The sequence below is a fragment of the Massilia hydrophila genome, from assembly GCF_020208145.1.
Taxonomy (GTDB): domain Bacteria; phylum Pseudomonadota; class Gammaproteobacteria; order Burkholderiales; family Burkholderiaceae_D; genus Telluria; species Telluria hydrophila.
The window spans coordinates 1-112,718 of the sequence record NZ_JAHYBX010000012.1 but is presented as its reverse complement, the minus strand read 5'-3'; the positions used below and the strand labels follow the sequence as shown (position 1 = coordinate 112,718).

At 66.7% G+C, this 112,718-nt stretch carries 102 protein-coding genes and 2 tRNA genes (1 of these 104 running past the window's edge); 39 read left to right on the top strand and 65 right to left on the bottom strand.

Going from position 1 to position 112,718, the window contains the following annotated elements; all coding sequences use genetic code 11:
- On the bottom strand, positions 1-474 hold the 5' portion of the coding sequence (locus LE190_RS20370) for a DsbC family protein (protein WP_225240422.1). The gene continues 246 nt to the left of window position 1, outside the view; only the first 474 of its 720 coding nucleotides appear in the window; its start codon is at positions 472-474; its stop codon lies beyond the left edge, outside the window.
- A gap of 17 nt (positions 475-491) precedes the next feature.
- The gene (locus LE190_RS20365; protein WP_225240421.1) at positions 492-1,718 is read right to left on the bottom strand and encodes an FAD-dependent monooxygenase; all 1,227 of its coding nucleotides are present in this window, start codon (positions 1,716-1,718) and stop codon (positions 492-494) included.
- A gap of 126 nt (positions 1,719-1,844) precedes the next feature.
- Between LE190_RS20365 and LE190_RS20360 the strand changes: the two genes are divergently transcribed.
- The 3 genes from LE190_RS20360 (at position 1,845) to LE190_RS20350 (ending at position 3,199) form a co-directional block, all read left to right on the top strand.
- Positions 1,845-1,920: transfer RNA gene (locus tag LE190_RS20360), tRNA-Phe, on the top strand.
- A 72-nt stretch (positions 1,921-1,992) separates the two neighbouring features.
- The gene (locus tag LE190_RS20355; protein WP_225240420.1) at positions 1,993-2,337 is read left to right on the top strand and encodes a zinc ribbon domain-containing protein YjdM; all 345 of its coding nucleotides are present in this window, start codon (positions 1,993-1,995) and stop codon (positions 2,335-2,337) included.
- 103 nt (positions 2,338-2,440) lie between these two features.
- A complete protein-coding gene (locus tag LE190_RS20350; protein ID WP_439847500.1) occupies positions 2,441-3,199 on the top strand; it encodes a YoaK family protein in 759 nt (252 codons plus the stop codon).
- Between the two features lie 39 nt (positions 3,200-3,238).
- Here LE190_RS20350 and LE190_RS20345 read toward each other — a convergent pair whose 3' ends face one another.
- Both LE190_RS20345 and LE190_RS20340 read right to left on the bottom strand, forming a co-directional pair.
- Positions 3,239-4,888: a M28 family metallopeptidase gene (locus LE190_RS20345; RefSeq protein WP_307734729.1), complete on the bottom strand. Its 1,650-nt coding sequence runs from the start codon at positions 4,886-4,888 to the stop codon at positions 3,239-3,241.
- A gap of 62 nt (positions 4,889-4,950) precedes the next feature.
- Positions 4,951-5,487 carry a hypothetical protein gene (locus tag LE190_RS20340; RefSeq protein WP_225240418.1) on the bottom strand — a complete coding sequence of 179 codons (537 nt, stop codon included), beginning with the start codon at positions 5,485-5,487 and terminating at the stop codon, positions 4,951-4,953.
- A 234-nt stretch (positions 5,488-5,721) separates the two neighbouring features.
- On the opposite strand from LE190_RS20340, the gene LE190_RS20335 reads away from it, so the two are divergent.
- Positions 5,722-6,177, top strand: coding sequence for a fasciclin domain-containing protein (locus tag LE190_RS20335; RefSeq protein WP_225240417.1), 456 nt, complete (start codon positions 5,722-5,724; stop codon positions 6,175-6,177).
- Positions 6,178-6,299: 122 nt separating this feature from the next.
- Entirely contained in the window at positions 6,300-7,586 is a 1,287-nt protein-coding gene (locus tag LE190_RS20330; RefSeq protein WP_225240416.1) for a diguanylate cyclase domain-containing protein, read from the top strand.
- A 32-nt stretch (positions 7,587-7,618) separates the two neighbouring features.
- Here the strand turns inward: LE190_RS20330 and LE190_RS20325 are convergent, their stop codons facing one another.
- From LE190_RS20325 to LE190_RS20315, 3 genes are all read right to left on the bottom strand, one after another.
- On the bottom strand, positions 7,619-9,715 hold the full coding sequence (locus LE190_RS20325; RefSeq protein ID WP_225240415.1) for a M13 family metallopeptidase: 2,097 nt from the start codon (positions 9,713-9,715) through the stop codon (positions 7,619-7,621).
- A 129-nt stretch (positions 9,716-9,844) separates the two neighbouring features.
- On the bottom strand, positions 9,845-10,984 hold the full coding sequence (locus LE190_RS20320; protein WP_225240414.1) for a branched-chain amino acid ABC transporter substrate-binding protein: 1,140 nt from the start codon (positions 10,982-10,984) through the stop codon (positions 9,845-9,847).
- A gap of 101 nt (positions 10,985-11,085) precedes the next feature.
- On the bottom strand, positions 11,086-11,976 hold the full coding sequence (locus LE190_RS20315; RefSeq protein WP_225240413.1) for a class I SAM-dependent methyltransferase: 891 nt from the start codon (positions 11,974-11,976) through the stop codon (positions 11,086-11,088).
- Positions 11,977-12,308: 332 nt separating this feature from the next.
- Between LE190_RS20315 and LE190_RS20310 the strand changes: the two genes are divergently transcribed.
- Positions 12,309-12,818, top strand: a complete 510-nt coding sequence (locus tag LE190_RS20310) for a host attachment protein (RefSeq protein ID WP_225240412.1) — start codon at positions 12,309-12,311, stop codon at positions 12,816-12,818.
- A gap of 176 nt (positions 12,819-12,994) precedes the next feature.
- On the opposite strand, the gene LE190_RS20305 is transcribed toward LE190_RS20310, so the two are convergent.
- Positions 12,995-14,326 (bottom strand): GGDEF domain-containing protein, encoded by a 1,332-nt coding sequence (locus LE190_RS20305; RefSeq protein ID WP_225240411.1) that lies wholly within the window; start codon positions 14,324-14,326, stop codon positions 12,995-12,997.
- A 404-nt stretch (positions 14,327-14,730) separates the two neighbouring features.
- Here LE190_RS20305 and LE190_RS20300 point away from each other — a divergent pair, with 404 nt between their 5' ends.
- Positions 14,731-15,612, top strand: coding sequence for a CAP domain-containing protein (locus tag LE190_RS20300; RefSeq protein WP_225240410.1), 882 nt, complete (start codon positions 14,731-14,733; stop codon positions 15,610-15,612).
- A 136-nt stretch (positions 15,613-15,748) separates the two neighbouring features.
- Positions 15,749-16,639 carry a UV DNA damage repair endonuclease UvsE gene (gene uvsE, locus LE190_RS20295; protein WP_225240409.1) on the top strand — a complete coding sequence of 297 codons (891 nt, stop codon included), beginning with the start codon at positions 15,749-15,751 and terminating at the stop codon, positions 16,637-16,639.
- Here uvsE and LE190_RS20290 read toward each other — a convergent pair.
- Both LE190_RS20290 and epsC read right to left on the bottom strand, forming a co-directional pair.
- A complete protein-coding gene (locus tag LE190_RS20290) occupies positions 16,636-17,334 on the bottom strand; it encodes an alpha/beta fold hydrolase (RefSeq protein ID WP_225240408.1) in 699 nt (232 codons plus the stop codon). The two genes, uvsE and LE190_RS20290, sit on opposite strands and share 4 nt — an antisense overlap.
- Positions 17,335-17,364: 30 nt before the next feature.
- Positions 17,365-18,282: a serine O-acetyltransferase EpsC gene (epsC, locus tag LE190_RS20285; protein WP_225240407.1), complete on the bottom strand. Its 918-nt coding sequence runs from the start codon at positions 18,280-18,282 to the stop codon at positions 17,365-17,367.
- A gap of 167 nt (positions 18,283-18,449) precedes the next feature.
- On the opposite strand from epsC, the gene LE190_RS20280 reads away from it, so the two are divergent.
- Positions 18,450-19,016, top strand: coding sequence for a lipocalin family protein (locus tag LE190_RS20280; protein ID WP_225240406.1), 567 nt, complete (start codon positions 18,450-18,452; stop codon positions 19,014-19,016).
- A gap of 56 nt (positions 19,017-19,072) precedes the next feature.
- Positions 19,073-19,148, top strand: a tRNA-Phe gene (locus tag LE190_RS20275).
- A 77-nt stretch (positions 19,149-19,225) separates the two neighbouring features.
- On the opposite strand, the gene LE190_RS20270 is transcribed toward LE190_RS20275, so the two are convergent.
- The 9 genes from LE190_RS20270 to LE190_RS20230 form a co-directional block, all read right to left on the bottom strand.
- Positions 19,226-19,684, bottom strand: coding sequence for an FxsA family protein (locus tag LE190_RS20270; RefSeq protein ID WP_224946953.1), 459 nt, complete (start codon positions 19,682-19,684; stop codon positions 19,226-19,228).
- Between the two features lie 87 nt (positions 19,685-19,771).
- Positions 19,772-20,122 carry an EF-hand domain-containing protein gene (locus tag LE190_RS20265; RefSeq protein WP_225240405.1) on the bottom strand — a complete coding sequence of 117 codons (351 nt, stop codon included), beginning with the start codon at positions 20,120-20,122 and terminating at the stop codon, positions 19,772-19,774.
- A complete protein-coding gene (locus LE190_RS20260; protein WP_225240404.1) occupies positions 20,119-21,726 on the bottom strand; it encodes a S10 family peptidase in 1,608 nt (535 codons plus the stop codon). The genes LE190_RS20265 and LE190_RS20260 overlap by 4 nt, the downstream gene beginning before the upstream one ends.
- Before the next feature lie 123 nt (positions 21,727-21,849).
- The gene (locus LE190_RS20255; protein ID WP_225240403.1) at positions 21,850-22,731 is read right to left on the bottom strand and encodes a hypothetical protein; all 882 of its coding nucleotides are present in this window, start codon (positions 22,729-22,731) and stop codon (positions 21,850-21,852) included.
- Between the two features lie 31 nt (positions 22,732-22,762).
- Entirely contained in the window at positions 22,763-23,350 is a 588-nt protein-coding gene (locus tag LE190_RS20250; RefSeq protein ID WP_225240402.1) for a TerD family protein, read from the bottom strand.
- Between the two features lie 44 nt (positions 23,351-23,394).
- Positions 23,395-24,501, bottom strand: coding sequence for a toxic anion resistance protein (locus LE190_RS20245; RefSeq protein WP_225240401.1), 1,107 nt, complete (start codon positions 24,499-24,501; stop codon positions 23,395-23,397).
- Between the two features lie 226 nt (positions 24,502-24,727).
- Entirely contained in the window at positions 24,728-24,937 is a 210-nt protein-coding gene (locus LE190_RS20240) for a hypervirulence associated TUDOR domain-containing protein (RefSeq protein WP_225240400.1), read from the bottom strand.
- Positions 24,938-25,055: 118 nt separating this feature from the next.
- Positions 25,056-26,018, bottom strand: coding sequence for a MerR family transcriptional regulator (locus tag LE190_RS20235; RefSeq protein ID WP_225240399.1), 963 nt, complete (start codon positions 26,016-26,018; stop codon positions 25,056-25,058).
- 120 nt (positions 26,019-26,138) lie between these two features.
- Positions 26,139-26,684, bottom strand: a complete 546-nt coding sequence (locus LE190_RS20230; RefSeq protein ID WP_225240398.1) for a DUF2058 domain-containing protein — start codon at positions 26,682-26,684, stop codon at positions 26,139-26,141.
- A 210-nt stretch (positions 26,685-26,894) separates the two neighbouring features.
- Between LE190_RS20230 and LE190_RS20225 the strand changes: the two genes are divergently transcribed.
- Together LE190_RS20225 and LE190_RS21855 are read left to right on the top strand one after the other, a co-directional pair.
- The gene (locus LE190_RS20225; protein ID WP_225240397.1) at positions 26,895-27,548 is read left to right on the top strand and encodes a choice-of-anchor J family PEP-CTERM protein; all 654 of its coding nucleotides are present in this window, start codon (positions 26,895-26,897) and stop codon (positions 27,546-27,548) included.
- A gap of 191 nt (positions 27,549-27,739) precedes the next feature.
- Positions 27,740-29,368: a methyl-accepting chemotaxis protein gene (locus LE190_RS21855; protein ID WP_267875347.1), complete on the top strand. Its 1,629-nt coding sequence runs from the start codon at positions 27,740-27,742 to the stop codon at positions 29,366-29,368.
- A gap of 54 nt (positions 29,369-29,422) precedes the next feature.
- On the opposite strand, the gene LE190_RS20210 is transcribed toward LE190_RS21855, so the two are convergent.
- Positions 29,423-30,130: a hypothetical protein gene (locus LE190_RS20210; RefSeq protein ID WP_225240396.1), complete on the bottom strand. Its 708-nt coding sequence runs from the start codon at positions 30,128-30,130 to the stop codon at positions 29,423-29,425.
- A 138-nt stretch (positions 30,131-30,268) separates the two neighbouring features.
- A complete protein-coding gene (locus LE190_RS20205) occupies positions 30,269-31,504 on the bottom strand; it encodes a serine hydrolase domain-containing protein (RefSeq protein WP_225240439.1) in 1,236 nt (411 codons plus the stop codon).
- A gap of 131 nt (positions 31,505-31,635) precedes the next feature.
- Here LE190_RS20205 and LE190_RS20200 point away from each other — a divergent pair, with 131 nt between their 5' ends.
- Positions 31,636-32,622, top strand: a complete 987-nt coding sequence (locus LE190_RS20200) for an LLM class flavin-dependent oxidoreductase (protein ID WP_225240395.1) — start codon at positions 31,636-31,638, stop codon at positions 32,620-32,622.
- Between the two features lie 14 nt (positions 32,623-32,636).
- Here LE190_RS20200 and LE190_RS20195 read toward each other — a convergent pair whose 3' ends face one another.
- Positions 32,637-33,227, bottom strand: coding sequence for an isochorismatase family protein (locus LE190_RS20195; RefSeq protein ID WP_224946941.1), 591 nt, complete (start codon positions 33,225-33,227; stop codon positions 32,637-32,639).
- An 88-nt stretch (positions 33,228-33,315) separates the two neighbouring features.
- On the opposite strand from LE190_RS20195, the gene LE190_RS20190 reads away from it, so the two are divergent.
- Positions 33,316-34,383, top strand: coding sequence for a serine hydrolase domain-containing protein (locus LE190_RS20190; protein ID WP_225240394.1), 1,068 nt, complete (start codon positions 33,316-33,318; stop codon positions 34,381-34,383).
- A 53-nt stretch (positions 34,384-34,436) separates the two neighbouring features.
- On the opposite strand, the gene LE190_RS20185 is transcribed toward LE190_RS20190, so the two are convergent.
- Positions 34,437-37,217 carry a M16 family metallopeptidase gene (locus LE190_RS20185; RefSeq protein ID WP_225240393.1) on the bottom strand — a complete coding sequence of 927 codons (2,781 nt, stop codon included), beginning with the start codon at positions 37,215-37,217 and terminating at the stop codon, positions 34,437-34,439.
- A 173-nt stretch (positions 37,218-37,390) separates the two neighbouring features.
- Positions 37,391-38,518: a PQQ-dependent sugar dehydrogenase gene (locus LE190_RS20180; protein ID WP_225240392.1), complete on the bottom strand. Its 1,128-nt coding sequence runs from the start codon at positions 38,516-38,518 to the stop codon at positions 37,391-37,393.
- Positions 38,519-38,692: 174 nt separating this feature from the next.
- Between LE190_RS20180 and mepK the strand changes: the two genes are divergently transcribed.
- From mepK to LE190_RS20165, 3 genes are read left to right on the top strand one after another with little or no spacing between them, the layout of a single operon-like run.
- Positions 38,693-39,232 carry a peptidoglycan L,D-endopeptidase MepK gene (gene mepK / locus LE190_RS20175; RefSeq protein ID WP_225240391.1) on the top strand — a complete coding sequence of 180 codons (540 nt, stop codon included), beginning with the start codon at positions 38,693-38,695 and terminating at the stop codon, positions 39,230-39,232.
- 4 nt (positions 39,233-39,236) lie between these two features.
- On the top strand, positions 39,237-40,055 hold the full coding sequence (locus LE190_RS20170) for a hypothetical protein (RefSeq protein ID WP_225240390.1): 819 nt from the start codon (positions 39,237-39,239) through the stop codon (positions 40,053-40,055).
- A complete protein-coding gene (locus LE190_RS20165; protein WP_225240389.1) occupies positions 40,052-40,360 on the top strand; it encodes a hypothetical protein in 309 nt (102 codons plus the stop codon). Before LE190_RS20170 ends, LE190_RS20165 begins: the two co-directional genes overlap by 4 nt.
- Before the next feature lie 31 nt (positions 40,361-40,391).
- Here the strand turns inward: LE190_RS20165 and LE190_RS20160 are convergent, their stop codons facing one another.
- Both LE190_RS20160 and LE190_RS20155 read right to left on the bottom strand, forming a co-directional pair.
- Positions 40,392-40,889: a metal-dependent hydrolase gene (locus tag LE190_RS20160; RefSeq protein WP_225240388.1), complete on the bottom strand. Its 498-nt coding sequence runs from the start codon at positions 40,887-40,889 to the stop codon at positions 40,392-40,394.
- Position 40,890: 1 nt separating this feature from the next.
- Positions 40,891-41,535 (bottom strand): hypothetical protein, encoded by a 645-nt coding sequence (locus LE190_RS20155; RefSeq protein WP_225240387.1) that lies wholly within the window; start codon positions 41,533-41,535, stop codon positions 40,891-40,893.
- A gap of 127 nt (positions 41,536-41,662) precedes the next feature.
- On the opposite strand from LE190_RS20155, the gene LE190_RS20150 reads away from it, so the two are divergent.
- Together LE190_RS20150 and LE190_RS20145 are read left to right on the top strand one after the other, a co-directional pair.
- Positions 41,663-43,132, top strand: a complete 1,470-nt coding sequence (locus tag LE190_RS20150; RefSeq protein ID WP_225240386.1) for a PQQ-dependent sugar dehydrogenase — start codon at positions 41,663-41,665, stop codon at positions 43,130-43,132.
- 20 nt (positions 43,133-43,152) lie between these two features.
- Complete coding sequence (locus tag LE190_RS20145; RefSeq protein ID WP_224946931.1) at positions 43,153-43,596, top strand: thioesterase family protein; 444 nt, start codon at positions 43,153-43,155, stop codon at positions 43,594-43,596.
- A gap of 7 nt (positions 43,597-43,603) precedes the next feature.
- Here the strand turns inward: LE190_RS20145 and LE190_RS20140 are convergent, their stop codons facing one another.
- Positions 43,604-44,011, bottom strand: a complete 408-nt coding sequence (locus LE190_RS20140; protein ID WP_225240385.1) for a hypothetical protein — start codon at positions 44,009-44,011, stop codon at positions 43,604-43,606.
- A gap of 113 nt (positions 44,012-44,124) precedes the next feature.
- Between LE190_RS20140 and LE190_RS20135 the strand changes: the two genes are divergently transcribed.
- From LE190_RS20135 to LE190_RS20125, 3 genes are read left to right on the top strand one after another with little or no spacing between them, the layout of a single operon-like run.
- Positions 44,125-44,718, top strand: a complete 594-nt coding sequence (locus LE190_RS20135) for an RNA polymerase sigma factor (protein WP_225240384.1) — start codon at positions 44,125-44,127, stop codon at positions 44,716-44,718.
- Positions 44,719-44,730: 12 nt separating this feature from the next.
- Positions 44,731-45,216 (top strand): hypothetical protein, encoded by a 486-nt coding sequence (locus LE190_RS20130; protein ID WP_225240383.1) that lies wholly within the window; start codon positions 44,731-44,733, stop codon positions 45,214-45,216.
- Between the two features lie 37 nt (positions 45,217-45,253).
- The gene (locus tag LE190_RS20125; RefSeq protein ID WP_225240382.1) at positions 45,254-46,360 is read left to right on the top strand and encodes a hypothetical protein; all 1,107 of its coding nucleotides are present in this window, start codon (positions 45,254-45,256) and stop codon (positions 46,358-46,360) included.
- Positions 46,361-46,422: 62 nt separating this feature from the next.
- On the opposite strand, the gene LE190_RS20120 is transcribed toward LE190_RS20125, so the two are convergent.
- The gene (locus tag LE190_RS20120) at positions 46,423-46,911 is read right to left on the bottom strand and encodes a DUF3016 domain-containing protein (RefSeq protein ID WP_225240381.1); all 489 of its coding nucleotides are present in this window, start codon (positions 46,909-46,911) and stop codon (positions 46,423-46,425) included.
- Positions 46,912-47,071: 160 nt separating this feature from the next.
- Between LE190_RS20120 and LE190_RS20115 the strand changes: the two genes are divergently transcribed.
- Positions 47,072-47,812: a DNA-formamidopyrimidine glycosylase family protein gene (locus LE190_RS20115; RefSeq protein WP_225240380.1), complete on the top strand. Its 741-nt coding sequence runs from the start codon at positions 47,072-47,074 to the stop codon at positions 47,810-47,812.
- Between the two features lie 203 nt (positions 47,813-48,015).
- A complete protein-coding gene (locus LE190_RS20110) occupies positions 48,016-49,521 on the top strand; it encodes a DUF3369 domain-containing protein (protein ID WP_225240379.1) in 1,506 nt (501 codons plus the stop codon).
- A 7-nt stretch (positions 49,522-49,528) separates the two neighbouring features.
- On the opposite strand, the gene LE190_RS20105 is transcribed toward LE190_RS20110, so the two are convergent.
- From LE190_RS20105 to LE190_RS20095, 3 genes are all read right to left on the bottom strand, one after another.
- Complete coding sequence (locus LE190_RS20105) at positions 49,529-51,469, bottom strand: GAF domain-containing sensor histidine kinase (RefSeq protein WP_225240378.1); 1,941 nt, start codon at positions 51,467-51,469, stop codon at positions 49,529-49,531.
- A gap of 124 nt (positions 51,470-51,593) precedes the next feature.
- A complete protein-coding gene (locus LE190_RS20100; RefSeq protein WP_225240377.1) occupies positions 51,594-52,100 on the bottom strand; it encodes a hypothetical protein in 507 nt (168 codons plus the stop codon).
- 105 nt (positions 52,101-52,205) lie between these two features.
- Positions 52,206-52,436 carry a hypothetical protein gene (locus LE190_RS20095; RefSeq protein ID WP_225240376.1) on the bottom strand — a complete coding sequence of 77 codons (231 nt, stop codon included), beginning with the start codon at positions 52,434-52,436 and terminating at the stop codon, positions 52,206-52,208.
- 268 nt (positions 52,437-52,704) lie between these two features.
- Here LE190_RS20095 and LE190_RS20090 point away from each other — a divergent pair, with 268 nt between their 5' ends.
- Together LE190_RS20090 and LE190_RS20085 are read left to right on the top strand one after the other, a co-directional pair.
- A complete protein-coding gene (locus tag LE190_RS20090) occupies positions 52,705-53,085 on the top strand; it encodes a hypothetical protein (RefSeq protein ID WP_225240375.1) in 381 nt (126 codons plus the stop codon).
- 122 nt (positions 53,086-53,207) lie between these two features.
- Positions 53,208-55,847 (top strand): bifunctional diguanylate cyclase/phosphodiesterase, encoded by a 2,640-nt coding sequence (locus LE190_RS20085; protein WP_225240374.1) that lies wholly within the window; start codon positions 53,208-53,210, stop codon positions 55,845-55,847.
- Here LE190_RS20085 and LE190_RS20080 read toward each other — a convergent pair.
- Complete coding sequence (locus LE190_RS20080) at positions 55,844-56,089, bottom strand: hypothetical protein (RefSeq protein WP_225240373.1); 246 nt, start codon at positions 56,087-56,089, stop codon at positions 55,844-55,846. The genes LE190_RS20085 and LE190_RS20080 overlap by 4 nt on opposite strands.
- A gap of 48 nt (positions 56,090-56,137) precedes the next feature.
- Positions 56,138-56,848 (bottom strand): 7-cyano-7-deazaguanine synthase QueC, encoded by a 711-nt coding sequence (queC, locus tag LE190_RS20075; RefSeq protein WP_225240372.1) that lies wholly within the window; start codon positions 56,846-56,848, stop codon positions 56,138-56,140.
- A gap of 163 nt (positions 56,849-57,011) precedes the next feature.
- On the opposite strand from queC, the gene LE190_RS20070 reads away from it, so the two are divergent.
- The 3 genes from LE190_RS20070 (at position 57,012) to LE190_RS20060 (ending at position 64,410) form a co-directional block, all read left to right on the top strand.
- Positions 57,012-58,868, top strand: a complete 1,857-nt coding sequence (locus LE190_RS20070; protein ID WP_225240371.1) for an autotransporter assembly complex protein TamA — start codon at positions 57,012-57,014, stop codon at positions 58,866-58,868.
- Positions 58,868-63,331: a translocation/assembly module TamB domain-containing protein gene (locus tag LE190_RS20065; protein ID WP_225240370.1), complete on the top strand. Its 4,464-nt coding sequence runs from the start codon at positions 58,868-58,870 to the stop codon at positions 63,329-63,331. Before LE190_RS20070 ends, LE190_RS20065 begins: the two co-directional genes overlap by 1 nt.
- 203 nt (positions 63,332-63,534) lie before the next feature.
- Positions 63,535-64,410, top strand: coding sequence for a PEP-CTERM sorting domain-containing protein (locus LE190_RS20060; RefSeq protein WP_225240369.1), 876 nt, complete (start codon positions 63,535-63,537; stop codon positions 64,408-64,410).
- Between the two features lie 100 nt (positions 64,411-64,510).
- Here the strand turns inward: LE190_RS20060 and LE190_RS20055 are convergent, their stop codons facing one another.
- Positions 64,511-64,702, bottom strand: a complete 192-nt coding sequence (locus LE190_RS20055; protein ID WP_225240368.1) for a hypothetical protein — start codon at positions 64,700-64,702, stop codon at positions 64,511-64,513.
- Between the two features lie 101 nt (positions 64,703-64,803).
- On the opposite strand from LE190_RS20055, the gene LE190_RS20050 reads away from it, so the two are divergent.
- A complete protein-coding gene (locus LE190_RS20050) occupies positions 64,804-65,322 on the top strand; it encodes a CcdC protein domain-containing protein (RefSeq protein ID WP_225240367.1) in 519 nt (172 codons plus the stop codon).
- 198 nt (positions 65,323-65,520) lie between these two features.
- Entirely contained in the window at positions 65,521-66,453 is a 933-nt protein-coding gene (locus LE190_RS20045) for a beta propeller repeat protein (RefSeq protein WP_225240366.1), read from the top strand.
- Between the two features lie 27 nt (positions 66,454-66,480).
- Here the strand turns inward: LE190_RS20045 and LE190_RS20040 are convergent, their stop codons facing one another.
- The 5 genes from LE190_RS20040 to LE190_RS20020 all read right to left on the bottom strand — a co-directional run bounded on the left by LE190_RS20040 (position 66,481) and on the right by LE190_RS20020 (position 73,457).
- Positions 66,481-69,303 carry an ATP-binding protein gene (locus LE190_RS20040; RefSeq protein WP_225240365.1) on the bottom strand — a complete coding sequence of 941 codons (2,823 nt, stop codon included), beginning with the start codon at positions 69,301-69,303 and terminating at the stop codon, positions 66,481-66,483.
- Positions 69,304-69,310: 7 nt separating this feature from the next.
- Complete coding sequence (locus tag LE190_RS20035) at positions 69,311-70,036, bottom strand: hypothetical protein (protein WP_224946911.1); 726 nt, start codon at positions 70,034-70,036, stop codon at positions 69,311-69,313.
- Positions 70,029-71,399, bottom strand: a complete 1,371-nt coding sequence (locus tag LE190_RS20030; RefSeq protein ID WP_225240364.1) for a hypothetical protein — start codon at positions 71,397-71,399, stop codon at positions 70,029-70,031. The genes LE190_RS20035 and LE190_RS20030 overlap by 8 nt, the downstream gene beginning before the upstream one ends.
- Positions 71,400-71,567: 168 nt before the next feature.
- Positions 71,568-72,344: a DUF3108 domain-containing protein gene (locus LE190_RS20025; protein WP_225240363.1), complete on the bottom strand. Its 777-nt coding sequence runs from the start codon at positions 72,342-72,344 to the stop codon at positions 71,568-71,570.
- 3 nt (positions 72,345-72,347) lie between these two features.
- Complete coding sequence (locus tag LE190_RS20020; protein ID WP_225240362.1) at positions 72,348-73,457, bottom strand: DUF3108 domain-containing protein; 1,110 nt, start codon at positions 73,455-73,457, stop codon at positions 72,348-72,350.
- Positions 73,458-73,582: 125 nt separating this feature from the next.
- Here LE190_RS20020 and LE190_RS20015 point away from each other — a divergent pair, with 125 nt between their 5' ends.
- Positions 73,583-74,329 carry a PhaM family polyhydroxyalkanoate granule multifunctional regulatory protein gene (locus LE190_RS20015; protein ID WP_225240361.1) on the top strand — a complete coding sequence of 249 codons (747 nt, stop codon included), beginning with the start codon at positions 73,583-73,585 and terminating at the stop codon, positions 74,327-74,329.
- Between the two features lie 15 nt (positions 74,330-74,344).
- Here LE190_RS20015 and LE190_RS20010 read toward each other — a convergent pair whose 3' ends face one another.
- From LE190_RS20010 to pdxR, 5 genes are all read right to left on the bottom strand, one after another.
- Complete coding sequence (locus tag LE190_RS20010) at positions 74,345-76,039, bottom strand: tetratricopeptide repeat-containing response regulator (RefSeq protein ID WP_225240360.1); 1,695 nt, start codon at positions 76,037-76,039, stop codon at positions 74,345-74,347.
- Positions 76,036-76,743: a sensor histidine kinase gene (locus tag LE190_RS20005; protein WP_225240359.1), complete on the bottom strand. Its 708-nt coding sequence runs from the start codon at positions 76,741-76,743 to the stop codon at positions 76,036-76,038. Before LE190_RS20005 ends, LE190_RS20010 begins: the two co-directional genes overlap by 4 nt.
- Before the next feature lie 90 nt (positions 76,744-76,833).
- The gene (gene mnmC1, locus LE190_RS20000; RefSeq protein ID WP_225240438.1) at positions 76,834-78,513 is read right to left on the bottom strand and encodes an FAD-dependent 5-carboxymethylaminomethyl-2-thiouridine(34) oxidoreductase MnmC1; all 1,680 of its coding nucleotides are present in this window, start codon (positions 78,511-78,513) and stop codon (positions 76,834-76,836) included.
- 2 nt (positions 78,514-78,515) lie between these two features.
- Complete coding sequence (locus tag LE190_RS19995) at positions 78,516-79,082, bottom strand: DNA-3-methyladenine glycosylase I (protein WP_225240358.1); 567 nt, start codon at positions 79,080-79,082, stop codon at positions 78,516-78,518.
- A 4-nt stretch (positions 79,083-79,086) separates the two neighbouring features.
- Positions 79,087-80,592 carry a MocR-like pyridoxine biosynthesis transcription factor PdxR gene (gene pdxR, locus LE190_RS19990; protein ID WP_225240357.1) on the bottom strand — a complete coding sequence of 502 codons (1,506 nt, stop codon included), beginning with the start codon at positions 80,590-80,592 and terminating at the stop codon, positions 79,087-79,089.
- Between the two features lie 90 nt (positions 80,593-80,682).
- Between pdxR and LE190_RS19985 the strand changes: the two genes are divergently transcribed.
- A complete protein-coding gene (locus LE190_RS19985) occupies positions 80,683-81,144 on the top strand; it encodes an OsmC family protein (protein WP_225240356.1) in 462 nt (153 codons plus the stop codon).
- A complete protein-coding gene (locus LE190_RS19980; RefSeq protein ID WP_225240355.1) occupies positions 81,144-81,722 on the top strand; it encodes an FMN-binding negative transcriptional regulator in 579 nt (192 codons plus the stop codon). The genes LE190_RS19985 and LE190_RS19980 overlap by 1 nt, the downstream gene beginning before the upstream one ends.
- A 13-nt stretch (positions 81,723-81,735) precedes the next feature.
- Here LE190_RS19980 and LE190_RS19975 read toward each other — a convergent pair whose 3' ends face one another.
- From LE190_RS19975 to LE190_RS19965, 3 genes are all read right to left on the bottom strand, one after another.
- Positions 81,736-82,446 (bottom strand): DUF4142 domain-containing protein, encoded by a 711-nt coding sequence (locus LE190_RS19975; RefSeq protein WP_225240354.1) that lies wholly within the window; start codon positions 82,444-82,446, stop codon positions 81,736-81,738.
- A 93-nt stretch (positions 82,447-82,539) separates the two neighbouring features.
- A complete protein-coding gene (locus LE190_RS19970) occupies positions 82,540-83,307 on the bottom strand; it encodes a DUF4142 domain-containing protein (protein WP_225240353.1) in 768 nt (255 codons plus the stop codon).
- A gap of 230 nt (positions 83,308-83,537) precedes the next feature.
- On the bottom strand, positions 83,538-85,139 hold the full coding sequence (locus LE190_RS19965; protein ID WP_439847501.1) for an acid phosphatase: 1,602 nt from the start codon (positions 85,137-85,139) through the stop codon (positions 83,538-83,540).
- Between the two features lie 214 nt (positions 85,140-85,353).
- Here LE190_RS19965 and LE190_RS19960 point away from each other — a divergent pair, with 214 nt between their 5' ends.
- Positions 85,354-85,650: a hypothetical protein gene (locus LE190_RS19960; protein ID WP_225240351.1), complete on the top strand. Its 297-nt coding sequence runs from the start codon at positions 85,354-85,356 to the stop codon at positions 85,648-85,650.
- A gap of 152 nt (positions 85,651-85,802) precedes the next feature.
- Here the strand turns inward: LE190_RS19960 and LE190_RS19955 are convergent, their stop codons facing one another.
- Positions 85,803-86,270 (bottom strand): GyrI-like domain-containing protein, encoded by a 468-nt coding sequence (locus LE190_RS19955; RefSeq protein ID WP_225240350.1) that lies wholly within the window; start codon positions 86,268-86,270, stop codon positions 85,803-85,805.
- A 297-nt stretch (positions 86,271-86,567) separates the two neighbouring features.
- Here LE190_RS19955 and LE190_RS19950 point away from each other — a divergent pair, with 297 nt between their 5' ends.
- On the top strand, positions 86,568-87,191 hold the full coding sequence (locus tag LE190_RS19950; RefSeq protein WP_225240349.1) for a GIN domain-containing protein: 624 nt from the start codon (positions 86,568-86,570) through the stop codon (positions 87,189-87,191).
- A 24-nt stretch (positions 87,192-87,215) separates the two neighbouring features.
- Here the strand turns inward: LE190_RS19950 and LE190_RS19945 are convergent, their stop codons facing one another.
- Positions 87,216-87,545, bottom strand: a complete 330-nt coding sequence (locus tag LE190_RS19945) for a DUF4326 domain-containing protein (protein WP_225240348.1) — start codon at positions 87,543-87,545, stop codon at positions 87,216-87,218.
- Positions 87,546-87,863: 318 nt separating this feature from the next.
- Between LE190_RS19945 and LE190_RS19940 the strand changes: the two genes are divergently transcribed.
- Positions 87,864-89,051, top strand: coding sequence for an MFS transporter (locus tag LE190_RS19940; protein ID WP_225240347.1), 1,188 nt, complete (start codon positions 87,864-87,866; stop codon positions 89,049-89,051).
- A gap of 19 nt (positions 89,052-89,070) precedes the next feature.
- Here LE190_RS19940 and LE190_RS19935 read toward each other — a convergent pair whose 3' ends face one another.
- The 3 genes from LE190_RS19935 to pstS all read right to left on the bottom strand — a co-directional run bounded on the left by LE190_RS19935 (position 89,071) and on the right by pstS (position 91,868).
- Positions 89,071-89,472 carry an OsmC family protein gene (locus LE190_RS19935; RefSeq protein ID WP_225240346.1) on the bottom strand — a complete coding sequence of 134 codons (402 nt, stop codon included), beginning with the start codon at positions 89,470-89,472 and terminating at the stop codon, positions 89,071-89,073.
- Between the two features lie 35 nt (positions 89,473-89,507).
- On the bottom strand, positions 89,508-90,725 hold the full coding sequence (locus tag LE190_RS19930) for an MFS transporter (protein ID WP_225240345.1): 1,218 nt from the start codon (positions 90,723-90,725) through the stop codon (positions 89,508-89,510).
- A 114-nt stretch (positions 90,726-90,839) separates the two neighbouring features.
- Positions 90,840-91,868 carry a phosphate ABC transporter substrate-binding protein PstS gene (gene pstS / locus LE190_RS19925; protein ID WP_225240437.1) on the bottom strand — a complete coding sequence of 343 codons (1,029 nt, stop codon included), beginning with the start codon at positions 91,866-91,868 and terminating at the stop codon, positions 90,840-90,842.
- 210 nt (positions 91,869-92,078) lie between these two features.
- On the opposite strand from pstS, the gene LE190_RS19920 reads away from it, so the two are divergent.
- Positions 92,079-93,074, top strand: a complete 996-nt coding sequence (locus tag LE190_RS19920; RefSeq protein ID WP_225240344.1) for a porin — start codon at positions 92,079-92,081, stop codon at positions 93,072-93,074.
- Positions 93,075-93,129: 55 nt separating this feature from the next.
- On the opposite strand, the gene LE190_RS19915 is transcribed toward LE190_RS19920, so the two are convergent.
- The 13 genes from LE190_RS19915 to LE190_RS19855 all read right to left on the bottom strand — a co-directional run bounded on the left by LE190_RS19915 (position 93,130) and on the right by LE190_RS19855 (position 107,754).
- Complete coding sequence (locus LE190_RS19915) at positions 93,130-93,903, bottom strand: enoyl-CoA hydratase (RefSeq protein ID WP_225240343.1); 774 nt, start codon at positions 93,901-93,903, stop codon at positions 93,130-93,132.
- Between the two features lie 170 nt (positions 93,904-94,073).
- Positions 94,074-95,270 (bottom strand): acetyl-CoA C-acyltransferase, encoded by a 1,197-nt coding sequence (locus tag LE190_RS19910; RefSeq protein ID WP_225240342.1) that lies wholly within the window; start codon positions 95,268-95,270, stop codon positions 94,074-94,076.
- Between the two features lie 39 nt (positions 95,271-95,309).
- Positions 95,310-97,706: a 3-hydroxyacyl-CoA dehydrogenase/enoyl-CoA hydratase family protein gene (locus tag LE190_RS19905; RefSeq protein ID WP_225240341.1), complete on the bottom strand. Its 2,397-nt coding sequence runs from the start codon at positions 97,704-97,706 to the stop codon at positions 95,310-95,312.
- Between the two features lie 58 nt (positions 97,707-97,764).
- Positions 97,765-99,555 (bottom strand): acyl-CoA dehydrogenase C-terminal domain-containing protein, encoded by a 1,791-nt coding sequence (locus tag LE190_RS19900; protein ID WP_225240340.1) that lies wholly within the window; start codon positions 99,553-99,555, stop codon positions 97,765-97,767.
- Positions 99,556-99,612: 57 nt separating this feature from the next.
- On the bottom strand, positions 99,613-100,233 hold the full coding sequence (locus LE190_RS19895; protein ID WP_224946882.1) for a TetR/AcrR family transcriptional regulator: 621 nt from the start codon (positions 100,231-100,233) through the stop codon (positions 99,613-99,615).
- Positions 100,234-100,525: 292 nt separating this feature from the next.
- On the bottom strand, positions 100,526-101,770 hold the full coding sequence (locus LE190_RS19890) for a DUF819 family protein (protein ID WP_225240339.1): 1,245 nt from the start codon (positions 101,768-101,770) through the stop codon (positions 100,526-100,528).
- A gap of 144 nt (positions 101,771-101,914) precedes the next feature.
- Positions 101,915-102,307, bottom strand: a complete 393-nt coding sequence (locus tag LE190_RS19885) for an RNA-binding S4 domain-containing protein (protein ID WP_225240338.1) — start codon at positions 102,305-102,307, stop codon at positions 101,915-101,917.
- Positions 102,308-102,325: 18 nt separating this feature from the next.
- Complete coding sequence (gene clsB, locus LE190_RS19880; protein WP_225240337.1) at positions 102,326-103,486, bottom strand: cardiolipin synthase ClsB; 1,161 nt, start codon at positions 103,484-103,486, stop codon at positions 102,326-102,328.
- A gap of 10 nt (positions 103,487-103,496) precedes the next feature.
- Entirely contained in the window at positions 103,497-104,324 is an 828-nt protein-coding gene (locus tag LE190_RS19875; protein ID WP_225240336.1) for an endonuclease/exonuclease/phosphatase family protein, read from the bottom strand.
- Between the two features lie 58 nt (positions 104,325-104,382).
- Positions 104,383-104,835 carry a dihydroneopterin triphosphate diphosphatase gene (gene nudB / locus LE190_RS19870; RefSeq protein ID WP_225240335.1) on the bottom strand — a complete coding sequence of 151 codons (453 nt, stop codon included), beginning with the start codon at positions 104,833-104,835 and terminating at the stop codon, positions 104,383-104,385.
- A gap of 106 nt (positions 104,836-104,941) precedes the next feature.
- Entirely contained in the window at positions 104,942-106,744 is a 1,803-nt protein-coding gene (aspS, locus tag LE190_RS19865; protein ID WP_225240334.1) for an aspartate--tRNA ligase, read from the bottom strand.
- Between the two features lie 34 nt (positions 106,745-106,778).
- Positions 106,779-107,366 carry a DUF502 domain-containing protein gene (locus LE190_RS19860; protein ID WP_225240333.1) on the bottom strand — a complete coding sequence of 196 codons (588 nt, stop codon included), beginning with the start codon at positions 107,364-107,366 and terminating at the stop codon, positions 106,779-106,781.
- Between the two features lie 67 nt (positions 107,367-107,433).
- A complete protein-coding gene (locus tag LE190_RS19855) occupies positions 107,434-107,754 on the bottom strand; it encodes an FmdB family zinc ribbon protein (RefSeq protein WP_225240332.1) in 321 nt (106 codons plus the stop codon).
- Positions 107,755-108,484: 730 nt separating this feature from the next.
- On the opposite strand from LE190_RS19855, the gene LE190_RS19850 reads away from it, so the two are divergent.
- A partial coding sequence (locus LE190_RS19850; RefSeq protein ID WP_225240331.1) for a beta strand repeat-containing protein occupies positions 108,485-112,718 on the top strand: 4,234 nt, incomplete at its 3' end.

Here is a 112,718-nt window from a genome sequence, read left to right as displayed (position 1 = left end):
GGAATCCTCGGACAGGATGTTGTACATGAAGGTGTAGATCGTGATGTTGTCGATTTCCTTCAGCGTGGTCTGGCGCAGACGCTTGCAGTAGCCGCAGTTGGGGTCTTCGAACACGGCGATCTGGCGCTTGCCGTTGCCTTTCACCTGCTTGAGCGCGAGCTCGAGCGGCAGGTCGCTGAACTTGATCTTGTTGATCTCCTCGACCCGCACCCGGGTCAGGTTGGTCGATGTCTTCGTATCGTAGACGTGGCCGATGAACAGGTAGTCGCCCTTCTTGTCCGTATACAGGATGTCCCCGGCGACGCGCACTTCGTACAGGCCGCTGTACGGGGTTTCGCGGATCGACTCGATCTTGGCGCCGCTCAGGCGCGGTTCGAGCGCCTTCCTGATCGTGGCTTCGGTGGTGTTCTGCGCTTCCACGCAAGAGGCGAGCAGGCCCGTCGCCAGCAGGACGGCGACCTTGGTTTTCAACATGACAATTCCTTAATAGATTACTTGCCCATCGCGTGTGCCATCAGGCGCCGCTTAATTACCGGCAATTTGTCGAGCAAGTTTAAGCCGAAATTACGCACGACGCGCACCGGCTCGAGGTTGGCGCCGAACAGGCGTTCCAGCCCGTCGGTGGCCCACTGCATCAGCAGCACGTCTTCCTTGCGCTTGCGGGCGTAGCGGGCCAGCACCCGCTCGTCGGCGATGCCACGCCGGTCTTCGCGTTCGCGCAGCACCTGCAGCAGGTCGACGATGTCGCCGAAGCCCAGGTTCATGCCATGCCCGGCCAGCGGATGCACCGCGTGGGCGGCGTCACCCACCAGCGCCACCCGCGGCGCCACCATCGAATGCGGGCGCACCAGGGCCAGCGGCACCGCCTTGACGTCTTCCGGCTGCAAGGGGCGCAGGGTGCCGAGCTTGTCCTCGGCGTATTCGGCCAGGCGGATCGCCAGTTCGCCGAGCGACTCGTCCATCAGCGTATCGGCCAGGGTTTCCGGGGCCGACCACACCAGCGAGACGCGCTTGCCCGGCAGCGGCAGCAGGGCAATGATGCCGTCGGCGCAGGTGAACCACTGGTAGGCCACGCCATGGTGCGGCTTGTCGCAGGCGAAATTGGTGACAATGGCGCGCTGGTGGTACATGCGGTAGTCGACCCCGATATCGCACTGTCCGCGCACCCAGGATTCGCGGCCGTCGGCGCCGACCACGAGTTCGCAGGCGATGCTGGTGCCGTCCTCCAGCGCGATCTTCGCGCCCGACGCGCTGCAGGCGAGGTCGCAGGCGCAGCCGGACACCACCTGCACATTGGCCGCGAACTTCAGGGCCGCGTCCAGCGCGCTGTTCAGGTTGCCGTCCTCGACGATCCAGGCCAGGGTGCCGACGTGGGCGCCGAAGGCGTCGAAGCCGAGATTGCCTCCCTGCGCGCCGTCGCCCTTGATGTCCATGGCATCGACGGCTTGTACCCGCGCCAGGTCGAGCGCACCCCAGACCTTGAGCGAAGCGAGCAGGTCGTGCGCCGTATGGTTCAGGGCATACACGCGCACGTCCCACGGTTTTTCCGCGGCGGACGCGTTCGGCGTCTCAGGCGCCGGGCGCGCGGGCGGCACCAGGAGGGTGACGCTATACCCGGACTGGGCAAAACCGAGGGCGGCCGTCTTGGCGATGGCGCCGTTTCCGACGATGCAGACGTCGCTGCGGTACTGGGCGGCGAGCTTGGAGGTAGTAGTCATGAAACACATTATAGCGAGATGTCAACAGCGCGCCGCTGTTCGCGCTTCCTGGCGCCATGGCGGCGGCGGATCGACGCGCGGGGGCTTGCGCAGATGAAAATCGCTGGCTATAATCATGCCTCTCTTGGCCTGGTAGCTCAGTTGGTAGAGCAGAGGATTGAAAATCCTTGTGTCGGTGGTTCGATTCCGCCCCGGGCCACCAAGATTCAAACAAAGACGCCAGCCCTCGGGTTGGCGTTTTTGTTTTTACTCTTCATTTTTACCGGAACCAGCCATGACTTCCCTGCCCCCTTGCCCCGCCTGCAGCTCCACCCTGACCTATGAAGACGGCAGCGGCAACTACGTATGCCCGGAATGCGCGCATGAGTGGCCGGTCCAGGGCGCAGCCCCGGAGGAAGACACGCAGCGCGTGTGGCGCGACGCCGCCGGCAACGTGCTGCAGGATGGCGACGCCGTCACCGTCATCAAGGACCTCAAGCTGAAAGGCGGAGGCGGCGTGGTCAAGCAGGGGACGAAGGTCAAGAACATTCGCCTGGTCGATGGCGACCACGATATCGATTGCAAGATCGAGGGTTTCGGTGCGATGAGCCTGAAATCGGAATTCGTCCGCAAGAGCTGAGCCGACCGGGGCCCGGGATGTTTTTGCAAACACGTTTTGCATCGCGGCAAATACAGTAAGATAGTGGCATCCGTCCTGTAGAACAGCCAAGGGGTAGGCGTCCGTGCCAATCCATTTTGCCCGACGCCTCACCGGCCACCGGCGCAGCGCCGATGCCAACCGCCATCTGGGTTTTACGCTGGCGTTCATCGCCGGCGCGATCAATGCCGGCGGCTTCCTCGCCGTGCAGCAGTACACTTCGCACATGACCGGCATCGTGTCCGGCATGGCCGATCACCTGGCCCTGGGCAGCTACGGCCCGGTGCTCGCCGGACTCGGCGCCATCCTCTCCTTTCTCATGGGTGCGGCCTGCACCGGGCTGATGGTGAGCTATGCGCGCCAGTACCGCCTGCACAGCGAATACGCCCTGCCCCTGCTGCTCGAAGCCCTGCTCCTGCTCGGCTTCGGCCTGCTCGGCCTGCGCCTGGCCGCGGTGAAAGGCCTGTTCGTGCCGGTCACCGTCATGCTGCTGTGTTTCATCATGGGCCTGCAGAATGCGGTGATCACCAAGCTGTCCAGGGCGGAAATCCGCACCACCCACCTGACCGGCACCATCACCGACATCGGCATCGAACTGGGAAAGCTGCTATTTTGCAGCGTGGCGCGCGCCGATACGGGCAGGGTGACGGTGAACCGGGCGCGCCTGCGGATCCATGCCACGCTGGTGGGCTGTTTCTTCCTGGGAGGGGTGAGCGGCGCGCTCGGTTTCAAGCACCTTGGCTATCTGTCGACGCTGCCGCTCGCGCTGCTGCTGAGCGCACTGGCGATCGTGCCGATGATGGACGACCTGCTGCGCCTGCGCCGCCGCCTCGCACGCAAGTGAGCCAGGGCCGGCGCCGGCCCTGGTGCATGCGCGCCTGGCTTACTTGCGCTGCGCCGCGCTCTGGTCGCGCGCCGTGCGGAACTCCGAATCCGAGGCCCAGTTCGGCCAGGTAGCGGAATTGGCCAGGTCGCTGCCCAGCGCATACAGCAGTCCCAGGTCGCGCGCCATGCCGGTGAAGCTCCAGTTCGGGCTGAACTCGTCCGACGGCTGGTGGTAGTTCTTCTCGGTATACGCTTCTTCCGAGGCCTTGCCCGCCTTCACGCCGCCGTCGACCCAGTCGTTACCCGAGCCGAAGGACAGGGCCGGCACGCCGCGCTTGGCGAACGGGAAGTGGTCGGAGCGGAAGAAATAGCCGGCTTCCGGTTTCGGGTCGGGAGAATATGCCATGTTCCAGCCTTTCGCCTTGGCCACCAGCTGGTCCAGCAGGTCCAGCCTGGCGCTGCCCGAGATCGTGAAGTTGCGCGCCGGGCCATACGGGCTGAGGGCGTCCATGTTGATCACCGCCACCGTCGACGCCAGCGGATAGACCGGGTTCGACGCGTAGTACTCGGAGCCGAGCAGGCCTTTTTCTTCCGCCGTCACCGCCAGGAACACGACGCTGCGCTGCGGCGCCGGCTGCTTGCCATAGGCGCGCGCCAGTTCCAGCATGGCCGCGATGCCGGTGGCATTGTCCACGGCGCCGTTATAAACCCTGTCGCCGCGCGCATCGGGCTGGCCGACGCCCAGGTGGTCCCAGTGACCGCTGTAGATCACGTACTGGTTCGGGCGCTCCTTGCCCTCGCGGATCGCGACCACGTTCTTCGACTTGATCACCTGCGCATCGACAGCGTAGTCGGCCGACAGCGTGATGCCCTTGAGTTCGACCGGCTTGAACTCGCGTGTCTGCGCCGCCTTCTTGGCCGCCTCGAAATCGACACCGGCCGACTTGAAGATACTGGCGGCCAGGTCGCGCTGGATCCAGGCTTCCATCGGTGCGTGCGACTTGAGCGGCTCCTTGCGCACCACGTCGTACATGACGTTGGTGTTGGAGTTTTTCACGGTTGGCCAGCCATACGAGGCCGGTGCGGTTTCGTGCACGATGATGGTGCCGAGTGCGCCGCGGCGCGCCATTTCCTCGTACTTGTAGGTCCAGCGGCCGTAATAGGTCATGGCCTTGCCGCCGAATTCACCCTTGCCGGTCTCGAAGTCCGGGTCGTTGATCAGGACCACGGCCAGCTTGCCCTTCAGGTCCATGCCCTTGAAGTCGTCCCACTTGCGCTCCGGCGCGGTAACACCATAGCCAACGAAGACCAGGGGCGCATTCTTGAAGCTCACCTGCTTCATGCCGCTCATCGAGGCGCGTACCGCCATGTCCTCGCCCTGGCTCAGGCTGCGGGTCTTGCCGCCCTCGCCCAGCGTGAGCTTGACCGGCCCCTTGATCTCGAAGCGGCCGAGCGGCACGTCCTGGGTCCAGGCGCGCTTGCCGTTGGCCAGGTCGCCACCGGGCTGCATGCCGGCCGCCTTGAACTGCTGCACCAGGTAGTCGACGGTTTTGGTCTCGCCGGCCGTATTCGGGGCGCGGCCCTCGAAGGCGTCCGAGGACAGGACTTTCACGTCCTGCGCCAGGCGCTTGGGATCGAAGCTCGGTGCGTCCGCCGCGTGCGCGGCGGCAGCGGCAAGACCCATCAGGACGAAGGTGGCATGTTTCAAGGCAGTCTCCATAGTAGTAATGAATAGCAACATGATGACCTTAGCACAGGCCGTGGAATACTTCAGCCGCCGACCCGCTTGAGGACGAACTCGGCGCGAGGCTTGCCGTGCCTGTCGAGGCGGTAGCGCAGCACATTTCCATCCTCGCTGAGGCTGACGGTCCAGACATTGGTCTCGGCGCCGGGCACGAGCCGGGCCGTATAGGCATCGGCCAGGAAGGCCTGGGAGCGTGCGCTACCGCCCTCCTTGGCCATGCCGCCGTACATGGTCACCGCATCCGGGGTACCGTCCTCGTGGCGGTGGTCATGGCGCAGTTCCAGGCCCGCCACCGGACGGGTGAAGATCCAGGTGCGCGACCGGTTCTCGCCAACCTGCACCGGCATGCGCACCGCCTGCGCCGCGCACTGCACCTGGGTCGAGATCTTCTTGCCGGCGAACTCGCTGTTGGGATCGATCGCATAGGACAGCGCGCCTTCGAAACGCTGGCCGCACATGCCCTGCAACGTGGCCATGAATTCGTCGCGGCTGTCGGCTGGCGCCGCCGTGGCACAGGCGGCCAGCAAGCCGCAGGCGAACAGAGGGAAAACAAAACGGATCATGCTGGCGCTCCCTTGGCAAAGTTTCAGGTTAGCACAGTGCGATGGCAATCAACACTTTCCCGCCTTAGCCACCAAAAGCGGTTTACCTCAGCATAAATAGCGGTTCAATCATATTAGTGCCTCGGATTTGAACCGATTAATCGCCAAAAATTCTCGTTATTTCATGGACATTATCGGAACGAACGCATAAATTTGATGCATTCAAGCGGTTCAACCCACCCCGAGGAGATCGAGATGAAGAAAATGGTATTCGGCCTTGCAATGGCATTGTCCCTGTCCGCGGCGCAGGCAGCCGATATCGTGGACACGGCCAAATCGGCCGGCAGCTTCAATACCCTGGTTGCCGCCGTGCAGGCGGCGGGCCTGGTCGACACGCTCAAGGGCCCCGGCCCGTTCACCGTGTTCGCGCCGACCGATGCAGCCTTCGCCAAGATCCCGAAGGCCACGCTGGATGCGCTATTGAAGGACAAGGCCGCGTTGACCAAGGTGCTGACCTACCACGTGGTGCCGGGCAAGGTGATGGCGGCGAGCGTCAAGCCGGGTCCCGTCAAGACCGTCGAAGGCAGCAACCTGACCGTCAGCGCCGCGGGCGGCACGGTGTCGGTGGACAAGGCCAAGGTCGTCAAGACCGACGTCGTGGCCGACAACGGCGTCATCCACGTCATCGATTCGGTGATCATGCCGAAGTAAGCGTTTGATCTGCCTTCTCAAGGCAATCCCGGCCGGCGCTCCCGGCCGGTTCGTGTACGATACCAGCATCGATTCACGTTGCAACTTCCCCGCCCCCGATTCCTGGCTCTACAATGATAGACATGGAATCTTCCCTCGGCATTAGCGATACCAGGCTCACCGATCTGCTGCTCGATGCCGTTTGCGTCGTCGATGCCGAGGGCCGGTTTCGTTTCGTCAGCGCGGCGGGCGAACGGATCTTCGGCTACCCGCCCCAGGAGATGGTCGGCATGGCAGTGCTCGACCTGGTGCTGCCGGCCGACCGCGAGCGCACCCGCGCCGCCGCCCAGGCCGTGATGGATGGGCGCTCTCACCTCGCCTTCGAGAACCGTTATGTACGCAAGGACGGCAGTGTCGTCCACCTGATGTGGTCGGCGCGCTGGTATCCATCCGAGGGAATTCGGGTGGGTGTGGCGCGCGACGTTACCCAGTTCAAGCGCGCGCAGGCGATGCAGGCCGCCCTGTACGCCATGTCCGAGGCCGCGAATGCCAGCGTGGACTTGTCCGAGCTGTTCCGGCGCAGCCACGCAATCGCCGCCGGCCTGCTGCCGGTATCCGCACTTGCCATCGTCCTGCAGGAGCAGGGGCAGGCCGCGCCGCACCTGGCCTATCATGCGGGCGACCCGGCGCAGGAAGCCTGCCTGCTCGCCCTGTGCGACCTGGTATGGCGGGAGGGCGGCGCGGCGGTGCGGACGGATTCCTGTGCCAGCCTGGTGGGTGTGCCGCTGAGCGCCGGCGCGTCCCGCCTGGGCGTGCTGGCGCTGGCGCGCGCTTGCGGCGGGGAGTACGACGCCGAAGAGCGCGAGCTGCTGGCCTACATCGCCGGCCAGCTGGGTGCGGCCGTGCAGCGCAGGGAACTGCAGTCCAGGATGAAGTTCATGGCCATGCACGACGAACTCACCCGCCTTCCCAACCGGCGCCTGTTCCATGACAGGCTGCAGACCGCCCTCGCCCGCGCCCAGCGCCAGGACAGCCGCGTCGCCCTGCTATTCATCGACCTGAACCGCTTCAAGCAGGTCAACGACACGCACGGCCACCTCGCTGGCGACCGCCTGCTCGAACAGGTGGCGCGCCGGCTGGCTTCCTGCATCCGCGACGCCGACACGCTGGCGCGCCTGGGCGGAGACGAATTCGTGGTCCTGCTCGAGAATATCGCGTCGCGCGCCGATGCCGACATCGTCGCCGACAAGATCGGCCTGGCGCTGGCCGCGCCGTTCGAGCTGGGCGACGGGCTGGTGCTGGCCATCACGGCCAGCATCGGCATCGCCTGCCGTCCCGAGCATGGCGACAGCATGCAGGCGCTGATGGCGCGTGCCGACAAGGACATGTACCGCGCCAAGCATGGCGCGGCACCCTGCGCCGCTTCTTGACCAGGCCGCACCGGAATACGGCCCGGCCCTGCTTACCAGAAGATCACGCGGTCCTTCGGATCCAGGTACATCTTGTCGCCCTGCTTGACGCCGAAGGCCTCGTAGAAGCCCGGATGGTTGCGCAGGCTGCCGTTGACGCGGAATTCGGCCGGCGAGTGCGGGTCGGTCTTGACCTGCGAGATCAGCGCCGCATCGCGCGCCTTGCCCTTGCGCGCCTGCGCCAGGCCCATGAACAGGCGCTGCTCGGCGGTGAAACCGTCGATCACCGGACCAGGCTTGCCTTTCAGGTAGATCTGGTAGGCGCGGCTGGCCATGATGGCGCCGGCGTTGTCGGCGATGTTCTCGCCGAGGGTCAGCTCGCCGTTCAGGTGATAGCCCGGCAGCGGGCTGTAGCCGGCGTACTGGTCGACCAGCACCTTGCCGCGCGCGGCGAATTTTTCCTCGTCTTCCTTGGTCCACCAGTTGCGCAGGTTGCCGTCGCCGTCGTACTGCGAGCCCTTGTCGTCGAACGCGTGGCTGATCTCGTGACCGATCGAAATGCCGACCGAGCCGTAGTTCACCGCCGGCTCGGCGTCGGCGTCGTACAGCGGGTACTGCAGGCGCGCCGCCGGGAACACGACCTCGTTCAGGGTGGGGCTGTAGTAGGCGTTGACGGTCTGCGGTGACATGCTCCATACGGTGCGGTCGACCGGCTTGCCGAGGCGGGTGACCATGTAGTCGTGACCGAACTCGCGCGCGCGCATCATGTTGCCGACCAGGTCGCCGCGCACGATCTTCAGCTTGGAATAGTCGCGCCACTTGTCCGGGTAGCCGATCTTGACGTTGATCTTGGCAAGCTTGGCATGTGCCTGCTTCTTGGTCTCCGGCGACATCCACTCGAGCTGGTCGATGCCTTCGCCGAAGGCGGTGATGAAGTTCTTCGCCATGTCCAGCACCTGCTGCTTGCGCTCGGCCGGGAAATGGCGGCCAACATAGGCCTTGCCCACCACTTCGCTCAGGGTGCGGTTCACCTCGGCGATGGCGCGCTTGTCGAGCGGACGGTTTTCCTTCGATCCGGACAGCACAGTGCCGCGGAAGGCGAAACTCTCGTCCACGAACGCCTGCGACAGGTAGGGCGCGTAGCTGCTGAGCGTGCGGAACTCGAAGTAGGATTTCCAGTCTTCCACCGGGGTGGCGGCGATCAGCTTGTCCAGACCTTCCAAGTAGGACGGCTGGCTGACGATCACCGTGCGCTCCTTGCCGGCGCCGGTGCCTTTCAGGTAGGCGTTCCAGTCGAAGCCGGGGGCCAGCGCGCGCAGCTCGGCCAGGGTCTTCTTGTTGTAGCGCTTGACCGGGTCGCGGTTCTCGACCTTGGTCCACTGGATGCGCGCGATCCCGGTTTCCAGCGCCAGGATGCTGGCGGCCTTGGCGGCCGCGTCCTGGTGGCCGGCCAGGGCCAGCATCTTCTCGATGTGGGCCTGGTACTTGGCGCGGGTGTCCTTCAGGCGCGCATCGCTGTCGTTCAGGTAGTAGTCGCGGTCGGGCATGCCCAGGCCCGACTGCGAGACGCTGACGACGTAGCGGGTCGAATCCTTGTTGTCCTGGCCGACGTACATGCTGACCGGGCCGCCGACGCCGATGCGGTCGAGGCGCGCCATCAGGGTCGCCAGGCCGCGCGTGTCCTTCAGCGCCGCGATGCGCGCCAGTTCGCCCTTCAAGGGGGCCAGGCCGAGCTGGTCGCGGCGCGCCTGGTCCATGTAGCTGGTGTACAGGTCGCCGATCTTCTGGGCTTCCGAGCCCGCCTTCGCATTCGTCTGTGCGGCCGACTCGGCGACGATGGCGGCGATCTGCTGCTCGACCTTGTCCTGGGCGATGTTGAAGGCGCCCCAGCTGGAACGGTCGGACGGGATCTCGACGTCCTTCAGCCATTTGCCCTGGGTGAAGCGGAAGAAGTCGTCCTGCGCGCGCACGTCGCGGTCCATGGCCGTCAGCTCGATGCCGGACTGCATGCCGGCCACGGCGGCCGACGGCGCAACGGTATTGGCCGCCGCGCCGGCTGGGTTGCCGGCAGGCGCGCTGTCATGGGCACCTGCGTGGGATGCGACTGCGAACAGGCCCGCGATCAGGGTGCTGCACAAGCTACGCTTCATCTCTCTCTCCGTCTTGTTGGTATGGGAACCGGACGATCCTAATCCAAGCGGCAGAGCAATGCCAAGCGCATTTTTGTATGCGGATTGTTTCAGCGACGGCCGTGCCTGCGGGCGCCCCGGCTGCCGCGCTTATTTGCCGCGCACCACCTGCAGCTTCACCTTGCGGCCCTGGCGGTAGGTGTACAGGGTCATGGCGGCATCGCGCAGGTCGCCCTTCGGATCGAAGGCGATGCTGCCGGTGACGCCTTCGTACCGGATCGCCGCCAGCGCCGGCAGGAAGCGCGCCGGTTCGACCGAGCCGGCCTTGCGCATCGCGGCCGCGAACACCATCACCGCATCGTAGGCATACGGCGCGTAGGTCTCGACCGGGCTGCCGTAGCGCTGGCGAAAGCGTTCCGTGAACGCGGTAAACGCCGCTTCCTGGGCGCCGCTGACGCCGCCCGCCACCGCGCAGAACACCTTGTCGTCGCCCAGTGCGTCGCCGGCCAGCAGCGGCAGTTTTTCGGAACAGACGCCATCACCGGACACGAAACGGGCCTGCAGGCCGAGCGTTTTCATCTGCTTGAGCATGGGTCCGGCCACCGCATCCATGCCGCCGTAGAAGACCACGTCCGGTTTCCGGGCCCGGATCTGGGTCAGGATGGCGCTGAAGTCAGTGGCCTTGTCGTGCGTGAACTGGCGGCTGACGATGGTGGCGCGGCCGCTGGCACGTACCTCGCGCGCGAACTGGTCGGCCAGGCCCTGGCCGAAGGCGGTACGGTCGTCGATCACGGCGATGCGTTTCGCCTTGAGCGGGCCGAGCGCGTGGCGCGCCAGCGTGCGTCCGATCAGGTTGTCGTTGGCGACCACCCTGAATGCGGTCCTGTAGCCCTGGTTCGTGTAGACCGGCGTGGTGGCGGCCGGCGAGATCTGCGGGATGCCGGCACTGGCATAGATCTTCGAGGCCGGCACGGTGGGCCCGGAATTCAGGTGGCCGACCACGGCCGCCACGCGGGCGTCGACCAGTTTCTGGGCCACCGCGGTGCCGGTCTTCGGATCGCTCGCATCGTCTTCCGCCTGCAGCACCCACTTGATCTTCTTGCCGCCGATCGCGATGCCCTGCGCGTTCAGGTCATCGATCGCCATCCGGGCGCCGTTCTCGATGTCCTTGCCCTGGTGGGCGCCCGGGCCGGACAGGGGCGAGGCGGTCCCGATCCGGACTTCGGTCTGGGCAGCAGCCGGCACGGCGGCCAGCAGGAGCGATAACGACACGGAGGCAGCGTAGCGCATGGCACCCTTTCTCGGTTGGATGCGCTCGATTGTACTGCCGTGCCGGCGCGGCACCAACAGCGACGCGTGCGCACGGCGGCCGGCAGCTTGACATGCAGGACCTAGTGAAGGACCTCGGGCGTGCGCTTGATGATGACGGTCTCCAGGTATTCGGCGGGCAGCACCAGCGCGCTGTCGCCCGCCGTGTTGTGGCGCTCGATCAGGGCCAGCATGTCCTGCTCCAGCGCCTGTTGCCCGTTGGGGTCGAGTGCGGCAAAAGCCTTGAGCACGGGCCCGTAGAAGTCGCGGAATACCTGAAGCATGTGGGCCGGCGACAGGTAGCGGAAGTTGAACATCCTGGGCTGGGCGCGGATGCTGGCCGCCTCTGCGCCGAACAGCTGGCGCAGGTAGTCTTCGGTGCCCCACAGCGCGGGCGAGGACACGCCGGCCGGTGGGGGCACGTAACGGCCGACCGTTTTGAACAGCTGGCCGATGAAACCACCCGGCGTCCAGCTGGCAATGCCAATGCGCCCGCCGCCGCGCACCACCCGCATCATTTCGCCTGCGCAGCGTGCATGGTCGGGGGCGAACATCACGCCGAAGGTGGACAGTGCGACGTCGAAGCTGCCGTCGTAGAACGGCAGCGCCTCGGCATCGGCTTCGCGAAATGCGATGTCCAGGCCTTCCGCGCTGGCGCGCTGGCGCCCTTTGTCGAGCAGGGCCGGCACATAGTCGGTCGAGGTCACGCGCGCGAAGCGCCGCGCCGCGGCCAGCGAGGCATTGCCGTTGCCGGCCGCGATGTCGATCACACGCTCGCCGGCGCGGATGTCGGCGGCCTCGGCGAGCGACTCGCCGACGATTTGCAGCGTTACCCCGATGATGGCGAAGTCGCCGCTCGCCCAGGTAGCCTGCTGGCGCTGCTTGATGGCGGCATAGTCGGGCGTGAGCGCGGGAGCGCCGGCGCCCTCGGACGGCTGGCGCGGTGAAGGTGGGGACGTACTGGCTTGGGTCATGACAGGTCTCCTCAGAAATATCCGGCAGCGGATGCACGCCTGGACAGCCCAGGAAAAACAAGCATGCGGCGACTCCCTGCCGGCCATTCCAGCTTACGCCGCAAGCGGCGGAAGTCCAGGCCTGCCAACGCGCATTTCTCGCGTGCTCATGGGTGCGCACGGCAGGTCACGTCGGTGCGCCGGGGTTCCGGAAGCGGCGATATACTGGATTCATAGCCTGATCAACATGCACCCAAACATGCTGATTGCCGCGCCTTATTCTGTTTCCAATGCGCTACTAAACAGTGGCGCATGTGGGCGACACCAACAATTCACTACTGACAGGGGGTAGCATGCCAACAACCTGGATTCTTTCGGCCAATAACGGCCGCGCAAGGTTCTTTGCCGAGTCCACCCCGGCCGAGCCGTTGCAGGAAATCGAAGACATGATCAACTCCGCAGCCCAGCTGCGCACGGTCGATACCGAGACTGACCGGCTCGGACCGCGCGCCGCCGGCGACAGCCGGCACAGCGTCGGCGGCCACCAGCCCGCCGGCTTCCAGCATAATGCCCAGGCCGGCGCGCCGACCAGCATGTACCAGCCGGCGCAAACGCCGGACCAGCATGCCGCCGACCTGTTCGCACGGGATGTCGCAGCCTATCTGCTGAAGGCGCAGAACGATGGCCGCTACCAGCAGCTGCTCATCTCCGCTTCGCCGGATTTCCTGGGCGTGCTGCGCACCAAGCTCGATCCTGCCGTGCAGAAGCTGGTCAAGGCCGAGTACAACAAGGACTACACCCATTCGACGCCGCAACAGCTGCGCGAGCAGTTGAACGCCCACCAGGCCAAGACCGCCGAGTAGGCTGCAGGGTGGGCGATGCCAGGAATGGCAAACGCCCACGCTGTGATCCTTGCCATATCAATGGCCGCACGGGGGCAGTACTGCGCCTTGACCGCGTGGGCGGGCGACCCGCCCACGCTAGGGACGAGCGGTAGCTCGCAAGTGACCGGCCTTCAGCTGACGCTGGCGATGCTCATTCAGCGGGCCAGTGCGCACTGCCGGCCCGTCTCTTCCGCACAAATCCGGTTGCGCCCGCTCTGCTTGGCCACATACAGCATGGCATCGGCGCGCAGGAACAGTTCGTTCTCGCTGCGGTACTCGGGATAGCACGCCACCCCGCCGCTGAAGGAGAAATGGCGCAGGTCGCCGGGGGCGACCTCGAAGGGAATGGCGCAAAAGGCCTGGCGCAGCGCGTCGATCCGGCGCCGGCCCTGTTCCAGATCGCAATTCCAGAACACCATGACGAATTCCTCGCCGCCGAAGCGGCTCAGCAGGTCGGACTCGCCCATCTGCGGCGCCAGCGTCAGCGACAGGCGCTTGATGACGATGTCGCCAAAATAGTGTCCCCAGGTGTCGTTGATGGTCTTGAATTTGTCGATGTCGATCACGCCCAGTGCCAGCGGACAACCCTCGTGGGCGGCGCGGCGGATCAGGTCCTGCGCCTTCTTCTGCAAGCCGACCTTGTTGAGCAGGCCGGTGGCCCGGTCCTTGCCGATCAGGTCCTTGTTGATGCGGATCTTGTTGGCGCGGCTGAGCAGCTGGGCTTCCAGCAGCCCCGGCTCGCCCGCCGCCAGCACCGCGTCGAAGCCGTCCGCCAGCGCGCGCCGCGACAAGGCCAGGTCGGGACGGCACTGCAACAGGGCGATCTCGCGCACCGGGTCGGCCTCGATGTTCTTCTGCAGCACCCGCACGATGGCATCGGTGCGGCGGTATTCGGTGTCGGTAACCAGGACCAGGTCGGGCTGCAGTTCTTTCACCCGCAGGTGCAGCGTGTAGGCGTCGGCATGCCGGAGCACCTCGACGCGGCGCTGCAGCAGCCAGTCCTCGTCCAGCCCGGCCTCGCCCAGCACCACCATGCGCACCAGGTCGCCGCGCTTCTTCTGCACGAACAGGTTGAACAGCTTGTCGACGAACACGTCGTTGGCGATCGGCTTTTCGGCATACGCCAGGCAATGACTGTCGACCAGGCGCTGCTGCAGCAGGAAACGGCTGCCCTGGCGCGCGCTCTGCAGGTACACATAGCTATGGTCGGCCGGGAGGCGCTGCAACAGTTCGCCCAGCATCAGGGTGCGGCGTCCGTCCGGCATGTCGGCCTGCATGTTGTGCAGGGCGTCGAGATCGATCACGTACAGGTTGTCGCCGTTGTCGCCCGCCACCGCCTCGACAAAGCGCGAAACGTCGTCGAAGAACAGGATGTCGAAGTCGTACTTGTGCGCGTGCAGGAGCAGCTCGGCCCGGTTGTCCTTGATGAAGAAACTCTGGGATAAGAACAGGACATGGCTCCTGTACAGCTGTACGGCTTGCGTCATGGTTCCTCGACTTCCTCGCTGGATTGCCCCGGCCTGCCCTGCTGGCAGCCGGTTCCCTCACCGCCGCCCTTTTGTTATTGCAGGAATGTCATTGTGTTCCCACCAGCTACAAAAGGCAAGGCAGCGTCCCCTTTGTCCGCCCGACAACGCGACGGCGGCGCCTGTAGCGCCTTGTTACAGAGAAGCGCTTTGCAGCCGCATTCGCCACTGCTATAGTAAATCTCCGCGGCAGGGGCCTTTCCTTCTGCCGCCCTCCAGAACGCTGACCTGTGGTCGGCGTTTTCACTTTGTAGCCCGCTTATCCGACTGTCAATGCAGCACGCATATCGCGCCACGATTTGCATGGCCGCTTTCGATACGGCTGCTCCACCCTGTTACCTCGAATGTTCACTTCACGATTGCACATGCGCGGCATGGGACGCGCCCTTCCCTTCCTGTGCGGCCTGGCTGCCGCCTGGCCAGGCCCGGCGCGCGCCCTGCCGGCGCCGGCCCCTGGCGCCGAGCAACTGACGGCCCTGGTGAACGCCTACCGCACGGCGCCGGGCAACTGCGCGGGCCGCAGTGCCGCGCCGGCGGCCGCGCTCACGGCCCATCCGGCCCTGGCCCAGGTACGCATCGGCCCGGCCACCTTCATCGAGTCCGCGCTCGAGCGCGTGGGCTATGCTGCCGACCTGGCCGAATCGGTCAGCGTCAGCGGACCGGAGACTGCGCCGGAAGCCATGAAAGTCCTGCAAGACAAGTACTGCGGCACCCTGCTCGATACGCGCTTCTCGGCCGTCGGCAGCTACCGCAGCGGCAAGGAATGGACGGTGGTGCTGGCGCGCCCGGCCCCGGCCCTGCCCTCCGACACCTTCCCCGACTGGCAGGAAGCCGGCAAGGCCATCCTGGCCGGCGTGAACGCGGCGCGCGCCAGCGCCCGCAGCTGCGGGGGCGAGCGCTTCGCGCCGGCGCCGCCCGTGAGCTGGAATCCGCGGCTGGGCCAGGCGGCGCTGGCCCACAGCCGCGACATGGCGGCGCGGCGCTATTTCAATCACCGGGCCAAGGACGGCAGCCAGGCGGCCGAGCGCGCGGCGCGCGCCGGTTATGCCTGGCAGCGGGTTGGCGAGAACATCGCCTTCGGCCAAAGCACGCCGGACGAAGCGGTGGCCGGCTGGCTCGACAGTCCCGGCCATTGCGCCAACATCATGAACCCCGGCTTCACGGAAATGGGCGCGGCCTACGGCGTCGCGGCGGAACGGCGCAGCGGCATCGTCTACTGGACCCAGGTCTTCGGCCGGCCGCGCTGAGGCGGGCAAGAGGCGCACGACCGGGGCATGCCCCAGCCCTGTCCCGGTCAAGCGGGCGCGCCCGGCGCTCCATTGCGCTAGACTCCCCCCACCGGCGCCGCGACCTTACGCGTGCGATTATCAGCCCAGGAAACCCATGTCACCGAAGCTTGGCCTTGTCTGCATCACCACCTCGAAGGACGTCCGCTACCGCACCGTGACGCGCAAGCGCCTGCTCGAGCACAGTCCGGATGCCCAGCGCAAGCTGCTCGAGGACCTGTACCGCGACAACATCCAGACCTTTGACAATGCGCTGCGCTTCTGCGAAAGCGAAGGCATTCGCCTGTACCGCATCCCCTCCTCGATCTTTCCGTTCGCGGACGAAGACATCGGCCGCGAGGTGCTGGCGCCCTTCGGCCCGACCCTGGCCTGTTCGGGCCGGCGCGCGCTGGAGCGTGGCATCCGGCTGGTGATGCATCCGGACCAGTTTGTGGTACTCAGTTCCGATTCGGAAGGAGTGGTTGCGAACAGCGTCAAGATCCTGCAGATGCATGCCGACATCATGGACCTGCTCGAGCAGCCGCGCTCGCCCTGGGCCCTGCTCGAGATCCACGGCGGCAAGGGCCAGCGCGCCGATGCCCTGGTCGAGCGCATCGCCGACCTGCCCGAGGCGATCCGCTCGCGCCTGGGGCTGGAAAACGACGAATACGCCTATGGGGCCCACGAAATCTACGAGATCTGCCTGCGCGCCGGCGTGCCGATGGTGTTCGACGCCCACCACCACGTGGTGCACGCGAAACTGGCAAGCTACGAGGATGCCAGCGTGGCCGAGATGCTGCACAAGGCACGCGCCACCTGGGCCGATCCCACGCACCAGCTGGTGCACATCTCGAACGGCCGCGAAGGTTTCAACGACCGCCAGCATGCCGACCTGATCGCGGTGATGCCCTCGTCCTACCGGATGGCACCCTACATCGAGATCGAGGCCAAGCTCAAGGAAGAAGCGATCCGCGGGCTGCGCGCCTGGTCCACGGCCGCCGCCGGCTAGGACTGCGCGGCCACCCGTTCCAGCCAGGGCAGCAGCAGGTCCAGCAAGGCGCCCGGCGCCTCGATCGGGATCATGTGGCCGCTGTGTTCGATCACGGCCAGTTCCGCACCCGGAATGCCGGCCTGGATTTCCTGCGATTCCGCCCGGCTGCGCAGCCGGTCCTGCCCGGCCGCGATGACCAGGGTCGGGCAGCGGATCTCGTGCAGGCGATGGCGGTCGTCGTCGCGCACGATCATCGACTGACGCCGGAACACCTCGCCGCCCAGGCGCACGCCCATGGCGCGCACGCGCTCCACCAGCACCTCGTTGCCGGCCTGGTCAGGGTGCAGGGACATCGCGATCGCGGTCTTGCTCAGGCCCGAGAACGATACCGAGGCGGCGGCCTTGCCGACCGTGCCGCGGCTTTGCCGCAGCGCGGGTGTGTCGGGCCGGGTAGAGGTGGCGACCAGGACCAGGGCCTGCACCCGATCGGGCGCCAGGCGGGCGATCTCGCGCGCGACGTAGCCGCCCATCGAGAAGCCGACCAGGAGGAAGCGTCCGGGCGCGGCGGCCAGGGCGCGGGCGGCCATCGCTTCGATGCTGGTGTCGTGGCGCAGGTCGGCGTGCAGCAGCGGACCGAACTTGCCGAGTGGCGCGGCCACGTCGTCCCAGAGCGTGGCGTCGGCCATGTAGCCGGGTACGAGCAGGATTGTCATCGCGCCATGATAGCAAACGGCGCCGTTCCCTCAGGTATTGCGCGATTGTGCCTGCGATACATTGCTGCCCGGCGGGACGCTGTGCGTCAGCCACACATTGCCGCCGATGGTGGAGCCGGCGCCGACCGTGATCCGGCCCAGCACCGTGGCGCCGGCATAGATCACCACGTCGTCCTCGACGATCGGGTGGCGCGGCGCGCCCTTGACCAGGCTGCCGTCCTCGCCTACCGGGAAGCGGCGTGCGCCCAGCGTCACCGCCTGGTACAGGCGCACCCGCTCGCCGATCACCGCCGTCTCGCCGATCACCACGCCGGTACCGTGGTCGATGAAGAAGCTGGCACCGATCCTGGCCGCCGGGTGGATGTCGATGCCGGTCAGCGAATGCGCGATGTCGGCGGCCAGGCGCGCCAGGAAAGGCACGCCCAGGCGCTGCAGGCAATGCGCCAGGCGGTGGTACAGGATGGCGATGGTGCCCGGATAGCACAGCATGATTTCCGCCACCGACCGGGCCGCAGGGTCACCCGCCAGCGCGGCCTGTACGTCGGACACCAGCAGCGCACGGATGCCCGGCAGGCTGGCCGCGAAGGCGCGCGTGATCGCCTGGGCCCGCTCGGCCAGCTGGGCGTCGCCGGCTTCTTCGTATTCCGGAGAAAAACGCAGTGCGCGCCGTACCTGGCCGACCAGGCGGTCGAGAGTCACGTTGAGCGTGTCGCCAACGAAATAGTCGATGCTCTCGTCGTTCAGGTCAGGCCGGCCATAGTGGGTGGGAAACAGCGCCGCCGAGACGCCGTTGACCACCCCGGTCAGGACGTCGCGCGAAGGCAGTTCGCGCACCCGTCCCTGGTGACGGATGTTGTGGGTCGATTCGCGCGAGGTGCGCAGCGCGTCGATGATGGGGCCCAGCTGCCATTGCACGGAGCCGGATGCGGTGGGAAAGTCGCTGTTCATGGGCCGAGCCTAGCCGATCCGGCACGGATGGCAAACGATGCAGATCACACTTCGAACCAGGCACATGATCGTTCAGCGTTGTGGCCGCCGCTGGTGACCCGGCTTGTGTGCGTCGGTCTACCGCCGGGCGGGCTACCATCTGTGCTCAACCATTTCCAGGAGCACGCATGAAAACCACCCTGCCTGCATTGCTGCTGCCCCTGCTGCTCGTATCCGCCCCTCTTGCCCAGGCCGCGGATGGGGCGGCAGGCGGCGCCGGGCCACTTGCCACGATTCCTTCACTCGACGTCAAGCGCTACATGGGAACCTGGTACGAGATCGCCAAGTTCCCCAACGAATTCCAGAAGAAATGCGTCGGCTTCACCACCGCCACTTATAGCCTGCGCGAGGATGGCCGTGTCGACGTCCTCAACCGCTGCCGGCGCGCCGACGGCAGCACCGACGCCTCGGACGCCATCGCGCGCCAGGTCGGCGGCGCCACCTCGCCACGGCTGGAAGTGCGCTTCGCGCCGGGCATCCTGTCCTGGCTGCCCATGGTGTGGGGCGATTACTGGGTGATCGACCTCGATCCGGAATACCAGCTGGCTGCCGTCAGCGAACCGAAGCGCGAATACCTTTGGATCCTGTCGCGTACGCCGAAAGTCGATCCGGCTGTCTACGACGCCCTGCTGGGCCGCCTGCGCGCCAAGGGGCTGGACATGAACAGGCTGGTGCCGACCAGGCAGGCGGAATGACGCGCGCGGATTCGCACTACCGCTGAGCTGAGTCTTGTGCTAGAATGCGAGCCCTTGGCCTGGTAGCTCAGTTGGTAGAGCAGAGGATTGAAAATCCTTGTGTCGGTGGTTCGATTCCGCCCCGGGCCACCAAGATCCAAACGAAAACGCCAACCGATGCAGGTTGGCGTTTTTGTTTCTCGGCACCTGAAGGGCGATGCCCGCAGGCTTCAATCCTTCTTTTCCCTGAACTCCCCGTCGATCACCATGCCATCGTCGCCGCCGCGGCCGGAAGCAGGCCGGCCGGTGAACGCGCGCACGGATGACAGCATGCGGTCGAACATCGCGCGCCGCAGCCAGGGGAAGGCAAGCAGGAAGGCGGTGGCGAAGCCGGTGAACCCGGCCGCCACGTAATCGCCCCACCACAAAAAATGCAGCAGGCACAGCACGAGCAGGCCGGCAATGAAGGGGCGGCGCGCCGGCGGGGGCAGCACCCCAACGATGCGCAGCTTGCCCTGGCGGATCCAGGGAAAACGCGCGAGGAGCGCGGCAAGCAGCAGCCCTGCCGTGACCCGGCCCACCTCGAGATACGTGGCGACGACCCCGACCACCAGGAAACCGGTATAGCTCAGGGTACTGGCCAATGCCGCCAGGACCAGCAATGCGACAGCGATCGTCCGCCTCGGCATGCGGATCGCTGTCCTGATGAGAAAGCCTAGGATTTGTAAACTCCAGTAATGTGCATGCAAGACTGCCGCACATTCTAGCACCGCGGGTCAGGGCGGCGGCCGTTCGGCCTGGGCGCGCTCGAGGTGAGCCCGCAGTTCGGCAAAGCTCACGGTGCCGCGCTGGCGGGTGTCGATCGCATCGAAATGGCGTTCCACGTAGCCGAAGCCCTTGGCTTCTTCGCGCGTCAGGCGCCCGTTCCCATCGGCGTCGGCGGCGCGGAACTGCGCCTCCAGCTTGGCCAGCGCCTGCGCGCGCAGCGCCGCGCCCGCGGCCGGCGCCGGCGCGGCCGGGCGGTTGCGCAGGGAAGGCGGCAGCTGGGCATCGGCGCCCGGCTGGGCCTGCGCCTGCACGGCCGCGCCGAATGCCAATGGCAGGATCAGGAGATGCATGGTCTTCATGGTGCCACCGATACACTGTTGTAGAAGGCACGCAGGTCGGCCTTCTGGAGACGGCGCACACGGTCGTCGAGGTAGCTCATGTGCCCGCTGTCATAGTTGCGGATCTGGATGCCGGCACCCGGGCCCAGCCGCGCCAGGTCGAGCTCGGTCTGGTAGAAGGGTGTCGCAAGATCATGATAGCCGCTCATGGCGATCACTTTCAAGGCGGGATTGAGGGTCAGGGCCGCGGCCAGGTCCGGTATCGTGTCCGGCAGTGCCTTGCCGTCGTGGCTGAAATTCCACTGGCTCAGGACGCTGTTGGAGCCCAGGTAGGGCGTGCTGGCCGTGTACCGCAGTTCGTTTTCCAGGTAATTGCGGATGCTGCCGATGAAGGCGCCGCCCACCACCGTCAGCGACGGATCGCCATCGACCGTGAGCGCGCTGCCGCTGGGCGCACGCACGCGGGCGTCATAACGACCGATCATCTGGCCCGGCAGCAGGCGCGCACGGTAGGCGCCCGGTACCATCGAGAAATCCTGGCGCCAGGTTTGCGCCGCCAGTCCGGTGTACGCGGCCAGTTGCGCCACGGTGGCCTCGGCCGGCGGGGTGCCGCTGGCGAGGAAGGCGCCGACGTCGTTCCGGTAGGCGCCGGCGGCGAACTCGCGGGCACGCTGCAGCACCGAGCTGAAGTCGTCCGGCAGGCTGCCCGTCTGGTGATAGGCCGAGACCGCCGCATAGCTCGGGATATAGCCCTCGCAGCTGGCCTGGCCGGGATTGAACATGCCGCAGTTGCTGAAGTAATTCATGGCGGCAGATTGCAGCATGACGCCGGCCACGCGCACCCCGGCGCTTTCCAGCAGGTTGGCAAGCACCGCCGTGCGCGGGGCGCCATACGATTCGCCGAACAGGTAGAGCGGCGAGGCCTGCCGGTTGTTCACGGCCAGGTAACGGCGCACGAAATCGCGGAAAGCGGCGGCGTCCTGGTCCACGCCCCAGAACTGGGCATTGGTGCGCGGCGCCACCGCCTGCGAATAACCGGTGCCGATGGCGTCGACGAAGACCGGGTCGGAGTGGTCGAGCAGGGTTTCCTGGTTGTCGACCAGCTGCCCGGCGACCGCCGGCGGCGTCGTGGCCGGGAAGCTGGTGGCCAGCCTCCTCGGCCCGAACGAACCCAGGTGCAGCCAGAGCGAAGCCGAGCCGGGACCGCCGTTGTAGAAAAAGGTCACGGGACGCTGCGCGGCCGGCTGGGTGCCGGCGGTATAGGCGACGTAGAAGAAGGATGCGGCCGGCTGCCCGGTCTGCAGGTCCATGGCCGTCAGGTGGCCGGTGGTGGCCGTGTAGTCGAGCGGGCGACCGTCCAGGGTGATGCGCGCCTGGACCGTTGCGGCACGCTCGACGGCGCCCGCCAGCGCGGCAGTGGGGGCGCCCGAGTAGATGACCGGGTCGGTATAGCTGCCCGGCAGCGCCACGATCGGCGGCTGCACCACCGGAGCCGGGGGCGGCGCCCCACCGCCCCCGCCGCAGGCGGTCACGAGCGCGGCAAGGAGTGTGGAAAGGAGCGTGCACGCCCACGGGGAGCGTGTACCGGCATGGCGCGGCTGGCGCGCGGAACCTGGAGTGGCCATGGTCGTCCTGTCGAAAACTGCGGGGCTGGGACCGATTATGCGCCACCCCATCAAAAACTCAACAGTCATCGGAGCGGGCGCGGCGCCGCAGGCTCGCTGGCGGCCAAGGCGCCTGCCAGGCCGCTATTTGTTGCCAGGCCTGGCGTCCTGCGTACGCGCCAGTTCGAGCGCGGGCAAGGTCACCGTCAGGAAGGACGACACCTGCGCGGCCAGGTCGGCCGATTGCTGGCGCAGCTGCGCCATCTGCAGGATCGACAGCTCGGCCTGGCGGATAGCGTGCTGGATCAGGGTGCGCCGCTGCAAGAGCGCGTCCTGCAGGCCGGCGTCGGCGCCGGCGGCCAGCCGGGCGACGACGGCAAGCACGGCGCCATGCAGGCTCAGGCTGTGCGCCGATGCCTCCAGCTTGCCGGTCGCCGCCTCGCTGTCCGCCATGAAGCGCAGCAGCTGCGAACGGGCGGTGTCCAGCGCCGGCTTGTAGTCGGCCGGGCTGGACGGGCGGCGAAACAGCCTGCCGAACACGCCCGCCGGTTCCCTGGTGCTCGCCAGCGCGGCGTCCAGCAAGGCGGGCACCGCCATCTGCGCGAACTGCAGCACCAGGGCAGCCACCTGCTGGAGCAGCACCGCCTGTTCGGCCAGGGCATCTTCGCCCCACTCCGTCACCAGGGACAGGCGGACCGGCAGGATGCGCCGGAACAAGGCGGCCAGGCGCTGCTCCGCCTGTGCGGCCAGGGCGGGATAGTCGGCCCAGGCCAGTGCCAGCGCGTCGCGCACCGCCGGATGGTCCTCGCTGTCGAACAGCGGCCTGGCCGCGGGGCTGCGCGCAGTGCCGGCCGGCGCCGGCTCGACAGGCCCGTCGAAGCTCAGCGCCGTGGGCGGGCCGGCAGGTGACGGGGTGGGCCCGGCCTGCTGCGTCTCGTCGAACGCGAATGCCCTGGGCGTGGCAGGCGCAGGGGGAGCAGGCGGCGCTGGCTCGTCGCCGAAATCGAAGGCCTTGGGCGAGCTCATCGGCCAGTTGGGTGCACGGCGCCCGCGCGGTTCAGACGGTGCCGCCGAGCTTGCGGATGAAGGCGGCCAGGTTCAGCCGGAAGCCGGCGCCGACCGCCTGGAAACGCCATTCGCCATCCTTGCGGTACAGCGAGCCGAACTGCAGTGCGGTCTTGTCCGAGTAGTCCTCGTCCAGGTCGTATTCGGCCAGCACCTCGCCGGTCTCGTCGTTGTACACCTTCACATAGGCGTCGGTGACACTGCCGAAGGTCTGCTTGCGCACATCGGCCTCGTGGATGGTCACCACGATCGGCATCTCGACCACTTCCGCGTCCACCCGGGCCAGGTCGACGGTGATGACTTCATCGTCGCCATCCTTGTCGCCGGTGCGGTTGTCGCCCGAGTGCACCACCGCGCCATCCGGCGACGTGGTGTGGTTGTAGTAGACGAAATGGGCGTTGCTGAGCATGACCGGGTGGTCGTTCGCGTCCTTGCGGCACAGGAACACCGACGAGTCGAGGTCGAAGGCATGGCCCGCGGCCGCGTTGACCTTCCAGCCGAGACCGATACGCACGCGCTTGAGCCCCGGCGCGGTTTTCTCGAGATTGATGCGGTGGCCGGTGTGGAGCGTCGTCGACATGGACTTCCCTTCTATGATGAAAAAATGTTCGGACTGGTGCCGCCTCAGGCCGCGGCGGTGGTGGAAAAGCGCGCGATCAGCTCGCGCTCGAGTTCCTGCAGCTTGGGCAGCTCGTCCTTGCGGCGCTGCTGGCCTTCCTGCGAGATCTGCTCGAGCTTGTCGAAGGCGCTGACCAGCTGGGCCTGCACATGCTGGGCGGTCTCCAGGCTGACCAGGGAACGCTGCCTGGTGCGGGCCACGGTCTCGGTATTTTCCAGCAGCATGTCGGCCTGGGCGCGGAAGGCCGCATCGGTGGCGTCGTAAGCCGCATTCGCGACCGCCGCGCTCTGCTTGGCTTCCAGCTGCAGCAGGTAGAGCGAAAACACATTGCGCCAGGCGGGGATCGACACGTTGACGATGTCGGTGAAGGTGTCGGTCAGGGCGCGCGCATTGTCTTGCGACAGGCGGATCTGCGGCACCATCTGCGTGGCCATCAGCATCGCGCGCTTGAGGTCGTCGATGCGCTTCTCGAGGCGCTCGAGACGGCGCTTGAGCTCGGTTGCCTGCTGGGCCTCGAAGGCGTTCACGGGCGCGGCCTGCTGGGCGATCGCCTGCCGGATCTGCGCGGCCCAGGCTTCGCCCTTCTTCACGTCGGCATCCAGGCCCTGGTAATAGCTTTCCAGGCCCTTGTACATCTCATCGAAGTCGTGGATGCGTCCGCGGTGGACACCGGCGTGGCGCGTCATCTCGGCCACCAGGGCGTCCATGCGCGATTCGACCACCTGGTATTGCGACAGCATTTTTTCCTTGACCGAGCCGAACATGTTCGTCAGGCGCGATACCAGTCCACCCGAGCGCAGCTTGGCCGGATCCAGCCCTTTGGCGGTGGCGATCAGTTCGTTCAGCTGCGCGCCGAACACATCCGCATCGGAGGCGCGCACGGTGCCGAGCAGCTTGGCCGATACCTTGGCCACGCTGGCGCCGGTGGCACTGCCCAGGGCCTCGATCGCCTTGTCGTCGATGCCCGAGACATCGACCCGCACCTGCGGGGTCGCGCTCGCCTCCGGCCGCGCCGCGGGCAGCAGGTCCGACGGGCTGGCGGGGATCAGGGGCGCCACAGGCAGCGCGGATGCTGCTTTCGCTTCTTCATCGGAGGAGAACAGCGGTTTCATGGTATTCCTTCAGGGGTGAAGTGGAAACATGAATAGCTTACCATTGGACAATCCGGCTGGGTGAAAGCGCCGGCCGCCGCATGGCGAGGCATCGAGCTGATGAGAAGCACCTGACCTGGCGCAACATAGCGCAACATAGCGCAACCAAGGGCAGCCTCCGCGACGCGCACAGGCGAACATGGTGCGCCTTTGGGCGTCATTGATCAATCGCGCGCGTGCCGCAAGCTCAGGCCTTGCTGAGCGCCTCCGCCTTGTGCGCGGCCTCGGCGCCGGTCTTGTCGCTGACCACCAGGTATTCGGGATGCTCGGGCGAGGCGGCGACGTGGTGTTCCTTGATGTCGGTCGGGGCGGTCAGTTTCTTCTTGACGGTGCCGTGCACCGTTCCCTGCGCCGACTGCCATTGCACCTTGTCGCCGGGTTTGAACGGGTCTGCCATGCTGGGTCCTTTCCTGTGCGGGGAGGTCCGGCGACCCGGCCATGCACTGCGCCGGGAACGCGATGAACCGGAACCTGCATTGGACCACAAGCCGTCCCTGCCCCACCGCACGGATGCTTCAGCCGAGCCGCTCCGGCATCGGCAGGCCTTCCGCCAGCGCCAGCCTTTCCATGGCCGACTCCAGCACCATGCGCGCGCGGCCCGTGGCCAATTCCAGTTCGCGGTGCAGGCGCGCATCTTCCTGGTTGCGCGAGGCGCACTGGGCGCTGTAGCGCTCGAAGCTGCCGACCATCATGAGGATCTCGGACAGGTGGCGCGGACACTCGCAGGACAGGCGGTTGCCGGCCGCGATGATGGCCGACAGCGCCTGGTCGTCGAAGCGGCGCGGCGCCACCGGTTCGGCGGGCGCCTCGGCGGCGGGCAGGCCCTGCCCGGCCAGCGACGAGCGGCACAGCAGCACCAGTTCGCCGACCTCGGCCGGCACGCGCGCCACCAGGCAGCCTTCCGCGCGCAGCGCACGGATCGTGGCGCTGCCGCAGAAGCGGTACAGGACCACTGTGGCCGCCGGATGCAGCAGCGTGCGCGCCGCCACGACCTGGGCCACGGAGGATTCGTCGAGCTCGGACGATTCGATCAGCAGCACGTCCAGCGCCACGCCATCGCCGAGGGCCTCGACCTGGCCGAGCCGTGCGCAATGGCCCCTGACCTGCAGGGCACGGCCGTCGCGCCCGCTGGCGGCGATGCGGCGCGCCAGGCTGTCGCCAACCACGAAGGCCCGCATCGGACCGCTGACCTCGGCCGCGCGCGCCACGTTCGGCGCGATCATCTCTTCCAGGCGCTCCACCGGCAGGCCGGTCAGGACGCCAATCGGATGTCCCAAGTCGACCAGCTGCTTGAGCAGTCCCAGACGCCGTACCTGCTCGGCCGTGTAGAGCCGCTGGCCATGCGCCGAGCGTTGCGTGTCGGACAGCGCATAGCGCCGTTCCCAGACGCGCAGGGTTTCCACCGGCAAGCCGGCCAAGCGCGCGGCGACACCGCTGCGGTAAGTCACCTCGCGTTGCGCGTCCCGTTGTTCACTCATGTTTTCACGGATATGAGCCGACATTGAACTGCCCTTTAAAAGATTTACCCATTACATTAACGGGACAGAATGAGTTTAACTCAAAATCGTCAAAGATCGCTGTTCAAACCTGATACGTCATCACCAGGTGAAGTCGTCCGGAATCTTGAAGTCGGCATAAGGATCGTCGGCATCGACTTGCGTCGTGGCCTGCTTGACCTGGATGACGCTGGCGGGGTCGCGCTCGGCAATCTTTTCGCCGATGACCTTGGGCACCAGTTCGTAGTTCCCGTTCAGGAATACGATCACCAGCCGGCCCGCCACCAGGTGCTGCTGCACCTGTTCGGATACATAGATGCGCTCGATCTTGCTGCCATGGGTGAAGTTGTAGGCAATATCGCCCTTGCCGCTCTTCGCGCGCGGCTGGCGGTTCTGCTGCACCAGCTGGGCGATCTGCGCCCTGACCGCCTTCTGGGCGGCGGCGGCGTCGCGCTGCGCATTCAGTTCGCGTGCCCGCTCGGCATTCTGGCGCTGCATTTCCAGCGCGGCCTCGCGCGATTCGTTGACCGATTCGGCGCCTGTGCGGCGCTCGATCTTCTTCTGCTTGCTCTTGTCCTGGTTGACCTTCTGGACCTTTTTCTTGTCCACCAGGCCGGCTTTCAGCAACTGCTCCTGCAGCGACACCATCTCGTACTCCTTGCAAAGGCTGGCCGGCACGGCGCCGGCCGGCGCGAAGCCGCTAGCATAGCAAACCGTTCCCCTGTCAGGATCCTTTACATGGCGCGCCGCCACCACTTTTCCTGCACCCGCTTTACTTGTTAAATCAACGCCTTGCAAGCATGGCACAGTTCCTGCTGATTGCTGCTTATCCAATGAATTGCAACAAGGAGGCACCGCATGATGAAGAAGCTGATACTGGCCCTGGCGTTTGCAGCGGCAACATCGACGGCGCAGGCGGCGGTCGTGGTCGAGGAAAATTTCGACAAGGTCGAGGCGCTGGCCGGCCAGGGCTGGCTGTTCCAGACCCGCAGCATCCCGAGCACGGCATCGTCGGGATGGACCCAGGGCCTGGCCGCGATCTTCGAAGCCCACACTCCCCCTTCCGATGCGTATATCGCCTCGTCCTTCGAGCTCGTCCCGGAAGGCAGTTTCGTGGACGACCGCCTGTTCACGCCGGCATTCTCGGTTGCGCATGGCGCAAGCGCGACCTTCTACCTGCGTGGCGAGCAGTTCGAAGATTTCTTCGACCTGCTCAGCTTTGGCTTCACCAATGGCAGCGGCACCGAGCCCGAGGATTTCATCCTGGTCCAGACGATCGTCGTGCCGACCGACGACTGGACCGCGTTCACCATCACCCTCGGCGCGCAGGGCCCGGGCGCCACGGCCCGGCTGGGATTTCGCCACTTCGGTCCCTACGATACCGCCAACATTGTTGCCCTCGATACGCTGCGGATCGAGATACCGGACGCGGGTGCCATCCCTGAACCCGCCTCCCTGCTGATCATGGGACTTGGCCTGGCCGGCCTGCCGCTGGCACGCCGCCGGCACTGAATCGTGCATACATCCTTACCTGAAGCGGGAGTTTCATTGAACGGGAATTAACATACCGTTGTATTTATCACGCATAAAGCGCCAAAGTATGGACATGCCGTAGGGAAACACCATACTCGTCAGTATGAATCTGCCTGCCGGTCACATACGGCAAGGCGCATCGCCACTTTTTCTTATTGACGAGTATGCCCATGAAGCTTGAACACATGAAACTCCGCAGCCTGTTGACACTCGGCTTCGGCACCGTGCTGGTACTGATGCTGGTCCTGACTGGTATCACCCTCTCCACCATGCACAGCGTCAATGAAATGACGCACGCGCTTACCCGCGACGGCATCCGCCGATCCAACCTGCTGCAGGAATGGAAATCGGTTATCGAGGTCAACGCGGCGCGCACGATCGCGGTGGCCAAGCTCAGCGACCCCGACGCCGAAAAATTCTTCCTGGACGCCGTCGCCAAATCCTCGAAGCGCGCCGATGAACTGCAGCGCCAGGTGCAGGAAGCGGTGGCCAGCGACCCCGAAGGGCAGCGCCTGTTCGCGCAGATCGTGGCCAGCCGCGAAGCCTACCGCAAGGCGCGCGCCGAAGCTTTCCGCCAGAAAAAGGAAGGGGAACGGGAATCGGCGGCGCGCTTCTTCGAGGCCGAGATGATGCCCCGGGTAAATGCCTATGTCGGCAGCCTGGAAGCCATGGTCGCCTACCAGCAGCGCGCCGTGGCTGCCCAGGGCGAAGAGATCGATGCCTATGTCGTCTTCAGCCGCCGGCTGCAGCTGGCGCTGAGCGCCGCTGCGGTCCTCGCCGGCCTGGCCTCCGCCTGGCTGATCACGCGCGCCATCGCCGCGCCGCTGCAGCGCGCGCTCGGCATCGCGCAGACCGTGGCGCGCGGCGACCTCGGCGGTAGGATCGAGGTGGACGCGCGCAACGAAACCGGGCAGCTGATCGGCGCCCTGCGCGAGATGCGCGACAGCCTGCGCGACATCGTGGGCGAAGTGCGGCGCGGCACCGACACCATCGCATCCGCCTCGCACCAGATCTCGGGCGGCAACCTGGAACTGTCGGCCCGCACCGAGCAGCAGGCCAGCTCGCTGGAGGAAACCGCGTCGTCGATGGAAGAAATCACGGCGACCGTGCGCCAGAACGCGGACAACGCGCAGCAGGCCAATGCACTGGCACGCGCGGCGTCCGACAGCGCGGCACGCGGCGGCGACACGGTGGCCGACGTGGTGCGCACCATGTCCGACATCAGCAGCGCGTCGCAAAAGATCGGCGAGATCGTCGGCGTCATCGACGGCATCGCCTTCCAGACCAATATCCTGGCTCTAAATGCCGCGGTGGAAGCGGCGCGCGCCGGCGAACAAGGCCGCGGCTTCGCGGTGGTGGCGTCGGAAGTGCGCGCGCTGGCCCAGCGCTCGGCCACGGCCGCCAAGGAGATCAAGGGACTGATCGCGGACTCGGCCGGCAAGGTCGAGCAAGGCAGCCGCCTGGTGTCTCAGGCTGGCAGCACCATGGAGGAAATCGTGGCCGGCATCGCCGGCGTGTCCGCCATCATGGCGGAGATTGCCGCAGCCAGCGGCGAACAGACGCTCGGGATCGAACAGATCAACGGGGCGGTGGCGCAGATGGACCAGGTAACACAGGAAAATGCCGCGCTGGTCGAGGAAGCGGCGGCCGCGTCCGAAGCGCTGCGCGAACAGGCCGAGGTCCTGCAGCAGCTGGTGGGCAAATTCAAACTCGGCGGCAGCGACACCCTGGCCGCGCCGGTCAGGGATGCCGGCCTGCCGCAACGCATCGGGCAGGCCAGGCCGGCCCTGGCCGCGTAATTCGGCCCAGGGCCGCGCTGGAACCGCTTCGATGAAGCGGGGAACGCAAGTGGATCAGTAGCCGCGGCCGGTGGTGCCGGTGGTGCCGGTGGTGCCGGTGGTGCCAGTGGTGCCCGTGGTGCCGGTGGTGCCAGTGGTGCCCGTGGTGCCGGTGGTGCCGGTGGTGCCAGTCGTGCCCGTGGTACCGGTGGTGCCGCTACGGCCGGTGGCATCCATGGTGCCCGTGGTGCCGGTGGTGCCGGTACCCATGCTGCCACTGGTACCGGTGCCCATCGAGCCGCTCGCACCCGAGGAGCCGCTGGATTCCCAGTTGCTGCTGCCGGTCGAACCGCTCGAACCCGACGAGCCGCTGGTCGAGCTACGGGTTTCCGGCTCGCTCGAGCGGCCGGTGCTGGTGCGGCCGGCTTCCACACCCGAGCTGCCGGTGCCCATCGCGCCGCTCGAACCACTCGTGCCGCTCATGCCGCTCATGCCCGATGCGCTGGAACCGCTCTGGCTGGAACCGCTCATGCTGCTGTCCGAGTGCTTCTTGTTCTTCTTGTCTTGCTTCTTCTGCCAGCTGTCGGTGGCGCCAGCCGACGAGCTGCCGCTGCTCTGGTCGTTCATGCTGCCGCTCTGGCCGCTGGTGCTGGTGCTGGTGCTTGCGGTGCTGCCCGACTGGCCCGTGGTACCGTTCGATTGTGCATGCACGGTGGTGGCGCCGAACATGGCAGCGGCAACGGATACGCCCAGCAGGCCTTTCAGTAGCTTGTTCAGTTTCATGTCGATCTCCTCAATTTATCTTCGGGGCTGAATGCTCAACAATATCAACAAGATATTGATATTGATTAGGGCTCCGAGTGTAGAGAGGCGTTTTCGAGGAAGGCGCACGGTAGCCTTCCGGAAAATCGGTGGCGCGTGCTAGCGCGGCGGCGGCGCAGCGCCCGATCCCACCGTCTGCGCCGACAGCGTGCCCAGCCTGGTGTACAGCGCCAGCACGTTGCTCTTGTCGTCCGGATAGACGCGGTTCGACAGGAAGACATAGAAACTGCCCGAGCGCGGGTCGACCCACAGGATGCAGCCGGTGAAGCCGGTATGGCCATAGGAGCCGACCGGGTACAGGGTTCCGCGCGGGCGCTGGGCATAGGGCGAATCGATGTCCATGCCCATGGCGCGCAAGGCCAGGCCCGGCGGCGACTGCGCACGCGTGAGCAGGCCGATGCTGTCGCGGCTCAATATGCGTCTGCCCTCGAGTTCACCGCCCGCGAGCAGCATGCGGCCGAAGCGGGCGACGTCGCGCACGGTCGAGAACACGCCGGCCGAGCCGCCCACGCCCCCCATGCGGCGCACGGTCGGGTCGTGCACCACACCGGCCAGCAGCTGGCCGGGCGCCAGGTCGCCATGCAGGGCCGCATCGCCCCCTTCCCTGCCACGCTGGGTCGGCGCGATGCGCGCGGCCGCCATCCGTTCCAGCGGACGATAAGTGCTGTCCCGCATGCCGAGCGGCGTGAAAATGCGCTCCTGGGCGAAGCGCTCGAGCGGCTGGCCGGAGGCCTGCTCGACGAGCCGGCCCAGCAGGATGTAGTTGATGTCGGAGTAGCGGAACAGGCTTCCCGGCGCATGCGTCACGGCCTGGGTACAGGCCAGCTGGTAGGCGGCCTGCCTGCCTTCCCAGGCCGGGCTGGCCGGCAGGCCCGCCGGCAGGCCGGACGAATGGGTCAGCAGGTGGCGCAGGGTGATCGCATCCTTGCCGCCGTTGGCGCATTCGGGGAAATAGCGCGCCAGCGGCGCTTCCAGGTCGAGCTTGCCCTCTTCGGCCAGCATCAGCACCGCGGGCGCCGTCACCAGCACCTTCGATAGCGAGGCGACATCGAATACCGTGTCCAGCCCGACCGCGCCGGCGCCCTCCTCATGCGTCAAGCGCCCGTACGCCTGTTCGTACACCGCGCCCGCGCGTTCGAGGTGGAACACGGCGCCAGGAAGGCGGCGGGCGGCGATGTCGTCAAGGATGGCGCGGTCGATCTCCGCCAGCCGCACCGCATCCAGGCTTGCCGTGCTACCCGCCGGCAGGCGGGCGCAGCCGGCGGCCAGCAGCGCCAGGCAGAATGTGGTGAGCAGCGTTGTCCGGCGGCGTGGCGGGGTCGGGAATCGGGACATGGGCAAGAGGAAGATCGTCGCTGGCGTATGCACTGATCATAAGGACGGCTCCGCCATGGGTCAATCTTTACAGCACGGCAATTTCTCACCTCCGGAACACGTGAAAAAACGCATCGGCGTATCATGCATGGATGATCCCATTCTCGATACTCGACCTCGCGCCCATCACCGAAGGCAGCGACGCGGCAACCTCGTTCCAACGTTCACTCGACCTCGCCCGGCATGGCGAGCGCTGGGGCTACCAGCGCTTCTGGCTGGCCGAACACCACGGCATGCCCGGCATCGCCAGCGCCGCGACCGCGGTCCTGATCGGGCACGTGGCCGCCGGTACCTCGACGATCCGGGTCGGCGCCGGCGGCATCATGCTGCCCAACCACGCTCCGCTCGTCATTGCCGAGCAGTTCGGTACCCTGGCTTCCCTGTTCCCGGGACGTATCGACCTCGGCCTCGGCCGGGCGCCCGGTTCCGACCACACCACCGCGCGCGCCCTGCGCCGCAGCCTGGAATCAAGCGCCGACGCATTCCCGCAGGACGTGGTCGAGCTGCTCGATTATTTCGCCGATGCGCCGCGCCGCCCGGTGCGCGCGGTGCCGGGCGCGGGCCTGGATGTGCCGGTCTGGATCCTCGGCTCGAGCCTGTTCGGCGCCCAGCTGGCAGCGGCGCTCGGCCTGCCGTATGCCTTCGCCTCGCACTTCGCGCCGCAGATGATGCTGCAGGCGATCGACATCTACCGCTCGACCTTCCGGCCTTCGAAGCAGCTCGACAAGCCCTACGTCATGCTCGGCTATAACGTGTTCGCGGCCGACACCGACGAAGAAGCGCAGCTGCTGGCCAGCTCGATGCAGCAGGCCTTCGTGAACCTGCGCACCGGCCAGCCGACCAGGCTGCAGCCGCCGGTGCCGGGCTATCTGGAGCGCCTGGGCACGGCCGAGCGCATGATGTTAGAGAGCGTGCTGTCCTGCACCGCGATCGGTTCCCCGGCGACGGTCGAAAGCCAGCTGCGCAGCTTCATCGCGCGCACCCGCCCGGACGAGCTGATGATCACCTCGCAGGTATTCGACCACGCGGCGCGCCTGCGCGCCTACGAGATCACGGCCGAGATCAACCGCAAGGGCTGACCGCGGCCGGCGGCTCAGGCGTCGCCGGTGCCCGCCTGCAGCATGTCGATCAGGGCGCGCGTCGAGCGTACCCTGCCCATGCGCGGGAAAATCTTGCTGACGGCGAAGCGGTGCGCCTCGGCATCGAAGCTGCTCATCGCGTCTTCCGCGAACACCAGCCGGTAGTTGCGGTCGAAGGCCGCGCGCGCGGTCGACTCGACGCCGAAATTCGTGGCGATGCCGCCCAGCACCAGGGTATCGATGCGGCGCCGGCGCAGCAGCTGGTCCAGCTCGGTGCCATAGAAGGCGCCCCACTGGCGCTTGACGACCACGATGTCGGTCGCCTCCACGTCGGCCATGGCGCTCAGTTCCGACGCATCGTAGGCTGGCGCGGCCGCGCCCGGCGAACGCATCGGCGCGTCGGCCAGCGGCGCCGGCAGCTCGCCCACCAGCACCCGCACGTACACGATCATCGCACCGCGGGTGCGCATTTCCTGCGCCAGCAGCACGCAGTTGCCGACCGTTTGCTCGGCGCTGTAGGGCGCGAGTTCGCGCTGGACGTTACTGTTCTGCAGGTCGATCAGGACCAGGGCCGTGCGCGCCAGGTCCAGGGATGGTTCGTTCATGGCTTCCTCCTGCGCGCAGTATTGACGATTCGCGCCATCTTCGGCGCACACCGCTACAATGCCCCGACCGATTCTTCCTGGAGCAAGCATGCATCGTCGCCAGTTCATCCGCCTTTCCTCGCTCGCCGCTTCCGGCTCCCTGCTGTCCGGCTGCGCCGTCCTGGCCCGGCTCGGCACCGTCCCGCTGATCGAACGCCACCTGCCCGCCGACTTCAGCGGCGTCGCCGCCGTGCGCCAGGATGCGCACTCGACGCTCGTGGTCCAGGCCCGCGGCCAGGCCCTGCGCGAGGAAAACCAGCCGATCACCAGGGACACGCGCTTCCTGGTCGGCTCGATCACGAAGTGGATCACCGCCGTCACCGTGCTGCGCCTGGCCGACATGGGCACGCTCGCGCTCGACGCGCCGATCGCGCGCCACCTGCCGGAGCTGCCGGCCGCGAATGGCGCGGTGACGCTGCGCCAGCTGATGTCGAACCGCAGCGGCATCCCGAACGGCCTGGCCGAGGCCCTGAAGAAGGACCGGGCGGTCGAGAAGCTCGAGATCGGGCCGGTCGAAGCCGCCCTGCGCTTCGGCGCCGGCGCCCCGGTCGCGCGGCCGGGCGAGCAGTGGGACTATTCATACACGAACTGGATCCTGGTGGCGGCCGTCGTCGAGCGTGCGCGCAGGGAACCGTTTACGGAGACCGTGGAAGAACTGGTGCTGGCCCCCGCGGGCGTGCGCGACACGAGCTTCGCCGCCACCGGCTACGAGGACGAAGTGGGCATGGCGGTGGCCTACAGCGCCAGCGGCCAGCGCAAGATCCCGGCGGTGCCGCCGATGGTGGCCGCCAGCGGTACCCTGTACAGCACGGCCGCCGACCTGGTGAAGATCGCCGACGCCGTCTATCGCACGCCGCTGTTGTCGGAAGGAGCGCGCAAGGCGCTGTCTAGCGTGGTGGTGGCGCAGGAAGACTATGCGCTGGGCGGCAAGATCCACACCCTCGCCACGAAAAAAGGCGCCCGCTCCCTGGCCTGGGAAGCGGGCGCCATTGGCGGCTACAAGACGCTGCTCGCCTACGATCCGGCCGACGGGCGGGCCGTGGTCCTGCTGAACAATACCGACATGCAGCAGGCGGAGCAGGCGAAGATCGCGCTGGCCTTGATTGACGCTATGTAGGATGGGCGCTCAAGCCGCCCATCCTGCAAGCGCCATCCAGCCGCGCTTCGCGCTTACTGCACAGGCTTGCCGTCGGCGTCGATCTTGCGGACTTCGCCGATGTTCAGCGCACGGATGCCCGCTTCCACCTTGCTCATGTCGCCGATCACGACCCACACCAGGCGGTCCGGCGTGAAGCTGCGGGCCGCCAGCGCATTGGCCTGCGCCGGCGTCAGCGAGGTCGCCTTCTGCGTATAGGTGTTGTAGTAGTCGTCCGGCAGGCCGTACTGCACGATGTTGGTGTAGGCACTGGTCAGCTGGCCGGCCGTTTCGAAGCCGCCCGGCAGGCCCAGCGTCCTGTTGTCGACCGCGCCCTTCAGCTCTTCCGCCGTGATCGGCTTGCCGCTCACGATATCGCGGTACTCGCGCACCAGTTCCTGCAGCGATTCACGGGTCTTGTCGGTCTGCACCGGCGAAACGCTCATGAACGGACGCTGGCCCAGGGCCGCTTGCAGGTTGCTGCGCACGCCGTACGACCAGTGCTTGTTTTCGCGCAGGTTCATGTTGATGCGCGAATTGAAGGTGCCACCGAAGACGTCGTTGACGATTTCCAGCGGCAGCGCATCCGGATCGTTGCGCGGCGTGGACAGCTGGGCGCCCACGATCACGCTCTGCGGCGCGCCCGGACGGTCGACCAGGTAGACCACGCTCTTCTCCGGCGCGGCGACCTTGGTCAGGACCTTCTTCGGCACCTCGCCGGCACGCCAGGACGCGAAGGCCTTCTCCAGCATCGGCTTGACTTCGGCCAGGGTGGTGTCGCCCACCACCAGCAAGGTGGCGTTGTTCGGCTTGAACCAGGTGGCGTGGTACTTCGCCAGGTCGTCGCGGGTCATGCGCTTGACCGCTTCCTCGGTGCCGGTGCCGGTGAATGGCTTGGCATAAGGATGGTTTTGTCCGTACAGGATGCTCGGCACGATGCGCGCGGCGAGCGACTCCGGCACGGTCTTCTCGCGGGCGATCGCGGCCAGGCGGTCCTTCTGCAGGCGCTCGAACTCGTTCTGCGGGAAGGACGGGTTCAGGATCAGGTCCGAGTACAGGTTCAGCGCCTGTGGCAGCGTGGCCTTCAGGGCGTTCATGTACACGATGCCGCTGTCCAGGTTGGCGCTGGCGCCGAACTGGGCGCCCATGCCTTCGAAGGCTTCGCCGATTTCCAGCGACTTGCGGGTCTTGGTGCCTTCTTCCAGCATGCGCATGGCGAGGCTGGCCACGCCCGGCTTGTCGTTCGCGTCCGAGGCGTAGCCGCTGTCGACCAGCAGCTGGAAGTTGACCACCGGCGCTTCATGGCGCTCGGCCAGCACGACCTTCAGGCCGTTCGACAGCGTGGTCTTCTGCATTTCCGGAAGCTTCAGGGCCATCGGCTTGCCGAGTGCCGGCTCCTTGCTGCGGTCCACGCCCGGCTTGCCCGCGGCCAGGCCGGTCGGGAATGGATCGACCTGCACGACCAGGTCACCGTCGCTCAGCCAGTCGTTCATGGCCTTCTTCACCGACGCCGGCGTGGCGTCCTTGACGCGCTGCAGGTAGTCCTTGTAGCAGTCCGGATTGCCGGTGTAGGTCTGGCACGCGGCCAGCAGGTCGCTCTTGCCGCCGAAGCCGCCCACGCGTTCCATCATGCGGGTGTACTGGGCCAGGATCGTGGTCTTGGCCAGGCGCAGCTCTTCCTCGGTCGGGCCGTTCTTCAACATGGCTTTCAGCTCTTCGTCGGCGATGCGCTCCATCTTGGCGACGTCTGCGCCCGGACGCGCGGTCAGCATCATGCTGAACAGGCCGCCGATTTCCGAACCGTTGTTGCCGCCGACGGCGCTGGTGGCGATCTGGTCCTTGTACACCAGGCGCTTGTACAGGCGCGAGGTCTTGCCGCCGCCCAGCACCTGGCCACCCAGCTCGAGCAGCGCTTCTTCCGGGGTATTCACGCCCGGCACGTTCCAGGTGCGGTAGATGCGCGATTGCGGCACAGGCTCTTGCATGGTGACGCGGCGGGTGCCGGTGCGCTTGGCGATCCAGGCTTCATGCTTGACCAGCGGCGGACCCGGCGGAATGTGGCCGTAGTACTGCTCGACCTTCTGGCGCGCCAGTTCCGGGGTGATGTCGCCGGACAGCACCAGCACGGTGTTGTTCGGACCGTAGTTCGTCTTGAACCACTCCTGCACGTCGGTCATCGAGGCCGCGTCCAGGTCTTCCATCTTGCCGATCACGGTCCAGGAATACGGGTGGCCGACCGGGTAGGAGTTGGCGAGCAGCTGCTCGTAGACCTTGCCGTAGGGCTGGTTCTCGCCCTGGCGCTTTTCGTTCTGCACGACACCGCGCTGCAGGTCGAGCGTCTTCTTGTCGACGGTGCCGAGCAGGTGGCCCATGCGGTCGCTTTCCGCGAACAGCGCATAGTCCAGCATCGAGGTCGGCACGTTCTGGAAGTAGTTGGTGCGGTCCTGGTTGGTGGTGCCGTTCAGGTTGGTCGCACCGACGCTCTGCATCGCGCTCAGGTAGGTCTTCTTGAAGTTGTCGCTGCCGCCGAACATCAGGTGTTCGAACAGGTGGGCGAAGCCGGTCTTGCCCGGCTTTTCGTTCTTGGACCCGACGTGGTACCAGGTGTTGACCGCCACCACCGGCGTCTTGTGGTCCTCGTGGACCAGCACCGTCAGCCCGTTCTTCAGGGTGAACTTGGTGTACTTGACGTCAGGGATGGGGATGTCGGGTGTGCTGGCCGAAGACTTGGCCGGGGCCGCGCTTGCGGCGGATACGCCAGTGGCGAGCGCGAGCGCTACGGCCATCTGGAGAGTACGACGAACGGATACTGCCATGCTGCCTCCAAAGGATCATCCTGGTCAGGATGGAAAACGGCAAATGCCGCAAACCGGCCACGCCAGTGCGAGCTGGCGGGCCGATCCATGCATTCTAGGCAGCTTTCGTTATTGCAACAAAGAATAAATTACATACATACAAAGAATCCATGCAAGGCGCATTGGCCGGCCGCTTAATCGGGGACGATCCGCAACAGGCTGCCCTTCGCTTCGTCGGTCAGCGCATACAGCTGGCCATCCGGCCCCTGGCGCACGTCGCGTACCCGCTTGCCGATCGCGAGGCGTTCCTGCTTCACTACCCTGCCCTGGGCATCGAAGGCGACGCGGCGGATGTCCTCGGTGGCCAGGCCTCCCGAAAACAGGCTGCCGCGCCATGCCGGGAAGGCCTGGCCGGTGTACCAGGCCAGGCCCGATGCGCCGGTCGATGGGGTCCAGACGACGATCGGCTGCACCATGCCCGGCACCACCTGCTTGCCGACCGGCTCGCGGGTCTTGTAGTCCAGGCCGTAGCTCTGCAGCGGCCAGCCGTAGTTCTTGCCGCCTTCGATCACGTTGATCTCGTCGCCACCGCGCGGGCCGTGTTCGCTGGCCCAGACGCGCCCGCTTTGCGGATCGGCGGCGATGCCCTGGATGTTGCGGTGGCCGATGCTCCACAGCTCCGGCAGCGCGCCCTGCTGGCCGGCCAGTGGATTGCCCGGCGCCGGGCGGCCGCTGTCGGTCAGGCGCAGGATCGCGCCGTTGTGGCTTCCGACATTCTGCGCCTGGTCGCGCGCCAGCATATCGCCCACGCGCTGGGGCGGATTGCCGCCATCGCCAATACTCATCAACAGGGTGCCGTCCTTCAGGAACACGATGCGCGAGCCGAAGTGCTGGCCGCCGCTCTTCGACGGCGAGGCCGTGAACAGGGTCTTGATCCCGTGCACGCGCTTGCCATCGAACACCCCCTGCACCAGCACCGTGCGGTTCGCGTCCGAGGTGCCGCTCGCCATCGTCATGTAGATGCGCGGATTCGGGCCCTTGTCGCGCGGGTGCACGGCGATGTCGAGCAGGCCGCCCTGGCCTTCCGTGAACAGGGCCGGCAAGCCTTCCACCGCGATGTTCTCGACGCGCTTGCCATCGACCAGGTGCAGCGTACCCTTCTTGCCCGTGACCAGCAAGCGGCCATCGGCCAGCCAGGCCATGCCCCAGGGCTGGGGCAGGCCGTCGGCGACGGTTTCCAGCTTCCAGCCGCTGGCCGCCGGCGGTTCTGCCACCGGAGCGACGCCCTGCGCCAGTACACCGGCGCTGGCCAGTGTGGACAAGCTGGCAAGGAACCCGGCAATTCGTTGACTTCTTAGCATGAAATATCTCCCTGGATTGGTCGAATGATTAACAAAGTGGCCTGTTTACCGCATTTTGCTGCATTTTCTCTGCACGTTTGACACAAGGGGCGTAGAATTCACATTTGAGCGAACCAGCCATAAGGATTCCATCCGATGATGCAACGCCGAGCATTCCTGAAGTCCTCCCTCATCCTTGCAGCACCCACCCTCAGCCTCCCAGCACTTGCCAAAACGGCACAAGCCGCTCCCGGCGAGCGCAGCCTGCGTCTGTATAACACGCATACGGGCGAGAAGCTGCGCAGCGTATTCTGGGCCGAGGGCGAGTTCATCCCGGACGCGATGAAGGACATCAACAAGGTCTTGCGCGACCACCGCAACAACAAGGTGGCGCAGATCGACCCTGCGCTCCTGCTGCTGCTCACCCAGCTCAACGACAAGCTGGACAACCAGCGCGAGCTGCACATCATTTCCGGCTACCGCTCGCCCGAGTCGAACGCCAAGCTGCATGCCGCCAGCGATGGCGTGGCCAAGCGCAGCCTGCACATGGACGCCAAGGCGATCGACATCCGCCTGCCGGGCAAGGATCTCAAGATGCTGCACCGGGCGGCCATGTCGCTCAAGGGCGGCGGTGTCGGCTACTACGCGGATTCGCAGTTCGTCCACATGGATACCGGCCGCGTCCGTTATTGGTGATGCCATGGCGCGGCTCCGGTTCCGCGTCATCCCCGGCCTGGCGATCCTGCATGGACTCGCCGGCCCCGCCCCTGCCCTGGCGCAGGGCGCCGGGCAGCCCGCCACCGTCACGGTGCAATCGACCCGTGACCCAGTAGACAAATCCTACAGAAAAATGATCAAGGGCATGGAACGCTTCGAACGCGAGCGTGCCCTGGCCCCGCAGGCGCCGCTGCGCTTCCAGCTCCTGCCACGCCTGCCGACCGTGAACATGCACGGCATTACCCTGCGCGTGGCCGGCAACACCGTCAGTGTGCCGGTCGAGGTGGCGCCGGACAACAGTTTCGTGCTGCCCCGCCACGCCCAGGCGCTGCGCGAGGACGCCGCCGTGCTGGCCAACCGCAAGACCACCTCGATGACCTGGCGCGCCCTGATCGTCACCCCCGGCCTGCCTCCCGGCACGCGGCGCCTGGGGGACATGCGCCTGGAGTGCCGGGTCGGGGTCGAGGCCGGCCTGGTGTCCAACAGTTCCCCGCTGTTCGGCTGGATCGCGAACGCCTTGACCACGCCCGAACAGATCTGCAACAGCCCGGACGGGAACTACCTGTTCTTTGCCGAGCGTCCCCTGTTCTCGGTGCGCCTGCGCGCCGGGACCGGTCCCGATGCGCGTGTCGAGACCCTGCCGTTCAAGATGCTGTACGCGGGCGGCGAGCAGAGCAAGGCCGACCTGCGGTACTGCGATTGCCAGGTCATGCTCGACCGCACCTTCTATGCGCCGATCTGGGACAGCTCCTGGCCGGACGACACCCTGGTCGAGTTCGAGTACATGGAGGACCGGCCATGACGCGCGCACGCCTTGCTGCCTTGGCTGCGGCGCTGGCGCTGGGCGCCTGCGCCGGCACGCCGGCGCCGCCCGGCGCCCAGGTGCCCGCCGAGCGCCTGCAGCAGGCCATCATCCCCGGCAGCACCACCAAGGCCCAGTTGCTGGCCGCGTTCGGACCGACGAAATCGGTCGTCTTCGACAGCGGCTACGAGGCCTGGCTGTACCAGTCCCCCGCGGGCGGCGGGCGCTTCGCGGAATTCGTCGTCCTCATCGATCCTGCCGGCACGGTGGCCAAGACCCGTACCCGCGCGCCCGGTCCGCCCTGAAGGCCACCGGCGCTCCACCGCGCCGACCGTTTCAGGCATCACGCCTGCTGCGTGCCCGCTGCCGGGCCCGCAGGGCAAGGCATGCGGCGCCAAGCACGCCACAGCCCATGCACAACAGGTGCAGCGTGCCGAGCGGAATCGCCCCGAGCAAGGCGTTTCCTTCTGCCAGCGGCCACCATGGCCGCATGTCGGCATGCATGAGCGCATCGAGCATGACGTGCGAATAGGTCCCGATGAAGGCCCCCGCGACCGCTGCCCGCCAGCGCAGGCGGGCATGGTCGATGGACAGCAGGCGCAATACCCATTCGCTGACCGGCCGCCCCAGCAGTGCCGCAGCGATGCCGATGAACAGCGCGCCTGCCAGCGTGTGGGTAAGGCCGTGCAGGGCGGGCTGCTGTCGCAGCAGGCCGATCAGCGGCTCGATATCCATCAGCACCTGCGCGCCGCCAAATACCATGAAGCTGAAATGCCGGCCGCCGACGGCCTTGCAAAGCGCTCCGGGGCCCAGGTGAAATGGTGTGAACGGCATGTCAGGCAAACACCTGGTCGAACACCGTCGTCAGGTAGGCATGCACATGCTCCTTCAACTCGAAGACTTCGGCGAAACGCGCTTTCGGAATGGCGAAATGCGCTGAAAACGTTACCGCGGGAAGGACTTTGCTGGCATCGAAGACATCGGTGCCGGACGCGCTCCGGCCCTGGATGTCGACCTGGATATGATCGGGAAAGTAGGTCGTGTCGGTCCGAAAGGCAACGATCGTCCGGACGTTGTACTCGCCGTCGCCGGGATGTCCCAGCGGGCCTTCGCTGATGCCGCCGAGGTCGTGCCCCTTGAAGTCGAAGTACAAGCCTTGCTCCATGCACTTGCGCTGTTGCGTGAGAATCATGGAAACACTAAAAGGCGCGAAACTGATGCTGAGCCTGGAGTATCCGGGCTCGCTCAAGGACAGGACGCTATCGCCCAGCCAGACACGTACCCCCTGGCTGCGCACGGTGCCATCCACCACCAGCCTGCCATCGAGTTCACCGCTGAAAGACATGGCGCGCTTTCTGTCGCAGGACATTATTTGCGCTGGCTGCGCAACAAACCGGCAGCGGCCAGGGCGGCTGCCACTTGCATCGGGTGCAGTGTAGGCCCCGGCTTGCGCTCGCGGCAAGCCGAATGCCATTTTCATGCATGCGGCGTAAGTCCGGGCCGCCGGGGGCGCGCACGGCTGGCGAATTCGATGGCACCGTGCGCGGATTCGCTGCACAATGCCGGGACCGATGTGCTGGCGAACTGGTGGAATCCCGGAGGCTGTCATGCGTGCGTGGAAGCGATATCCCTTGCTGGTGCTGCTGATGCTGCTGGCCCTGCTTGGCCTGGCGGCCTGCGGCGGAGGCGGCGGCAATCCCGGTACGCCGGGTACGCCCACCCAGCCGCCCGCCGCCACGACCGGTTCGCTGGCGCTGGTCGCCAGCGGCCTGCCCGCCGGCGTCAACGCCTCGGTGCGGGTCAGCGGGCCAGCCGGCTTCCAGCAGGACCTGGGCGGCTCGCAGACCCTGGCCGGCCTCGCCCCCGGCAGCTACAACGTGGCGGCGGCGCCCGTCACCGCGGGCGGCATCACCTATACCCCAACGCCCGCCACGCAAAGCGCCGTGATCGTGGCCGGTACCACCGCCAGCGTCACCGTCTCTTATGGCGGGGCGGCCGTGAACATCGCGCTGAGCCAGGTCGCGGCCAACCTCGACAACCCCACCTACCTCACCGCTCCGCCAGGGGACAGCCGGCTGTTCGTGGTGGAGCGGCCGGGACGCATCCGTATCGTCGAGAACGGCAATCTCATGAGCGCGCCCTTCCTCGACATCAGCGCGCGCGTGCTCACCGCGGGCGAAGGCGGCCTGCTGTCGATGGCCTTCGATCCGGATTACGCGCGCAACGGCTACTTCTACCTCTACTACACCGATGCCCAGCAGAACATCGTCATCGAGCGCCTGAATACCGGCAGCAATCCCAACCTGGCCGACCCGACCTCGAACCTGGTGATCCTGCGCATCCCGCACCCGACCTACACCAACCATTTCGGCGGCCAGCTCGCCTTCGGGCCGGACGGCAATCTCTATCTCGGCACCGGCGATGGCGGCGGCGCGGGCGACCCCTTCGGCAATGGCCAGAACCTGAATTCCCTGCTGGGCAAGCTGCTGCGCATCGACGTGCGCGCGGCCAGCGCCGCCCAACCCTACGCCATCCCGGCCGGCAACCCGTACGCGGGCCAGGCCGGACGCCGCCCCGAGATCTGGGCCGCGGGCCTGCGCAACCCCTGGCGCTTCTCCTTCGACGGCGCCCAGCTCTACCTGAGCGACGTCGGCCAGGACCGGCGCGAGGAAGTCAACATCAGCGCCGCCACGGCAGGCGGACTGAACTATGGCTGGAACACGATGGAAGGCACGCTGTGCTACAACGCAAGCAGCTGCGAGCGCAGCGGCCTGACCCTGCCCGCCTTCGAGTACGAGCATGGCAGCAATAGTGTGAATGGCTGCTCGATCACCGGCGGCTTCGTCTACCGCGGCAGCGCGATTCCCGGCCTGCAGGGACGCTATTTCTATTCGGATTACTGCCGCGGCTTCCTGAAAAGCTTCCTTGCCTCGGGCACGGCCGTGGGCGAACAGCGCGAGTGGAACGTCGGCAGCATCGGCAACGTGGTCTCCTTTGGCCAGGATGGGCAGGGCGAGCTGTATGTGCTGAGCGCGCGTGGCATTGCCTATAAAATCGTACGGTCGACCACGCCCTGAGCTTAGCTTAGAATAGAGAGATGGCACGCTTACAACTCAACTTCCCCGAAGACCAGTTCTACTACTCCACCCCGATGTCGGTCCGCGTCACCGACATCAACGCCGCCAACCACCTCGGCAATGATTCGATGATCTCGATGATTTCCGAGGCGCGCGCGCGCTTCCTGTTCGAGTTCGGCGTGGCCGAGACCGAGCGCGACGGCACCGGCATCATCGTCACCGACCTGGCCACCACCTATCGCGCCGAAGCGCATGCGCGCGACCAGTTGCTGTTCGAAGTGGGCGTCATGGATTTCAACAAGTACGGCGGCGACATCATCTTCCGCATTTCCCGCCCGCTCGACCGCAAGCTGGTTGCCATGGCCAAGTCCGGCTTCGTCTTCTACAACTACAAGACCAACCAGGTCGTGATGATGCCGGAGGATTTCCGCGGCAAGTTCGACCGCGTGAACTGGATCGACTGAAACGCCCTCAGGGCCACATTTTCAGTTCAAGAACCCGTTCTTGCCCGGGTTCCGGCTGGTCCTGGCAATTCTCCAGCCTGTCATCGCCCGCATCGACCGGGCCATACCACTCGCGCACGCCGGCAAGGCCGCCGGTGCGCAGGATCCACAGCTTGCGGCTCGCGGTATTGAACAGCACCTTGTGCCGGAACCCGTCGCTGACGAAGCTCGGCGCCGGAAGGCGCAGCTGCAGCATGCGCCCCGTGCCCGATCCGTCCGGCCCTGTCGCCACCGGGATCGGGCGGGTAAAACCGGCGAAGGTGATGCCGATGCGCCGGGCCAGGGCGTCAAGCTCCGGGCAGGCCTGCGCCTGCGCATGCGCCGGCAGGGACATCGTGGCTGCGCCGACAGCGAAAGCGAGGGCGATCGGTTTCATGCTGCTCCATGTGGCAATCAGGTGTGAATACGATAGCAGGTTTGACCCTCCAAAAATAGTTGGAACTTTTCGGCGGTTCCGGTGGAATACAGGTAAACACGACCACCACGACCATGACCGCCGCCATTGACACCGCCGACCACGAATTGCTGCACCAGACGCATGCCGGCCGCGCCGATGCCTTCACCGCGCTGTACCGGCGCCACCAGGGCCCGCTGTACCGCTACGCCCTGATGCGCTGCGGGGCGCCGGAGATGGCCGCGGACGTGGTGCAGGACGCCTTCATGGGCTTGCTGACCGGGCGCTTCGCCTTCGACCCCTTGCGCGGACAGCTGCAGCATTTCCTGTTCGGCGTGGCGCGCAAGCTGATCCTGAAGCTGGAAGCGCCGCGCCAGCGCCAGGTGGCGCTGGCGGAACCGGACGAGGACGGCGAGCTCGACCTGGATGCCGCCGCCGAGGGCGCCGAGCCCCTGGCCCGCCTGCTGGGCAATGAGGCGGCAGAGGCGGTTCGCCAGGCGCTGGGCCTGCTGCCGCCGCACTACCGCGACGTGGTCATCCTGTTTGAACTGCATGAGCTGTCGTACCAGGAGATCGCCGCCGTCTGCCAGCTCGACATCGGCACCGTCCGCTCGCGCCTGTCGCGCGGCAGGGCGGCCCTGGCGAAGCGCCTGAAGGCGCACGCCCCCCTGCCGTGCCTGGCGCATTGATGGAGTACATGAATGGACACCCAAGACACCCACGAACAACTCGCCCCCTGCTTCGCCGCGCTGCGCGCCGAGCTGGCCGGCATCGACGCTCCGCGCTGCGTGGAAAAGGAATTGATGCAGGCCTTCCAGCAGCGGTTCAAGCCGAAGCGGCGCTGGTTCCAGGCCCTGAGCCTGCCGCAATGGGGCACCGCCGGCGCCCTGTGCTCGCTGACGGTGGTGGTGCTGCTGCTGGCCCGGTCGCCGCACCAGGCGGTCAGCGTGGGTGGCCAGCCCCTGGTCGGCTTCGATGGCGGCGCCGCCTTCGTCGCCCTCGATTCGCTCGAGCGCATTGCCGCCGAGCCGGATGCGCAGCTGGTCGAGGCGGAGGTGCCGCGCACCGTACTGGCGCCGCTCGGCGTTCCGCTCAGCCCCGAGAACGCGGCCGACACCGTGCGCGCCGAAATGCTTGTCGCCGCCGACGGCCACCCGCTGGCCGTGCGGCTCAGTTCTGCCAACTAATCAACACCATCAACCCCACCCACGAGAGGAAGTGACGATGACCAAGAAGATCCTGATTGCAGCACTGCTGGCCTGCGCCTTCGCCCCGGCCATGGCCGACGACATGGGTGCGGAAGACGATCCGCGCATGGAGCACCGCATCGTCACCCGTAGCGGCGACCGGCACCTGGAGCTGCGCGAAGGGATGCACTTCGTGGACGCGATCGGCGGCGGCGCCACCATGGTGCACATGGCCGGCGCCCGGATGGTCAAGAATGCGCCCTACAGCGCCGAGATGGTGTCGGAACGCATCCAGACCCTGGGCGACGGCAACCAGATCGTACGCAAGACCAGCTCGCTGAGCTACCGCGACAGCGCAGGCCGTACCCGCACCGAGGTGCGCGACGCCGCCGGCGAAGTCGTCACCATCACCATCCACGACCCGGTGGAAGGCGCGCGCTACATCCTGCGTCCGCGCGACAAGAGCGCGATCAAGGTCTCGGCGCCGCAAGGCACGGTGGCCGCCGCGCGCGAAGCGGCCCGCGCCGCCGCCATCGACGCGCGCGCCTCGGCCGCCGAAGCGCGCGTCGCCGGCGTCCAGGCCAGGGTCGCGGCCGAACATGCACGCGCGCGGATCGAGGAACTGCGGCGCGAGGGCAAGCTGCCCGAAGGCGAGCGCGTGATCATCAAGCAGGTCGAACGTCCGGGTGGCCCGGGCGAGCAGCGAGACGTACAGATCCGCATCGCCCAGGTAGGCGCGGCCCAGGCCGCGGCGCGGATGGCGCCGATGCTGGCCGGCGCGATGGGCGACCACAAGTGGGCCATGAAGGCGGAGACGAAAGAGCTCGGCACCCGCGAGTTCCAGGGCGTGAAGGCAAGCGGCATCCAGCGCAGCTACACGATCCCAGCCGGCGAGATCGGCAACCGCCAGCCGATCGTGGTCAGCACCGAGACCTGGACTTCGCCCGAGCTGCAGGCGGTGCTGTACCAGAAGCGCAGCGACCCGCGCAGCGGCGACTACGTGTTCCGCGCCGAGAGCCTGAAGCGCGAGGAACCGGCCGCCGCCCTGTTCACCGTGCCGTCCGACTATACGGTGAAGGATCCGGGCACGCTGGCCAGGGAAGCGCACGAGAAGGCACGGGCCAGGACCGGCAGGAAGGATTGACGCGGGGGACAAGAAAAACCGGCGCATCGGGCGCCGGTTGCCTCATGATGCGCCAGGGCGCCTCAAGACCGCTTCTGCAGGATGGTCTTGTTGAACCAGTCCTCGACCATGCGCTTCTCGTAGCGCAGGCGGTCGCCGTCGGACACGCGGTTGATGCGGTTCAGGTAGTTCATGTCAGTCAGCTTGGCGTTGCCACTGCTGAGCACCTGGCCGTTCGCACTGAGGGTATAGCGCAGCTCGATGATCGGCCAGTCGGCCCCGCCCTTGAGCACCCGCAGGTCGCGCGCGCCGCGCGAATTCGGGTATTCGCGGCCGGCCAGGTCGATGTCGGTCACCTCCACCACCAGGTCCTGCCCGGCGGGCAGCGACTTGCCCAGTTGGGCAAAATAGGCGGCCAGGTCGTCCAGTACTTCCTTGCGCTCCCAGGGCGCGAACGGCAAGTCCGCAAACTTGTCGGAATCCACATAATTGACGGTCACGCCCGCCGAGGCGGCGCCGGCACCCAGCGCGAGCAGGCCTGCGAGGGCCACTTTGCCAATCACCGATTTCATCGCTTTCCCTTTCACTCTGTCGGATTGCTGCATGTTCCGAATATACGCCCTTTAACTGGGCTTTCCAGCACCCCTTTGTCGAAGTTTTGTATCCAAATGTTAGGCCCCGCACACCAGTCCGTTGCGGCCGAGCCGACAATGGCGGAAAGGAGGCTGTATCGTGCCGGAAGGACCATCGCTCTACATATTGAAGGAACTGCTCGCCGGTTTCGCGGGCCAGGAAATCGCGCGCGCCAGCGGCAACGTGCGTGCGATCGATCCGGCGCGCCTGGTGGGCCAGCGCATCGACGCGATCCATACCTGGGGCAAGCACCTCCTGATCGAAACGCAGGCCATGGTGGTGCGCGTGCATTTCCTGCTGTTCGGCACCTACCGGATCAACGAAGGGCGCGAAGGCAAGACGCCGCGCCTGTCCATCGAGACGACCGGCGGCGATGTACTCAACCTGTACGCCTGCCAGGTCAGGGAAATCGACCGTGCCACCTACACCGCCTACGACTTCAGCGCCGATGTCATGTCCGAGGCATGGGATCCGAAGAAGGCGAGAAAGAAGCTGCGCGCCCAGCCCGACCTGCTGGCCTGCGACGCCCTGCTCGACCAGGACATCTTTTCCGGAGTCGGCAACATCATCAAGAACGAAGTGCTGTTTCGCATCCGCGTCCATCCGCTATCGACGATGGGCGCCCTGCCCGCGCCCAAGCTGCGCCGGCTGGTCGATGAAGCGCGCCAGTATTCCTTCGACTTTCTCGCCTGGAAGCGCGCGTACGTGTTGAAGCAGCACTGGCTGGCGCACGCCAAGCGCACCTGTCCGCGCTGCCACATCCCTTTCGTCAAGCAGAACCTGGGCAAGACCAACCGGCGCAGCTTCTACTGCGAACGCTGCCAGAAGCGCTACGCCTGAGCGCTACACCTGAGCGCTGGTCCGCGGTCTTTTAAGCATTTGGCATGGCTTTGGGTCCAGGCATCTCGTTAACCAACACTTTTATTGTTGCCTGTTGTTAAGGACTAGTGGTCGTACTACAATCGTTTTGACTTGCGGCTACCTTTTATACGATTCTTGCCGCTTTACTTTGCGATTAATCAACCCAAGTTAACGGTAAGCTTATGTCCTTCCTCTCCAACGCGGCCCCCAAGCTGGCTCCATGGAAAGTCCTGCTGGTCGACGACGAGCCGGACATCCATGACATCACCAAGCTGACCCTGTCCCGCTTCCGCCTCGACGGCCGCGCGATCAGCTTCGTGCATGCCTACAGTGGCGAGGAAGCCAAGGCCGTGCTGGCGCGCGAAAAAGACATCGCGCTGGTGTTCCTGGACGTGGTGATGGAACGCGAGGACAGCGGGCTGGAAGTGGCGCGCTGGATGCGCCAGGACCTGGACAACCAGTTCACCCGCATCGTGCTGCGCACCGGCCAGCCGGGCCAGGCGCCGGAAGAGCGCGTGATCGTCGACTACGACATCAACGACTACAAGGAAAAGACCGAGCTCGACCGCACCAAGCTGTTTACCACCACCTTCGCCGCCCTGCGCGCCTACCGCGACATCATGAAGGTCGAGGAAGCGCGCCGCGCCCAGCAGACCTACCGCGAAGGCCTGGAGCGGGTGATCGCGGCCTCGACCCACATCTTCCAGCAGCGTAACCTGAAGGACTTCGCCAACGGCCTGCTGCAGCAGGTGGTGGCGCTGCTGCGCCTGGAGCAGAGCATGCTGCTGCGCCTGAAAGGTGCCAGCGTGATCACGGGTGAAAGCCAGTACGAAGTGCTGGCCCAGATCGGCGACATGGAAGGCCACGAGATCGGACCGGAACTGGTGGCCCAACTGGACGACGCACGCCATAACCGCATCGCACGCCTGCACGGCGATACCTATGTCGGTTACTTCCCGAACAGCAGCGGCAAGGCCTCGCTCCTGGTGCTCAAGGGCGTCGAGGAGATCAGCGAGATCGATTCCCAGCTGCTCGAAGTGTTCTGCTCGGGCGTGGCGATCGCCTTCGACAACATCCTGCTCAACCAGGAAATCACGGATACCCAGGCCGAGCTGATCCTGCGCCTGGGCGATGTGGTCGAATCGCGCTCGAACGAAGCCGGCAACCACGTGCGCCGCATGGCACAGGTCTGCCACCTGCTGGCCCAGGCGTCCGGCATGCCGGAAGACGAGACCGCGACCCTGATGCACGCGGCGCCGATGCACGACGTGGGCAAGATCGCCACCCCGGACGCGGTGCTGCTCAAGCCGGGCAAGCTGACCGAGGACGAGTGGGAAATCATGAAGCAGCACCCGACCGTGGGCCTGCAGATCCTGGACGGCTCGCAGCGTCCGATCCTGAAGGCGGCGGCCGTGATCGCCCACCAGCACCACGAGAAGTTCGACGGCAGCGGCTATCCGCAGGGCCTGCGCGGCGACGCCATCCACCCCTACGCGCGCATCGTGGCGGTGGCCGACGTGTTCGACGCCCTCAGCCACAAGCGCTGCTACAAGGACGCCTGGCCGGCCGCGAAGGTGACCGAACACCTGCGCGAGGTGGCCGGCCACCACCTCGATCCCTACTACGTGGACCTGCTCATCAAGAACATGGACAAGGCGCTCGAGATCAATGCGCGCTGGCCTGACTGATCCGCCCCTACTTCTTCAATGAGCGCGGAAAGCGCAGCTGGTAGCGCAGCCCCTCGCCCGGCGCGCTGTCCGCCTTCACTGTGCCGCCGAGCGCCCCCGTCACCAGGTTGTGCAGGATGTGCGCCCCCAGGCCGCTGCCACCCGTGCCGCGCTTGGTGGTGAAGAAGGGATCGAACAGCTTGCCCAGGGTCTCCTGGTCCATCCCCACCCCGTCGTCGGCATAGTCGAACACCACCTGTTCGCCCTCGAGCCGCGCGCGCACCACGATCGTGCCGGCCTGCCCGTGCTCGAAGCCGTGCAGCAGCGAGTTCATGACCATGTTGGTCAGGATCTGTGACACCGCGCCCGGCGAGCTGTCCAGCACCAGGTCGGACGGACAGTCGACCTCCACCTTCACCTTGCGTCCCTTGAACTTCGGCTGCAGCGACAGCAGCACTTCGTTCAGGTAGGCGCACAGGTTGAAGTGGCGGATGTCGCCCGAAGCGCGGTCCACCGCCACCTGCTTGAAGCTGCGCACCAGGCTTGCCGCGCGCTGGGTATTGGTGGTCATGATGCGCAGCGACTGGTCGACGATGTCGAAGAAGGATTGCAGGCTGTCCTCGGTCATCTCGCCGGCCGCCAGTTCCTCGCGCGTGAGCTTGAGTTCCTGCACCAGGTGGCTGGTGGCGGTCACGCAGATCCCCAGCGGGGTGTTGATCTCGTGGGCCACCCCGGCCACCAGTCCGCCCAGGGACGCGAGTTTTTCCTGGCGCACCAGTTCCGACTGCGCTTCCTGCAGCTTGCGCAGCGCCTCGTTCAGGGCCGCGTTCTGTGCTTCCAGCGCTTCCTTGGTCTTGCGGATCCTGCGGTCGGCCTGCATGCGCGCCAGCGCCACCGCCACATGGCTGGCCATGAAGGCCAGCAGGTCGAGCTCCACCTTGGTGTAGACCACCGAGGGGTCGTAGCTCTGCACCACCAGCACCCCGTAGGGCTGGTCGTGCACCAGCATCGGTGCGCCCATCCAGCTGGCAATGCCGGTATTGCCGAGCGGCTCGCGCACCAGGCCGTTGGCGACCAGGTGACTGAAGCTGGTGGCGTCGTGCAGTTGGGCGTGCTTGCTGCTCAGGACATACGAGCACATCCCCTTCCCGAGCGGGAAACGCCTGAGCGGCGCCTCGGCGTCCTTCTCGTCGACGAAATACGGGATGCTGATTTCCTGGGTGTCCGGGTGATACAGGCCGATCAGGAAGTTCTTCGCCACCATCAGTTCACCGATGATGCGGTGCAGGTTGGTGGTCAGCACCTCGGTATCGAGCGCCTGCGCCGACAGGCTGGCGATCTGGTACAGCGCATGCTGCACCTGCTCCGCACGGCGCCGCTCGGCCACCTCGATCGCCAGCGCGGCGGTGCGCTCCTGCACCGCGCGCTCGAGCCGGTCCATGCTTTGCAGGCCCTGCAGCGCATTCGACACGTGGTTCGCGATCTGCGAGAACAGCGCCTGGTCTTCCTCGCTGTAGGTCACGCCTTTCGTATAGCTCTGGATGACCATCGCGCCCAGCGCCTGCTGGTGGCGGTCGAGCAGCGGCGCCCCCATCCAGTGCTCGGCGGTCGCGCCGTGGCCCCACTGCATGCCTTCGCGCTCGCGCGCCTCGAAGTCGTCGGCGGTGATCATCAGGCGGCGCTTGTTCACCACCACCCACGAGGTCGGCGATTGTTCCGGCGCGGCCAGGGCCACCCGGTGGCCGGCTACCGGTACCTCGACATCCACCTCGTCGACGAAGTACGGAAAGCGCAGCGTGCCTTCCTCGCGGTCGCACAGCGCCACATAGAAATTGGCCGCATACATGATGCGGCCCAGTGCGCGGTGTACCGCGCCGATGAATTCGGTAATGTCGCTGCAGCTGGTCGACAGCTCTCCGATGTCGAGCAGGATCGACTGGACGGCTTCCAGTCTGGCGAGACGGTCCATTGATTCCCCAATATGAATTACTGAATAATGCACATGGGAAATATTAGCAGTTCGGGACCGCCAGCCGAAGCCTCTTCGCGCAAAATCGGCGGATTGTGGCTTTTCGGCTTGCCGGCTGTGCGCCTTATCCGCGCGGTGCGCGGAAACCGTTGGCGATCCAGGCTTCGGCCGAGGCCGCGGTCAGCTTGAAACCGGCAGGCACCCGCACCTTGGCAAGCTGCTCGCCCATCATGTCGGTGGCGGCCAGGATGGCGTAGGGATCGTCGTCGTCCGGCACGATGTCGAGCGTCACCGTGAGTTCGCCGTCTTCGGTGCCGACCGTGGTTTCCTTGTGCAGGATGGCGTGCAGGTGCTGTTCATGGCGCCGGATCACCTCGGAGGCGGTCTTGACCAGGGTATTGAAGGCGTTGACGTCGAGCGGTTTCGGGTTTTTCTTGTCGCGGCCCATGGTCCAGGGCCCGACCAGCGCCGGCTCCGGCTCGCCTTCCTTGTACATCGCGACGGCCCAGCCTTCGTCGTCTTCGTTCTTGATCACGCGCGCGGTCCAGCCATTGGCCTGCCACAAGCGGGCCTCCTGGACCGGCGCGCTGTCGTCCCTGTCCTCGCCTTCGTGTTCGATGTTGTCGTTCATGTGCGGTTTCCTCGTGCTTCAAAGCACAGATCATAGAGGAAACCGGCGCCTCGAAGAAGCGCGATTCGGGTTGGCCTGGCGCTGCCTGGAACAGTTTGATGCAGCTCAGGCGTAACGTGGGCAGCGCCAGTCCGGTCCGCGCGGCGGACGCAGCGGCGGCCCGACCGGGATCGGACGCGGATCCACCGCCGGCGGCGGCGATTCCTGGTTGAAGGGATTGATGATGATCGGCGGAATCGTGGGCGGCGCCGATGGCGGGCCCTTGGGACCACTGTTGGCCACGCCCCCACGACGCACTGCCAGCTGGTCTCCCCTTTTCTGAATGACTGCGTTCATACCCTTCCCCTGTGACGGAGCAGGCTGTCAGTATAGGAAAGGAGACGGGCATTGCAAGGCCAAACCGACCACTTTTCTTGCCCCGTGGATGCACTGCGCAGGCCCGCCAAGCACAGCTCGGCTTGCCATTTATCGGGTCTGCACGCGTCCCGGCGCGCAAAAATTGCATCCTGTCGCAAAGCCATGGCCGCTGTGAAAGCGTGCGCCTACAGTAGCACCATACCGCGATGAAACGCGACCTTCACCAGACCAACCGACGAGGCCGACCATGAAAAAATTTGCTCCCTACATCATCCTGTTCCTGTTCGCCCTGCTGCTGTGGGGTGTCGCCACCGATGCCGACTTCATGACGCTCAATATCGACGGCGAGGAAGTCGGCGGGCCGCTGGGCGCCTTCCTGGGCATGATCTTCGCGGGAGGCGGCATGCTGATCGCCGCCGTCGTGATGCTGGTGGTGGCGATCGTGCTGGCAGTGGTGTTCGCCGGCGTGGGCGTGATCTTGCTGGGTGCGCTGTTCGTGGCCGCCGCCGCCGTGGCGCTGGCGATCTCGCCCCTGCTGCTGCCGCTGCTGGTGCCGGTGGCGATCATCTGGTTCCTGGTCGCCCGTAGCCGCAAGGCGCGCCTGGCGGCACCGGCCGTCTCCGCCTGAACGGCGCAGCTGCCGTCCCTTCCGTTTCCTCCTTCGGCCGGGCTTGCCCGGCCGTTTTTTCATTGGCGCCGTGGCGCAGGGCGCACAGGTAGAATCCTTGCAAGCCCATCCAGGATTCCGCCATGCATGTCCCGCCGCCGACCGCTACGCGCACGATTCGCCCCTATCCGCTGTCGCGGCTGGTGATCGTCACGGGCGGCCTGATCGCGGCGCTCGGCCTGGTCACCGGCACCATGCTGTACGCCAGCTACCACGATGCGCTGCGCGAACAGCAGCTTACCCTGCGCAACGTCGCCATCGCCTTCTCGGCGCAGACCGCCGGCGTGTCGCAGGCGATCGACAGCGCGGCCCAGCAGGCGGCGCAGACGCTGCTGGCACGCGGCACGCCCGCCGCCGGCGGCGTCTTCGTGGGACAAGGGGGTGGCACCAACTCTTACGTATTGCGCATCGTGCTGTTCGACAGCACGGGACGCCTGGTCGGCAGCGTCACGCCTGGCAAGAATGTGCCGGTGCTGCCCAGTTTCCCGCCGACACCCGCGCCGGACGCGCCGCGCCATGTCGGGATCACCGACATCGACCACGGCAGCGGGCGCGGCATCCTGAACTGCGTGCAGCCGGTGTTCGACGCCGGCGGGAACCGCACCGGCACCGTGGTGGCGCAGGTCGATTCGCTGCGCTTCGAACGCCTGTACAACCTGGTCGAACTGGGCAAGGGCGGCTCGGTGACCCTGCTCCACCGCGACGGTACCATGCTGGTGCGCGGGCCCGGCTATCCGGCCGGCATCGGCCGTTCCTTCGCCCATTCGCCCCTGTTCCGCGAGCAGCTGCCGCGCGCCAGCCGCGGCAGCTTCCAGGCGACCAGTCCCATCAATGGCGCCAAGGGCCTGTACGGCTACGACCTGGTCGAAGGGGGGGAGCTGGTCATTATCACCGGCATGACGCACAGCGTCGCCCTCGAGGGCTGGTACGGACGCCTGTGGACCGCGCTGGCCTTCTACCTGCTGCTCGCGCTCACGCTGACCCTGCTGGCCTGGCGTGTGGCGCGCGACACGCGCCGCCAGTTCGGCCTGATCGACCTGGTCTCGGCCAGCGAGGCCCGCCTGGCCAAGAGCTTCGACTACCTGGCCTCGATCGTGAACGCGATCGGCGCCCCGATCTGGGTGCTGGACGGCGCGCGCCGCATCGTGCTGGCCAACGAAGCCTTCGCGCGCCTGGTCGGCCGCCCGCGCGAAACCCTGCCCGGCCTGGACGAACGCACGGTGCTGGAACGCGCCGATCCCGAGCGCGAGCGCCGCTACGAGGCCGTGCTCGCGCATGGCCAGACGCTGGACGCCACCACCACCATGCACGACGGCAGCGGCGAGAGCCGCACCGTGATCCAGCTGACCAGCCGCCTGGCGGGCGCCGACGGCCAGGCTCACCTGGTCAATGTCCTGACCGACATCACCGAGCGCGAACGGGCCGAGGCGCGCCTGGCCTGGCTGGCCGAGTTCGATGCCGTCACCGGCCTGCCGAACCAGGCCCAGTTCTGGCGCCTGCTGGGCGCGCGCATCGCCGGCGCCGACGGGCGCGAACTGGCCACCGTCGCCCTGGTACTGGAACGCCTGCACGAGATCGTCGACCTGCTTGGCCACGATGCCGGCGACCGCGCGCTGCGCCAGGTGGCCGACCTGCTGCGCGGGATCTGCGCCGAGAACGCAGTGGCGGCCCGTATCCGCGGCGCCGAATTCGCCTTCGTGCTGAACGCCGCCGGTGGCCGGCGCGCCGTGGAGCGTTTCGCCCTCGGCCTGCATGCGCTGATGTCGAAACCGCTGCAGGTGGACGGGCGCGACTTCTTCCTCGGCCCGGTGCTGGGCGTGGCGCTGCATCCCCAGGACGGCCGCAACGCGGACGAGCTGTACCGCAACGCCCAGGGCGCGGCCAGCGGCGGCGGGGTCGAGGTGGACGAGGCGGTACACTTCTTCTCGGCCAGCCGCCATACCGCGCTCGAACAGCGCCTGACCCTCGAGGGCCACCTGCGGCGCGCCGTCGAACGCGGCGAGCTGCGCCTGGTGTACCAGCCCAAGGTAACGGTAGCAGAGGAACGCGTGGTCGGCTTCGAAGCCCTGCTGCGCTGGACCCATCCGGACCTGGGAGCGGTCTCGCCCGCCGAGTTCATCCCGGTCGCCGAGCGCAGCGGCCTGATCCTGCCGATCGGCGCCTGGGCGCTGGAGCAGGCCTGCCGCCAGATCGGAGCGTGGACAGCCGCGTTCGGGCATCCGGTGAAAGTGGCGGTCAACCTGTCGCCGCGCCAGCTGTACCAGAAAACGCTGCTGGAAACGGTACGGCGATGCCTGGACCAGTACCGCGTGCCGCCGGGCAGCCTGGAGCTGGAGATCACCGAGACCGCCCTGATGAGCCGCGAAAGGGAGGTCGACCTGCTGCTGCACGCGATCCGCGCACTCGGGGTCGACCTGGCGATCGACGACTTCGGCACCGGCTATTCGAGCCTGGCCTACCTGAAGCGCTTCCCGGTCTCGCGCCTGAAGGTGGACCGCACATTCGTGCGCGACCTCGGGCGCGACGAGGACAGCGCCGCCATTGCGCGCTCGATCGTCAACCTGGCGCGCGGGCTCAAGCTGAAGGTGGTGGCCGAAGGCGTCGAGACGGCCACCCAGCTTGACGTGCTGCGCGGCATGGCCTGCGACGAGTACCAAGGTTTTCTGTTCAGCAAACCACTCGAGGCCGACGACGTGCGGGCGCTGCTCGCGCGGGCGCGCTAGCCGCCGGAACGCATCCGCGCGTTCTCTTCCCGGATCGCCGCCTTGACCCATTTGCGCTGGACCAGTCCGAAACTGTCCAGCATGCCCACGCCGATCAGGCACAGGCCCACGGGAATCAAGACTTGCACGACTGTCCCTGACAGGCCACACCTGAACCCCGCGTAGACCGTGGGAAAGAACACCGCGGCGCCCGTGAACAGCAGCGCGCGCGAACGCAGCAGCCACTTCGTGTAGTTTGTCATCGATGACTCCGGCGCATGCCACGACCGGTGGCAAGAATACGTGAAGCCTCAACCGGCCCTGGCCGCCACATACTGCGCGTAGCCGCGCGCCCGCAGCGCGCAGGCCGGGCAGGTGCCGCAGCCGTGCCCCCAGGGATGGGCCGCGCCGCGCTCGCCCAGGTAGCAGGTATGGGTATCGAAGCGGATCAGGTCCACCAGCGCGTCGCCGCCACAGTCGTGCGCCAGCTGCCAGGTCTGGGCCTTGTCGATCCACATCAGTGGCGTTTCGAGCTTCAGGCGGGTGGCCATGCCCAGGTTCAGTGCCACCTGCAGCGCCTTCATGGTGTCGTCGCGGCAGTCCGGGTAGCCGGAGAAATCGGTCTCGCACATGCCGCCCACCAGCACGTTCAGGCCGCGCCGGTAGGCGACGGTGGCCGCCACCGTCATGAACAGCAGGTTGCGGCCCGGGACAAAGGTGTTCGGCAGGCCGTTTTCCTGCATCGCGATGGCCACGTTGCTGGTCAGGGCGGTGTCCGAGATCTTGCTGATCAGGGACAGGTCGATCATGTGGTCTTCGCCCAGGCGCGCATCCCAGCCGGGGTCGAGCGCGCGCATCTTCGCCAGCAGCGTCGGACGCACCGCGAGTTCGATGGCGTGGCGCTGGCCATAGTCGAAGCCGATGGTTTCCACGCGCGCATAGCGCTGCAGCGCCCAGGCGAGGCAGGTGGTGGAATCCTGGCCGCCGCTGAACAGGACGAGCGCGGTGTCATTCGTGTGCATGATCGAAATCCGTGAATTGAGGCGCCGGGCGCCGTGATAAACCGCGCATTCTGGCATAAAAGCGGGCCCTGCGCGCACCCCGGCGCCTGCACGGCAGGGCTAGCGTCCGGCAGCGTTTTTGCCAATCCGCTAAGATTGCCATGAACTTTTCCATCGGAGCGCCATGTTTCTAGCGAGATCGATTTCCTGCCGCCTGCGTCCCCTTCCCCGCCTGCTGGCCGGCTTCGGCGCGCTGGTGTTCGCCACGGCGCTGCATGCCCAGGGTATCGATTACCAGGTGCGCATCGACGCCCCGCGCCAGCTCGAGAACATGCTCGAGGAAAACCTCGACCTGATGCGCTGGCGCGGCAACCCGCGCGTCGACCTGGACCAGCTGCAGCGCCTGGTGAAGGAAGCCCCGGCCCAGGCCAAGACCTTCATCGCCACCGAAGGCTATTATTCGCCGCGCATTTCGGCCGGGCTCGACACCAGTGGTGCGCGGCCGGTGGCGCGCGTCATCGTCGACCCGGGCGAACCCACCGTGGTGGGCGAGGTGGACCTGGTGCTGCAGGGTTTCGTGCCCTTCGACCAGGGCAGCGCGCCGTTCGACGGCGCCGCCCTGCGCCAGCGCTGGCAGCTGCCGGTGGGCGCGCGCTTCCGCCAGGCCGACTGGGAAGCGGCCAAGCGCGAACTGCTGCGCGAGGTGGCGCAGACCCGCTTCCCGCGCGCGCGCCTGGTCGAGACCAGCGCCACCGTCGATCCGGACGAACGGCGCGCCCTGCTGCGCGTGGTCATCGACAGCGGTCCCGAGATGCGCTTCGGCGAGCTGCGCATCCGCGGCCTGAAGCGCTATCCGCGCGAAGTGATCACCAACCTCAACAAGATCAAGCCGGGCGACGAATACAGCGAGGCCGCGCTGCAGGCCCTGCAGTCGCGCCTGCAGGACACCGGCTATTTCAGCGGCGTCGAAGTGAGCGCCGACATGCGCGCCGTGCTGGCCGCCGAGATCGAGGACCTGAAGGATGGCGACGACGACCCGGACGGTAATCCGGCCACCCCCGACCCTGGGGCGGCGCCTGGCCCGACCGTGCTGCCGGTGCTGGTGCGCGTGACAGAGAACAAGCGCAAGAACGTCGAGGTCGGTATCGGCTTCTCGACCGACACCGGAGCCCGGGCCCAGGCCAGCTACGACGACCTGAACGTGTTCGGCAAGCGCATGAAGAGCGACCTGATCTACGAGCAGAAGCGCCAGACCGCGCGTGTCGACTTCTTCTGGCCGACCACGCCGAAGGGTTACAACGACAGCGTCGGCGCCGGCGTCGAGCGCAACGACGTGCGCGGCGAGATCACCACCCTGGCCACGGTCGCCGCACGGCGCCAGTGGGGCACCCCGCTGCTCGAGCGCAGCCTGACGCTCGAGGCCCTGGTCGAGAAGCGCGAGGTGCCGCCGCAGGAAGCCACCACCACGCGCAGCCTGCCGCTCACCTACAGCATCACGCGCCGCAAGCTCGACAGCCTGATCCAGCCGACCAACGGCTACGTGCTGCAGGGCCAGCTGGGCGGCGCCCTGCTGCCGATCCTGACCGACGAGAAATTCCTGCGCCTGTACACGCGCGCCCAGATGTTCAAGCCGGTGGGCGATGCCGGCACCCTGGTGCTGCGCGGCGAGTTCGGCGCCGTGGCGGCCAAGGAGAAGCTGGGCGTGCCGTCCACCTTCCTGTTCCGCGCCGGCGGCGACCAGTCGGTACGCGGCTACGGCTACCGCGAGCTGGGCGTGCGCGAGAACGGCGCCATCGTCGGCGGCAAGTACCTGCTCACCGCCAGCGCCGAGTACCAGTACTACTTCCGCCCGCCCTGGGGCGTGGCCGTGTTCTACGATGCCGGCAATGCCGCCGACAAGGTCGGCGACCTGAAGCCGAAGTCGGGCTTCGGCGTCGGCGCACGCTGGCGCAGCCCGGTCGGCCCGATCAACGTCGACCTGGCCTATGGCCACGCGGTCAAGAAAGCGCGCCTGCACTTCTCCCTGGGATTCACCTTCTGATGGACACTCACGATCCTTCCACGGCGCCGGCTGGCAAGGCGCCTGCGCAGCGCCCGCGGCGCTGGCCGCGCCGCGTTGCCATCGGCCTGGTCGCCACCGGCGTCGTCGTCGGCGGCGCGCTCTGGTACCTGGGGCGCGAGACCACGCTGCAGATGATCGCGCAGCGCGTCGCCGCCTCCACCGGCGGCAAGCTCACCCTCACCGGCGTCACCGGCTCGCTGTACGGCAGCATGCACATCGACCGCATCGTCTGGCGCACCGACGAGCAACTAGTGGTCGCGAACAAGGTCGACCTGCGCTGGTCGCCCTCGCAGATCGTCTCGCGCGGCATCCTGGTCAACCAGCTGCAGGCGGCGAACCTGCGCGTTGAGACCCTGAAGGAAACCGACGAACGCTCGCCGATGCCGGCCTCGCTGGCGCCGCCCTTCCCGGTCTCGGTCGACGATGCGCGCCTGGTCCAGGCGGTATTCGTCAGCAAGGGCGCCGAAACGCGCATCGACAACATCCGCCTGCGCCTGCACGGCGACAAGACGCGCTGGACGGTGCGCGACGCCGCTGCCGTCACGCCCTGGGGTGACGTGGCCGCCAACGGCAGCATCGGCGCCCAGCATCCGTTCAAGATCGACGCCAGCGCCAGCCTGACCCAGTCGCAGGCCAAGGCCGAAGGTGGGGTAACTTCGCGCGCCGCCCAGCTGCGCCTGAAAGCGGGCGGCGATCTGGAAACGACCCTGGTCGATGCCAGCGGCCAGGCCGGACGCGCCGTGGGCGAGGCCCGGTTCGTGCTGTCGCCCTACGCCGACATCCCGCTGCGCGAGATGCGCATCACCGGCCGCAATGTCGACCCGGGCTTCTTCAATCCTTCGCTGCCGACCGCCGACCTGGACTTCGCCGTGAACGGCAAGCTCGATGCGAACCGCAACATCAGCGGCCGGGTCGATATCACGAACAGCGGCCCGGAAGGCACGCTCGACCAGCAGCGGCTGCCGCTGCGCAGCCTGCGCGGCCAGCTCGGCGGCACTTTGGACGCCCTGCAGGTCTCCGACGTGCTGCTCGATTTTGGCGCTGCAGGCCGCTTCACCGGCACCGGCGGCCTGCAGCGCGAAGAAGACCAGGAAGGGCTCGGCACCGCGCGCTTCACGCTGCATACCGACCGCTTCGACCTGAAGGGCATCCATGCCAGCATGAAGCCGACCGCGATCCGTGGCGATATCCAGGTGACCAATGCGGGCACCACCCAGACCCTGCAGGCCAACCTGGCCGACCAAGCCCTGCGCCTGACGGCGCTGGCGACGCTCGCCGACAATGTCATCACGCTGCGCGAAGCGCGCCTGGCGCGCGGCGGCAGCCGGATCGACCTGACCGGCAGCATGCGCCTGCTGGACGACAAGGCCTTCAAGGCCAGCGCCAGCGCCAGCCGCTTCAACCCGGCCGACTTCGGCGACTTCCCGCAGGCCGACATCAACGCCCGCATCAACGCGGCCGGTGCGCTCGCGCCAGCCTGGCGCCTGGATGCCGACTTCGCGCTGCGCGGCAGCCGGCTGCTGAACCAGGCGCTGTCGGGACAGGGCAAGCTGCACGCGGACGCGAAACGCATCAGCGGCATCGATGCCGACCTGGCCCTGGGCCAGAACACGGTGGCCGTGAACGGCGCCTTCGGTGGCGCCGACGACCGCCTGCGCTGGCGCATCGACGGACGCCAGCTGTCGGCGCTGCGCAGCGACCTGTATGGCGCGCTCACGGCCAGTGGCGTCGCCACCGGCAGCCTGAGCGCCCCCCGTACCAGTTTCGAGCTCGATGCGAACGGCCTGGGCTGGGTGGCGGCCCAGCGCAAGAACGCCAACGGCAGCCTGCGCGCCAGCGGCGAAGCCTGGCTCGCCGGCGGCGCAGGCGCGCGCTTCGTGGAAGCGAAGCTAAGTGGCGCGATGGCGCGCTTCAACCCGGCCGCCTTCGGTTCGCCGCTGGCCGGTTCGATCAACGGCAATTTCACCGGCAGCGGCCGCAGCGGTGCCGACTGGCGCGGCGCGCTCGACCTGCGGGTGCAGGATTCGACGCTGTCGAACTCCCCGCTGTGGGGCCATGCCAGGATCAGCGCCGACCGCCGCCACATCTCGAACGCCGACGTCGATCTGCACGTCGGCGCCAACGTGGTCGCCGCCAAGGGCAGCTTCGGCGCGGGCGGCGACCAGCTGGGCTGGCGCATCGACGCGCCCCAGCTGGGCGCGCTCGGTCCTGACTTCGGCGGCGTGCTGCGCGGCCAGGGAACGCTGTCCGGCACGATGGACGCGCCGTCCCTGAACGCCGCGCTGGAAGGCCAGAACCTGCGCCTGCTCGGCAAGCACAGCATCCGCGCGCTGCGCGCCAGCGCCAGCCTGGGTGCGGGGCGCGGTGCGCGCGACGCGCTGGCCAGCGATATCCAGGTCACCGACTACGTGGGCGGCGAACCCGGCAAGGAAACCCGGGTCGCCTCCGCCAGCCTGAAGACAGAAGGCACGCGTGGCGCCCACACGCTGCGCGCGGCCGCCACCGGCGACGCCTTCGACGCCAACCTCGAAGTGCGCGGCGGCTGGAATGGCGAGACCTGGAGCGGTACCCTGGCCGCCCTGCAGAACCGCGGCCGCTACGCGATGGTGCTGCAGGCGCCGGTGCCGCTGCGCATCGCCGGGCCCAAGGGGAGCGGTGTGATGGGGCTGGCTTCGCCGGAAACGATTGCATTCAACGGCGCGGTGATCAAGCTGCCGGCCGGCAGCATCACGATCGACTCCCTGGTCAAGAACGGCCCGCGCTGGGCCAGCCGCGGCCATGCGGACAACGTGCCGCTGACTTACCTGGCCCAGTTCTCGCCCACGCTGCGCGACAACGCACGTGGCGACCTGACCCTGGGCGCGCAGTGGGCGCTCGACCTGCGCGCGCCCGCCGCCGCCGGCGCCGCGCCGGCACTGGACGGCATGCTCCACGTGTTCCGCGAAAAGGGCGATGTGATCGCCGGCAGCGACACGCCCGTGCCGCTCGGCCTGCGCACCTTCGATGCGCGCGCCGACGTGGTCGGCGGCGCCCTGCGCGTGCGCGTGAACCTGGACGGCACTCGCACCGGCAGCGCCAGCGTGGACGGCACCGCCCAGCTCTTGCGGGGCCGCCTGGACCCCGACAGCCCGCTGCGCATGACGGCGAACGCCGACATGGCCTCGATCGCCTGGCTTGCCGCTTTCGCCGGGCAGTCCGGCCTGGAACTGGACGGCGCCCTGCGCCTGGCCCTCAGCGGCAGTGGCACCATCGGCACGCCGCGCCTGGACGGCAGCGTGCAGGGTGATCGGCTGGCGGTGCGCTGGCCCGAACAGGGCGTGCGCCTGCAGAACGGTGAGCTGCGCGCCAGCCTGGCGGGTGACCAGCTGCAACTGCAGCGCCTGCGCTTCCAGGGCCGCCAGGGCAGCGCCTCGGCCGAAGGTTCGCTGCGCTTTTCCAGCGGCCTGGCCGCGGCCGACCTGCGCCTGAGCCTGGACAAGCTGGAAGCACTATCGCGTCCGGACCGCACCGTGGTCCTGAGCGGCAAGGCCTCGCTGGTGCGCAATGCCGAGCGCTTCGCCCTCGAAGGCAACGTGCGCGCCGACCGCGCCCTGATCGAGTTCGCACCGCAGGGCCGGCCCACCATGTCCGACGACGTCATCGTGCTCGGCCAGGGCGGCGCCCGGCCGCAGCCTTCGAACAAGAAGGAGGAACTGCCGCTGACGATCGACCTGCGCGCCGACCTGGGCGACGAGTTCCGCCTGCGCGGCCTGGGCATCGACGCCACCCTGGCCGGTACCGTGCGCATGCGCAAGGTCGGCGCCGGTGCGCCACGCGTCAACGGCACCATCCGCGCGGTCGAAGGCAATTACGCGGCCTATGGCCAGAAGCTGGCGATCGAACGCGCCGTGATCACCTTCAGCGGCGCCTACGATAATCCGGCACTCGACGTGCTGGCGGTGCGCCGCCAGCCGGAGGGCGAACAGCTCTCGGAGACCAATGTGGAAGCCGGCGTACAGGTGCGCGGCACGGCCCAGGCGCCACAGGCGCGGCTGGTATCGACTCCGAACGTGCCGGACAGCGAGAAACTGTCCTGGCTAGTGTTGGGCCACGGCATGGAAGGCACCAGCGGCAGTGAAAAGGACGTGCTGGCCGCCGCCGCCGCCGCCCTGCTTGGCGGCAAAGGGGGAAGCGGCGGTATTACCCAGAAGCTGGCGAGCTCGCTCGGCGTGGACGAACTGGGGCTGAAACAGGCCAACGGCACCGCATCCGGACTGGAAAGCACGGTGGTCACGGTGGGCAAGCGGATTTCCTCGCGTGCCTACCTCAGCTTCGAGCAGGGCGCGACCACGGCCTCGAGCCTGGTGCGGCTGCGCTACAAATGGAGCCCGAAAATCACCCTGCAGTTCCAGACCGGGACCAATACGGCCCTCGACATACTGTATTCGTGGACCTTTGACTAGGTGCGGGCAAGTGCTGGGCACCGTCGGGTGTCGAAAAAATTTACATGTTTTTCGCGGAAGAAAGAATTCACACTGAGCAGTATTCTTTCCTATTTGTAAGTCCTTGTTTCAACACCAAAAAATTCCACGAGGAAAAGGCTGGCATGGTTCCTGCTTATACCTATGCCAACAACTAGTTCGGTGTCTAACTTAGAAAGAAGCCTATGAACACTCGTAAAATTTTCGCTGCTGCTGCTGGATTCGCCCTGGCCCTCGGCCTGTCCGCGCCTGCGAGCGCACTGGTCCTGGTCGCCGGCGACCTGAAAATCACGATCAACTCGTATAACGCCAGCACCGTTAATTATGGCAACACCGCTGGCGTGAAATGCACGACCGTTGCAACGTGCAATAGTGTTTCCAAGATCAAGAAGGCACCGAAGGCCATCGGTGGCGAAGATACCTGGGGCATCTTCTCGGTGCAGAGCATCTCGCGCGTCTCGAACGGCAGCCTGATCTATACCGCCGGCCAGAACGGCGAGTACCTGACCGGCATGTTCGGCGGCATCCAGGATACCTATGTCGAAGTCGACGGCATCATGTCGCCGAGCACCCTGGCACTGGGCACCGGTGGCTGGCTGAACATGTACCTGAACAACCAGAACTACAACGCTTCCTACGGTCCGGGCGGCCGCATGGGCCCCGAAGGCTACAAGGGCATCACCAACATCGGTGGCGAGCTGGCCCTGTCGGCCAATTTCGGTAGCGGCGTGCTGGGTGGCTACTCGGATTACACCTACCTGTCCTCCTTCGCCAACAACTCGATCTCGGGCAGCGCCCAAGCCTACCTGGATGTGACCGGCGGCCTGTGGAAAGACCTGTTCGACACCAATTCGCAGCGCGATCCGAACGGCGGCGCACACGACCTGTTCATGAAGGTCACCTACGGCCAGACCGGCGCCTCGCGTGGCGCGGGCTGGACGGTCGACGTGTCGGGCGACGTGATGGGCGAAGTCGCCGGCGAAGCACCGGAACCGGGTTCGCTGGCACTGCTGGGCCTGGGCCTGGCCGGCCTGGGCGCCCTGCGCCGCCGCCGCGCCTGAGCGCGGTACGCTTCTTTCAAGAAACTGCATGGCTGCGCGCCATGCAGTTTTTTTTTGCCTGCACTAGGCGTGTCGGGAAACTTGACAGTGCCCTGGCCGCTCAGGCGAACATGCTCGGCTTGGGATCGGGCACCGGGTCTTCGTCCTGGGGCAGATGGGTGTGGCCGGGCTGGTGGTGCGGATGGGGCGCGTCGAAGGGTTCGGGTGCCGGATCCTCGAGCGGTGCCGGATCGGGTGCGCGGTGCGCCTGGATGGGAGAAACGGGGAATTCAGCGGACGACACAGGATTCATGGTGGAAGACTCCTTGGAAGCGGCGAAGTAGCCACCTTACCATGATGGGCGCGGCGCCGACGCCCCGGTTACAATGGCGGACTGGCCACTCTCACCGTACCATGGACATCTCGATCACGACTCTTGCCCTCCTCGTCCTGACGCCGCTGCTCGTGTGGCGGGTCTACAAACGTATCCAGGCCCGCATGACGCGCCAGCGCTCGATCGTCTCGCGCCACTACACGGGCGTACTGGTGTTCGGCGCGATGATCGCGGTGCCGCTGGTGCAGCTGTTCGATAACCCGAGCAACCTGGCTGCGCTGCTGGCCGGCGCGGCGCTCGGCACCGGCTGGAGCGTGTATGCGCTCAAGCGCACCCGCTTCGAGGACACGCAGCAAGGCTACTACTTCACGCCACCGGCGCGGCTGGGCATCCTGTTCGCCATGATCCTGGTCGCGCGCATCCTGTACCTGGGGGTCGAGGTCTATGCGAACCAGGGCAAGGGCATCCCGGCCCCGAAACTCACCGACGACACGCTCACCATGCTGTGCGTCGGGCTGACAGCCGGCTACTTCGCTTGGTACTCGGCCGGGCTGCTGCAGTGGCGGCGCGGGTTGCGCAAGGCGATCGACGTCGAATGAAAGCGTACCGGATGCTGCAGCTCACGGAAGAGACGGCAGTGCGCGGCATGGCGCATCTGCAGGGCCATTGACATGTCTGTGCTTACCAGAACCCTTGTAGCACTCGGTCTTGTTTGCGCGACGTCCGCCGCGCAGGCCTTGCCGCCGCCGGTTCCCACGCATCAGATACAGGATCTGATCGTCCTGCCAGGCGGCGACATGCTGATGCTGCACTCGTCCGGCATCTTCCGCCGCAGCCCGCACGACAGCGCCTGGAGACAGGTTCTGCACGTACAGGAAACCCGCGGATTGCGCGTGCATGGGAAAGTCGTCTACCTGCAGGGATACGCGGGGCTCCATGTATCCACCGATGGCGGCATCACCTGGGCGCTGCGGAAACAGCACTGGATCGACGCCATCGGCGCCGATGGCGTCCTGCACGGCTGCGCAGGACAAGGGCCGGAAACCAGCACGGACGAGGGCCGCAGCTGGCAGGCCGTGCGCGAACCACACCCGGTGCCCCGCGATCATCCTTTGTGGTGTGAAGGCAGGGAACGCGAAGCCAGGCACGAAGAGCAGGAATACGTGCTGGGTCAGGAGGGCAAGCTGTATTACAGGCCCAATCCGCGCGCCCCTTGGGTGCGTCGTGCGGTCGAGGCATTTTTCCCGGCCCACGCGGTGCTCAGCGGCCTGCAGGTCGACCGCCAGGGGGTCGTGTACGTGAACATCTTCATCGCCCATCCGGATCCCAACAAACACGCGGACCGCATGATCTACCTGAGCCGTGACCAGGGCCTGCACTGGGAAGCCCTGACGTGGCATGCGTCGCCGGTCCGGCCGGTCGATCCCGAGATCTGGGGCGTCTGGAATGAAAACCTGTTGATGACCTGCCAGAAGCCGGGAGCATATGGGACGCATCTATGCATTGCCGGCGACAGCCAGCCCAATGCCCTGCTCATCAAGGAAAAGACCCCGAGCAGCACCATTGGCAACCACCTGACCGTTGCCCCGGACGGCAGCATCTACAATATCGACATGTACGGCATCGAGCGCCTCGCGCCTGGCGACGTGGACTGGCGGCCGCTGGGACTCGAGGGCGTACCCGGGCCGTTCGGCGGCCCGCGCGAACAAGCACCATCCGACGGGAGATAACAAAGGGAGCCGCTGGCTCCCTTTCTCTTACGCGGCCTTCGCCTCATCCTTCCTTCTCTGCAGCACGAAGATCGGCTGCGCCCACTGCACGTCCTTCTTCTTCTTGCTGGTGATCAGCGTCAGCTCGGACGGATCGTAAACGTCGGTGTTGTGCGTCAGCGGCGTCGTCATCAGGTACTGGGCGTCGGTGTTCTTCAGGAACTCGCCGACCAGCTGGATGTTGCGGATATCCAGGTGGGCGAAGGGTTCGTCGATGAACACGAAGCCGCCCGAGCCTTCTTCCGACTTCAACAGGCCGATGAGCAGCACCAGCGACTTCATCACCTGCTGGCCGCCGGAGGCCTCGCCGTCGTTCATCCCGATCTGGTCCTTGCCGTCGAACTTGAAGCGCACGTGCAGGCCGGCCTGGGCCAGCTGCACGTCGTCGTTCTCCAGGCGCACCGGGTCGGCCTGCACGTCGATGCCGGCCAGTTCGCCCAGTTCCTTGATGTTCTTCGAATAGGTCTTGATCGTGTAGCGCAAGCGCTCGATATAGGCCCCGCGCGCGTTGGCGGTGGCCTCGATCGCGCGGTTGTTCTGATAGCGCCGTTCCTCGGTTTCGGATTGCCGGCCACTGAGCTGGTCGTTCAGGCGCGCGTACTGGTCGATCACGGTGCCGTCCTGTTCCCAGTCGTCGCGCGCCAGCGCATGCTCGAGCGTGGACAGGCGCAGGTTCACCTGGTGCGCGTTCTGGTGCTTGTCCACCAGGGCGGCGCGCCAGCCGGCATTCTTCCAGTTGCCCGGCACCTGGCGCCAGCCGCGGCGCAGTCCCAGCAGGGCCTTGGCATGCTCGGCGCGCTGCTCGATGGTGCGGCGGTTGTTCAGGCGCATGCCGGCTTCCGCTTCGGACAGGGCCATGCGCGCGTTCTGCCACACGGTGTCGGCGCGGGTGCGCGCCACCGTCGCGTTCTTGGTCAGCATCGACAACTCACCCAGGCGTGCGCCCACTTCCAGGCGCTCGGTCCTGAGCGGGGCCAGCGCGCGCGTGGCTTCCTCGAACTCGGCCTGGCGCGCGGCCAGTTCCTTGGCCGCGTCCACGCCGGCGATGCGGCCCTTCAGCGCGCCCACTTCGGCCGCGAGCTTGCTGATGGCCAGCGTCAGCGCGTCTTCCTGCGCCTCCAGGGCCGGGAGCGACTTCTGGATCGCTTCCAGGCGCTGGGTCTTGCCGGCCGAACCGAAGCGGTAGCGCGACGGCTCGACATACAGCGAACGGCCGCCGCGGCGTTCGCGGTGGTAGGCGTCCGGCGTGATCCATTCGTCCGACTTCGACTTGAAGCCGGCATCGACCGAATCGACGCGCTCGATGCGTTCCAGCTGGTCGATCAGCCAGCCCGGCGCCTTGCTGGAAAAGCGCACCACCGACAGCAGGCTGCTGTCCTTGACCACCGGCGCCTCGACGCAGTCGGGCACGATGAAGTGGCGGTAGCGCTCCTTCTCGGCCAGCCGGTAGGCCGCCGGGGCATCCTTGGCTTTCTCGAGCAGCACCACCGAGGCGTAGCCGCCCAGCACGCCCTCGACCGCGCCCTGCCACTTCGGGTCGAGCACTTCGACGATGTCCGACAGCATGGCGTGGGCGATGCCTTCGTCGCGCAGCGCGCGCCGCATCTGGCGCTGGGCTTCCGGCTCCGGCATCGCGCTCTTGCCCTGCAGGGCCGAGATGGTGGCCATCTCGCCGGCGATTTTCACGGCCACGTTCTCGCGCGCCGCCTTCTGCCTGGCGAGTTCCGCTTCCTTGTCGTTGAGCTGGTTGGCCACTTCGGCCAGGTCGGCGCCGGCATCGAGCGACAGCTTCTGCAGGCGCTCCTTCTGCTCCAGCAGGCTTTCCAGGGGTTTCAGTTTCTGGTTGAGCTGGGTGAGGCGGCCGGCCAGTTCGGTGGCTTCCTGTTCCAGCGCGGTTTCCTGCTTCTGCGCGTCGGTCAGGGCGCGCTGCTGGGCGGCCAGTTGCTGGCGTTTCTCGGCCAGGATGGAGTCGGCCGCCAGCAGGGGCTTGCGCGCTTCGCGCATCGCGCGGCTGATGGCGGCGGCCTTCTCGCGCGCCTCGATGTATTCGAGCGCCGGCAGCACGTCTTCCTGCAGTTCCTTCTTTTCCTGGTGCAGGTCTTCCCACTGGTGGTAGTTGGCCACGCGCAGGCGCAGGCCTTCCAGGTTGATGCGCGAGGTTTCCAGCTCGGCTTCGAAGCGCTTCAGCTCGGTCTCGGTGTCGCGCTGGTGGCGCTTGGCTTCGTCGTAGGCGTCCAGCACTTCCTTGTCGCCGAAGACCTGGAACACCAGGTCCAGCAGCTGGCGCGGCGCATATTCGCACAGTTTATCGGTCTCGCCCTGCTCCAGCGCCAGCACCTTCGACATCGCCGGCGACAGGCCGGCCGAGGCCAGGCGCTTCTTGTAGTTCTCGACGCCCAGCCAGTCGGTGGCCTCGGTGACTTCCTCGATCTCGACGTTCCCCGGGCGCATCAGGTACTGGCGCTTCCAGTCGCCGCCGTTCTTCTGCACCTGGCAGAACAGGGTGACTTCGTCGTCGGCGAAGAAGCCGGAATGGCGGAACGGCCGGTTCGACAGCTGGCGGCCGACCGGCTTGTTGTCGACCACGGCGCGCAGCCAGGCGCTTTGCTGGCCCGAGTGGCGCGCATAGTGCTTGTAGGTGCGACCCATCGAGCAGTCCAGGCCGAACAGGGTGCGCAGCGCATCGAGCAGCGTGGTCTTGCCGGAGCCGTTCTGGCCGGCGATCGTGATTATCTTGGCGTCCAGCGGGATGTTCTTGATCCGCTGCCAGTAATCCCAGTGGACCAGTTCGAGTGATTTGATGTGGAACATGGCTACCTCAGTTCGGGCTCAGTGGGGTCGGTTCTTCGTCGGTGGCTTCCACCACGGCGTCGTTGGCGGCATCGCTATCGGTAACGATGCGGCGCGGCGCGGCGGCCAGCGGCGCGCGCTTGAACACGTCGGCCAGGGCGCCGTTGATGATGCGCTCCTTCAGCAGGTCGGTATCCATCATCAGGTCGAGCAGCGGGCCTTCCAGGATCACGTCGCCGCGGCGCTCGATGAAGCCGAGCTTGGACAGCACGCCCAGGTTCATGTCCATGCGGGTCTTCTTGCCCAGCTTGTCGCCGAAGTCGGACAGCAGCGCGGTGTACGAGATGCCGATCGAGGTGTCCTCGGCGCGCGGGATCGGCGCATCCTTGTCGAACATGTCGGTCTGGTCGTCGCTCACCGTGACGTGGGTTTCCTGGCGCTCGCGCTTGGGCAGGATGATCTGGGCCCACAGCACCACCAGCAGGGCCACGCCATCGCGGGTCAGGCCGAAGTTGTTGTTCTGCCAGATGTCCTTGGCGCCGAAGATCTTCGGCTCGACGTTGCGGTGCAGGGCGATCGTGACGTGGTCGGCGTAGACGTTGTCCAGCAGTTTCAGGCCGCATTCGAGCAGGCGCTTGTCGACTTCGATGCGGAAGGCTTCGTCCGACAGCGCGCGCTTGACCATCTTGTCGTCGCGGCGCAGGGTCTGGTGCGTCAGCAGGCGCGCGATCAGGATTTGTGCGTCGTCATTCATCGGGGGTAGCGCTTTCAAGATTCAGTGAGAGGGTGGCGATCGACATCGCCGCCACTTCCGGGTCGTCGAGCTGGATCATCTCGTCCGTCGGTTCGAACTTCACGGGCAGGCGCGCCAGCTCGGCGGTCGCGCCTTGCAGGCTGGCCTCGGCGGCGTCGCCCAGCAGCGGCAGCAGCGAAGCCCTGTAAGAAGCAACAGCGAAACTGGCCGGCAGCAGCGACTCGTGCAGCGCCACCTTCTTCGGGCCGCTGTCCGAGAATTCGGGGAAGTTGCCGAGGTTGGCGAAGTCGGCCAGCTTGTTGATCCAGTCGTTCAGTTCGGCCTGCATGGCCGGATTGTCGTTCACCGTCAGCGGCGCATCCTGGCCGCTCGGCAGGCCCTTGGGGCCGGTCGAGGTCACGCGCTCGAGCAGCAGCTCGGTCTCGGCCACGTCGATCATCTCGGCCGGGGTGCCGAACAGCGGCACCACCGGGCGGTCGATCGCGTCCTCGGCCAGGCTGGCCAGGTCGTCGTGGGCCAGCAGCCAGCGCTTGACGTCGGTGGTGGACAGGCCGGACTGGCCCAGGTGCACGCGCTGGCGCTCGATCTGGTTCAGGGCGCGCGAGAACATGCCCTGCATGTTCAGCAGCGCACTCTGGGCGCGGCCAATGGCCTGCGCCGCCTTGTGCGTGGCCGCGTCGGCCGCCGGGTCCTGCGTGATGGCGCGCAGGATCACCGAGCCCTTCTCGACCCAGTCGCAGGCCATGTGCCATTTCGCCTGCGAGGTGCGCAGGCGGAATTCGGAGCCGGAGGCGATCGCGTCGCGGAATTCCTCGGTCAGTTCCACCAGGCGCCCCAGCAGGTGGCGCAGCTGCTCGACGGTGACGCCGCCCACGGCCTGGGCGCCGGCCACCTGCGACAGCAGGAAGCCCATCTCGGCATCGTCTTCCTGCGGCTGGGCCAGGGCGATCAGGGTGTCGAGCGCGGACAGCACGTTGCGCGCCAGCGGCGTGATGCGGTATACGGCGGCGGGGCCGTCCCAGGCCAGCAGGCCGTGGCCGCGCAGGCGGTTCAGCACCGTTTCCAGGCTTTCGGCGGCCAGATAGGCCAGTTTGTTGTTGATGTCGGCGCGCGAAAAGCTGGAGGTGGCGGTATCGCTGGCCAGCTCGCGCAGCACCAGCAGGCGCACCAGCACCCCGTCCTGCGTGCCGTGGAACAGGGCGGTAAACGCCGACAGCATCGGTTGCGCGCGTTTCAGGTGATACACCTGCTCGATCTCGTCGGGCGCGACGCCGTTCTGGAAATGCGCCTGCAGCGGGTCGTCTTCCGGCTGGTGCGAAAGGGAATCTGCGGCGAGCGCCGCGCCGCCAAGGTGGTCGATCATGTCAGGATACCGTTCTCTGGCGCGGATAGGCTCAGCCATCCGCGGGGGCGCCAGTATAACAGTTTAGGCTAGGCAATCAGCACCCTCGCCCTGCCCTTCATTGCGTGAAAGACACACTGACATCGTATCTTTATTTCAAGACAATATTGCCTGGAATTGCCGGATTGTTTACTTTTTTGAAACAGTGGCCAGGGTCTGTTCAACCTGTTCCTTGTCGCCGTCGGCATAGCGCAGCCGCACCGGATACCAGTCGTGCCGCGGCGCCAGCCAGATCTCGAGCGACTGGTCCTGCTTGTCCGGCAGCGGCTGGCGCGCCAGCAGCACGGTCTCGACCTCACCCAGGCCGGTCTGGATTTTCTCGCGCCTGACGACCTTGAACACCCAGGTCTCGGCATCGCGCCGGCCGGCAACGAAGAACGGCCATTCCGAGCCGGTGCGGAATGCGGCGCCGGCGCCGCGCGCGACGGCGGCCAGCTGCCAGGTGACCGAGACCCGGTCCTGCTCGCCGCCCTTGAGTGGATAGGTGTCCCGGCTTTCGCTGAAGCGCAGCAGCCTGGCCTCGCGGTCGAAGGTGGTGGTGGTCGGGTCCTTGCGCATGCGCTTTTCGTGGAACTCGGCCGGCGCCAGGCCATAGGCATCGACCGCGCCGCTGCTGCGGTCTTCGGTGATGGTGCCCAGCAGCGACAGCTTCGACGTGGCGCTGACGCTGTATTCTCGCTCTCCCGCGCGCCATACGATGACGGCTTCGCCCTTCAGTCCGAAGCCGCGCTGGCGGGCGCTCAGTTCATAGCGCAGGTCGGCCGAGGGCGGCAGCTGGAAGGGACGCTTGACGGCGGCCGGCGCCTCCTGCTGCGCCGCCGGCGCGGCCAGCAGCGAGGGTGGCAGGAACAGCGGCAGGGACAGCAGCAGGCCAGCGGCGGCCCTGGATAAATCGTTACCTTGCATGGATCAGAGTCCTGGTTGGGTCATGGCGATGTGCTTCGCCGTTTGGGTGGTGACGGCGCCGTTGGCTTCGCTGCTGCGGATCTGCACCGGCAGCCAGCCATGCGCGGGCGCGAGCCAGATGTCGAGCCGCGACTTGTACGAGCCCTGCTTGGGCGGGCGCGCCACGCGCACGGTCTGCAGGCGGCCCATGGGGGTGTCGATCTCTTCCGGGCCCACCACATTGAAAGTGTACACGCTGCCCCAGCGATCTTCGCCGACGAACATGTCGATGTCGCCGGACAGCTGGGCGCGGTCGCCACGCGCGATCGCCGCCAGCTGCAGCGGCACCGTCGCCTTGTCCTGCGCCCCCGGCAGCAGCGCATACTGGTTCTCCGAGGCGGAGAAGCTGACCTTGTTGCCGGGCCAGTCGAAATGGGTGGCGGTCAGGGCGCGGCCGCGCCGCTTTTCCGTCATCTTCACCGGCGCCAGGCCGGTGTTGCCGAGGTGGCCTTCGCTGGTGAGCGCCACCAGGTTCACGCGCGCGAACACGATCTTGATGCCGGCCTCGAAACGCATCCGGTACGACTGGGCATCGCGCATGAAGGACAGCAGGGCCTGGCCGCTCCAGGTGGTGCCGTCGGCATCGACGCGGGCGACGTCGTAGGTGAGCTCGGCAGGCGGCGGCACGTCCACCGTGTAGCGGCGGATGGTGTGCACGATCGGGGGCGGACCGGGTTCGGATTCCGGCGCAGCCGCCGCCGCGGTGGCGGGCGGCGCACTGGCGGGCGCAGGGAGCACAGGCGCGTCGGGCGGCGCGGCCGGTTGCGCGGGCGGCCCCGGCGGCAGGGGTTCGCCCACCGCGTCCTCGACCACCGCGATCTGCGGCAGTGCCGGCAGCGTGGGCAGCGGCGGCTGCACCATGGGCGGCGCGGGCGGTGGCACCGGTTCCGGCTCGGGCGGCGGCGGCGTGGACAGCAGCTGCGCCACGCTCAGCAGGGGTTCTCCCTCGCGCCCCGGCAGTGCGATGCCGCGCGTGCCCGCGGTGAGCAGGCTCAACACCAGCCAATGCAGCAGCACGATCAGCGTGCCCAGCATCAGTGCGCGGCGCCGCTGGGGGAGGAAAGCGGGACTCATGCCCCTAGTGTAGCCTGAGCGCCGCGCCCCTGCAGCGACGGGGCTCCCTGCCCTGCGTTGGCGCAGGCGCTTTGTGGCATGTTAGTTATCTGCTACGCTTAGGCGTCCACCAACGGAGAACACCGATGTCCACGCCATCCCCGCAGTCCGCCGGCATGACCGATACGCTCGAATTCGTGAAGAAGCTCTGGGGCAGCATGAACATCCCGGGCACCGGGATGCCGGGCATGCACAGTCCCACCCTGTCTGTCGACGAGCTGGACAAGAAGATCGCCGACCTCAAGGCTGTCGAATCCTGGCTGAACTTGAATCTCGGCATGCTGCGCGGGACGATCCAGGCGCTCGAGGTCCAGCGCGGCACCCTGGCCACCCTCAAGGCGATGAGCGACAGCATGGCGCAGGCGATGCAGCGGGCCGGCAGCGATCCCGCCATGGCGGCGCCGTTCGCGCAGTTCTTCGCGCAGGCGGGTAAAACGACGCCTGCGCAGGACGGCGCCGCGCCGCAGGCCCCGTCCTCCCAGCAAGCCGAGCGCCCTGCCACCCCCGCCTCCGCTGCCACCGACGCACCCGCCAGCCAGGATCAGGCCGGTCCGGCCAGCGCCAGTGCGGCCATGCCGGCTGCAGTGGCTTGGTGGAACCTGCTGCAAGACCAGTTCCGCCAGGCCGTTGCCGGTGCGATGCCTGCGTCCACGGCCGCGGCGGACACGCCCGCTGCCGCACCGGGTGGCGGCGCAGCGCAGCCGGGTGGCGCCAGCCCCGCCGGAGGCTCGCCGCTCGATGTCTCGGGGGGCGCGCCGCCAGCGGCCCCGGTGGAAGCGGCAGGATCCAGGCGGGTGGGACGCAATCCGCGCGTGAAGGCCGACAAGGGCTGAGGGAGCCGCCGCGCGTCAGCCGGCCGTAGCGGCAGCGCTGGCCTCCACGGCAGCGTCGTCCTTCGGCACCAGCTGCATCAGCTGTTCCATCAGGCGCGCGAAACGCTGCTGCCCCGGCTGCAGCCGGTCGACCCGCGCCAGCACCTGCTGGGCCTCGTCGTACAGCTGCGCCTCGTAGCCGCGCTGCTGCATGACCGAGACCAGGATCTGCGCCGAGTTGAACAGGATGCGCACATTGTTCGGCAGCGCCGCGCGCGCATTGCGCATCCACTCGGTCGCTTCGCCCAGCTTGCCGGTCTTCCACAGCAGCACGCCCTGGTTCATCAGGTCGACCGCTTCCTTGCGCGCGCCGCGGATCAGCGCCATCCCCTCTTCTCCCATGCGCGCCTTGTCGAACACCGCTTGCACTTCGTCCAGCAGCAGCGTGTTGTCGTGGTTATTCCGGATCACGTAGCACAGCAGGTCCACCGGCGCTTCCTTGACGCCCACCGCGAACAGCAGGGTCGCCATCTGGATGCAGGTCGGCACGTCGGGCCGCTCCGGAGTCGCCTGCAGCAGCGCTTCGAGCTCGTCGCCGGCCTTGCGCGCGCGGCGGTAGTCGCCGCTCTCGTGGTAGACCAGGCCTTCGGTGATCTTGGCGCGCAGGCCAATGTCCGGATGCTCGGCGGCGAACTCGCGCTGGGCCGCCTGCAGCAGCAGCAGCGCTTCCTTCGGGTCGTTCTTCAGGCCGCACACGCGCGCCAGGCCGAGGTAGGCGTCGGGCGTCTTGCGGATCGAGTACTCGCCGATCGCGATGCACTTGCGGAAGGCCCGTTCCGCCATCGCGACGTTGCCCAGCCTGAGGCAGGCCTGGCCCAGGCTGCGCTGGCGCGGCACCGAGTTCGGCGACAGCTTGGCGGCGCGCTCCAGCACCTTGAAGGCCTCCTCGTGGCGGCCCATGTTCTGCAGGGCCAGGGCCAGCTGGTCGTAGGCGTCGATGTAGTAGCGGTTCTCGGCGATCACCGACTGCAGCATCTGGCGCGCGCCCTCGAAGTCGCCATCGGCCAGGCGGATCCGGGCCAGGCCCGCGCGCGCCCACTGGTATTCGCGCTGCGCCAGCACCCGTTCGTAGGTCTCCCTTGCGCGCGCCGGCTCGCCGCTGCGCTCCATCAGGCGCGCCTTCATGCGCAGCAAATCGATCTCGTGCACCTTGTTGGCCGCCGCCCCCTCGTCGCACAGGCGCGCCGCGCGCAGGTAGTCCTTCTCGGCATAGGCGCGGTCGATCGGGCTGAACACCTGCTTCCTGCGCCACACCCGGTTCAGGCGGGTGAGCAGCACGCCTTCGGTGATCGGCTTGACCAGGTAGGCGTCCGGCTGGTGCTCGGCCGCGCCCATCACCGATTCCACGCTCTTCTCGGCCGATACCATCAGGAACACGCTCGAGGGCAGCAGCAGGTTGCGCATGCGCGCCTCTTCCAGCACCTGCTGGCCGTTCTTGCCTTCGCCCAGGTTGAAGTCGCACAGCACGACGTCGTAGCGGGTGCGCACCAGCAGGCCCATGGCTTCGCCGCCGCTGGCCGCCTGGTCGATGTGGCGCGCGCCCAGGCTGCGCAGGGCTTCGCGCAGCAGCTGGCGTACGCCGATGAAATCGTCGACCACCAGGTAGGTCCTGGATGCCCAGTCGACGCCGTCCTGGCTGGCGCCGTCCGCGCCGGGCGCAGTCTCGCTCATGGCAGCGCCAGGATGAAGCAGCCGCCGCCGAGCCGGCCGCCGTTCTCGAGGCGCACCGCGCCGCTGCGCCCGCGGTGGCGGTGCATGCGCGCCACCTCGCGCGAGAAATGCAGGCCCAGGCCGGCGCTGTTGGTGGAAAAGTCGAGGCCGCCCATGCCGTCCATCCCCGCGTCGTCCGCGGCCAGCAGCGCGCCCGGGTAGCCGGCGCCGTTGTCCTCGACCCGCAGCTCGAGCCATCCGTCGCGCACGCAGGCCGCCAGCAGGATGCGGTCGCGCGTGTAGTGCACGGCATTGTTGACGGCATGCGAGAGCACCCCGATCACCAGGTCTTCGTCGAGGTGCCAGACCAGCTCGGGCTCGATGTCGAGCTCGATCCGGATGCCGCGCGAGGCCAGCAGCACGCGCCCCAGGGCCAGCACCTGCTCGCCCAGCTGCCCGACCTCCACCGGCTGCAGGTCGAAAGGATAGACGGCCGTGCCGACCTGCTTGTACAGGGCGAGCAGCTGCATCAGCTTGTCGTTCAGGCGGCGCGTCTGGTACAGCATTTGCGCCATCTGCGCCATCCGCGGACAGGCATCGCCTGCCGCGGGCGGCGTCTCGTCGAGCAGGCGCTCGAGCGTCCCGGACAGGACGCTGATCGAATTCTTCATGTCGTGCGCGGTCGACGCGAGGAACATGGACAGGGGCGAGTGCGGATCTTCCATCGGCGTAGCCAGCCAGTGGCCAATTAGTTACTCTCAATCAATTATAACGACCTCTGGGCGGCAATTGATGGCGCCAGGTGAATAATTGTTTCAGAGCAACTTGTCATGGACCGGACCTGCCTCCGGCCCGCGCTGGCCGCGCCGCGCGCGTAGCACGAAGCGCGCCGGATCGAGCGCATCGGCCAGTGCCGTTTCCAGCGGCAGCGGCTCGCCTTCGAGCTGGGCCGCCAGCAGTTCGGCAGCCAGCGGCGCCCAGATCAGGCCGCGCGAGGCATAGCCGAGCAAGGCATGCAGGCCAGGGTGGCGCGGCACGTCGCGCAGGCGCTCGGTGCCTCCGGCCGCCTCGAAGTCCGGCAGGCGGCCCACCAGCGGCAGCCGGTCCGGGGCCACGCAGCGAAAACCGACGCGCCCCGCCAGCGGCGCATCGGTGCCGGCCCGCGGGTCGGACAGCAGGCCGCGCAGGCGCTCGATGTTTTCCGCCTGACTGGACGCACGCAGTTGCGGATCGGCATCGAGGTCGTAGGTGGCGCCGGCGCAGACGATGCCGTTCGCCGCCGGGGTGAGGTAGGCTTCGCGGCACAGCACCAGCGGCAGCGCGGGCAAGCTGGCCGAAGCCAGGTGGGTTACCTGTCCGCGCAGCGCGGCCAGCGGCAGCGCGCGCGATTGCACCAGGCTGCGCGCGCCGGCGCCGTTGGCCAGCACCACGGTGGGCGCCTCGGCCAGTACGGCGCCGTCCGGGCCGCATGCCAGCCAAGCGTCGCCTGCGCGCTGCAGGACGACGCTGCCGGCGCCGAAGCGGCGTTCGAGGCGCTCGCCGCAGGCGGCCAGCATCGCCGCGCACACGCTGCCGGGACGGGCCCAGCCGCCCTGCGGAAACAGCCAGCCGCCATCGGGCGCCGGTAGGCCGAGCAGGCCCTCGGCCTGCGGCGCTTCCAGCCAGCGCGCGAAGCCGGGCGGATACTGCCCCGCGGCCGCGATGGCGCGAGATACGGACGCGTGTTGCGGGTCGCGCGCCAGCTGCAGCACGCCGCAGGCCTGGCCCTCGATGGCGGCGCCGATGCCGCCCAGCTGCGCCCACGCGCGCAGCGCATACAGGTAGGCGGCGCGCGTCAGGCGGGTCGGCAGATTGTCGTCGCGCGAAAGCAGCGGCATGAAGATGCCGGCCAGGTTGCCGGAAGCTTCCATCGCCGGCGCCGGATGGCGCTCGACCAGGGTCACTTGCCAGCCGCGCGCGCACAGGCTGGCGCAGGCGGCCGCGCCGGCCAAGCCGGCGCCCAGCACGATGGCGCGCCGCTCCGCCAGCTGCGCCAGCGGCAGGCGCGGCTTGCGGCTCTTGAACACGGCCTGCGCGCCGCTGCCGTCGAACACGAAGCCCTGGGCCGCCAGCGCGGCGTGCTGTCCGTCATCAAGCTGCGCCGCGAACAGGCGCGCTTCGCGGGCAGCAATGCGCGCCAGCGGCCGCGCGAAGCCGGTACCGGCCGGCGCCTCCAGCAAGAACGCATCCGGCTGCGCGCCCAGTTGCGCCAGGGCGGTATCGAACGGCGCCGCCAGCAGCGTCAGGCTCAGGCGCGGATCGTCCTGTGGGATGCGGTGAAAGCCCGGCAGCAGGTTCGCTGGACCCGGCACGCAGGCCACGATGTGCAGCCGCGCCGGCCGCGCCGGATCGGCGCGCCATGCCTCCTGCAGCGCGCGCGCCCGGGCGCCGTCGCCATACTCCGCGTCGAACACCGTATAGCGCTCGCGGCCGCGCCAGTGCGCACGCAGGTCCATCGTCAAGCCCCCGCGTGGCGGAAGCACGCGCGGTCATGGTCGTCCACCACGCCGATGCCCTGCAGGTAGGCATACACGATGGTCGAGCCGACGAACTTGAAGCCGCGCTTGCCCAGGTCTTTCGAGATGCGGTCGGACAGTTCGGTGCGGGCCGGGCGCGCGCCATCCGCCCAGCTGTTTACCAGCGGCTTGCCGTCGACCCAGCCCCACAGGTAGGCATCGAGCGTGAGACCCTGCGCGCGCATGGCAAGGTAGGCCCGGGCGTTGCCGATCGCGGCCGCCACCTTCAGGCGGTTGCGCACGATGCCCGGATTGGCGAGCAGCTGCGCGACCTTGTCCGTGTCGTAGCGCGCGATCTTTTCCGCATCCCAGCCATCGAAGGCGGCGCGGTAGCTGTCGCGCTTGTTCAGGATGGTCTCCCACGACAGGCCGGCCTGGGCACCTTCCAGGTTGAGCATCTCGAACAGCGTGGTCTCGTCGTGGCAGGGCACGCCCCATTCGTGGTCGTGGTAGGCGAGATAGCGCGGGTTGGCCGGATTGGCCCATGAGCAGCGGACAGGTGGGTTCATCCGCCTAGTATAAATCCTGGCGCCGTCCATCCCTCGATAGCAGCGCCTGGGCCAGGCGCGCCACGCCTTCGGCGATCTGCGCCGGGGTAAAGGCCGAGAAGCCGAGCAGCAGCCCGGGCCCGGTGGCGCATGCCGGACCAGCCGCCGGATGCGCGTAGTACGAGAGCGGACGCAGGTCGATGCCGGCCGCGGTGGCGCGCGCCACGGCGGCCGCTTCGTCCATGCCGCCGGCCAGGTGCACGCACACGTCCAGCCCGGCGTCGGCCGGGCCGCAGCGCAGCATGCCGCCCAGCCGGCCATCGAGCGCTTCCAGCAGCGCGGCGCGGCGCGCGCCATAGGCCTCGCGGGTGCGCCGGATGTGACGCGCAAAATGGCCCTGCTGGATGAAGTCGGCCAGCACCGCCTGCGGCACGATCGCGCTGTGGCGGTCGACCACCGCCTTGGCCTGGGCCAGTGCTTCGGCCAGCGCCGGCGGCGCCACCACGTAGCCCAGGCGCAGGCCGGGGAACAGCACCTTGGACAGGGTGCCGACATAGATCACGCAGCCGCTGCGGTCGAGGCCCTGCAGCGAGGCCAGCGGCGGTCCTGTGTACCGGTATTCGCTGTCGTAGTCGTCCTCGATGATCCAGGCGCGCCGCGCCTCGGCCCAGCGCAGCAGCGCCAGGCGGCGCGCCAGGCTCATGGTCACCCCGAGCGGCAGCTGGTGCGAGGGCGTGGCGAAGGCCAGGGCGGCGTCCGGGTAATGCGCCTCGGCGTAGGCCACGTCCATGCCCTCGGCATCGACCGGCACCGGGCATACGCGCGCTCCCGCCACCTCGAAGGGCGCGGCGGCGCCCTGGTAGCCGGGCGACTCCAGCCACACGCCCTCGCCCGGCGCCAGCAGCAGCTGCGCCAGCAGGTACAGCGCCTGCTGCGAGCCGCTGGTGATGACGATCTGTTCCGGCGTGCAGCGCACGCCGCGCGCCGCGTTCAGGTAGGCGCACAGCAGTTCGCGCAAGGGCGCATGGCCGGCCGCGCCGCCGTAACCGAGCGGCAGCGCGCGGCGCCGCCAGTGGCGCGCTTCCAGCTTGCGCCAGACCTCGAAGGGAAACAGGTCGAGACCCGGCATGCTGGGGCGGAAGGCGCGCAGCGGCCCCTGGTGGTGGCGCACACGCGCCATGCCGGAGGCCAGCGCCAGGCCGCGCGCCGGCAGCGGCCTGGGGGCGGCGGCCCGCTCCGGCGCCGGCGCGCCCGGACCCCGTAGCGCCGGAAGCGCCGTGTCGACGAAGCTGCCCTGCCCTACCCCGCCGCGCAGGTAACCTTCGGCGGTCAGCTGTTCGTAGGCCGCCAGCACGGTCTGACGCGAGACCTGCAGCTGGCGCGCCAGCGTGCGGGTGGCGGGCAGGCGCGCACCCGGCGCCAGCCGGCCGTGCAGGATCGCGTCCTTCAGCCGTGCATAGAGCTGGCGGAACAGCGGCGTGGCAGCCCCGCGCTCGAGCGGTGTGGCGGCAATGAGTTCGTCGGTGATCATGGATTGGTACGCCCATCTTCGCGCGGATTGGCACTTTGAGCAAGCCAAGGCCGGCACTAGGATGGCGGCTCCACATCGCAAGGAGCGGCAATGAAACAGTTCGGGGCGGAGGTGCGCTGGGAACGCGCCGGCCAGGCATTCCTTGACGGGCGCTACAGCCGCGCCCACGACTGGCGCTTCGACGGCGGCCTGCGGCTGCGGGCCTCGTCCTCGCCGCTGTCGGTACCGGTGCCGCTGTCCGACCCGCAGGCGCTCGATCCGGAAGAAGCACTGGTGGCGGCGGCCTCCAGCTGCCACATGCTGTTCTTCCTGGCGCTGGCCGCGCGGGCCGGCTACACCGTGGACAGCTACCAGGACAGTGCCGTCGCTTACCTCGGCCAGGACGCGGACGGCCGCGACGCCATCACGCGCATCGAACTGCGGCCGGCGATCGTGTTCGGCGCCCCGACGCCGACGCCAGCGGCGCTCGCCGGGCTCCACCACGCGGCCCACGCGCGCTGCTACGTCGCGAATTCGCTCAAGGCGGATGTCATCGTGCTGGAGGCGCACTGATGTACCTGCCGGCCCGCCACCGCCAGTCCGACCCGCAGGCGATCCATGCGCTGATCCGCGCGCATGCGCTGGGGATGCTGGTCACCCAGGACGATGGCCTGCCAGATGCCGACCACCTGCCCTTTACTTTCGTCCCCGCCGCCGCCCGGCCGGACGCCGAACCGGCGGATCGACCGCGGGACCTGCTGCGCGCCCATGTGGCGCGCGCCAATCCGCTGTGGCGGCGCGCGGGACAGGCGGTGCTGGTGGTGTTCCGCGGTCCGGACGGCTACGTGACGCCGGACCGGCATCAGAAAATCGCCCGGGGTGGACGGGTGGTGCCGACCTGGGACTATCACGCGGTGCACGTGCATGGGACGCTGCGCGCGCTGGACGATCCGGCCTGGCTGCGAGGCTTCCTGCACGCCCAGACGGCGCAGCATGAAGCCGGCCAGCCGCATCCCTGGTCGGTGGCGGACGCACCGCCGGAATACATCGAGGACATGCTGCGCGCGCTGGTTGGCATCGAGATCGCCATCGAACGCATCGAAGCCAAGTGGAAAGGCGCCCCGCCGGCGCCGGCCGAGGACTGCGCCTGAGGGCCGGGCGGCCCTACTTCTTCATCGGTGTCGGCTCCTTGCCGGTGGCCGTGCTGGTATCGTTGCCTGGCGTTCCCGCCGTGCCGGTGGCGTTGCGCGCGGTGCGCGCGATCAGCTCGTCGGCCGCCAGCAGGTGCTGCTCCACGACCGGCCGCATTTTCGTGGCCAGGGCCTTGATGTCGGGGTCCTTGATCTTTTCCAGGTTGTCCTTCAGCTGCTCGTGGGTGACGCGATGGTCGCGCCGGCCCGACTGCTTCATGTAGGTGCGGTCGAAGATGTCGCCGCTCAGGGTCTGCAGCAGCGCGCCCTTGGCCTTGTACTTGACGTTCAGCTCCTTCGGCAGTTCGACGCCCTTGGCCTGGGCCAGGGCCTGGACTTCGGCCAGGGTCTTGCCGTGTTCGTCGAGCATGCGCTGCGCATAGGCCTTGATCTCGGGATTCACACCCTTGGCCAGCGCCAGTCTGGCGTTGGCGATCTCGGCCATGTTGGACTGGGCCATGTCGATGAGGGCATTGCGGTCTGAACGCTCCAGCTTGCCTGCAGGCTTTGCAGGAGCCCCGGCCGGCTGGGCTGCCTGTGCCGGGACCTGGGCTTGGGCCTGGGATGGAGCCGGGTTCTTGGCCTGAGGCTGGGCCGGGGGCTGGGCCTGCGCTGCGCCGGCGGCGAACAGCGCGCCGGCCACCGCCAGCGTCAGCGCGGAATGGATGCGCGGGGTCTTCTGCATGGAATTCTCCTTGATGCGGCTGCGTGCACGCCGGCGCCCGTCCCGCGCAGGACGGCGTCGCCGGCATGCCACAGCCTGTAAAACGTCAGCCGATCACTTGCCCGAAGTAGTACCGGACTTGTGCGACGTCATCTGCTGCGCCGCCTTCAGGTGCTGCTCGACGGTCGGCATCATCTTGGTGGCAAGTGCCTTGACGTCCGGGTCCTTGGCGCTCTTCGATCCCTGCTGCAGCTTGCTGTGGGTCTGCTTGTGGTCGGTCACCCCCACGGTCTTCATGTACTCGCGGTCGAAGGCCTCGCCGCTGAGCTTTTCCAGCTTGGCCGAGATGGCCTTGTGCTTGGCGTCCAGCTCGGTCGGCAGGGTCACGCCCTTCGTCTGGGCCAAGGACTGCACCTCGGTGAGGGCCTTGCCGTGGTCATCGATCATCTGCTGCGCGAAGGTCTTCACCTCCGCGTTCTGGCTCTTGCTCAGGGCCAGCTTGCCGGTCTCGACCTCGGCCATGTTGGCAATGGCCATGTCGGTGAGCGCTTTCTTGTCCGCAGCGCTCAGCTTGGCAGCGCCGGAACCGGTAGCGCCGGCCGCGCCCGAGGAGCCCGAGGTCGACTGCACCGCGGTGTGCGACTTGGCACCCTGGGCCCGGCTCGTGCCCTGGCTGCCCGGGTTGGCCATCTGGCCGCTACGATCCTCCATGCCCTGGCTGCTGGTGTTGTTGACAGTGCCATCGGCGCTGGTCTTGCCGGTCATGTTCGACTGGCTGGTGGCGCTCTGGCCGCTGGTCTGGGCCTGGACACCGAAGGCGCTGAACATGGCGGCAAAGGCGCCCACTGCCAGCATCTTTTTGACAACCTGATTCTTCTGCATGAGCTTCTCCTGTGCTTGTCGTGAATGGGGCTGCCGCCCGGGTCAAGCAGGCGGCCTCTCCTTGGTTCTGACATCGGCGATGTCGAGCGCGTCGAGTGTAGCCGTGGGTTTGCCGACACAGCGCACGTTAGCCAGATGGCAATTTCTTGGCCAAGGAGGCGGGCAATGCGGGCGAAAAAAGGGCCAGTCCGTGGACTGGCCCTGGCTTGGAGAACGGTCGCGCCGCCGGTTCAGCGGAAGCGCAACGTGGCGCTCAGGTCGCCCGGTGGACGGGCGCCGCGCGCCGCGAAGGCGGCGTTGCGTTCGGCCAAGCCTTCCAGCAGCGGCAGGCCATGCAGGCGGGTGATGAAACGCAGGATCGACGTAGTGTCGTAGAAATTGTGGTCCACCGATCCGCGCTTGGCATGCGGCGACACCACGATCGCCGGGATGCGCGAGCCCGGCCCCCAGCGGTCGCCCTGCGGCGGCGCCACGTGGTCCCACCAGCCACCGTTCTCGTCGAAGGTGATCACCACGACCATGTCCTTCCACTGGGGCGACTTCTTGAGGTGTTCGATCACGTTCGCCACATGGGCGTCGCCCGATTCGATGTCCGAATAGCCGGCGTGCAGGTTCAGGTTGCCCTGCGGCTTGTAGAAGCTGACCGCCGGCAGCTTGCCGGCGACCGCGTCGGCGATGAAGCGGTTCGAGATCGGGCTGTCGCCCATGCCGGCATCCACCAGGTGCGCTTCGCGCGCCTTCGTGCCCGGGGCAAACTGCTGGAAGTAATTGAAGGGCTGGTGATGGTGCTGGAAGTTCGGGCGCTGCCCGGCGCCGCGTCCATCCAGCGCGGCCTGCCAGGCGCCCGCATACCAGGCCCAGCTGACATTGCGCTCCGACAGCAGGTCGCCGATGGTGCGGTAGGTCTGGGGCGGCAGGGTCGACGGGTCTTGCGGGTCGGCCAGGCGCGGGTCGCCGCCGGGCGCCGGGCGCACCCAGCTCGGCTGGTAGGGCGGCGCCATGGTATTGACCGCATAGCCGTCCGGCGTGATGGCGCTGCCGTGCGCGTACTTCGGCTTGCCTTCCAGCGCCGATGCGGGCGAATCGGGCGCCAGCGCCAGCCGGCTGCCGGTGGGTCCGTCGGCCAGCACCGCGATCTTCGACTTCGCCGGCGTCGAGGCGGCATGGAAGTATTCCGGCGTGCGCCCGCTGATCAGGAACTGGTGGTTCAGGTAGGAGCCGCCGAAGGCTGCCATGAAGAAGTTGTCGCACAGCGTGAACTCGCGTGCGATCTGCCACAAGCCGAGGTTCTTGCTGGTTTCCCCGTAATAGCCCATGACCATGCCGCCGGCATCGGACCAGGCGGCAAAGCCGTCGTTGCGCCCGCCGTTGATCTGCATCTGGTTCTGGTAGAACTGGTGCACCAGGTCGCGCGTGACCAGCCCTTCCGGCAGCGGCTTGCCCTCGGCGTCGCGCAGTTTCCATGGCGCGTTGGGCAGGCCCTGGATGTCGTCTTCCTTCACCAGGTAGTCCTTGCCGCCGATATTCTGGCGGCCCGGGACCATGCCGCCCCAGACCTTGGGCAGGGTCGGCAGCACGGTGCCGTCACGGTCCTTCTGCTGGAATTGCGCCGCCGGCACGGCGGACAGGGGTGCGGCGAGTCCGGGGAAGTCGGCGAACAGGTTGTTGAAGCTGCGGTTTTCGAGATAGATCACGACCACGTTCTTGACGTGCGCACGCAGCTTGGCATCGAAGGCGCCCGGTGCCTGGGACGCAGCGGCAGCGGACCTGGCCGGCGCGGCCTCGGGCAGGGCCGGTACGGCCAGCGACAAGCCGGCAGCGGCGGCCTGCATCAGGCGGCGGCGCGCCGGGTCCTCGGGATGGGAAGGGGTGGATTCGTGGGGGGCGCGGTCGGGCACTGCCTGCTCCGTGTTGCTGAGAAACAGGCATTATCCGTTCTTTTATTGCACGCTGAAATATTTACGACGGCATCCCACCCGTGCGCCTGGCACGGCTGGGCGGCGTATAGTGGATTGGCGCGGCGGCCAGCCGCGAAGCGAGGTCACGATGAAAGCGAATTTGTCGCCTGCCGACACCTGGCAGGGTCTTCCCTTGAGCCCGGCGCAAAACCGGGAAGTGCTCAACTATGTACAGCGTTGCCAGCGCACCGGCGTCGACTGGAACACGCCGGCATTGCAGGCCATGCTGGACGACATGCTCAGTCCGCCCGAAGTGGCCGAAGACAGCGATGAGGACCTGGCCCAGTGTTCGGAAAGCGCCCGTTTCGCCGCTACCCACGAGGAGCCTGGCGACGAAAGCGATGCCTACGGCAGATTCGGTGCGGGCGGCGCAGGCCAGGCTTGAATCGGCTGCCACCAGCGGCACGGCAGGCGGCGTGCGTCAAACTCCGGTCATTTTTCATCGTCACAATACAAGTGTTCCTGTAAAGGAACACTGGCAGTACAGGCCGCCCTACCGGCGTCGGCGGTCGGGAAATATACCGGCACCAATTCGATCTACAGCAGCGGAATCAGGATATCGTAGGCGTTGTCGGGACGGTTGCCATCGTCGAGCGAGGGCGTGTAGCGCCGGTCGTAGCGTTCGATGCGCCAGCTTTCCTCGTCCTGCACCATACCCAGCTGCTCGATGGCGGCGTAGCCGGTGAGATAGGTAGCCTGCACGCGCGTCATCGGTCCGCGGTGCGTCAGCATCGCGTAGCGGCGTTCCGGAATCCGGATGCCGATCATGCCCGCCGGCAGATTGTTCAGGTCGGCGACCTCGGCGGCCACGCATTCGAGGTGCTGGCCATCCTGGTCTTGCAAGCTCACGCTGTAGCGCAGCCCATTGGTTTCGCCGAGTTCGCTTTCGCGCTCCAGGAAGCTGCTCCAGATATCCGGCATGTCCGCTTCCAGAACCGAAGACGGACCTGCGAGCGGCAGCCCGGCGAGCTTCATTTCAGGTAGGGTAACAGTAGAGATGTGCATGGTATCGGCTACAAAGTGGACACAGAAATTATAGCCTTAACTCCTCGACAATATTGTCACGCACGCAATCGTGCGCACGCATTTTTCGTGTTCTGGCAGGACAAGCGTGCAATAGCGCACACAGTGGTATTGACGATGGTCAGCGCCACCGCTTTACACCCCGGTTCCGGGTTGTGCTGCGACACATATTCCGCCATCGCCACCGCTCAGGCGCGCATTCTTGCAGTTCGTCGCAAACGCCAGTCCGCCCGCTTCGGCCTCCCTACAATGGATGCATACCACTTACCGGAGACCACCATGCAACGCCTGATCCTTGCTACCCTGCTGAGCGCCGTTTCGCTGCTTGCCCATGCCGATGAGCAGGCGCGCAGCCTGCCTCCCTTCAAGGGCATCGCCGTACACGGTCCGGTCAGCCTGAAGGTGGAAGCCGGCAAGTCGTATTCCGTCAAGGTATTCGGCGACCCGCGCTTCATCGAGCGCGTCACCAGCGAAGTGGTGGACGGCGAACTACGCCTGGACATGAAGGACAGCAAGCGCAACACTATCGACAGCGAAGACCGCGTGGTCGTCACCATGCCGGCGCTGCAGACCTTCAAGGGCGAAGGGGCCGGCCTGATGCAGCTGACCAATGTGCGCGGCGAGCGCCTCGACGTGAACTACCGCGGCGCCGGGCGCCTGGCCATCGATGGCGAAGTGAAGGAACTGCGCCTGCGCGCCCATGGCGTGGGCGAAGTCGACGCCAAGTCGCTGCTGACGCAGAATGCCGACGTCAGCTTCGAAGGCATCGGCGCGGTCCATGTCCACGCCCGCGAGAGGCTGGACGCCACCGTGCGCGGCATGGGCAACCTCAGCTACTACGGCAACCCGCGCGTGGTGCACAAGTCGGTGTCGGGTATCGGCAGCGTGGTAGCGGTCAAGTAAGGCCACGGCGGCACCGCTGCGCGCTCAGCGGTTGGCGATCTCGAGCAGCACCTCGGCATGGCAGGGACCGTCGAGCCGACACCAGCAGGCCAGGTTGCGGCCGCGCAGCGCGGTGCGCGCTTCCAGCGCCAGGCGCTGGCCGTCAGGGTCCTGTTCCACCCAGCGGCGAAACGCCGCCACCGCGTCCGCCACGCTCGGCATCGCGACGTAGCGCGTTCCAACCGGCGTTCCCGGCGCCAGGTCCGGCAGTACCGAAAAGGGATTGCCCCAGCGCCCCGGACGCGCCACCGACACCGTGTTCGGCGGCAGCTTCCAGCCTTTCTTCCTGCTCAGTTGCACGCGTACCGGGCTCATGGCGCCGCCTGTGCGCGAAGGCATCCGCGCCGGGCCAGCGGCACACGGCCGCCCGGCAGGCCATGGGAGAAAGAAGGAGTTGCATGCGGCATCGGATGGACCTTGAACGATGGACCGTGAACAAAGCGCTTGTCAAACAGGACACCGCGTCATTGTGGCGCCGCGCGCCATGCATGCGCGCACGCTTGAACACGGGTGGCAGCGGCAAGGCGCCATTCAGGCTGCCGCGCCGCGCAAGCGCGCCCGGGCAAGAACGCCCCGCGTGCGCTAGAGTAAGAGACTGCAGGGGGCGCTTCGCCACCGCCTCGGGAGATTCATTTGCCAGCAGCACGCAGGACCATCGGCATCCTCGCCGTGACGCAGATCGCGTCGTGGGGAGCGCTCTACTACGCCTTCGCCGTGCTGGCGCCGGACATCCGGCGCGACCTGCACATCAGTACCGAAGCGGCCTTCGCGGCCTATTCCTGGAGCTTGCTGGTGGCAGGCGTCGCGGCCACGCCGGTCGGGGCCCTGGTCGACCGCTACGGCGGGCGGCCGGTGATGGCGGCCGGTTCGCTGGCCAGTGCGCTCGGCCTGGCCTGGCTGGCGCGCTGCGGCACGACGGCCGGCTATGTCGGGGCCTGGACCGTGATCGGCCTGGCGATGTCGCTCACCCTGTACGAAGCGGCCTTCGCCACCCTCAACCGCAAGCTGGCGGCCGGCGCGCCGCGCGCCATCTCGACCCTGACCCTGTTCGCCGGCTTCGCCAGCAGCCTGTTCTGGCCGTTGACGATGGCGCTCGCGGCGCGCCTCGGCTGGCGCGATACCTGCCTTGCCTATGCCGCGCTGCACCTGCTGCTCTGCCTGCCCCTGCACCTTGCCCTGGGCCGGGATGCGCCGCACCTGCCCGCGCCGCCGGACGCGCCGCGCGACAGCCATACGCTGGGCGAAGCCGTGCGTCATCCGGCTTTCTGGAAGCTGGCGCTGGCCTTTGCGGCGAACGTCTTCATCTTCACCGCGCTGACCGTGCACCTGATTCCGCTGCTGCGCATGCTCGGCCACCCCGCCGCCGTTGCCGTCGCGCTGGCCGCGCTGATCGGACCGATGCAGGTGGCCGGCCGCATCGGCGAGCGGACGCTGGCGCGCGGCGCGACGGCGCAAGCCGTCGGCCGCGTGGTGTTCGCGACCCTGCCCTGCGGCCTGCTGGTGCTGGCGCTGCTGGGCAGCCGGGCCTGGGCGGTGGCACTGTTCTGCGCGCTCTACGGGATGAGCAACGGGGTGCTGACGATCGTGCGCGGGACCCTGCCACGCACCCTGTTCGGCGCGCGCCACTACGGCGCCATCAGTGGCGCGATGGCCGTCCCTGCCCTGCTGGCGCGCGCCGGCGGCCCGCTGGCCGCGGCCGCCGTCCTGTCGAAGGCCGCCGGTCCGCGGCTGCTGCCGCTGGCCCTGTTCGGCTGCGCCCTGGCCTCGCTGCTGCTCTACCTGTCCGCGATCGGCGGCACGCGTCGGTCCGCGACGGCCTGAGCCGGGCGGCGCCGGAGCGCTAGCCGGGCTGCAGCACGACCGGGCATCCGGCCCGCAGGGTGTTGTGGACTTCGGCCACCGCATCGGTCTGCGCCAGCAGGCGGTCGATGTCCGCCGCCGGCGCCGGAGAATTCACCCAGGCCCGGTAGCGGACATCGGTGGCGGCCAGACCGATGCCGGGGAAGGAAGCGCTGGCCTCGACCCGCACGCCGTCGAGCACGATGCCGAGCCGCTGCGCTTCGCGGTACAGGTCGTTGCAATAACAGGTGGCCAGGGCCAGCATCAGGAATTCGCCGCCGTTGACACCGGAGCCGGGCCCGCCGGTCCTGGGGGGCACGTCCAGCGGACGGCGCGTTCCATCGGTGTCCACGGCGACCTGGTGCGCCGCGGGCGAATTGTCGACAAGGGCAGTGATACGCATGAGACCTCCCGGCCCGGCAGGGGCCAGGAAGGATCCTAACCCAGCTGGCGGCGCGGCGCGTCCATCTTCGGCAGGAAGATCGCCAGGATGCCGAACAGCGGCAGGAAGGAAGCGATCCGGTACACGGCCTCGATGCCGGTGCTGTCGGCCAGCGCCCCCATCACCGCCGCGCCGATGCCGCTGATGCCGAACATCAGGCCGAAGAACAGGCCCGCGATCATGCCCACCTTGTCGGGCACCAGTTCCTGGGCGAACACCACGATGGCCGAGAACGCGGACGACATCACCAGGCCGATGATCACGCTCAACACCGCGGTCCAGGCCAGGTTGGCAAAGGGCAGTGCCAGCGCGAACGGGGCCGCGCCGAGGATCGAAAACCAGATCACGCGCTTGCGGCCGATGCGGTCGCCGATCGGCCCGCCGGCGAAGGTGCCGGCCGCCACCGACGCCAGGAACAGGAACAGGTACATCTGCGCCGCTTCCACGCTGACCCCGAACTTCTCGATCAGGTAGAAGGTGTAGTAGCTCGACAGGCTGGCCATGTAGATGTACTTCGAGAACACCAGCAGTGCCAGCACCGCGAGCGCCCACAGCACCCGCCCGCGCGACAGCCCGGGGCCCGCATGGACCGCGACCGTGCGCGTGGCCTTGCGCAGATGCCCGGCATACCAGTGGCTGACCTTGAACAGCACCGCCACCGCCAGCAGCACCAGCAGCATCAGCCAGGCGATCCGGCCCTGGCCGCTGCCGATGATGATGGCCGCCGCCAGCAGGGGCCCGAAGGCCGAACCGAGGTTGCCGCCGACCTGGAACAGCGACTGGGCGAAGCCGAAGCGCCCGCCAGAGGCCAGCCGCGCCACGCGCGAGGCTTCCGGATGGAAGGTCGAGGAGCCGATGCCGACCAGGCCGGCGGCCAGCAGCAGCATCGCGAAGCTGCCGGCGCTCGCCAGCAACGCGACCCCGAGCAGGGTCACGCACATCCCGGCTGGCAGCAGGAAGGGAATCGGGCGCCGGTCGGTGACCAGCCCGATCCAGGGCTGGAGCAGCGAGGCGGTGCACTGGAAGGTCAGTGTGATCAGGCCGATCTGGGTGAAGCTGAGTGCGAACTCCTGCTTGAGCAGCGGGTAGATCGCGGGCAGGACCGCCTGCACGCAGTCGTTCAGCAGGTGCACGAAAGCGACGGAGAACAGGATCTGCATGACTGCCGCCGGCGGCGCGGACGGCGTGGCGGTGGATGCTTGTGGAGGTGGCATGAAGAGGTGCGGCGCAGTGTGGAAAGCGGTACAAGTGTACACTGCGCGGCCCGCCCGCGTCGCCGGCGGCCGGCAAGGCCGGCCACGGCAGCGCAAGCGGCAGGCGATGAAGACTCAGTAGATGGCCTTGCCCGCCGTATCCTTGAGCTGGACCTTCCACACGCCTTCCACCAGCTTCACGACCGATGCCGGCAGCGGCACATAGTCGAGTTCCGCAGCGGCCGCGGCGCCGTTCTTGAACGACCAGCCGAAGAAGTTCAGCACTTCCTTGCCCTTGGCCGCGTCGGCCTGCGCCTGGTGCATCAGGATATACGACGCGCCGGTGATCGGCCATGCCGCCTTGCCCGGCTGGTCGGTGAGGATCACGGCCAGGCCTGCCGTCTTCGCCCAGTCGGCATTGGCGGCGGCGGCCTTGAAGGCGTCGTCGTCCGGCTGCAGGAACTGCCCGTCGCGGTTCTGGAGCTGGGTGTGGCTCATCTTGTTCTTCTTCGCATAGGCCCACTCGACATAGCCGATCGAGCCCTTGATGCGTTGCACGTTGGCGGCCACGCCTTCATTGCCCTTGCCGCCGACGCCGGTAACCCACTTGACCGCCGTGCCGGCGCCGATCGTCGACTTGAATTCGGCATCGACCTTGGACAAGTAATCGGTGAACAGGAAGGAGGTGCCCGAACTGTCGGCGCGGTGCACCACCGTGATGTCGGTCGCCGGCAGCTTCACGCCCGGGTTCAGGGCGGCGATTTCCGGGGCGTTCCACTTGGTGACCTTGCCCAGGTAGATGTCCGCCACGACCGGGCCGCTCAGTTTCAGCTGGCCCGGCGCGATACCGTCCAGGTTCACGATGGTGACCACGCCGCCGATAATGGCGGGGAATTGCACCAGGCCGGCTGCATCGAGTTCCTCGGCCTTCAGCGGCATGTCCGACGCGCCGAAGTCGACCGTCTTGGCCTTGATCTGCTTGATCCCCGCGCCCGAACCGACCGACTGGTAATTCATTTCGGTACCAGTGGCCGTCTTGTAGGCAGCGGCCCATTTCGCGTAGATCGGATAGGGGAAAGTCGCGCCCGCGCCGGTGATGCTGGCGGCCGAGGCCGACGACAGGGTGAGCACTGCGATTGCGCCTGCCAGGACGGTATGGATCATCTTCATCGTTACTCCTTGTTGTGGGGGATGGGTTTCACTGGCGAAGAATGTACGTCCGGAAAATGACCGTTTGATGACCTTTCCACCTTCTTGAAAATATCTTTTTTAATTTCCGTTTTGTAACGAAATTGACATATCCGGGCAATAGGATGGCGGCCATCGCGACCTGCAAGCCCCATCGCGCAACTGTCCTTTTTCCGGAGAAAAGCAATGCAACAAAAACTTCTGGCTGCCGCCCTGCTCACCTGCCTGCCGATCGCGGCAAGCGCCCAGACCAATGTGCAGATATATGGTGTCCTGGACGCCGCCATCGCGTCGGAAGACAATGGCGTTGCCCGCCGCACCGTGCTCAATTCTGGCAACCAGTCGAGCAGCCGCTTCGGTTTCCGCGGTACGGAAGACCTCGGTAACGGCCTGAAGGCCCTGTTCAACCTGGAAGGCGGCGTGGCGATCGACACCGGCGCCGGCGACTCGGCCCTGTTCGGCCGCCGCGCGGTGGTGGGACTCGAGGGTGGCTTCGGTACCGTGACCGTGGGCCGTGAATATTCGCCGATCGCCGCGGTCGCTTCCAGCACCGACATTACCGGCCAGGGCTTCTACGGCAGCAACCTGTCGGCATTCAACTACCTGACCCGCCGCCTGTCGAACTCGGTCAACTACAAGAGCGCGTCGATGTCCGGGTTCAAGGTGCTGGCCGCGTATGCCGCCGGCGAAGCCACGCCGGGACAGCCGAAGAGCAACCTGAAGGGGGTGGGGCTGGAATATGCGCAGGGCAAGCTGTACCTGGGCGCCGCTTACCACACGAATGACAACAACGTGCTTGGCGATACCGAGGAATATGCCTTCGGCGCCGGCTACAAGTTCGGCGAGCTCGACGTCAAGGGCAACTGGCTGGTGCAGGATGCCGCCGGACGGAACAACAAGTTCACCCAGTACAACCTGGGCGCGGCCTATCCGATCGGTGCCGGCAGGTTGTTCGTGAACCTGCAGCAGAACAGGATCGAGAACGGCGCCCGCGGCAAGGGCTGGAACGTCGACTACAGCCATTCCCTGTCCAAGCGCACCAGCCTGTACACCGGCTATGCCCGCCTGGACAACAACGACAAGGGGAACTTCTCGCTGAACTCCTCGTCGGTCAGGCTGGCGCCGGGCAAGATTGGCGTCGATCCTTCGGTGTTCAACGTCGGCGTGCGCCACAGCTTCTGACGCCCCGCCCGCGTCCGGCGCGACCCGCAGCGGCCGCGCCGGACGCGCATTTGCTTCAATCGAACTTGCTGAAGTCCGGCTTGCGCTTCTCGAAGAAGGCGGTGAAGGCTTCCTTCGCTTCCGGCGCCACCAGCATGGCGCTGAACTGCTTGTTTTCCACCGCAATGGTGTCGGCAACCAGGGCCGCGCGCGAACGGCGCATCAGGGCCTTGGTGGCGCGGATCGACGCGGCCGGCAGCGCGATCAGCTTGGCCGCCTGCTGCTCGGCGAAGGCGCGCAGTTCGGCCGCCGGCAGCACGCGCGCGACAATTCCCATCTCGAAGGCTTCCATGGCGCCGAAGGCTTCGCCCAGCATCAGCTTCTCGGCGGCGCGGGTATAGCCGGCCGCCTGCGTCACCAGCAGCGAGGAAGCGAATTCCGGACACAGGCCGAGCTGCGTGAAAGGCATCGAGAATTTGGCGTTGTCGGCACAGTAGACCAGGTCGCAGTGCATCAGCATGGTGGTGCCGATGCCGACCGCGGCGCCCGCGACGGCCGCGATCACCGGCTTAGTGCAGCTTTCCAGCGCGCGCATGAACTGGAACACCGGGCGGTCCTCGGTCATGGCGCCGGCGCCCACGTTGTTCAGGAAGTCGTCGAGGTCGTTGCCGGCGGTGAAGATCTCCGGCTTGCCGGCGATCAGGACGACGCGCACGGCGGGGTCTTGCTCGGCGTCGAGCAAGGCCTCGGCCATGCTGGTGTACATGGCGCCGGTGATGGCGTTCTTGCGCGCCAGGCGGTTGAATTCGATGCTCAGGAGGCCGTTGGCCTTGTTGATCAGCATGTCCATTGTCAGGAGTCTCCCGTTTATTCTGGGTCTGGATGAACGCGTGGGCAGGAAACCTGCCCACCCTACAAAAGCGGGATTGCCGCAGATCGTAGGGTGGGCGGATCTCCCGCCCACGCGGTGATGGTTGGCAGCCGCATCGCGTACAGGGCGATGCAGCCACTATCCGGAAATTAAACGCGCTCGATGATACCAGCCGCGCCCATGCCGGCGCCGACGCACATCGTCACCATGCCGTACTTCAGGTTATTGCGGCGCAGTGCGTGCACGACGGTCGCGGCGCGGATCGCGCCGGTGGCGCCCAGCGGGTGGCCCAAGGCGATCGCGCCGCCCATCGGGTTGACCTTGCTGGTGTCGAGACCCAGGTCACGGATCACGGCCAGCGCCTGTGCGGCGAAGGCTTCGTTCAGCTCGATCCAGTCCAGCTGGTCCTGGGTGATGCCGGCCGCGGCCAGCGCGGCAGGAATCGCGACCTTCGGGCCGATGCCCATGATCTCCGGCGGCACGCCGCGCACGGCAAACGAGGAGAACTTGGCCAGCGGGGTCAGGTTGTGTTCCTTCAGGATCTTCTCGCTGACGACGATCAGCGCACCGGCGCCGTCCGACATCTGGGACGAGGTCGCGGCGGTCACCGAGCCCTTGGCGGCGAACACGGGCTTGAGCTTGGCCATGCCTTCCATCGAGGCGTCGGCGCGCGGGCCTTCGTCCAGGTCGACGGTGCGGCGCTTGACCGAAATTTCACCGGTCGCCAGGTTCGGCGTGCGGGTGACGATTTCCACCGGGGTGATCTCGTCCTTGAACAGGCCGGCCTGCTGGGCGGCGATGGCGCGGCGGTGCGATTCCAGGCCGAAGGCGTCCTGGTCTTCGCGCGACACCTTCCACTGCTCGGCCACCTTCTCGGCGGTCAGGCCCATGCCGTAGGCCAGGCCCACGTTCTCGTCCTTGAAGGTCTCCATGTTGATCGAAGGATGATGGCCCATCATCGGGACCATCGACATCGATTCGACGCCGCCGGCGATCATCACGTCGGCTTCGCCCACGCGGATGCGGTCGGCCGCCATGGCCAGGGCGGTGATGCCCGAGGCGCAGTAGCGGTTGACGGTGACGCCGCCCACGGTGTTCGGCAGGCCTGCCAGCACCACCGCGTTACGCGCCACGTTGAAGCCCTGCTCCGCTTCCGGGAACGAGCATCCGACGATGGCGTCGACGATCAGGGCCGGGTCCAGGTTCGGCACGGCCGCCATGGCGCCACGGATGGCGTGTACCAGCAGGTCGTCCGGGCGGGTCTTGTTGAAGAAGCCGCGCGGCGCCTTGCCGATCGGGGTGCGGGTCGCTGCGACGATGTATGCGTCTTGAAGTTGTTTGCTCATGATTTGTTCGTCCTGTTCGTTCGGCGCTTAGTTACCCGTTTAGTTACGGACCGGCTTACCGTTCTGCATCATGCCCATGATGCGTTCCTGGGTCTTCGGATTGGCCAGCAGCGCGATAAAGGCCTTGCGTTCCATGTCGAGCAGCCACTGCTCGGACACCACGCTGCCCTGGTCGATGTCGCCGCCGGTCACGATCTCGGCGATGGTGTCGCCCAGGTGGTAGTCGTAGGCCGAGATGAAGCCGCCGTCACGCATGTTGACCAGCTGGCCGCGGATGGTCGCCCAGCCGTAGCGGCCGGTGACGGTCACCGGACGCTTCGCCGGGGCGCGGTAGCCGGCGTCGAACATGGCGCGCGCGGTGGTCTTGGCCACGTGCAGCAGTTCGTACGGGTTGAAGACGATGATGTCGTCTTCTTTCAGGTAGCCCATCGCCTTGGCTTCCAGGGCCGACTTCGACACCTGCGCGGTGGCCGCGTTGGTGAAGCCGGTCTTCAGGAATTGCAGGATGTCGTTGCCCTTCGCTTCGGTGAATGCACGGACAGCCGCTTCCTTCAGGCCGCCGCCGGCCGGCACCAGGCCGACGCCGACTTCAACGAGACCAATGTAGGACTCGATCGAGGCCACGCGCTTCGACGCGTGCAGCGCCATCTCGCAGCCGCCGCCCAGCGCCAGGCCCGCGACAGCGGCCACGACCGGGATGTTCGAGTACTTCATCTGCATGAACACGTTCTGCAGGTCGCGCACCATCGGTTCCATCGCCTTGGCGCCGCCCATCATGAAGGCCGGCAGGGCCGACTGCAGGTCGGCACCGGCCGAGAAGGCGCCGCCTTCGGCCGCGTCGGTGTTCCAGATGACCAGGCCCTTGTAATTCTTCTCCGCTTCAGCCAGGCCGCGTTGGATGCCCTTCACCACGCCTTCGCCGATGACGTGCATCTTGGTCTTGAGCGAGATGACCAGCACTTCGTCGTCCGAGTGCCACAGGCGCACCGAGTCGTCCTCGAACACGGTGGTGCCGAAGGTCTTCGGATCGACGGTGGTCGAGCCCAGCACCGGGGCGCGGAACTGCTGGCGCCCGTACACCGGCAGATCCGACACAGGCACGTAGGCGTTCTTCGATGCCGAGTACGAACCTTCGGCGGTGTGCACGCCTTTTTCTGCGACCGGTGCCTCGAACACCCAGCTTGGCAGCGGCGCGTTGCACAGGGCCTTGCCGCTATCGATGTCTTCCTTCACCCACTGGGCGATCTGGGTCCAGCCGGCGGCCTGCCAGGTCTCGAACGGACCAACGCTCCAGCCGAAGCCCCAGCGCATCGCGAAGTCGACGTCGCGCGCGTTGTCGGCGATGGTGTCGAGGTGGAAGGCGATGTAGTGGAAGGCGTCGCGGAAGATCGCCCACAGGAACTGCGCCTGCGGGTTGGTCGATTCGCGCATGGCCTTGAACTTCTTGACCGGGTCCTTTTCTTTCAGGATGCGACCCACGATGTCGGCGGCCTTGGCGCCGCCCGGCACGTATTCGCCGGTGGCGAAGTCGAGGCGCTGGATCTCCTTGCCGACCTTCTTGTAGAAGCCGCCGCCAGTCTTCTGGCCCAGGGCGCCCTTCTCGATCAGTTTGGCCAGCACGTCCGGGGTCTTGTACAGGCTGAAGAAGGGATCGTCCTGCAGGGTGTCCTGCATGGTCTTGATCACGTGGCCCATGGTATCCAGGCCCACGACGTCGGCGGTGCGGAAGGTGCCGGACTTGGCACGGCCCAGCTTGGCGCCGGTCAGGTCGTCGACCACGTCCACCGACAGGCCGAATTTTTCCGCTTCATGGATGGTGGCCAGCATGCCGAAGATGCCGACGCGGTTGGCGATGAAGTTCGGGGTGTCTTTCGCGCGCACGACGCCCTTGCCCAGGGTCGAGGTCAGGAAGGTCTCGAGCTGGTCCAGGATTTCCGGGCGGGTGCTGGTGGTCGGGATCAGTTCGACCAGGTGCATGTAGCGCGGCGGGTTGAAGAAGTGCACGCCGCAGAAGCGCGCCTTCAGTTCCTCATCAAAACCTTCGGCCAGCTTGTTGATCGACAGGCCCGAGGTGTTGGAGGCGAAGATCGCGTTCGGCGCGATGTGCGGAGCGACCTTCTTGTACAGGTCGTGCTTCCAGTCCATGCGCTCGGCGATGGCTTCGATGATCAGGTCGCAGCCCGCCAGCACGTCGAGGTTGTCCTCGTAGTTGGCCACTTCGATCAGGGCCGCGTCGTCCTTGTTGCCCAGCGGGGCCGGCGACAGTTTTTTGAGGCCTTCGATGGCCTTCAGGACGATGGCGTTTTTATTGCCTTCCTTGGCTGGCAGGTCGAACAGCACGACCGGCACTTTCGCGTTCACGCAGTGCGCAGCGATCTGCGCGCCCATCACGCCGGCGCCCAGCACGGCGACTTTCTTGACGATGAAATTGGACATTCTTATTTCCTTGGATAAGTCGTCGCTCCCATGACGGACGGGAGCGACGTGATGGTGGTTAGAACAGGTCTGCGTCCATGGCCAGCAGGTTCGATGCACCCGAACGTGCCTGGCGGATCAGCATCGCGGTTTCCGGATACAGACGGGCAAAGTAGAAGCGCGCGGTGTGCAGCTTGGCCGCGTAGAACTTGTCGCCCGAATCCTGCTTGGCCAGCGCGATCTTCGCCATCTGCGCGAAGAAATAGCTGAACACCAGGTGGCCCACAACGCGCAGGTAAGGCACGGCGGCGGCGCCGACTTCGTCCTGGTTCTGGAAGGCCTTCATGCCGATTTCCATGGTCAGCTTGGTGACCTTTTCGCCGAGTTCGCCCAGCGGGGTCACGAATTCCGACATCGATTCGTCCAGGCCGTTCTCTTCGACGAAGGCCTTGATTTTCTCGCCGAAGGCGCGCAGCTTGGTGCCGTTGTCCATCAGGATCTTACGGCCCAGCAGGTCCAGCGACTGCACGGTGTTGGTGCCTTCGTAGATCATGTTGATGCGGGCGTCGCGCACGTACTGCTCCATGCCCCACTCGCTGATGTAGCCATGGCCGCCGTAGACCTGCATCGCTTCCGAGGTTGCGATCCAGCCGTTGTCGGTGATGAAGGCTTTCACGATCGGGGTCAGCAGGGCGACTTCGCCGGCGGCTTCCTTGCGCACTTCCTCGTCCGGGTGATTCAGTTCGCGGTCGATCTGCAGCGCAATGTACGAGGTCAGCGCGCGCGCGCCTTCAGCAAAAGCCTTGGCGGTCAGCAGCATGCGGCGCACGTCCGGGTGCACGATGATCGGGTCGGCCGGCTTGTCGGGTGCCTTCGGGCCCGACAGGCTACGCATCTGGATGCGGTCCTTTGCGTACACCAGCGCATTCTGGTAGGCGACTTCGGTCAGGCCCAGCGACTGCATGCCGACGCCCAGGCGGGCGGCGTTCATGAACACGAACATCGCCTGCAGGCCCTTGTGCGGCTGGCCGATCAGGGTGCCAATGGCGCCGTCCAGGTTCATCTGGCAGGTGGCGTTGCCGTGGATGCCCATCTTTTCTTCGATCGCGCCGCAGGCGATGCCGTTGCGCTCGCCGACGGAACCGTCGGCATTGACCTTGAACTTCGGCACCAGGAACAGCGAGATGCCCTTCGAGCCTTCCGGCGCGTCCGGCAGGCGTGCCAGCACCAGGTGGACGATGTTCTCGGCCATGTCGTGTTCGCCGGCCGAGATGAAGATCTTGGAACCGCTGATGCTGTAAGTACCGTCGGCCTGCGGTTCGGCCTTGGTGCGCAGCAGGCCCAGGTCGGTGCCGCAGTGCGCTTCGGTCAGGCACATGGTGCCGGTCCACTCGCCCGACACCAGCTTCGGCAGGAACAGCTTCTTCTGCTCGTCGGTGCCGTGCTCCTTCAGGCACTCGTAGGCGCCGTGCGACAGGCCCGGGTACATGGTCCATGCCTGGTTCGAGGAGTTCAGCATCTCGTAGAACGAATTGTTCAGCGAGACCGGCAGGCCCTGACCACCGTATTCCGGGTCGCACGCCAGCGCGGCCCAGCCGCCTTCGACGTACTGTTTATAGGCTTCCTTGAAGCCCTTCGGGGTGGTCACGGCCTTGGTAGCAGCGTCGAAATGGCAGCCTTCGCGGTCGCCCGAGTGGTTCAGCGGGAACAGCACTTCCTGCGTGAACTTCGCACCTTCTTCGAGCACCTGGTTGATGATGTCGGCGTCGATCTCCTGGTAGGCAGGCAGGTTCTTGAACTCTTCGCTGACGTTGAGGAATTCGTGCAGAACGAACTGCATATCCCGGATTGGCGCGACGTACTGACCCATGGTTTTCTCCTGAACGAAGGTAAAAGTTGTTGTGACTGGCCGGCAGCGGGCGTAGGCCTACTGCATCGCCGGATTGCCTTGCGGCGGAGTTGGATTGCGATAATTTTCGATCAGCCGCTCGAAACCGCGGCGTGCCCGCTCGACCGCGCCTGGATTGCGCAGGAAGCGTGCATCGTGGTGCAGGGCCAGGATCAGCCCGTACATTTCATACACCAGCTGCTCGGCATCGGTGCCGGGCCGCAGGTGACCGACCTCGATCGCCTGGCGCGCGGCGCGGCGCAGCGCGTCCTGCCAGGCCTGCACCATCTTGACCAGTTCCTCGCGGATCGGGCCGGGGCGGTCGTCATACTCGACGGCGCCGCTGATGTAGATGCAGCCAGACGCGATCTCGACCGATACCCGCTGCAGCCAGCGCTCGTACATCGACTGCAGGCGCGGCAGGCCGCGCGTCTCGCGCACGCTGGGGAAGAACACTTCCTGCTCGAAGCGGTGGTGGTACAGCTTGACCACTTCGAGCTGCAGGTCTTCGCGCGAACCGAAGTGCGCGAACACGCCGGATTTGCTCATGTTCATCCGGTCGGCCAGCACGCCGATGGTCAGGCCTTCCAGGCCGTCGCGGCTCGACAGCTCGAGCGCCACGTCCAGGATCGCTGCCCGCGTCAGTTCGCCCTTGCGCATGAATTTGGCTGAAGTAGAGATAGCTGCCCCTGAATCGAAAAAATCCGAACGCTCGTACTATTATCTACCAGAGATGAAATGTCAAACGGGAACTTAGAGGCGAGATTCTATTGATGCAAGACAACGGCAGGCGGCTTGGCGCACCTGCTGGGCATCCCTGCCCCGACCTGGCAAGGAGAATGTTGTCGCAGATGTAAAGGTACAGCATTTTGGGGCTGCGTGGCGTATGCGGCAGGTATTCCGGAGCGCTTGCTTATTTGCCCCGGAATGGTTCCAGTGCCGCCGCGCCGCCTTACGCCGCCAGCGCGCGCAGCATCAGTCCCGTGATGTAGGCGCCATAGGTGCCCAGCGCATAGCCGAGCACCGCCAGCAGCACCCCAACCGGCGCCAACGCCGGGTGGAAGGCGCTGGCCACCACCGGGGCCGAGGCGGCGCCGCCGACGTTGGCCTGCGAGCCGACCGCCATGAAGAACAGCGGCGCGCGGATCAGCTTTGCCACCAGCAGCAGCAGGCCGCCATGCACGCAGATCCAGATCAGGCCAAGCAGGAACAGCCACGGGCGGTCGAGCAAGGCATTCAGGTCCATCTGCATGCCGATGGTCGCCACCAGGAAGTACAGCATGGCCGAGCCGAGGGTCGAAGCGCCCGCCCCTTCCAGGCTGCGCGCCCTGGTAAAACTCAGCAACAGGCCGAAGGTCGTGGCGAACACCACGATCCAGAAGAAGGACGAGGTCAGGCTGTAGTCCTGCAGGCGCCATTCGGAAGGCAGGCTGGCGATCCAGCCGATAGTGGGGCCGGTGAGCGCGTGCGACAGCCCGGTAATGCCGATGCCCACCGCCAGGATCACCATCACATCGGCCAGGGTCGGCATGCGCGCATGCTCGGCCTGGTAGGTTTCGATGCGCGTCTTCAGTGCGTTGATGGCGCTGAGATCGGCGCCGGTCCAGCGATCAAAAGCCTGGGCGCGGCCGGTCATGAACAGCAGCACGGCGGTCCAGACGTTCGCCACCAGGACGTCGACAGCGACGAACTGGCCGAACACGTTGGCATCGACCTCGAACACTTCCTTCATGGCCGCCTGGTTGGCGCCGCCGCCGATCCAGGCACCGGTGATGGTGGTCATGCCGCGCCAGGTCTCGCCCGCCACCGTTTCGGGGTGGATGACGCGCATGATCTCGAACGAGACGACGGCGCCGAGCATGATGCCGGCGGTGCCGGTCAGGAACATGATGATCGCCTTCGGGCCGAGCCGCACGATGGCGCCGAAGTCGATCGCGATACACAGCAGTACCAGCGCGCTGGGCAGCAGGTAGTCGCGCGCCACCGGATACAGCTTCGACAGGCTGCCGTCGATGATGCCCAGGGTGTTCAGGATGGCCGGAACCAGGTAGCACAGCAGCAGGGCCGGCACATAGGTATAGAACTTCTTCCAGAAGCCATCTGTCCGGGAAGAAGACCAGAAGACGAAACCGAGGATGCTTGCGAGAATGCCGAGCACGACGGCATCGCTGGTGACGAGAGGAACAGCAGTTTGCATGGAATGATCATCAAGAGCTGCCGGGACATCGACCCAGGCGCAGCCCACGGTGATGCCCGACCGGGAGCCTTGCGGCCGGGAACGGGCATTTTACATTCCCGCAATAAATTGCAAACTAAAATGCGGCCACCGCGGCCGGCGCACTCACTCGTCGGAGATGCGGGTGATCGCGCGGCGATCGCGCTTGGTCGGGCGGCCCTTGATGTCCAGGCTCGGCTCCGGGAACAGGCGGCGCGCAGTCTTGTCGTTCTCGCGCCTGGCGATGCTCTCGTCGGTCTCGAAATACAGGGCCCGTGCGACCGGCGCCGGGCCGCGCTTGTCGGAGAGGGCGGCCACGATCACTTCCCAGCGGTCGGAGCCGTTGTCGATGACCAGCCTGTCGTTCACCTTGACGTTACGCGAGGGTTTGACCGGCTCGCCGTCGATACGCACCCGGCCGCGGTCGATCGCATCGGTCGCCATCGAACGCGTCTTGAAGAAACGCGCCGCCCACAGCCATTTGTCGATGCGTACGTTGTTGTCTTCCTTGTCTGCCATCCTGTCCTTGCTTTCCATTCATGCATAGCCGATCGCAAAGATCCGCATCACCAGTTTATACACCATGTAGGCCAATCCGTAGCTCGCACGCCGGATCCAGCCGATGCCGGCGTAATCCTCGGGCCGCACCGGCACGCCGTCGGCGATGCCGCGCTCGATGTGCTCGCGCATGGTGGCGGCGAAGCGCTCGTCCAGCACCACCACGTTGGCTTCCTGGTTCAGGAACAGCGACAGGCCGTCGCAGTTGCTGGAGCCGACCGTGGCCCAGTCGTCGTCGACCACCGCGACCTTGGCATGCAGCTGGGTCTTGCGGTACTCAACCACCTTGATGCCGTCGGCCAGCAGCTTGGGATAGAAGGAGTGGGCCACCATGTCCTGGATGACGAACTCCCCTACCCCGATGAGCAAGGTGACCCGCACGCCGCGCCGCGCCGCATGGGCCAGCGCCTTGCGGAACTTGCGGCCCGGGGCAAAGTACGGGGTGGCCAGCAGCACGCTGTCCTTCGCGCGCCCCAGGGCCTGCAGGTAGGCGCGCTGGATGGTGCCGCGGTTGCGCAGGTTGTCGCGCACCACGAAGGCGGCCTTGGCCGGGAATTCGCAGGACTGCGCGGGCTCCTTGCGCATTTCCTTGAACAGCTCGATGCGCTGCCTGAGCTTCAGGCGCCCCGCCCGCAGCCACTGGCCCTGGGCCTCGTCGTGGATCTCGGTCACCAGCGGGCCGCGTACCTGTACCGTGAAATCCCAGCGCGGCGCGGGCAGCCGGTGCTTGTCGGCGTGGTCGCATTGCCAGTCGTCGTTGATGTTGATGCCGCCCACGAAAGCGAGCTCGCGGTCGACCACCACGATCTTGCGGTGCGAGCGTGCGATGCCGCGCCGGCACCAGGGATTGAAGACGCGGTACTGCACGCCTGCTTCCATCAACACGGTACCCAGGCGCTGGGCCGGACGGTGCTCGGTACCGATCCAGTCGACCAGCACGCGCACCTTCACGCCACGCCGGGCCGCGCGCACCAGCGCGTCGCGTACCTCGACGCCGGTGGGGTCCTCGGCGAAGATATAGGTTTCGAACAGGACGTCGTAGCGCGCCGCGTCGAGCGCGGCGACCAGTGCCGGAAAGTAGGCGGTGCCGCTTTCCAGCAGGGTGACATCGTTGTTGTCGACGAAGGTGACGTGGCGCATGGCGCGACGTCTAGGTCAGCTGCAGTTCGGCCACGATCGGGGCGTGGTCGGACAGCTTGGCCCACAGCGCACCGTGCATCACCTGGGCATTGTCGATCTTGAAGCCGCGCACATAGATGCGGTCGAGGCGGAACCAGGGCAGCACGGCCGGGAAGGTGCGTGCCGGCGCCAGGCGCGGCTGGCGATGCGGAGGCGGCGGGCGGCCCGCCCAGCTGCGTACCATGTCGCCCAGTGGCGACTTCGGCCCCAGCTCGTCGAACACCTCGGCCACGCCGAGCGCGTTGCGCAGGCGGTCGCTCAGGGTGTTGCGCCAGTCGTTGAAGTCGCCGGCGATGATCACCGGCTCGCCGTTGGACGAGCCGTTGACGTGCGCGATCAGGGCATCGGCCTGGCGGCCGCGGCTGCCTTCGAACAGGCCCAGGTGCACCACATAACAGTGGATCCTGCCGGCCTGGGTGTTGAGCACGCAGTGCAGGATGCCGCGCTGCTCGTAGGCATGGTCGGACACGTCGTGGTTGTGCGAGTTCTCGATCGGGAAGGCACTCAGCAAGGCATTGCCGTGGTGGCCGTGGTCGTACACGGCGTTCATGCCATAGGCGCTGTGGTGCTTCTCGTTCTTGAAATAGTCGTACTGGGCCGTTTCCGGCCAGTGGCGGTGCGCCAGGCCTTCCTTGCCATAGCGCGCCTGGAAGCGGTCGTGCCGGCCCTGCACTTCCTGCAGGAAGACGATGTCGGCGTTGAACTCGGCGATCGCTTTCTTCAGCGCGATCACGCGCGGCTGGCTGCGCAGCGAACTCACGCCCTTGTGGATGTTATAGGTAGCCACACGAATCTTCATGGGAACATTCTAACAACATCGCGCCCGGCCCCTTGCGCAACCGGACCCAATCGTGCGCTCAGGGAGCAATATGCCTTGGCAACTGCAGGATGGCTTCGGCGTTCGAGGACGAGAAGCAGCGGTCGGCCGCTTCCAGCCAGGACAGCCAGGCGTATTGCGTGTGCTCGCGCGGGCTTAGGGTGACCGGGATGTCGCGCGGGACGCAGACCGAGAACACGTGCTCGGTGTTGTGGGTGACGCCCGGCGCGTAGCGGTGGCGCCAGACCGGGTAGATTTCGTAGACGTTCGAGAGCTGCCAGTCGTGCAGGCGGATGGTATCGCCGTCGGCCACGATGCCGGTTTCCTCGAACAGTTCGCGGGCCGCTGTCACCATCAGCGGCTCATCCAGCCGGTCGAGCGAGCCGGTGACGGATTGCCAGAAGCCCGGACGGTCGGCGCGTTCGATGAGCAAGACCTCCATGTCGGAGGTGTGGATGAGGACCAGGACCGATTCGGGAATTTTATGGGGCATGGGCAGATAAACAAACGCGGGCGCAGCCATTATATGGCCACGCCCGCGTGAGTCGAACGCGTGGGTCATCCGTGCCAGTGGCACGGATGACGAACCGGCCCGTCGCTTAGGCGACTTTCGGCTCGTTGCGCAGGCGGATGTGCAGTTCCTTGAGCTGCTTCTCGTCGACTTCCGACGGCGCGTTGGTCAACAGATCCTGCGCGCGCTGGGTCTTCGGGAAGGCGATCACGTCGCGGATCGACTCGGAGCCGGTCATCAGAGTGATCAGGCGGTCCAGGCCGAAGGCCAGGCCACCGTGCGGCGGCGCGCCGTACTGCAGGGCGTCGAGCAGGAAGCCGAACTTGAGCTGGGCTTCTTCGGCGTCGATCTTCAGGGCGCGGAACACCTTGCTCTGCACTTCTTCGCGGTGGATACGGATCGAGCCGCCACCCAGTTCCCAGCCGTTCAGGACCATGTCGTAGGCCTTGGCGACGCAGGCGCCCGGGTTGGTTTCCAACATGTCTTCGTGGCCGTCCTTCGGTGCGGTGAACGGATGGTGGGTGGCGTTCCAGCGGTCGCCGTCTTCGTCGTATTCGAACATCGGGAAGTCGATGACCCACAGCGGGGCCCAGACGTCGTCGAACAGGCCGGCCTTCTTGCCGAATTCCGAGTGGCCGATCTTCACGCGCAGCGCGCCGATGGCGTCGTTGACGACTTTGGCCTTGTCGGCACCGAAGAAGATCAGGTCGCCGTCTTCGGCCTTGGTGAGTTCCAGGATCTGGGTGAGCACGTCGTCCGAGATGTTCTTGACGATCGGCGACTGCAGGCCGTCACGGCCCTTGGCCTTCTCGTTGACCTTGATGTAGGCCAGGCCCTTGGCGCCGTAGATGGCGACGAACTGGGTGTAGGCGTCGATTTCCGAACGCGGCATCGAAGCGCCCTGCGGCACGCGCAGGCCGACCACGCGGCCGCCGGCCATGTTCGCGGCGCTGTTGAACACCTTGAACTCGACCGACTTCATCAGCTCGGTCAGTTCGGTGAACTGCAGTTTCACGCGCATGTCCGGCTTGTCCGAACCGTAGGAGCCCATGGCGGTGGCGAAGTCCATCACCGGGAACGGGTTCGGCAGGTCGATGCCGGCCGCGTTCTTGAAGACGACGCGCATCATGTCTTCGAACAGGTCACGGATTTCCTGCTCGGTGAGGAACGAGGTCTCGCAGTCGATCTGGGTGAATTCCGGCTGGCGGTCGGCGCGCAGGTCTTCGTCGCGGAAGCACTTGGTGATCTGGTAGTAGCGGTCGAAGTTGGCGACCATCAGCAGCTGCTTGAACAGCTGCGGCGACTGCGGCAGCGCGAAGAAGTTGCCCGGGTTGACGCGCGACGGGACGAGATAGTCGCGTGCGCCTTCCGGGGTCGACTTGGTCAGCATCGGGGTCTCGATGTCGATGAAGCCCAGGTTGTCGAGGTACTTGCGCACTTCCATCGACACTTTATAACGCAGGCGCAGGTTGTGCTGCATCTGGTTGCGGCGCAGGTCGAGCACGCGGTGGGTCAGGCGGGTGGTTTCCGACAGGTTGTCGTCGTCCAGCTGGAACGGCACCGGCACCGATGCGTTCAGCACTTCCAAGGCGGTTGCGTTGATCTCGATCTTGCCCGACTTCAGGTTGGCGTTGGCGGTGCCTTCCAGGCGGTTCGCAACTAGGCCGGTGATGCGCAGGCAAAACTCGTTGCGCACGTGCTCGGCGGCCTTGAACACCTCGGCGTTGTCCGGGTGGCACACCACCTGCACCAGGCCTTCACGGTCGCGCAGGTCGATGAAGATCACGCCGCCGTGGTCGCGGCGACGGTGCACCCAGCCGCACAGGCTGACGGTTTGGCCCAGCAGTTCCTCGGTGACGAGGCCGCAGTAGTTGGTACGCATGGAGGTCATGGTTTTCGTTCCAGGTTGGTTGATTCGTTGTGATTTACTCGGGAGCGACGACGCCCATCGAAACGATGTGCTTGAGTGCCGCGTCCACGGACATGTTCAGTTCCACGACCTTGCTGCGTTCCATCATCAGGAAGAAGCCCGAGGTCGGGTTCGGGGTGGTCGGCACGTACACGCTCACGTAGTCGCCCACCAGGTGGTTCTTCACGTCGCCGCCCGGCACGCCGGTCAGGAAGGCGATGGTATAGGAATCCGCGTGCGGATAAGGAATCAGCACCGGGGTACGGAAGGCGTTGCCCGAAGAGGAGAACAGCGTGTCGGACACCTGCTTGACGCTGCCGTACAGCGAGCTGACCACGGGAATCCGCTTCATGATGCGGTCGCCCACGCGTACGATGTAGCGACCGACCAGGTTGTTCGTCAGCAGGCCGGTGAGAAAGACGATGGCGAGCGTCAGCACCGCGCCCACGCCCGGGATGTTACGGCCGAACAGGGCCTGCGGCGTCCAGGATTCCGGCACGATCAGCAGCGACTGGTCCAGCGTGCTGATGATCGCGCTCAGCACCCACACCGTGATCACCAGGGGTACCAGCACCAGCAAGCCGGTCAGGAAATATTTGCGCATCGAATTCTCTTGTTCTTGTTCACGCTGCAGCCCAGGGCCGCAGCGTCATGAAACGTGCTCGTCCCGATCAGCTTCCGCTCTCGTCGCCGGACGCCGCTGGCGTCGCCGCCGGGGCGGGCGCGCTGGCCGCGCTGCCGCTGTCGGCGGCCGCTGCCGGGGCTGCCGGAGCCGCATTGCCGGCGGCGGTACCAGTAGCAGGCGGCGTGCCGCCGCGGAAGTCCGTCACGTACCACCCCGTTCCCTTCAGCTGGAAGCCGGCAGCGGTCACCTGTTTTTTGAAGGCATCCTTGCCGCAGGACGGGCACACACTCAAGACGGGGTCAGAAATTTTTTGCAGCACATCTTTGGTAAAACCGCATTCATCGCAGCGGTAGGCGTAGATCGGCATCTGATACTCCGCAAAAATCTTCAAAACCCTGAATTATAAAGCTTTTGCGAGCGGGCTTGCCGGTTCCGGCGGCACCGGGTGGCCGATCGCCGCCTAACTGGCACATGTCAGGGTGTCAGGTGTTGTTTTTCTTCATCGATTGCAAGAGTTTCATTTGCTCAAGTTCCACGCTGGGTGATTAAATACCATCTTTCTCCGAACATGATGGCGCCAGGCAAGTTCTGCTGCCCACAGTTAAGAAGAAACAGAAGATTGTGCGCGGTGCTGCACCGCCGCTGGTCCGTAAAAGAACGCTGTACTTGGAAGCCCGCTGATGCGGGCTTTTTCTTTGGTCAGGACACTGGCAAGCAGCGTGTCACGACATTTATCCCTTCCAACCGTCACTTTTTTGCAGCGCAACTATGCGGGCGGAATAATCTTCACGGTAAAAGTTGGTGAAAAGACGGAATTTCTTGTGGTCAAACTTGCGCCAAAGCTATAGTTTTTACTTGGCGCATCAAGCCACCGTGTCGACCTCCCTTCACCAGCCCATCCTCTCTTCCTATGCCAAGCGCTCTGTTCACCCAATCCATGTCCGGCCAAGCCGCTTCCCTATCGCTGGGCACCGCCAAACCGGTGGAGAACTCTTCCGGCATTGATAGTGCTGTGTTCGGCAGTATCTTGCTTGGCAACGGGAAAAAAATCCGTCGTCTTGTGGAATGACTTTGCAGGTGGCGACAAGAATTATTTCGTGACCCTGACCGCGCAGGGCGGCGCCATGACGACGGTGCCCTTGAACTTCGCGGCCGACATGACTGGCGTGGAAGTAAAAATCGCCGCCGTCGGCCAGGACCGGTTCGTGGTGGTCGTGGACGACCGGGGCGATGGCAATCCTCCCTATACCCCGCCCCACTTCCGCTTATTCGACAGTAACGGCCAGGCGGTGTCGAGCGATATCGCCCTGCCTTCCGTCAACGGATACTCGCGCTATTTCGACGTTACCGACCTGAAGGATGGCGGCTTCCTCGTCACCTGGTTCAACGACACCGACCAGAAGCATTACTACACCCGCTACGACCTGAACGGTGCGGCAATGCCAGGCCAGTCGGCCCAGCTATTATCGGGCGTCAACGGCATCATCAAGGTGGATGCCGCGGGCGATGGCAGCGGCGGCTTCCTGTACGCGGCCAGGAAGGGCAACAGCGTGTATGAGGGCATGGCACTCACCTACGTCAGCAGCACCGGCGTGCAGACGAGTGCGGGCACGGTCCTCCAGGCCACCGGACTGGAGGGGGACATGGTGTTCGACGGCACCGATTTCTGGTTCTTCTATACCACCCACATCACGGACGAGGTGTACGCGATCAAGGCTTCGTCGACCGGCGTGACGGGCTCACCAGTTCGGATCGGCAATTTCTTGTCGAAATATGCGCCGAAGGCAGAGGTACTCGCCAACGGCAATTTCCTGCTGACTGACGCCAACGACATCGCCGCAACCGTGACACGCGCCGTCATCGTCAACAAGTCCGGCACCATCCTGGCCGAAACGACGGCAAAGGCGGGCACGTATAGCACGGCCACCGCGGCGCCCGACGGTGGCGTGTTGTGGGTCGAGAATTTCCCTGTCAACGGCGATTCGTACGACACGACCATCACGCCGTGGGGCACCACCTTCTTCGACCCGGTCAACACGCCGCCCGTGCTTGCCGCTCCGGCAGCGCTGAGCTACACCGATACGGCCGCCCCCGACACGCTCCCCACCAGGACCGGCAGCTTGAGCGCCACGGACGACAAGGCCGTGCTTGCCTATGGCATCACGGGCGGCCAGGCCGGCACCCAGGTCGTCAACGGCATCACCTACAACGTGTCGAAGGCCGGTGCCTATGGCACCCTCTACCTGCGCAGCAGCGATGGCGCGTACGCCTACGTCCCGAACAACGGCGCGATCGACGCCCTTGCCGCGAACAAGACCGAAAGCTTCACCGTCACCGCGACCGATGCCGAAGGCAGCTCGGGCAACGCCACCCTGACCGTCAACGTCAATGGCGTGAACGACAGGCCTATCCTCGTCAACCTCCAAGGCTACGAGGGACAGTTTGTTCCTGGCAGCGCCGACCCGGTGACCGACCTCGCCTACATCACGCCCGACAACGTTTCGGTGAGCGACCCGGACTCCGCCAATTTCGCTGGCGGCTACCTGCTCATTACCCAGAACAGCGGCAATACCGACGGCCGTTTCGTCACCGACATGAGCATCGTCATGGCAGGCACCGACCAGGCGTCGGCCGATGGCATCCTGTCCGCCGGCGAGAAGCTGTACGTCGACCTGGCGGCCTGGGGCGGAGCCGGCCTGCCCGGCATGACCGAAGTGGGCACGATCAGCATCCCCGCGCCGGGGTCGCTGCGTATCGACTTCCATCCGAACGCCAACGTTTCCTATCTCAGCTACCTGCTCCAGAACCTGACCTATACCGCGCCGTCGGCAGGCACGCGCGCCTTCAGCCTCACACTGGCCGATGGCGACGGCGGGGTTTCGACGCCGGTGAGCTTCTCGATGACGGGTGCCGATACCGACCCGCCCGTGCTGCAGGCGCTCACGCCACACGACAATGCCACCGCCGTGGCGACGGACGTGTCGCCCCAGCTGAGCTTTAGCGAGGCCATCAAATTCGGCACGGGCAAGATCCAGCTGATCCATGTCGGCACCGGTACGGTGGTCGAAGCCTTCGATGTCGCAAGCGCACAGGGCACCGGCAACGGACAGGTCAGCATTGCGGGCAATACGCTCACGCTCAATCCAAGCGCAACGCTCGCATACAGCACCGCCTACGCGATCCGGATCGACCACGGCGCCGTTACCGACCTGTCGAACAACGCCTTTGCCGGCATTGCGGACAACACAAGCTTCGATTTCACCACCATCTCGGCCCCGCCGACGCTGACGATCTCCGCCACGCCTGGCGCCCTCAAGGCCGGCCAGGGCGTCACGATCACCTTTACCTTCAGCCAGAAGCCGCAGGGCTTCGACGCGCTCGACGTGCAGGCAAGCGGCGGCTCGCTGGGCGCCTTGAATGTCGATCCGCTGGACGACAAGGTATATACCGCCCTGTTCACGCCCGACGCCGCCCAGTCCTTGACGGTGTCGCTGTCGGTGGCAGCGGGCAAGTTCACGAATGCCGATCATCAGGCCAACCTGGCAAGCAACACGCTCACGCTCTCGGGCGACACCCAGGCTCCTTTGGTGACGGCGATCGAGCGCGCCACGCCGCTGGCCAGCGTGACCAACGCCGACACGCTGCGTTTCAAGGTGAGCTTCAGCGAGGCGGTCGCGCTCGCTGCGGCCGATCTGCAGGTACAGGGCAGCACGGCCTCGGTCACCAGAGTCGACGCCATCGACGGATCCAGCTACTACGTGACCGTGGCGGGCGGCGACCTCGCCGGTCTCGATGGCGCGACCGTCTCGCTCGGCTTCGCGCCCGCGCAGGACATCCGCGACAGTGGCGGCAACGCCCTGCTCGACACCAGTCCGACCGGCGCCAACCAGGGCTTCGTCATGGATAACAGCGTGGCCATGCCATCGCTGACCCTGGCCAGCGACACCGGCGCCAGCGCCACCGATGGCGTGACGGCCGCCGGCACCATCAACGTCACCCTCGCAGCCGAGATGGCAAGCTGGGAATACAGCAGCAACGGCGGCACCGACTGGCACGCCGGCAGCGGCACCAGTTTCGTGCTGGCGCAAGGCGCCTATGCCGCCGGCAGCGTCCTGGTGCGCCAGACCGACCAGGCCGGCAATCTCAGCGCAGCGGCGCAGAACGGCGCCGCGATCACGGTCGATCTCCAGGCGCCGGCGCCAACGCTGGCGCTGGCCGCTGACACGGGTGCCAGCGCCAGCGACGGCGTCACCAGGAACGCCACGGTCAACGTGAGCCTGGCTGTTGATGCCGCCAGCTGGGAATACAGCCTTGATGGCGGCACCAGCTGGAACGCCGGCAGCGGCAGCAGCTTCACGCTGGGAGCGAATACCTACGCGGCCGGAACGATCCGGGCGCGCCAGACCGACGTGGCCGGCAACCTGAGCGCCGCCGCCGCCAACGTGGCAGCCATCACGGTCGACACCGCCGTTGCGGCCCCGGCACTCACCCTGCCCGCCGATACCGGTAGCAGCACCAGCGACGGTATTACCCGCAATGCGACGGTCCAGCTCACGCTGGCGCTTGACGCCGCCAGCTGGGAATACAGCCTTGATGGCGGCGCCAGCTGGAACGCCGGCAGCGGCACCAGCTTCACGCTGGCGTCCGCCAGCTATGCGGCCGGCGCGATCCAGGTGCGCCAGACCGATATCGCCGGCAACCTGAGCGCGGCGGCAGCGAATGCGGCGGCCATCACGGTCGACACCACCGTTGCGCTCCCGGTACTCACCCTGCCCGCCGATACCGGCACCAGCAGCAGCGACGGCATCACCCGCGATACGACGGTCCAGCTCACGCTGGCGCTTGACGCCGCCAGCTGGGAATACAGCCTTGACGGCGGCGCCAGCTGGAGCACCGGCAGCGGCACCAGCTTCACGCTGGCGGCCGCGAGCTACGCCCCCGGCGCGATCCGGGTGCGCCAGACCGATATCGCCGGCAACCTGAGCGCGGCGGCCACGAATGCGGCCGCCATCACGGTCGACACCGCCGTTGCGGCCCCGGCACTCACCCTGCCCGCCGATACCGGCACCGGCAGCAGCGACGGCATCACCCGCGATACGACGGTACAGCTCACGCTGGCGCTTGACGCCGCCAGCTGGGAGTACTCCACCGATGGCGGCGCCAGCTGGAGCGCCGGCAGCGGCACCAGCTTCACGCTGGCCGCAGGCAGCTATCCCGCAGGCGCGATCCAGGTACGCCAGACCGATATCGCCGGCAACCTGAGCGCAAGCACGGCCAGCGGCACGGCGCTGACCGTGGACACCAGCGTGGGCATGCCGGCGTTCGCACTGG

Bases quoted from the DNA above. Each gene is read 5' to 3' on its own strand.
- LE190_RS19920 (WP_225240344.1), top strand. From the start codon at position 92,079: ATGCAACAAAAACTTCTGGCTGCCGCCCTGCTCACCTGCCTGCCGATC.
- LE190_RS20160 (WP_225240388.1), bottom strand. From the start codon at position 40,889: ATGCCGTTCACACCATTTCACCTGGGCCCCGGAGCGCTTTGCAAGGCC.
- LE190_RS20240 (WP_225240400.1), bottom strand. From the start codon at position 24,937: ATGGCAGACCCGTTCAAACCCGGCGACAAGGTGCAATGGCAGTCGGCG.
- LE190_RS20020 (WP_225240362.1), bottom strand. From the start codon at position 73,457: ATGAGTCCCGCTTTCCTCCCCCAGCGGCGCCGCGCACTGATGCTGGGC.
- LE190_RS20300 (WP_225240410.1), top strand. From the start codon at position 14,731: ATGCGCGGCATGGGACGCGCCCTTCCCTTCCTGTGCGGCCTGGCTGCC.
- LE190_RS20040 (WP_225240365.1), bottom strand. From the start codon at position 69,303: ATGTTCCACATCAAATCACTCGAACTGGTCCACTGGGATTACTGGCAG.
- nudB (WP_225240335.1), bottom strand. From the start codon at position 104,835: ATGCCCCATAAAATTCCCGAATCGGTCCTGGTCCTCATCCACACCTCC.
- LE190_RS20025 (WP_225240363.1), bottom strand. From the start codon at position 72,344: ATGCAAGGTAACGATTTATCCAGGGCCGCCGCTGGCCTGCTGCTGTCC.
- LE190_RS20260 (WP_225240404.1), bottom strand. From the start codon at position 21,726: ATGGCCACTCCAGGTTCCGCGCGCCAGCCGCGCCATGCCGGTACACGC.
- LE190_RS19860 (WP_225240333.1), bottom strand. From the start codon at position 107,366: ATGCGCAAATATTTCCTGACCGGCTTGCTGGTGCTGGTACCCCTGGTG.
- LE190_RS20085 (WP_225240374.1), top strand. From the start codon at position 53,208: ATGCATGTCCCGCCGCCGACCGCTACGCGCACGATTCGCCCCTATCCG.
- LE190_RS20010 (WP_225240360.1), bottom strand. From the start codon at position 76,039: ATGAGCGAGACTGCGCCCGGCGCGGACGGCGCCAGCCAGGACGGCGTC.
- LE190_RS20005 (WP_225240359.1), bottom strand. From the start codon at position 76,743: ATGGAAGATCCGCACTCGCCCCTGTCCATGTTCCTCGCGTCGACCGCG.
- LE190_RS20340 (WP_225240418.1), bottom strand. From the start codon at position 5,487: ATGATCCGTTTTGTTTTCCCTCTGTTCGCCTGCGGCTTGCTGGCCGCC.
- LE190_RS19910 (WP_225240342.1), bottom strand. From the start codon at position 95,270: ATGAGCAAACAACTTCAAGACGCATACATCGTCGCAGCGACCCGCACC.
- LE190_RS20055 (WP_225240368.1), bottom strand. From the start codon at position 64,702: ATGAATCCTGTGTCGTCCGCTGAATTCCCCGTTTCTCCCATCCAGGCG.
- LE190_RS20170 (WP_225240390.1), top strand. From the start codon at position 39,237: ATGGCGCGGCTCCGGTTCCGCGTCATCCCCGGCCTGGCGATCCTGCAT.
- LE190_RS20165 (WP_225240389.1), top strand. From the start codon at position 40,052: ATGACGCGCGCACGCCTTGCTGCCTTGGCTGCGGCGCTGGCGCTGGGC.
- LE190_RS20035 (WP_224946911.1), bottom strand. From the start codon at position 70,036: ATGAATGACGACGCACAAATCCTGATCGCGCGCCTGCTGACGCACCAG.
- LE190_RS20315 (WP_225240413.1), bottom strand. From the start codon at position 11,976: ATGACCCAAGCCAGTACGTCCCCACCTTCACCGCGCCAGCCGTCCGAG.
- LE190_RS20150 (WP_225240386.1), top strand. From the start codon at position 41,663: ATGCGTGCGTGGAAGCGATATCCCTTGCTGGTGCTGCTGATGCTGCTG.
- LE190_RS21855 (WP_267875347.1), top strand. From the start codon at position 27,740: ATGAAGCTTGAACACATGAAACTCCGCAGCCTGTTGACACTCGGCTTC.
- LE190_RS20280 (WP_225240406.1), top strand. From the start codon at position 18,450: ATGAAAACCACCCTGCCTGCATTGCTGCTGCCCCTGCTGCTCGTATCC.
- LE190_RS19905 (WP_225240341.1), bottom strand. From the start codon at position 97,706: ATGTCCAATTTCATCGTCAAGAAAGTCGCCGTGCTGGGCGCCGGCGTG.
- LE190_RS20365 (WP_225240421.1), bottom strand. From the start codon at position 1,718: ATGACTACTACCTCCAAGCTCGCCGCCCAGTACCGCAGCGACGTCTGC.
- LE190_RS20135 (WP_225240384.1), top strand. From the start codon at position 44,125: ATGACCGCCGCCATTGACACCGCCGACCACGAATTGCTGCACCAGACG.
- LE190_RS20330 (WP_225240416.1), top strand. From the start codon at position 6,300: ATGGAATCTTCCCTCGGCATTAGCGATACCAGGCTCACCGATCTGCTG.
- LE190_RS20155 (WP_225240387.1), bottom strand. From the start codon at position 41,535: ATGAAAATGGCATTCGGCTTGCCGCGAGCGCAAGCCGGGGCCTACACT.
- LE190_RS19950 (WP_225240349.1), top strand. From the start codon at position 86,568: ATGCAACGCCTGATCCTTGCTACCCTGCTGAGCGCCGTTTCGCTGCTT.
- LE190_RS19875 (WP_225240336.1), bottom strand. From the start codon at position 104,324: ATGAAGATTCGTGTGGCTACCTATAACATCCACAAGGGCGTGAGTTCG.
- LE190_RS20080 (WP_225240373.1), bottom strand. From the start codon at position 56,089: ATGACAAACTACACGAAGTGGCTGCTGCGTTCGCGCGCGCTGCTGTTC.
- LE190_RS20100 (WP_225240377.1), bottom strand. From the start codon at position 52,100: ATGAACGACAACATCGAACACGAAGGCGAGGACAGGGACGACAGCGCG.
- LE190_RS19995 (WP_225240358.1), bottom strand. From the start codon at position 79,082: ATGAACCCACCTGTCCGCTGCTCATGGGCCAATCCGGCCAACCCGCGC.
- LE190_RS20090 (WP_225240375.1), top strand. From the start codon at position 52,705: ATGAAAAAATTTGCTCCCTACATCATCCTGTTCCTGTTCGCCCTGCTG.
- LE190_RS20060 (WP_225240369.1), top strand. From the start codon at position 63,535: ATGAACACTCGTAAAATTTTCGCTGCTGCTGCTGGATTCGCCCTGGCC.
- queC (WP_225240372.1), bottom strand. From the start codon at position 56,848: ATGCACACGAATGACACCGCGCTCGTCCTGTTCAGCGGCGGCCAGGAT.
- LE190_RS19930 (WP_225240345.1), bottom strand. From the start codon at position 90,725: ATGCCACCTCCACAAGCATCCACCGCCACGCCGTCCGCGCCGCCGGCG.
- LE190_RS20290 (WP_225240408.1), bottom strand. From the start codon at position 17,334: ATGACAATCCTGCTCGTACCCGGCTACATGGCCGACGCCACGCTCTGG.
- LE190_RS19900 (WP_225240340.1), bottom strand. From the start codon at position 99,555: ATGGGTCAGTACGTCGCGCCAATCCGGGATATGCAGTTCGTTCTGCAC.
- LE190_RS19970 (WP_225240353.1), bottom strand. From the start codon at position 83,307: ATGCAGAAGAATCAGGTTGTCAAAAAGATGCTGGCAGTGGGCGCCTTT.
- LE190_RS19975 (WP_225240354.1), bottom strand. From the start codon at position 82,446: ATGCAGAAGACCCCGCGCATCCATTCCGCGCTGACGCTGGCGGTGGCC.
- LE190_RS19980 (WP_225240355.1), top strand. From the start codon at position 81,144: ATGTACCTGCCGGCCCGCCACCGCCAGTCCGACCCGCAGGCGATCCAT.
- mepK (WP_225240391.1), top strand. From the start codon at position 38,693: ATGATGCAACGCCGAGCATTCCTGAAGTCCTCCCTCATCCTTGCAGCA.
- LE190_RS19955 (WP_225240350.1), bottom strand. From the start codon at position 86,270: ATGCACATCTCTACTGTTACCCTACCTGAAATGAAGCTCGCCGGGCTG.
- LE190_RS20245 (WP_225240401.1), bottom strand. From the start codon at position 24,501: ATGAAACCGCTGTTCTCCTCCGATGAAGAAGCGAAAGCAGCATCCGCG.
- epsC (WP_225240407.1), bottom strand. From the start codon at position 18,282: ATGAACAGCGACTTTCCCACCGCATCCGGCTCCGTGCAATGGCAGCTG.
- LE190_RS20030 (WP_225240364.1), bottom strand. From the start codon at position 71,399: ATGATCGACCACCTTGGCGGCGCGGCGCTCGCCGCAGATTCCCTTTCG.
- LE190_RS19985 (WP_225240356.1), top strand. From the start codon at position 80,683: ATGAAACAGTTCGGGGCGGAGGTGCGCTGGGAACGCGCCGGCCAGGCA.
- LE190_RS20120 (WP_225240381.1), bottom strand. From the start codon at position 46,911: ATGAAATCGGTGATTGGCAAAGTGGCCCTCGCAGGCCTGCTCGCGCTG.
- LE190_RS20125 (WP_225240382.1), top strand. From the start codon at position 45,254: ATGACCAAGAAGATCCTGATTGCAGCACTGCTGGCCTGCGCCTTCGCC.
- LE190_RS20355 (WP_225240420.1), top strand. From the start codon at position 1,993: ATGACTTCCCTGCCCCCTTGCCCCGCCTGCAGCTCCACCCTGACCTAT.
- clsB (WP_225240337.1), bottom strand. From the start codon at position 103,486: ATGCGCCACGTCACCTTCGTCGACAACAACGATGTCACCCTGCTGGAA.
- LE190_RS20265 (WP_225240405.1), bottom strand. From the start codon at position 20,122: ATGAAGACCATGCATCTCCTGATCCTGCCATTGGCATTCGGCGCGGCC.
- LE190_RS20270 (WP_224946953.1), bottom strand. From the start codon at position 19,684: ATGCCGAGGCGGACGATCGCTGTCGCATTGCTGGTCCTGGCGGCATTG.
- LE190_RS19895 (WP_224946882.1), bottom strand. From the start codon at position 100,233: ATGCGCAAGGGCGAACTGACGCGGGCAGCGATCCTGGACGTGGCGCTC.
- LE190_RS20305 (WP_225240411.1), bottom strand. From the start codon at position 14,326: ATGACGCAAGCCGTACAGCTGTACAGGAGCCATGTCCTGTTCTTATCC.
- LE190_RS20065 (WP_225240370.1), top strand. From the start codon at position 58,868: ATGGACACTCACGATCCTTCCACGGCGCCGGCTGGCAAGGCGCCTGCG.
- LE190_RS20145 (WP_224946931.1), top strand. From the start codon at position 43,153: ATGGCACGCTTACAACTCAACTTCCCCGAAGACCAGTTCTACTACTCC.
- LE190_RS20045 (WP_225240366.1), top strand. From the start codon at position 65,521: ATGCTGATGCTGCACTCGTCCGGCATCTTCCGCCGCAGCCCGCACGAC.
- LE190_RS19945 (WP_225240348.1), bottom strand. From the start codon at position 87,545: ATGAGCCCGGTACGCGTGCAACTGAGCAGGAAGAAAGGCTGGAAGCTG.
- LE190_RS19915 (WP_225240343.1), bottom strand. From the start codon at position 93,903: ATGGACATGCTGATCAACAAGGCCAACGGCCTCCTGAGCATCGAATTC.
- LE190_RS20070 (WP_225240371.1), top strand. From the start codon at position 57,012: ATGTTTCTAGCGAGATCGATTTCCTGCCGCCTGCGTCCCCTTCCCCGC.
- pdxR (WP_225240357.1), bottom strand. From the start codon at position 80,592: ATGATCACCGACGAACTCATTGCCGCCACACCGCTCGAGCGCGGGGCT.
- pstS (WP_225240437.1), bottom strand. From the start codon at position 91,868: ATGATCCATACCGTCCTGGCAGGCGCAATCGCAGTGCTCACCCTGTCG.
- LE190_RS20325 (WP_225240415.1), bottom strand. From the start codon at position 9,715: ATGAAGCGTAGCTTGTGCAGCACCCTGATCGCGGGCCTGTTCGCAGTC.
- LE190_RS19890 (WP_225240339.1), bottom strand. From the start codon at position 101,770: ATGCAAACTGCTGTTCCTCTCGTCACCAGCGATGCCGTCGTGCTCGGC.
- LE190_RS19855 (WP_225240332.1), bottom strand. From the start codon at position 107,754: ATGCCGATCTACGCCTACCGCTGCGATGAATGCGGTTTTACCAAAGAT.
- LE190_RS20110 (WP_225240379.1), top strand. From the start codon at position 48,016: ATGTCCTTCCTCTCCAACGCGGCCCCCAAGCTGGCTCCATGGAAAGTC.
- LE190_RS20210 (WP_225240396.1), bottom strand. From the start codon at position 30,130: ATGAAACTGAACAAGCTACTGAAAGGCCTGCTGGGCGTATCCGTTGCC.
- LE190_RS20105 (WP_225240378.1), bottom strand. From the start codon at position 51,469: ATGGACCGTCTCGCCAGACTGGAAGCCGTCCAGTCGATCCTGCTCGAC.
- LE190_RS20185 (WP_225240393.1), bottom strand. From the start codon at position 37,217: ATGGCAGTATCCGTTCGTCGTACTCTCCAGATGGCCGTAGCGCTCGCG.
- LE190_RS20050 (WP_225240367.1), top strand. From the start codon at position 64,804: ATGGACATCTCGATCACGACTCTTGCCCTCCTCGTCCTGACGCCGCTG.
- LE190_RS20230 (WP_225240398.1), bottom strand. From the start codon at position 26,684: ATGGTGTCGCTGCAGGAGCAGTTGCTGAAAGCCGGCCTGGTGGACAAG.
- uvsE (WP_225240409.1), top strand. From the start codon at position 15,749: ATGTCACCGAAGCTTGGCCTTGTCTGCATCACCACCTCGAAGGACGTC.
- LE190_RS20015 (WP_225240361.1), top strand. From the start codon at position 73,583: ATGTCCACGCCATCCCCGCAGTCCGCCGGCATGACCGATACGCTCGAA.
- LE190_RS20205 (WP_225240439.1), bottom strand. From the start codon at position 31,504: ATGTCCCGATTCCCGACCCCGCCACGCCGCCGGACAACGCTGCTCACC.
- LE190_RS20255 (WP_225240403.1), bottom strand. From the start codon at position 22,731: ATGAGCTCGCCCAAGGCCTTCGATTTCGGCGACGAGCCAGCGCCGCCT.
- LE190_RS19885 (WP_225240338.1), bottom strand. From the start codon at position 102,307: ATGGCAGACAAGGAAGACAACAACGTACGCATCGACAAATGGCTGTGG.
- LE190_RS20130 (WP_225240383.1), top strand. From the start codon at position 44,731: ATGGACACCCAAGACACCCACGAACAACTCGCCCCCTGCTTCGCCGCG.
- LE190_RS20225 (WP_225240397.1), top strand. From the start codon at position 26,895: ATGATGAAGAAGCTGATACTGGCCCTGGCGTTTGCAGCGGCAACATCG.
- LE190_RS20320 (WP_225240414.1), bottom strand. From the start codon at position 10,984: ATGCGCTACGCTGCCTCCGTGTCGTTATCGCTCCTGCTGGCCGCCGTG.
- LE190_RS19935 (WP_225240346.1), bottom strand. From the start codon at position 89,472: ATGCGTATCACTGCCCTTGTCGACAATTCGCCCGCGGCGCACCAGGTC.
- LE190_RS20335 (WP_225240417.1), top strand. From the start codon at position 5,722: ATGAAGAAAATGGTATTCGGCCTTGCAATGGCATTGTCCCTGTCCGCG.
- aspS (WP_225240334.1), bottom strand. From the start codon at position 106,744: ATGACCTCCATGCGTACCAACTACTGCGGCCTCGTCACCGAGGAACTG.
- LE190_RS20200 (WP_225240395.1), top strand. From the start codon at position 31,636: ATGATCCCATTCTCGATACTCGACCTCGCGCCCATCACCGAAGGCAGC.
- LE190_RS19960 (WP_225240351.1), top strand. From the start codon at position 85,354: ATGAAAGCGAATTTGTCGCCTGCCGACACCTGGCAGGGTCTTCCCTTG.
- LE190_RS20310 (WP_225240412.1), top strand. From the start codon at position 12,309: ATGCCAACAACCTGGATTCTTTCGGCCAATAACGGCCGCGCAAGGTTC.
- mnmC1 (WP_225240438.1), bottom strand. From the start codon at position 78,513: ATGGACCTGCGTGCGCACTGGCGCGGCCGCGAGCGCTATACGGTGTTC.
- LE190_RS20250 (WP_225240402.1), bottom strand. From the start codon at position 23,350: ATGTCGACGACGCTCCACACCGGCCACCGCATCAATCTCGAGAAAACC.
- LE190_RS20095 (WP_225240376.1), bottom strand. From the start codon at position 52,436: ATGAACGCAGTCATTCAGAAAAGGGGAGACCAGCTGGCAGTGCGTCGT.
- LE190_RS19965 (WP_439847501.1), bottom strand. From the start codon at position 85,139: ATGCAGGCCGCCGCTGCCGGCTTGTCGCTGGCCGTACCGGCCCTGCCC.
- LE190_RS20235 (WP_225240399.1), bottom strand. From the start codon at position 26,018: ATGAGTGAACAACGGGACGCGCAACGCGAGGTGACTTACCGCAGCGGT.
- LE190_RS20140 (WP_225240385.1), bottom strand. From the start codon at position 44,011: ATGAAACCGATCGCCCTCGCTTTCGCTGTCGGCGCAGCCACGATGTCC.
- LE190_RS20195 (WP_224946941.1), bottom strand. From the start codon at position 33,227: ATGAACGAACCATCCCTGGACCTGGCGCGCACGGCCCTGGTCCTGATC.
- LE190_RS20190 (WP_225240394.1), top strand. From the start codon at position 33,316: ATGCATCGTCGCCAGTTCATCCGCCTTTCCTCGCTCGCCGCTTCCGGC.